This is a genomic window from Streptomyces sp. NPDC040545 (assembly GCF_055595065.1).
Window position 1 is genome coordinate 155,484 of the sequence record NZ_JBVIWA010000007.1, and the last position, 113,870, is coordinate 269,353.

Annotated in this window: 99 protein-coding genes, 2 tRNA genes and 1 pseudogene (1 of these 102 only partly in view); 39 read left to right on the forward strand and 63 right to left on the reverse strand. The window is 69.7% G+C overall.

Annotated features, from left to right (window positions below):
- Positions 1–119: 119 nt before the first annotated feature.
- Genes ACZ573_RS16610 through ACZ573_RS16625 form a run of 4 tightly spaced genes read right to left on the reverse strand, consistent with a single transcriptional unit; the run spans position 120 to position 2,270 of the window.
- Positions 120–869 carry a VOC family protein gene (locus ACZ573_RS16610; protein ID WP_471304387.1) on the reverse strand — a complete coding sequence of 250 codons (750 nt, stop codon included), beginning with the start codon at positions 867–869 and terminating at the stop codon, positions 120–122.
- The gene (locus ACZ573_RS16615) at positions 803–1,780 is read right to left on the reverse strand and encodes a hypothetical protein (RefSeq protein WP_471304389.1); all 978 of its coding nucleotides are present in this window, start codon (positions 1,778–1,780) and stop codon (positions 803–805) included. Before ACZ573_RS16615 ends, ACZ573_RS16610 begins: the two co-directional genes overlap by 67 nt.
- Before the next feature lie 9 nt (positions 1,781–1,789).
- On the reverse strand, positions 1,790–2,059 hold the full coding sequence (locus ACZ573_RS16620; RefSeq protein WP_266382316.1) for a hypothetical protein: 270 nt from the start codon (positions 2,057–2,059) through the stop codon (positions 1,790–1,792).
- A 16-nt stretch (positions 2,060–2,075) separates the two neighbouring features.
- Entirely contained in the window at positions 2,076–2,270 is a 195-nt protein-coding gene (locus ACZ573_RS16625; protein ID WP_471304392.1) for a hypothetical protein, read from the reverse strand.
- Between the two features lie 435 nt (positions 2,271–2,705).
- On the opposite strand from ACZ573_RS16625, the gene ACZ573_RS16630 reads away from it, so the two are divergent.
- On the forward strand, positions 2,706–3,659 hold the full coding sequence (locus ACZ573_RS16630) for a LuxR C-terminal-related transcriptional regulator (RefSeq protein WP_468120795.1): 954 nt from the start codon (positions 2,706–2,708) through the stop codon (positions 3,657–3,659).
- A 338-nt stretch (positions 3,660–3,997) separates the two neighbouring features.
- Here the strand turns inward: ACZ573_RS16630 and ACZ573_RS16635 are convergent.
- The 10 genes from ACZ573_RS16635 to bldG form a co-directional block, all read right to left on the reverse strand.
- Positions 3,998–4,071: transfer RNA gene (locus ACZ573_RS16635), tRNA-Thr, on the reverse strand.
- A 153-nt stretch (positions 4,072–4,224) separates the two neighbouring features.
- Positions 4,225–5,793: an alpha/beta hydrolase gene (locus ACZ573_RS16640; RefSeq protein WP_471304396.1), complete on the reverse strand. Its 1,569-nt coding sequence runs from the start codon at positions 5,791–5,793 to the stop codon at positions 4,225–4,227.
- Positions 5,794–5,977: 184 nt separating this feature from the next.
- On the reverse strand, positions 5,978–7,189 hold the full coding sequence (locus ACZ573_RS16645) for a DNA polymerase III subunit delta' (RefSeq protein WP_471304399.1): 1,212 nt from the start codon (positions 7,187–7,189) through the stop codon (positions 5,978–5,980).
- A gap of 83 nt (positions 7,190–7,272) precedes the next feature.
- Positions 7,273–10,581, reverse strand: coding sequence for a dTMP kinase (tmk, locus tag ACZ573_RS16650; RefSeq protein ID WP_471304402.1), 3,309 nt, complete (start codon positions 10,579–10,581; stop codon positions 7,273–7,275).
- A gap of 221 nt (positions 10,582–10,802) precedes the next feature.
- The gene (gene topA, locus ACZ573_RS16655) at positions 10,803–13,616 is read right to left on the reverse strand and encodes a type I DNA topoisomerase (protein ID WP_471304405.1); all 2,814 of its coding nucleotides are present in this window, start codon (positions 13,614–13,616) and stop codon (positions 10,803–10,805) included.
- Between the two features lie 646 nt (positions 13,617–14,262).
- The gene (locus tag ACZ573_RS16660) at positions 14,263–15,777 is read right to left on the reverse strand and encodes a DUF7059 domain-containing protein (RefSeq protein ID WP_471304406.1); all 1,515 of its coding nucleotides are present in this window, start codon (positions 15,775–15,777) and stop codon (positions 14,263–14,265) included.
- A gap of 145 nt (positions 15,778–15,922) precedes the next feature.
- Positions 15,923–16,486 (reverse strand): small secreted protein, encoded by a 564-nt coding sequence (locus ACZ573_RS16665; protein ID WP_471304409.1) that lies wholly within the window; start codon positions 16,484–16,486, stop codon positions 15,923–15,925.
- A 164-nt stretch (positions 16,487–16,650) separates the two neighbouring features.
- Entirely contained in the window at positions 16,651–19,059 is a 2,409-nt protein-coding gene (locus ACZ573_RS16670; protein ID WP_471304411.1) for a sodium-translocating pyrophosphatase, read from the reverse strand.
- 267 nt (positions 19,060–19,326) lie between these two features.
- The gene (locus tag ACZ573_RS16675) at positions 19,327–19,764 is read right to left on the reverse strand and encodes an ATP-binding protein (RefSeq protein WP_471304412.1); all 438 of its coding nucleotides are present in this window, start codon (positions 19,762–19,764) and stop codon (positions 19,327–19,329) included.
- A gap of 122 nt (positions 19,765–19,886) precedes the next feature.
- Positions 19,887–20,228, reverse strand: coding sequence for an anti-sigma factor antagonist BldG (gene bldG, locus ACZ573_RS16680; RefSeq protein ID WP_008743037.1), 342 nt, complete (start codon positions 20,226–20,228; stop codon positions 19,887–19,889).
- Between the two features lie 70 nt (positions 20,229–20,298).
- Here bldG and ACZ573_RS16685 point away from each other — a divergent pair, with 70 nt between their 5' ends.
- Positions 20,299–22,788, forward strand: a complete 2,490-nt coding sequence (locus ACZ573_RS16685; protein WP_471304415.1) for a DEAD/DEAH box helicase — start codon at positions 20,299–20,301, stop codon at positions 22,786–22,788.
- Positions 22,789–22,879: 91 nt separating this feature from the next.
- Here the strand turns inward: ACZ573_RS16685 and ACZ573_RS16690 are convergent, their stop codons facing one another.
- The 3 genes from ACZ573_RS16690 to ACZ573_RS16700 are packed head-to-tail and all read right to left on the reverse strand — an operon-like array spanning position 22,880 to position 23,722.
- Positions 22,880–23,218, reverse strand: coding sequence for an Rv3654c family TadE-like protein (locus ACZ573_RS16690; RefSeq protein WP_471304417.1), 339 nt, complete (start codon positions 23,216–23,218; stop codon positions 22,880–22,882).
- Positions 23,215–23,601 carry a TadE family type IV pilus minor pilin gene (locus tag ACZ573_RS16695; RefSeq protein WP_471304419.1) on the reverse strand — a complete coding sequence of 129 codons (387 nt, stop codon included), beginning with the start codon at positions 23,599–23,601 and terminating at the stop codon, positions 23,215–23,217. The genes ACZ573_RS16690 and ACZ573_RS16695 overlap by 4 nt, the downstream gene beginning before the upstream one ends.
- The gene (locus tag ACZ573_RS16700; protein ID WP_471304660.1) at positions 23,588–23,722 is read right to left on the reverse strand and encodes a DUF4244 domain-containing protein; all 135 of its coding nucleotides are present in this window, start codon (positions 23,720–23,722) and stop codon (positions 23,588–23,590) included. The genes ACZ573_RS16695 and ACZ573_RS16700 overlap by 14 nt, the downstream gene beginning before the upstream one ends.
- A gap of 98 nt (positions 23,723–23,820) precedes the next feature.
- Between ACZ573_RS16700 and ACZ573_RS16705 the strand changes: the two genes are divergently transcribed.
- Genes ACZ573_RS16705 through ACZ573_RS16720 form a run of 4 tightly spaced genes read left to right on the forward strand, consistent with a single transcriptional unit; the run spans position 23,821 to position 29,696 of the window.
- Positions 23,821–25,272 carry a site-specific integrase gene (locus ACZ573_RS16705; RefSeq protein WP_471304422.1) on the forward strand — a complete coding sequence of 484 codons (1,452 nt, stop codon included), beginning with the start codon at positions 23,821–23,823 and terminating at the stop codon, positions 25,270–25,272.
- Entirely contained in the window at positions 25,266–27,011 is a 1,746-nt protein-coding gene (locus ACZ573_RS16710; protein ID WP_471304424.1) for a hypothetical protein, read from the forward strand. Before ACZ573_RS16705 ends, ACZ573_RS16710 begins: the two co-directional genes overlap by 7 nt.
- Positions 27,008–29,212 carry an integrase gene (locus tag ACZ573_RS16715; RefSeq protein ID WP_471304426.1) on the forward strand — a complete coding sequence of 735 codons (2,205 nt, stop codon included), beginning with the start codon at positions 27,008–27,010 and terminating at the stop codon, positions 29,210–29,212. Before ACZ573_RS16710 ends, ACZ573_RS16715 begins: the two co-directional genes overlap by 4 nt.
- A gap of 1 nt (position 29,213) precedes the next feature.
- Positions 29,214–29,696: a hypothetical protein gene (locus ACZ573_RS16720; protein WP_471304428.1), complete on the forward strand. Its 483-nt coding sequence runs from the start codon at positions 29,214–29,216 to the stop codon at positions 29,694–29,696.
- An 86-nt stretch (positions 29,697–29,782) separates the two neighbouring features.
- Here ACZ573_RS16720 and ACZ573_RS16725 read toward each other — a convergent pair whose 3' ends face one another.
- The 6 genes from ACZ573_RS16725 to ACZ573_RS16750 all read right to left on the reverse strand — a co-directional run bounded on the left by ACZ573_RS16725 (position 29,783) and on the right by ACZ573_RS16750 (position 34,298).
- Entirely contained in the window at positions 29,783–31,012 is a 1,230-nt protein-coding gene (locus ACZ573_RS16725; RefSeq protein ID WP_399511915.1) for a PIN domain-containing protein, read from the reverse strand.
- A gap of 186 nt (positions 31,013–31,198) precedes the next feature.
- Entirely contained in the window at positions 31,199–31,741 is a 543-nt protein-coding gene (locus ACZ573_RS16730) for an NUDIX hydrolase (RefSeq protein WP_471304430.1), read from the reverse strand.
- Between the two features lie 5 nt (positions 31,742–31,746).
- Positions 31,747–32,868 carry an adenosylhomocysteinase gene (locus ACZ573_RS16735; protein ID WP_471304433.1) on the reverse strand — a complete coding sequence of 374 codons (1,122 nt, stop codon included), beginning with the start codon at positions 32,866–32,868 and terminating at the stop codon, positions 31,747–31,749.
- A 104-nt stretch (positions 32,869–32,972) separates the two neighbouring features.
- Positions 32,973–33,434 (reverse strand): DUF5949 family protein, encoded by a 462-nt coding sequence (locus ACZ573_RS16740; RefSeq protein WP_471304435.1) that lies wholly within the window; start codon positions 33,432–33,434, stop codon positions 32,973–32,975.
- The gene (locus ACZ573_RS16745; protein ID WP_400686082.1) at positions 33,428–33,847 is read right to left on the reverse strand and encodes an ATP-binding protein; all 420 of its coding nucleotides are present in this window, start codon (positions 33,845–33,847) and stop codon (positions 33,428–33,430) included. The genes ACZ573_RS16740 and ACZ573_RS16745 overlap by 7 nt, the downstream gene beginning before the upstream one ends.
- A gap of 7 nt (positions 33,848–33,854) precedes the next feature.
- On the reverse strand, positions 33,855–34,298 hold the full coding sequence (locus ACZ573_RS16750) for a hypothetical protein (RefSeq protein WP_471304437.1): 444 nt from the start codon (positions 34,296–34,298) through the stop codon (positions 33,855–33,857).
- A 155-nt stretch (positions 34,299–34,453) separates the two neighbouring features.
- Here ACZ573_RS16750 and ACZ573_RS16755 point away from each other — a divergent pair, with 155 nt between their 5' ends.
- From ACZ573_RS16755 to ACZ573_RS16765, 3 genes are read left to right on the forward strand one after another with little or no spacing between them, the layout of a single operon-like run.
- Positions 34,454–35,557: a helix-turn-helix domain-containing protein gene (locus ACZ573_RS16755; protein WP_471304440.1), complete on the forward strand. Its 1,104-nt coding sequence runs from the start codon at positions 34,454–34,456 to the stop codon at positions 35,555–35,557.
- A gap of 16 nt (positions 35,558–35,573) precedes the next feature.
- On the forward strand, positions 35,574–36,239 hold the full coding sequence (locus ACZ573_RS16760; RefSeq protein ID WP_471304442.1) for a YdcF family protein: 666 nt from the start codon (positions 35,574–35,576) through the stop codon (positions 36,237–36,239).
- Positions 36,184–36,975, forward strand: coding sequence for a WbqC family protein (locus ACZ573_RS16765; protein WP_471304445.1), 792 nt, complete (start codon positions 36,184–36,186; stop codon positions 36,973–36,975). Before ACZ573_RS16760 ends, ACZ573_RS16765 begins: the two co-directional genes overlap by 56 nt.
- Positions 36,976–37,278: 303 nt before the next feature.
- On the opposite strand, the gene ACZ573_RS16770 is transcribed toward ACZ573_RS16765, so the two are convergent.
- Positions 37,279–37,605, reverse strand: a complete 327-nt coding sequence (locus ACZ573_RS16770) for a helix-turn-helix domain-containing protein (RefSeq protein ID WP_471304447.1) — start codon at positions 37,603–37,605, stop codon at positions 37,279–37,281.
- 30 nt (positions 37,606–37,635) lie between these two features.
- Between ACZ573_RS16770 and ACZ573_RS16775 the strand changes: the two genes are divergently transcribed.
- From ACZ573_RS16775 to ACZ573_RS16790, 4 genes are all read left to right on the forward strand, one after another.
- Positions 37,636–38,766 carry a site-specific DNA-methyltransferase gene (locus tag ACZ573_RS16775; protein ID WP_471304450.1) on the forward strand — a complete coding sequence of 377 codons (1,131 nt, stop codon included), beginning with the start codon at positions 37,636–37,638 and terminating at the stop codon, positions 38,764–38,766.
- 123 nt (positions 38,767–38,889) lie between these two features.
- Positions 38,890–40,014 carry a hypothetical protein gene (locus ACZ573_RS16780; RefSeq protein WP_471304453.1) on the forward strand — a complete coding sequence of 375 codons (1,125 nt, stop codon included), beginning with the start codon at positions 38,890–38,892 and terminating at the stop codon, positions 40,012–40,014.
- 44 nt (positions 40,015–40,058) lie between these two features.
- Complete coding sequence (locus ACZ573_RS16785) at positions 40,059–42,275, forward strand: ATP-binding protein (protein ID WP_471304455.1); 2,217 nt, start codon at positions 40,059–40,061, stop codon at positions 42,273–42,275.
- A 29-nt stretch (positions 42,276–42,304) separates the two neighbouring features.
- Complete coding sequence (locus ACZ573_RS16790; protein ID WP_471304457.1) at positions 42,305–42,637, forward strand: winged helix-turn-helix transcriptional regulator; 333 nt, start codon at positions 42,305–42,307, stop codon at positions 42,635–42,637.
- A gap of 309 nt (positions 42,638–42,946) precedes the next feature.
- On the opposite strand, the gene ACZ573_RS16795 is transcribed toward ACZ573_RS16790, so the two are convergent.
- Genes ACZ573_RS16795 through ssd form a run of 4 tightly spaced genes read right to left on the reverse strand, consistent with a single transcriptional unit; the run spans position 42,947 to position 46,864 of the window.
- Positions 42,947–43,723: a type II secretion system F family protein gene (locus ACZ573_RS16795; RefSeq protein ID WP_471304459.1), complete on the reverse strand. Its 777-nt coding sequence runs from the start codon at positions 43,721–43,723 to the stop codon at positions 42,947–42,949.
- Positions 43,723–44,607 (reverse strand): type II secretion system F family protein, encoded by an 885-nt coding sequence (locus ACZ573_RS16800; protein ID WP_471304460.1) that lies wholly within the window; start codon positions 44,605–44,607, stop codon positions 43,723–43,725. Before ACZ573_RS16800 ends, ACZ573_RS16795 begins: the two co-directional genes overlap by 1 nt.
- Positions 44,604–45,752, reverse strand: a complete 1,149-nt coding sequence (locus ACZ573_RS16805) for a TadA family conjugal transfer-associated ATPase (protein WP_471304462.1) — start codon at positions 45,750–45,752, stop codon at positions 44,604–44,606. The genes ACZ573_RS16800 and ACZ573_RS16805 overlap by 4 nt, the downstream gene beginning before the upstream one ends.
- Positions 45,749–46,864, reverse strand: a complete 1,116-nt coding sequence (gene ssd, locus ACZ573_RS16810) for a septum site-determining protein Ssd (protein WP_471304465.1) — start codon at positions 46,862–46,864, stop codon at positions 45,749–45,751. Before ssd ends, ACZ573_RS16805 begins: the two co-directional genes overlap by 4 nt.
- Positions 46,865–47,403: 539 nt before the next feature.
- Between ssd and ACZ573_RS16815 the strand changes: the two genes are divergently transcribed.
- Positions 47,404–48,279 (forward strand): HAD family hydrolase, encoded by an 876-nt coding sequence (locus ACZ573_RS16815; RefSeq protein WP_351147987.1) that lies wholly within the window; start codon positions 47,404–47,406, stop codon positions 48,277–48,279.
- 407 nt (positions 48,280–48,686) lie between these two features.
- On the opposite strand, the gene ACZ573_RS16820 is transcribed toward ACZ573_RS16815, so the two are convergent.
- The gene (locus ACZ573_RS16820; protein WP_390796453.1) at positions 48,687–49,508 is read right to left on the reverse strand and encodes a Fic family protein; all 822 of its coding nucleotides are present in this window, start codon (positions 49,506–49,508) and stop codon (positions 48,687–48,689) included.
- 109 nt (positions 49,509–49,617) lie between these two features.
- On the opposite strand from ACZ573_RS16820, the gene ACZ573_RS16825 reads away from it, so the two are divergent.
- Positions 49,618–50,640: an ATP-binding protein gene (locus tag ACZ573_RS16825; RefSeq protein ID WP_471304467.1), complete on the forward strand. Its 1,023-nt coding sequence runs from the start codon at positions 49,618–49,620 to the stop codon at positions 50,638–50,640.
- Here the strand turns inward: ACZ573_RS16825 and ACZ573_RS16830 are convergent.
- On the reverse strand, positions 50,594–51,901 hold the full coding sequence (locus ACZ573_RS16830) for a polysaccharide deacetylase family protein (protein WP_471304469.1): 1,308 nt from the start codon (positions 51,899–51,901) through the stop codon (positions 50,594–50,596). The genes ACZ573_RS16825 and ACZ573_RS16830 overlap by 47 nt on opposite strands.
- Before the next feature lie 236 nt (positions 51,902–52,137).
- On the opposite strand from ACZ573_RS16830, the gene ACZ573_RS16835 reads away from it, so the two are divergent.
- The 5 genes from ACZ573_RS16835 to ACZ573_RS16855 all read left to right on the forward strand — a co-directional run bounded on the left by ACZ573_RS16835 (position 52,138) and on the right by ACZ573_RS16855 (position 59,915).
- A complete protein-coding gene (locus ACZ573_RS16835) occupies positions 52,138–54,579 on the forward strand; it encodes a SulP family inorganic anion transporter (RefSeq protein ID WP_471304471.1) in 2,442 nt (813 codons plus the stop codon).
- Positions 54,580–54,739: 160 nt separating this feature from the next.
- Positions 54,740–56,737, forward strand: coding sequence for an acetate--CoA ligase (gene acs, locus ACZ573_RS16840; protein ID WP_471304474.1), 1,998 nt, complete (start codon positions 54,740–54,742; stop codon positions 56,735–56,737).
- 265 nt (positions 56,738–57,002) lie between these two features.
- Positions 57,003–58,436 carry a Na+/H+ antiporter NhaA gene (nhaA, locus tag ACZ573_RS16845; RefSeq protein WP_471304476.1) on the forward strand — a complete coding sequence of 478 codons (1,434 nt, stop codon included), beginning with the start codon at positions 57,003–57,005 and terminating at the stop codon, positions 58,434–58,436.
- 64 nt (positions 58,437–58,500) lie between these two features.
- Positions 58,501–58,959 (forward strand): phage holin family protein, encoded by a 459-nt coding sequence (locus ACZ573_RS16850; RefSeq protein ID WP_471304479.1) that lies wholly within the window; start codon positions 58,501–58,503, stop codon positions 58,957–58,959.
- A complete protein-coding gene (locus ACZ573_RS16855) occupies positions 58,956–59,915 on the forward strand; it encodes an alpha/beta fold hydrolase (RefSeq protein WP_471304482.1) in 960 nt (319 codons plus the stop codon). The genes ACZ573_RS16850 and ACZ573_RS16855 overlap by 4 nt, the downstream gene beginning before the upstream one ends.
- 405 nt (positions 59,916–60,320) lie before the next feature.
- Here ACZ573_RS16855 and ACZ573_RS16860 read toward each other — a convergent pair whose 3' ends face one another.
- The 3 genes from ACZ573_RS16860 to nth all read right to left on the reverse strand — a co-directional run bounded on the left by ACZ573_RS16860 (position 60,321) and on the right by nth (position 63,262).
- Positions 60,321–61,523, reverse strand: a complete 1,203-nt coding sequence (locus tag ACZ573_RS16860; RefSeq protein WP_471304484.1) for a MarP family serine protease — start codon at positions 61,521–61,523, stop codon at positions 60,321–60,323.
- A gap of 13 nt (positions 61,524–61,536) precedes the next feature.
- Positions 61,537–62,259, reverse strand: coding sequence for an NUDIX hydrolase (locus ACZ573_RS16865; RefSeq protein ID WP_351147965.1), 723 nt, complete (start codon positions 62,257–62,259; stop codon positions 61,537–61,539).
- 154 nt (positions 62,260–62,413) lie between these two features.
- Complete coding sequence (gene nth / locus ACZ573_RS16870; RefSeq protein WP_471304486.1) at positions 62,414–63,262, reverse strand: endonuclease III; 849 nt, start codon at positions 63,260–63,262, stop codon at positions 62,414–62,416.
- A gap of 269 nt (positions 63,263–63,531) precedes the next feature.
- On the opposite strand from nth, the gene ACZ573_RS16875 reads away from it, so the two are divergent.
- Positions 63,532–64,206, forward strand: coding sequence for a Crp/Fnr family transcriptional regulator (locus ACZ573_RS16875; RefSeq protein WP_003981529.1), 675 nt, complete (start codon positions 63,532–63,534; stop codon positions 64,204–64,206).
- 152 nt (positions 64,207–64,358) lie between these two features.
- The gene (locus ACZ573_RS16880; protein ID WP_471304489.1) at positions 64,359–65,165 is read left to right on the forward strand and encodes a nucleotidyltransferase domain-containing protein; all 807 of its coding nucleotides are present in this window, start codon (positions 64,359–64,361) and stop codon (positions 65,163–65,165) included.
- Positions 65,166–65,253: 88 nt separating this feature from the next.
- Here the strand turns inward: ACZ573_RS16880 and ACZ573_RS16885 are convergent, their stop codons facing one another.
- The 5 genes from ACZ573_RS16885 to ACZ573_RS16905 all read right to left on the reverse strand — a co-directional run bounded on the left by ACZ573_RS16885 (position 65,254) and on the right by ACZ573_RS16905 (position 68,132).
- The gene (locus tag ACZ573_RS16885; protein WP_301368499.1) at positions 65,254–65,553 is read right to left on the reverse strand and encodes a hypothetical protein; all 300 of its coding nucleotides are present in this window, start codon (positions 65,551–65,553) and stop codon (positions 65,254–65,256) included.
- Positions 65,550–66,395: an MBL fold metallo-hydrolase gene (locus tag ACZ573_RS16890; protein ID WP_471304491.1), complete on the reverse strand. Its 846-nt coding sequence runs from the start codon at positions 66,393–66,395 to the stop codon at positions 65,550–65,552. Before ACZ573_RS16890 ends, ACZ573_RS16885 begins: the two co-directional genes overlap by 4 nt.
- Positions 66,392–67,318, reverse strand: coding sequence for an NUDIX hydrolase (locus ACZ573_RS16895; RefSeq protein ID WP_471304493.1), 927 nt, complete (start codon positions 67,316–67,318; stop codon positions 66,392–66,394). The genes ACZ573_RS16890 and ACZ573_RS16895 overlap by 4 nt, the downstream gene beginning before the upstream one ends.
- A 185-nt stretch (positions 67,319–67,503) precedes the next feature.
- A complete protein-coding gene (locus tag ACZ573_RS16900) occupies positions 67,504–67,974 on the reverse strand; it encodes a RidA family protein (RefSeq protein ID WP_030726704.1) in 471 nt (156 codons plus the stop codon).
- Complete coding sequence (locus ACZ573_RS16905; protein ID WP_007264966.1) at positions 67,971–68,132, reverse strand: DUF4177 domain-containing protein; 162 nt, start codon at positions 68,130–68,132, stop codon at positions 67,971–67,973. Before ACZ573_RS16905 ends, ACZ573_RS16900 begins: the two co-directional genes overlap by 4 nt.
- Positions 68,133–68,398: 266 nt before the next feature.
- On the opposite strand from ACZ573_RS16905, the gene bagA reads away from it, so the two are divergent.
- A complete protein-coding gene (gene bagA, locus ACZ573_RS16910; RefSeq protein ID WP_373038038.1) occupies positions 68,399–69,382 on the forward strand; it encodes an ATPase BagA in 984 nt (327 codons plus the stop codon).
- Positions 69,379–70,728, forward strand: coding sequence for an ATPase BagB (gene bagB / locus ACZ573_RS16915; RefSeq protein ID WP_471304496.1), 1,350 nt, complete (start codon positions 69,379–69,381; stop codon positions 70,726–70,728). Before bagA ends, bagB begins: the two co-directional genes overlap by 4 nt.
- 29 nt (positions 70,729–70,757) lie before the next feature.
- Here bagB and ACZ573_RS16920 read toward each other — a convergent pair whose 3' ends face one another.
- Positions 70,758–71,108 carry a WhiB family transcriptional regulator gene (locus tag ACZ573_RS16920; protein WP_181382488.1) on the reverse strand — a complete coding sequence of 117 codons (351 nt, stop codon included), beginning with the start codon at positions 71,106–71,108 and terminating at the stop codon, positions 70,758–70,760.
- 385 nt (positions 71,109–71,493) lie between these two features.
- Here ACZ573_RS16920 and ACZ573_RS16925 point away from each other — a divergent pair, with 385 nt between their 5' ends.
- Positions 71,494–73,803 carry a transglycosylase domain-containing protein gene (locus tag ACZ573_RS16925; protein ID WP_471304497.1) on the forward strand — a complete coding sequence of 770 codons (2,310 nt, stop codon included), beginning with the start codon at positions 71,494–71,496 and terminating at the stop codon, positions 73,801–73,803.
- Between the two features lie 107 nt (positions 73,804–73,910).
- Here the strand turns inward: ACZ573_RS16925 and ACZ573_RS16930 are convergent, their stop codons facing one another.
- On the reverse strand, positions 73,911–74,372 hold the full coding sequence (locus ACZ573_RS16930; RefSeq protein ID WP_150258528.1) for a GatB/YqeY domain-containing protein: 462 nt from the start codon (positions 74,370–74,372) through the stop codon (positions 73,911–73,913).
- A 68-nt stretch (positions 74,373–74,440) separates the two neighbouring features.
- Here ACZ573_RS16930 and ACZ573_RS16935 point away from each other — a divergent pair, with 68 nt between their 5' ends.
- The 3 genes from ACZ573_RS16935 to ACZ573_RS16945 all read left to right on the forward strand — a co-directional run bounded on the left by ACZ573_RS16935 (position 74,441) and on the right by ACZ573_RS16945 (position 75,868).
- Positions 74,441–75,379, forward strand: a complete 939-nt coding sequence (locus ACZ573_RS16935) for a metallophosphoesterase (RefSeq protein WP_471304500.1) — start codon at positions 74,441–74,443, stop codon at positions 75,377–75,379.
- 12 nt (positions 75,380–75,391) lie between these two features.
- Entirely contained in the window at positions 75,392–75,535 is a 144-nt protein-coding gene (locus ACZ573_RS16940; RefSeq protein ID WP_471304505.1) for a hypothetical protein, read from the forward strand.
- Positions 75,536–75,794: 259 nt separating this feature from the next.
- Positions 75,795–75,868, forward strand: a tRNA-Pro gene (locus tag ACZ573_RS16945).
- Positions 75,869–75,990: 122 nt separating this feature from the next.
- On the opposite strand, the gene ACZ573_RS16950 is transcribed toward ACZ573_RS16945, so the two are convergent.
- Complete coding sequence (locus ACZ573_RS16950) at positions 75,991–76,875, reverse strand: hypothetical protein (protein WP_471304508.1); 885 nt, start codon at positions 76,873–76,875, stop codon at positions 75,991–75,993.
- Between the two features lie 232 nt (positions 76,876–77,107).
- Between ACZ573_RS16950 and ACZ573_RS16955 the strand changes: the two genes are divergently transcribed.
- Positions 77,108–78,742, forward strand: a complete 1,635-nt coding sequence (locus ACZ573_RS16955; RefSeq protein ID WP_471304511.1) for a PE-PGRS family protein — start codon at positions 77,108–77,110, stop codon at positions 78,740–78,742.
- Here the strand turns inward: ACZ573_RS16955 and ACZ573_RS16960 are convergent.
- Positions 78,672–79,511: a PE-PGRS family protein gene (locus ACZ573_RS16960; RefSeq protein WP_471304513.1), complete on the reverse strand. Its 840-nt coding sequence runs from the start codon at positions 79,509–79,511 to the stop codon at positions 78,672–78,674. The two genes, ACZ573_RS16955 and ACZ573_RS16960, sit on opposite strands and share 71 nt — an antisense overlap.
- Before the next feature lie 192 nt (positions 79,512–79,703).
- Between ACZ573_RS16960 and ACZ573_RS16965 the strand changes: the two genes are divergently transcribed.
- The 3 genes from ACZ573_RS16965 (at position 79,704) to ACZ573_RS16975 (ending at position 82,504) form a co-directional block, all read left to right on the forward strand.
- Positions 79,704–81,104, forward strand: a complete 1,401-nt coding sequence (locus ACZ573_RS16965) for an MGMT family protein (RefSeq protein WP_471304516.1) — start codon at positions 79,704–79,706, stop codon at positions 81,102–81,104.
- Between the two features lie 211 nt (positions 81,105–81,315).
- Positions 81,316–81,798, forward strand: a complete 483-nt coding sequence (locus ACZ573_RS16970) for an NUDIX domain-containing protein (RefSeq protein ID WP_471304519.1) — start codon at positions 81,316–81,318, stop codon at positions 81,796–81,798.
- A 76-nt stretch (positions 81,799–81,874) separates the two neighbouring features.
- The gene (locus ACZ573_RS16975; RefSeq protein WP_471304522.1) at positions 81,875–82,504 is read left to right on the forward strand and encodes a hypothetical protein; all 630 of its coding nucleotides are present in this window, start codon (positions 81,875–81,877) and stop codon (positions 82,502–82,504) included.
- Between the two features lie 225 nt (positions 82,505–82,729).
- Here the strand turns inward: ACZ573_RS16975 and ACZ573_RS16980 are convergent, their stop codons facing one another.
- Both ACZ573_RS16980 and ACZ573_RS16985 read right to left on the reverse strand, forming a co-directional pair.
- On the reverse strand, positions 82,730–83,965 hold the full coding sequence (locus tag ACZ573_RS16980; protein WP_471304524.1) for a hypothetical protein: 1,236 nt from the start codon (positions 83,963–83,965) through the stop codon (positions 82,730–82,732).
- Complete coding sequence (locus tag ACZ573_RS16985) at positions 83,962–86,202, reverse strand: sensor histidine kinase (protein ID WP_471304527.1); 2,241 nt, start codon at positions 86,200–86,202, stop codon at positions 83,962–83,964. The genes ACZ573_RS16980 and ACZ573_RS16985 overlap by 4 nt, the downstream gene beginning before the upstream one ends.
- 477 nt (positions 86,203–86,679) lie before the next feature.
- Between ACZ573_RS16985 and dcm the strand changes: the two genes are divergently transcribed.
- Positions 86,680–88,641, forward strand: coding sequence for a DNA (cytosine-5-)-methyltransferase (gene dcm / locus ACZ573_RS16990; RefSeq protein WP_471304530.1), 1,962 nt, complete (start codon positions 86,680–86,682; stop codon positions 88,639–88,641).
- 94 nt (positions 88,642–88,735) lie between these two features.
- Here dcm and ACZ573_RS16995 read toward each other — a convergent pair whose 3' ends face one another.
- From ACZ573_RS16995 to ACZ573_RS17010, 4 genes are all read right to left on the reverse strand, one after another.
- Positions 88,736–90,745 carry an AIPR family protein gene (locus tag ACZ573_RS16995; protein WP_471304532.1) on the reverse strand — a complete coding sequence of 670 codons (2,010 nt, stop codon included), beginning with the start codon at positions 90,743–90,745 and terminating at the stop codon, positions 88,736–88,738.
- Positions 90,738–91,748: a PD-(D/E)XK motif protein gene (locus ACZ573_RS17000; protein ID WP_471304533.1), complete on the reverse strand. Its 1,011-nt coding sequence runs from the start codon at positions 91,746–91,748 to the stop codon at positions 90,738–90,740. The genes ACZ573_RS16995 and ACZ573_RS17000 overlap by 8 nt, the downstream gene beginning before the upstream one ends.
- A complete protein-coding gene (locus tag ACZ573_RS17005) occupies positions 91,745–94,531 on the reverse strand; it encodes a Z1 domain-containing protein (RefSeq protein WP_471304536.1) in 2,787 nt (928 codons plus the stop codon). The genes ACZ573_RS17000 and ACZ573_RS17005 overlap by 4 nt, the downstream gene beginning before the upstream one ends.
- A gap of 61 nt (positions 94,532–94,592) precedes the next feature.
- Positions 94,593–96,068 (reverse strand): ATP-binding protein, encoded by a 1,476-nt coding sequence (locus tag ACZ573_RS17010; protein WP_471304538.1) that lies wholly within the window; start codon positions 96,066–96,068, stop codon positions 94,593–94,595.
- Between the two features lie 836 nt (positions 96,069–96,904).
- Between ACZ573_RS17010 and ACZ573_RS17015 the strand changes: the two are divergent.
- Positions 96,905–97,018: pseudogene (locus tag ACZ573_RS17015) on the forward strand (MarR family transcriptional regulator); the annotation flags it as partial.
- Positions 97,019–97,042: 24 nt separating this feature from the next.
- On the forward strand, positions 97,043–97,231 hold the full coding sequence (locus tag ACZ573_RS17020; RefSeq protein ID WP_471304541.1) for a hypothetical protein: 189 nt from the start codon (positions 97,043–97,045) through the stop codon (positions 97,229–97,231).
- A 14-nt stretch (positions 97,232–97,245) separates the two neighbouring features.
- Here the strand turns inward: ACZ573_RS17020 and ACZ573_RS17025 are convergent, their stop codons facing one another.
- The 5 genes from ACZ573_RS17025 to ACZ573_RS17045 all read right to left on the reverse strand — a co-directional run bounded on the left by ACZ573_RS17025 (position 97,246) and on the right by ACZ573_RS17045 (position 100,325).
- Positions 97,246–97,524, reverse strand: a complete 279-nt coding sequence (locus tag ACZ573_RS17025; RefSeq protein ID WP_189743857.1) for a hypothetical protein — start codon at positions 97,522–97,524, stop codon at positions 97,246–97,248.
- Positions 97,525–97,623: 99 nt separating this feature from the next.
- On the reverse strand, positions 97,624–98,136 hold the full coding sequence (locus tag ACZ573_RS17030) for a DUF5956 family protein (RefSeq protein WP_471304544.1): 513 nt from the start codon (positions 98,134–98,136) through the stop codon (positions 97,624–97,626).
- 52 nt (positions 98,137–98,188) lie between these two features.
- Positions 98,189–98,785 (reverse strand): HD domain-containing protein, encoded by a 597-nt coding sequence (locus ACZ573_RS17035; protein ID WP_471304546.1) that lies wholly within the window; start codon positions 98,783–98,785, stop codon positions 98,189–98,191.
- A gap of 6 nt (positions 98,786–98,791) precedes the next feature.
- Positions 98,792–100,093, reverse strand: a complete 1,302-nt coding sequence (gene codA / locus ACZ573_RS17040) for a cytosine deaminase (RefSeq protein WP_471304550.1) — start codon at positions 100,091–100,093, stop codon at positions 98,792–98,794.
- 64 nt (positions 100,094–100,157) lie between these two features.
- Entirely contained in the window at positions 100,158–100,325 is a 168-nt protein-coding gene (locus tag ACZ573_RS17045; protein WP_202200505.1) for a hypothetical protein, read from the reverse strand.
- Between the two features lie 97 nt (positions 100,326–100,422).
- On the opposite strand from ACZ573_RS17045, the gene ACZ573_RS17050 reads away from it, so the two are divergent.
- On the forward strand, positions 100,423–102,228 hold the full coding sequence (locus ACZ573_RS17050; protein ID WP_471304552.1) for a S9 family peptidase: 1,806 nt from the start codon (positions 100,423–100,425) through the stop codon (positions 102,226–102,228).
- Positions 102,229–102,271: 43 nt separating this feature from the next.
- The gene (locus ACZ573_RS17055) at positions 102,272–103,033 is read left to right on the forward strand and encodes an SURF1 family protein (RefSeq protein ID WP_471304555.1); all 762 of its coding nucleotides are present in this window, start codon (positions 102,272–102,274) and stop codon (positions 103,031–103,033) included.
- An 88-nt stretch (positions 103,034–103,121) separates the two neighbouring features.
- Here ACZ573_RS17055 and ACZ573_RS17060 read toward each other — a convergent pair whose 3' ends face one another.
- The 7 genes from ACZ573_RS17060 to ACZ573_RS17090 all read right to left on the reverse strand — a co-directional run bounded on the left by ACZ573_RS17060 (position 103,122) and on the right by ACZ573_RS17090 (position 109,222).
- Positions 103,122–104,207 (reverse strand): hypothetical protein, encoded by a 1,086-nt coding sequence (locus tag ACZ573_RS17060; RefSeq protein ID WP_471304558.1) that lies wholly within the window; start codon positions 104,205–104,207, stop codon positions 103,122–103,124.
- Positions 104,204–104,944: a SigE family RNA polymerase sigma factor gene (locus ACZ573_RS17065; RefSeq protein WP_471304662.1), complete on the reverse strand. Its 741-nt coding sequence runs from the start codon at positions 104,942–104,944 to the stop codon at positions 104,204–104,206. The genes ACZ573_RS17060 and ACZ573_RS17065 overlap by 4 nt, the downstream gene beginning before the upstream one ends.
- A 183-nt stretch (positions 104,945–105,127) precedes the next feature.
- Positions 105,128–106,201, reverse strand: a complete 1,074-nt coding sequence (locus ACZ573_RS17070; protein WP_471304560.1) for an aspartate-semialdehyde dehydrogenase — start codon at positions 106,199–106,201, stop codon at positions 105,128–105,130.
- Positions 106,198–107,472 (reverse strand): aspartate kinase, encoded by a 1,275-nt coding sequence (locus ACZ573_RS17075; RefSeq protein WP_030726444.1) that lies wholly within the window; start codon positions 107,470–107,472, stop codon positions 106,198–106,200. Before ACZ573_RS17075 ends, ACZ573_RS17070 begins: the two co-directional genes overlap by 4 nt.
- Positions 107,473–107,601: 129 nt before the next feature.
- Complete coding sequence (locus tag ACZ573_RS17080) at positions 107,602–108,249, reverse strand: DUF5063 domain-containing protein (RefSeq protein WP_189743839.1); 648 nt, start codon at positions 108,247–108,249, stop codon at positions 107,602–107,604.
- Entirely contained in the window at positions 108,242–108,841 is a 600-nt protein-coding gene (gene recR / locus ACZ573_RS17085) for a recombination mediator RecR (protein ID WP_030010802.1), read from the reverse strand. Before recR ends, ACZ573_RS17080 begins: the two co-directional genes overlap by 8 nt.
- 36 nt (positions 108,842–108,877) lie before the next feature.
- The gene (locus tag ACZ573_RS17090; protein ID WP_471304663.1) at positions 108,878–109,222 is read right to left on the reverse strand and encodes a YbaB/EbfC family nucleoid-associated protein; all 345 of its coding nucleotides are present in this window, start codon (positions 109,220–109,222) and stop codon (positions 108,878–108,880) included.
- A gap of 269 nt (positions 109,223–109,491) precedes the next feature.
- Between ACZ573_RS17090 and ACZ573_RS17095 the strand changes: the two genes are divergently transcribed.
- Positions 109,492–110,238, forward strand: coding sequence for an SLATT domain-containing protein (locus ACZ573_RS17095; protein WP_471304563.1), 747 nt, complete (start codon positions 109,492–109,494; stop codon positions 110,236–110,238).
- A gap of 98 nt (positions 110,239–110,336) precedes the next feature.
- Here ACZ573_RS17095 and ACZ573_RS17100 read toward each other — a convergent pair whose 3' ends face one another.
- From ACZ573_RS17100 to ACZ573_RS17110, 3 genes are all read right to left on the reverse strand, one after another.
- Complete coding sequence (locus ACZ573_RS17100) at positions 110,337–110,987, reverse strand: hypothetical protein (RefSeq protein WP_471304565.1); 651 nt, start codon at positions 110,985–110,987, stop codon at positions 110,337–110,339.
- A gap of 96 nt (positions 110,988–111,083) precedes the next feature.
- Complete coding sequence (locus tag ACZ573_RS17105; RefSeq protein WP_471304567.1) at positions 111,084–111,749, reverse strand: GntR family transcriptional regulator; 666 nt, start codon at positions 111,747–111,749, stop codon at positions 111,084–111,086.
- A 375-nt stretch (positions 111,750–112,124) separates the two neighbouring features.
- On the reverse strand, positions 112,125–113,486 hold the full coding sequence (locus ACZ573_RS17110; protein WP_471304571.1) for an aminotransferase class III-fold pyridoxal phosphate-dependent enzyme: 1,362 nt from the start codon (positions 113,484–113,486) through the stop codon (positions 112,125–112,127).
- A gap of 177 nt (positions 113,487–113,663) precedes the next feature.
- Here ACZ573_RS17110 and ACZ573_RS17115 point away from each other — a divergent pair, with 177 nt between their 5' ends.
- Positions 113,664–113,870, forward strand: partial view of a DJ-1/PfpI family protein gene (locus ACZ573_RS17115; protein ID WP_471304573.1) — the start only. It continues 423 nt past the right edge of the window; 207 of the gene's 630 nt are visible here — the first part of the coding sequence; its start codon is at positions 113,664–113,666; the stop codon falls past the right edge of the window.

The window sequence follows — 113,870 nt, forward strand, 5'->3', positions numbered from 1 at the left end:
CTCCCCCCCCCCCCCCCTCCCTCCTCCCCCCCCCCCCCCCCCACCCCCCTCCCCCCCCCCCCCCCCCCCCCCCCCCCCCCCCCCGCTTTCCCGGTCAGGGCCGGTGCCCGCGCGGTGGTTCAGACCTGCGCGGAGGGCCTGGTCATACCGAAGACGGCCCCCCAGGGGTCGCGCAGCACCGTCCGCGTCCCCGTCGGCCTCCCCACCAGCTGCGCCCCTGCTGCGAGCGCGTCGGCTTCCGCGGTGACGAGGTCGTGCACACCGACGTACGGCACCCAACCCGCCTGCGCCGTAGGGTCTTCGACGAGCCTGGCCCAGGCGGTGCCGTTCAGATCGAGGGTGAGCCGGCCCTCATCGTCCGCCGCACCTGCCTGGTGTCCAACGGTACGGAATCCGAACAGGCCACCGTAGAAGCGCTCGGCGGCATCGGCGCGGGGTACCACGAGATCGTGGCCGCATACGGCCCCGGCCTCGTCGGCCAGGACGACGCCCTGGGCATGATGTCCTTCCCAGAAGCCGACCGGCGCTCCTTGCGGGTCGACAGCCAGGAACAGCCGTCCGTCCTCGCCGGCCGGAACAGGTCCCATCACGACGGTCCCGCCCCGGTCCTCGACGTCGGCCCGGGTCCGGTCGGCGTCCTTGGTGGCCAGGTAGACGTTCCAGGCGGCCCCGCTCCAGCGGCCGGGGGGAGCCGTCCCCAGGCCGCCGATCAGTTCCCCGTTGAGGCTGGCCAGCCGGTAGTTTCCGCCTTCGTCGACGAACTCCCAGCCGAAGAGGTCGCCGTAGAAGCGTTGGGCGCCGGTCAGATCAGGAGTGATGCAGTCGACCCAGCAGGGGACGCCCGGCTGATAACTGGTACGTCTGGGCACAGCTCTCGCCTTTCCGAGGTCATTCGGTGATCGATGAGTCCGGCGGCCTCGTCGGCGCCGCCGGACTCGGGGAGCTCCAAGCGGAACGAAGGGGCGTCCGCCATCTCTGCGGCGGCCTCGGGCGGCCAGGTCTGCGTCGGAAAGTCCCACGGCTCCAGCCGGGCGCCTTCGTTGCCGCTTCGGCACAGCCGGAAGAGCTCCGGCGGCCCGAGCCTCGCCTGGATGGGCACGATGTCGCCAAGGGCCTCCGGGCGCACCATCAAGACGTCGCCCGTCAGGGGTGAGGTACGTGAGGTCCAGGTACCCGGAGCGAGCCCGGCGGCCCGTAGGCCGACGGCCGTGGCACCGCGGAATTCCAACGGAACGTGATAGGGCATGACGTTTCCGTCAGTCCGGTCGGTGATGAGTAGTTGGCCGGAAACGATCCGCCACGAGCGCTGAGTCAGCGCGAGGGCGACACCCTCCCGGTCGGAGTGCGGGCTGCCGATCAATGCGACGGTCATCGACCCCTTGGCCAGCACCACCGCCTGGACCAACGAAAATCGTTCGCGGAGTACGGAGAAAGGCGGCACGGGAGGCGGAACATTGCTCCAGCCACGGAATGCCCGGCGCAACAAGGGAGGTCCATCGTCACGCCGGACAACCAGCTCCGCCCAAGCGTCGCCGGATACGGAATGGCCTGGGTGCGGATACCAGAACTCGACCTGGAGCCGGTCTGCGGCTCGGGAGTCGGGCACGACGTGCGGACCGAAGAGGAATTCCAGATCGGACACGTCGCCGGTGGTGGTGGAGACGGAAATCTCGGCACCGAAGAACTCAAGACAGAGGGAATCCATGTCGGCGTTGACGGTTCCTTCCGGTTCAGCGGCGAACGGTGGTGGCCATGGCGTCCGGCACCACGACGAAGACACACGGCGATCTCACAGCTCCGACGCCCATGCCCAGCCGCCCAGCTGCCGAGCGGCCTCCATCGCCCGACGGCAGATCTCCGAGACGGCCGACGCGGCCGCGCACGGACTCTCCGTGGCATGGAAAAACACCAGCTCAACGCGACCGGGAGTGCTCCGGACGGTGATGTGCTCGGGACGGTCGGCCGGAGCGGAAGTCCCCTTGAGCCACGCCGTGAGCAACTCCGGGTCGAGTTCGAGTCGGGCATCCCCGTCGATGGCGACCATGGTCACTTCGGTCATTTGCACGTCGGCGGCCTCAGTCCCAGTTGAGGTTCGCGTTGTAGACCGGAGCGAAATCCCAGTTGAGATTCGACGGGTGGACCCGCGCCGCCACCGCCGTTTCTCCGGCGGTCACCGCGAATGCGGTGGCGGCCGGAGAAACGGCAGTGACGGCGGCGGCGAGACAAAGGCAAGCTGCGGCGGCACGCCAAAAGGAAATGGAAGAAGACATGGTGGTACCCCGTTGGTTGTAGCAAAGTGTCTGCACGCCGGGCGCTGGAATCAGGGCCTGTGGTCTGCGCGGTCGGCGGGCATTGCCCCTCCGATGATCACAAGTCTGCGTGAGTTGCTTTGCGACGGGAAGGGGGTAAGCCTGGCAGCAAACGCCGGGTGGCACCTCAGTGCCAAATAGGAATCCTTGAATCTTGAATCAGCGAGCTATTCCGCCCTCACAACCCCTGCGACCCCTTGATTAATCTGTCCGTTTCGTGCCGGATTGCCACGATCGAGCACTTCCTTTGCCCGTAAAAGCACAACTTCTTGGCCTACGGTTTACTTGATCATGGTTGGTGCATTGCGCAGGGTCGGGATGATGACGCGGGCGGTGAGTTCAGGCCAATGCAAGGGGGGGGTAGGGCGAGCCATGCTCGAGGTGTTGGGGCTTGACATGCGTACGGAGGCGATTTACCGCCTCATGCTGACCAACCACCGCTGGGGTGTAGCCGAGCTCGCCGAGCAAGTGGGGCTGTCGGAAGCCGAGTTGCGTAAAGCTCTCGACCACTTGGCCGAGCTGAAGCTCTTGACCCACTCGGCCGTCCCCGGCGAAATGGTGCCACTGGACCCGAAGGTCGGCCTGCAGACACTCCTCCAGCGGCAGCGCTTCGAACTGCAGCGGCAGCAGGAGGAGTTCGAGCGGTGCCAGGCCGCCATCACCTGCGTCCTCGACGAGTACGCCGATCTGTACGCCGGCCGCCAACAGCACGCCGAGCACCTCCTCGGCGTCGAGGCCGTTCAGGAACGCATCAAGGACCTTGCCCGCGAGGCCACTTCCGAGTGCCTGACCTTCAACCCTGGTGGCGCACAGTCCGCGTTGAGCCTGGAAGCCAGCAAGCCGCTGGATCGCGACGTCATGTCGCGCGGCGTCATGATGCGGACCGTCTATCTCGACAGCGTGCGCAACGACTCCGTGACGGCGGAGTACGCACGGTGGCTGACCGAATGCGGCGGCCAGGTGCGAACCGTCCCGGCCCTGCCGCTACGGATGCTGCTGATCGACCGTCGCGTGGCCCTGGTCCCGGTGGACCCCGGGAACTCCCGCAAGGGTGCGGTCCAGCTCAGCGGAATCGGCGCCGTCGCCGGACTCGTCGCGCTCTTCGAACAGGTGTGGGCCGGCGCCGCCCCGCTGGGAGCCAGCCCCGAACGCGACGAGCAGGGCCTGAGCCGGCAGGAACAGGAACTCCTGCGCCTCCTGGCCGAGGGACTCACCGACGCCGCCGCGAGCGTGAAGCTCGGCCTCTCCCTGCGCACGGTCCGCCGCATGATGGCCGACCTGATGGAACGCCTCGACGCCCGCAGCCGCTTCGCCGCCGGCCTCCGCTCAGCCGAACGCGGCTGGCTCTGACGCCGACCCAGGCGTCACGATCAGCCGCCCCAGGGTGCCCCGCAACGACTCACGACCGACCAGGACCCCGTCGCGGCGCATCAGCCATGACGACCGCCACCCGCGTGTGCCTCAGGCCGGCGTCCTGGAGCGGCACCTCAAGCATCGAGTGCCGCGGCGTCCAGGCTCCGGCCGACGGCGCGGCCACGCTCATACCGGCCGCCGACATCCGCGCCCGAACAGGATGGCCTCACGACGGCATCACATGAGGGCGCGAAGATCATCGCGTTCCGCCCCCCATCTCGTCGGGGCATAAGAAAAACCCCAGGTCACGGCGAGTGAGTCCTGGGGTTAATCCGAGCCGCCTTCGGGATTCGAACCCGAGACCTACGCATTACGAGTGCGTTGCTCTGGCCAACTGAGCTAAGGCGGCACCGCTGGTCAGACAAGTATTCCCTTGAAGAGGGGCGCTCATCAGCAGCGGCGCCAAGTCTACAGGGTGCGGACGGGTGCCCCGAACCAGGTTTCGCGGGGACGGGACACGGGCCACTTTTCGGGGCTGCCGCAGCTTACCGAGGCGGCGGTCTCAGCACTTCTTGCCGTCCCGCGGGGCCTTGCCCTCCAGCAGGTAGCGGTTGATCGCGGTGTCAATGCAGTCGCTGCCGCGCCCGTACGCCGTGTGACCGTCGCCGTCGTAGGTGAGGAGCGTGCCCGATTCGAGCTGGCCGGCCAGCGCCTGGGCCCACTTGTACGGGGTCGCCGGGTCGCGGGTGGTGCCCACCACCACGATCGGCGCAGCTCCCTTCGCGGTCAGCTCCCTCGCCTCGCCCGTGGCCTTCACGGGCCAGTACGTGCAGTTCAGCGCGGCCCAGGCCAGGCCGGCGCCGAAGACCGGGGAGGCCTTCTCGAAGGACGGCAGCGCGGAATCGACGGCCTCGGGGCCGCTGAAGGCCGGGGGCTGGTCGAGGCAGTTGACGGCGGCGTTCGCGAACATCAGGTTGGCGTACTTGCCGTCCGCCTCACGCTCGTAATAGCTGTCGGCCAGGCTCAGCAGGCCCGATCCGTCGCCGTTCATCGCCGAGCCGATCGCCTCGCGCAGCTGCGGCCAGGCGCTCTCGTCGTACAGCGCCGCGATCACCCCGGTCGTCGCCAGGGCCTCGCCCAGCGGGCGGTCCGGGTCGCCGCTCGACACGGGCTGGGCGTCGACCTTGCGGAAGAACTCCTTCAGGCGCGCCCCCACCGCGTCCGGGCCGCCCTTGCCGAGCGGGCAGTCGGGCTGCTTCGCGCAGTCCTTGGCGAAGGCGGTGAAGGCCGTGTCGAAGCCCTCCGTCTGGTCCCGGTTCAGTTCGAGCGCGGGCCGGGTGGGGTCCATCGCCCCGTCCAGGACCAGCCGGCCGACCCGGGCCGGGAAGAGGTCCGCGTACGTGGCGCCCAGGAGGGTGCCGTACGAGGCCCCGACATAGTTGAGCTTCCCGTCCCCGAGCAGCGCGCGCAGCAGGTCCATGTCCCGGGCGGCGTCGACGGTGGAGACGTGCGGCAGGACCCGCCCGGAGTTCGTCCGGCAGGCGGCCGCGAACTCCTTGAACGCCGCCACCAGCTCGGCCCGCTCGGCCGTGTCGTCCGGCGTCTGGTCCACCTGTGTGTACTTGTCCATGGCCGGGCCGTTCAGGCACTCGACGGGGCTGCTGCGTTCCACCCCGCGCGGGTCGAAGGACACCATGTCGTACCGGGCCCGGACGGCCGCGGGATAGCCGATGCCGGCGTACGCCTGGAGGTAGCCGATGCCGGAGCCGCCCGGGCCGCCCGGGTTGACGATCAGCGAGCCGAGGCGTTTGCCGGGACCGGTGGCGGTACGGCGCGACACCGCGATGTCGACGTCCTGGCCTGAGCCGGGGTTCGCGTAGTCCAGCGGGGCCTTCATGGTGGAGCACTGGAATCCGGGGACACCGCAGTCGCGCCAGGTCAGCTTCTGCTCGTAGTACGGGCGCAGCGCGGCCGCGTCGGGGGACGGCTGCGCCGCCGCCGTGCCGGACTCCGCCGGGGAGAACGCGGCGGCCCCCGGTTCCCCCAGCCCGCCCGAGGTGCACCCGGAGAGCAGCAGCCCGGCGGCTGCAATCACGGTTCCGGTGGTACGCAGCAGGCGACTGGTGTCCATCCCCGGAGCCTACGTCCTACCGGCGGAGGTGAGCAGGCTCTCCGGGCCCGGACGGTCGCACGCCTTCCGTGGCACCTGCCGGGCCCGGCACGGACCGGCCGCTACCCGGCCCCGGCGAGCGGTTCGCCCGTACGGGTGGGCCGGTCAACCGGGTATGGACCCCCGCCCGGCGGCCCGGCCGCGGTCAGCCCGCGCGCAGGGCCATCGTCATCGCCTCGACCGCGAGGAGCGGGGCGACATTGCGGTCGAAGGAGTCCCGGCAGGCGATGATCGCCTCGATCCGGCGCAGGGTCCGCTCGGGTCCCGAGGCGCGGGCGATCCGCTCCAGGTCGGGCCGTATGTCCTCGTTGGCGATGGCCACGGACGAGCCGAGCTGCAGGGCCAGGACGTCCCGGTAGAAGCTGGTGAGGTCCGTCAGCGCCAGTTCGAGGGTGTCGCGCTGGGTGCGGGTACGACGGCGCTTCTGCCGGTCCTCCAGCTCCTTCATCACGCCCGCCGTGCCGCGCGGCATCCGGCTGCCGGCGCCCGTCCCGGCGCCGAGCGCGGTCCTCAGCTCCTCGGTCTCCTTGGTGTCGACCTCCTCCGCGACCTGCTTGGCGTCCTCGGCGGCGGCGTCCACCAGCTCCTGGGCGGCCTTGAGGCAGGCACCGACGTCGTCCACCCGGAGCGGGAGCTTCAGTACCGCGGCCCTGCGCTCCCGGGCCCCCTCGTCGGTGGCCAGCCTTCGGGCGCGGTCGACGTGCCCCTGGGTGACCCGGGCGGCGGCCAGGGCCACCGACGGCTCGATGCCGTCCCGCCGCACCAGCATGTCGGCGACGGCCGCGACCGACGGGGTGCTGAGGTTGAGGTGGCGGCAGCGGGAGCGGATGGTGGGCAGCACGTCCTCCACGGAGGGCGAGCACAGCAGCCAGACTGTGCGGGGCGCGGGCTCCTCCACGGCCTTGAGGACCGCGTTGGCGGACTTCTCGTTCAGCCGCTCGGCGTCCTCGACCAGGATGACCTGCCAGCGGCCCGTGGCCGGGGACGTGTAGGACTTGCGGACGGTGTCCCGCATGTCGTCGACGAGGATCTGGCTGCCGACCGCGACGACGGTGGAGACGTCCGCGTGGGTGCCGACCATCGTGGTGTGGCAGCCGTCGCAGAACCCGCAGCCGGGCTCACCGCCGAGGGCGCGGTCGGGGCTGGTGCACTGCAGGGCGGCCGCGAAGGCCCGGGCGGCGGTGATCCGCCCGGATCCGGGCGGACCGGTGAACAGCCAGGCGTGGGTCATCTTGGACCCCTCGGGCGGCGCGGTCCCGTCCGTGATGGCCGTGACCAGCGCGTCGGCATCGCGGGCGGCGGCGGCCAGCTGCGTCCGGACCCGCTCCTGTCCCACCAGGTCGTCCCATACGGGCATCCCGCCCACCACCTTTCACTCTCCGTGCACCCATTGTGGCGGGCGCCACCGACAATCCCGTCCCGGTCCCGTCCCCGCCGAGGTCAGCGGCGGCGGCGCGGCCGCTGACCCTCCTCGCCGTCCTCGCCGTCCTCGTCGTCCCGGTGGCGGCCCAGCAGTTCGTCCGCCAGCGTCGGCAGGTCGTCCAGCGGGGTCTCCTCGGCCCAGTCCGGGCGGGGCCGGCGCGGCCGGCCCTCGCCGTCGACGACGGGGAGCTCCCGCGTCCGGTCGTTGCCGGAGTCCCGGAAGATGCCCGACGGCACCCGGTCGGCCGGGTTCTCCTCGGGACGCTGGGCCGTCGGCCGCGTGGCGGACCGGGCCGGCCGGCCACCACTGTCCTGCGCGGGCTGCGGCGCCTGCGGGGCGGCCGGACGTACGGGCGGCAGCACCGCCGTCTCGTCGGTCGCGCGAACGGGCGGCAGCACCGCCGTCTCGTCGGTCGCACGGACCGGCGGCAGCACCGCCGTCTCCGCGGCGGAGGCCGGGTCGACCTTCGGCACCGGGACGGTCTGGGTGACGTCGTCCGGCTGGACGACCCGCTTGACCGGCCTGGCCTCCGGGGCCACCGGGGCGACCGGAGCCGCCGGGACCACCGGGGTCTCCACCGTCACCGCGTCGTCCGGGTGCGGCTCCCGCTTCTTGGTCATACCGACCTTGGGCGCAGGGGCGGGCGCAGGCGCAGCAGCAGGCGCGGGCGCAGGAGCCGGAGCTGGAGCCGGCGGCGCGACCGCAGCAGCCTCCGCGGCCGCCACGGCAGCCGCAGCCGCGGCCTTCGCCGCCGCCTCGGCCGCCACCAGCCGGCGTGCCTCCTCGGCCTTCAGCAGGGCCTCCTCGGCCCGCCGCTGCTTCTCCAGCCGACGCTCCTCGGCCTCGGCCCTCAGCCGGGCCTCCTCCTCGGCCTGCCGGCGCAGCCGCTCGGCCTCCGCCGCGCGTGCCTTCTCCTCGGCCTCCAGACGCAGCCGCTCGGCCTCGGCCCGGGCCCGGGCCTCCTCCTCGGCGCGCAGCCGCTCCTCCTCCGCCCTGCGGGCGGCCTCCGCCTCGGCCCTGATCCGCGCTTCCTCGGCCTCGCGGGCCAGCCGCGCCTCCTCCTCGGCCCGCAGGCGCGCTTCCTCCGCCTTGCGGGCGGCCTCTTCCTCGGCCTTGCGCCGGGCCTCCTCCTCGGCGAGGCGCCGTGCCTCGGCCTGGGCGGCCATCTCGGCCTCCGAGAGCGGAAGCATCCGGTCCAGGCGGTGCCGCACGACGGTGGTCACCGAACCCGGGTCCTGGCCCGCGTCGACCACGAGGTAGCGGCCCGGGTCGGACGCGGCGAGGGTCAGGAACCCGGACCGCACCCGCTGGTGGAACTCCGCCGGCTCCGACTCCAGCCGGTCCGGTGCCTCCGTGAACCGCTCGCGCGCCGCCTCCGGCGATACGTCGAGCAGCACGGTCAGGTTCGGGACGAGCCCGTCGGTGGCCCAGCGAGAGATCCTGGCGATCTCCGTCGGGGAGAGGTCACGGCCGGCGCCCTGGTAGGCCACCGAGGAGTCGATGTAGCGGTCCGAGATGACGACCGCGCCGCGCTCCAGGGCCGGGCGCACCACCGTGTCCACGTGTTCCGCCCGGTCGGCGGCGTAGAGCAGTGCCTCGGCGCGGTTCGACAGACCGGCCGAGGAGATGTCGAGCAGGATCGAGCGGAGCCGCTTGCCGACGGGGGTCGCCCCGGGCTCCCGGGTCACCACGACCTCGTGTCCCTTGCCCCGTATCCAGTCGGCCAGCGCCTGGACCTGGGTGGACTTGCCGGCTCCGTCGCCGCCCTCCAGGGCGATGAAGAACCCGGTCGCGGACGCCGCCTGTACGGGCTCCCCGCCGCGCAGCGCCTCGCGCAGGTCCCGCCGCAGGGGCACGCCCCGGCGGTCGTCGGCCTTGGTGAGCACGAGTACGGCGACCGGCAGCAGCAGGGCGCCGACCAGCATCAGGGTGAAGGCGGCGCCGCCGTGCGCGAAGACGACCTCGGCACCGGTCAGCCGGTGCGGGCCGATGGCCGCGGCCAGGAGGGGCGCGGCGACGGCGCCGAGCGCCACGGCCACCCGTACGACCGCCTGGAGGTGCTCGGTGATCCGGGCCCGCCGGAACTCCTCGGTCTCCTGGTCCACCAGGGTGTGGCCGGTGTTGGCCGCGACGCCCGCGGCGGTGCCGGCGAGCAGCGAGAGGAACAGCACGGTCGCCATGTCCGGGACGAGCCCGGTCAGGAGCAGCGCGAGCCCGGTGACCGCTATGGCGAGGGCCATGAGCCGGCGGCGGGACAGCGCGGGCAGCACCTTGCCGGCCTGGGTGGCGCGGATGCCCACGGCGGTGCCGCCGACCAGCGCGAGGACGAACAGCGCGAAGGCGGCCGGGCCGCCGCCCAGGTCGAAGGCGTGCAGTACGGACACGGACACGGCGCAGGACACCGCTCCGGCGACCGCGGCGCAGCTCAGGACGAGAAGGGGGATGGCGCCCGTTCGGCCCTTGTCGGGCCGGTCGCCCGCCTTGGGCGTGCGCAGGCCCTCCAGCGGCGAACGCGGACGCGGGGTCACCCCGCCGGGCAGCACCAGCGGCAGCAGCAGCGAGACCGAGGCGGCGAAGAGGCCGGAGGCCACGTACGAGCCGAGGGCGGCCTGGTTCGCGGCGAACCAGTCGATGCCGAGGCCGAGCGCCTTGCCGACCAGGGTCGCGGCGAGCAGCGCGGCCGCGGCGATCGGAAGCGCCGCGAAGGACGTACGCAGGGTCAGCCGGCGCAGCGCGTCCAGGTGGTCCGGGAGCGGCCGTACGGTCGCCCCCTCCGGCGGCGGCGCGGGCAGCAGGGCGGGAGCCGCGCTCTCCTTGGCCAGGGTCCACAGCCGCTCGGCGGCGCCGGAGACGAAGACGGTGGCCAGCAGCGCGGTCAGCGCGTGGGCCGCGATCCAGTCGAGCCACAGCGGGGCGACGACGAAGAGCCCGAGGCGGACCCCGTCGGCCCCGATCATGGTCCAGCGGCGGTCCAGCTTGCCTCCGGCGCCCAGCAGCGCGGCCAGCGGGCCGAGGAGGACCGCGCCGAAGAGCAGGGTGGCGAGGATCCGGACGCCGAAGACGGCGGCGACGGCGAGCGCCGTGCCGCGGAACCCGCCGCCGAACGCGTCTTCCGAAGCCGCTGCCTGGAGGGCCAGCAGCACCAGCACCAGCAGGGCCAGGGCATCACCGATGCCGCTCACCAACTGGGCGCTCCACAGCCGGCGCAGCCTGGGAGTGCGCAGCAGCGCGCGCACCGCACGCTCGCGGGAATCCGCGGCTAGGGCTTCGTCGTAGGTGGGGTTCGCCGGGGCGGTCACGACCGCCGGCTGCTCGGCTCGCGTCATCCGCCCAGCCTATCCGCTGCGCTATGCGGGTGCGGAAGCCTGTGGACAAGGCCGGGTGTGACCCCGGACCCACCTTCCGGGAAGCAGCCCGGCGCCGTTGCGGGGCGCTCCCCGGCCCCGGACCCCGGGGAGCGCCCAGGGTCCGGGTGCGGCGGCGCCCACGGGGGCGCTGCCCCCGAGCCCCCGCGCCTCGGACGCCGGCGGGGCTGTGGTGCGAGCGACTACTCGTCCGCGGGGGCCGCGGCCGCCTTCTTGGCGACCGTCTTCTTCGCCACCGTCTTCTTGGCGGTCGTCTTCTTGGCCGCCGTCGTCTTCTTCGCGGCAGCGGCCTTCGTCGCCGTCGCCTTCTTCGCCGGGGCCTTCTTGGCGGGGGCCTTCTTCGCCACCTTCTTGGCCGGGCCCTTCGCCCGCTTCTCCGCGAGCAGCTCGTAGCCCCGCTCCGGCGTGATCGTCTCGACGTCGTCGTCCCGCCGCAGCGTCGCGTTCGTCTCGCCGTCCGTCACGTACGGCCCGAAGCGGCCGTCCTTGACCACGACCGGCTTCTCGCTGACCGGGTCGGTGCCCAGCTCCTTCAGCGGCGGCTTGGCCGCGGCCCGGCCCCGCTGCTTCGGCTGCGCGTAGATCGCGAGCGCCTCGTCCAGCGTGATCGAGAAGAGCTGGTCCTCGGTCTCCAGCGACCGCGAGTCCGTGCCCTTCTTCAGGTACGGGCCGTAGCGGCCGTTCTGGGCCGTGATCTCCACGCCCTCCGCGTCCGCGCCGACCACGCGCGGCAGCGACATCAGCTTGAGCGCCTCGTCGAGGGTGACCGTGTCCAGGCTCATGGACTTGAAGAGCGAGGCCGTCCGCGGCTTGACCGCGTTCTTGCCCGTCTTCGGGGTGCCCTCGGGGAGGATCTCCGTCACGTACGGCCCGTAGCGGCCGTCCTTGGCGACGATCTCGTTCCCGCTGACCGGGTCCTTGCCGAGCTCGAACTCGCCGCTCGGCTTGGCGAACAGCTCCTCCGCGTACTCGACCGTCAGCTCGTCCGGAGCCATGTCGTCGGGGACGTCGGCCCGCTGGTGGCCCTCCGCGTCCTTCTCGCCGCGCTCCACGTACGGCCCGTAGCGGCCGACGCGCAGCACGATGCCCTCGCCGACCGGGAAGGAGGAGATCTCCCGGGCGTCGATCGCGCCGAGGTCCGTGACCAGTTCCTTCAGACCGCCGAGGTGGTCCCCGTCGGCCGGCACGACCTCGGTCGCGTCCTCCGAGCCGAAGTAGAACCGCTTCAGCCACGGCACGGACTGGGCCTCGCCCCGCGCGATGCGGTCGAGGTCGTCCTCCATCTTCGCGGTGAAGTCGTAGTCCACGAGCCGCCCGAAGTGCGTCTCCAGCAGGTTCACCACGGCGAACGACAGGAAGGACGGCACGAGCGCCGTGCCCTTCTTGAAGACGTAGCCGCGGTCGAGGATCGTGCCGATGATCGACGCGTACGTCGACGGACGGCCGATCTCGCGCTCTTCGAGCTCCTTGACCAGCGAGGCCTCGGTGTAGCGGGCCGGCGGCTTGGTCGAGTGCCCGTCCGCCGTGATCTCCTCGGCGGCGAGCGCGTCGCCCTCCGCGACCTGCGGCAGGCGCTTCTCGCGGTCGTCGAGCTCGGCGTTCGGGTCGTCCGCGCCCTCGACGTAGGCCTTCATGAAGCCGTGGAAGGTGATCGTCTTGCCGGAGGCGGTGAACTCGGCGTCGCGTCCGTCCGAGGCACGGCCGCCGATCTTCACGGTGACGCTGTTGCCGACCGCGTCCTTCATCTGGGAGGCGACGGTCCGCTTCCAGATCAGCTCGTACAGGCGGAACTGGTCGCCGGTCAGACCCGTCTCGGCCGGGGTGCGGAAACGATCACCCGAAGGACGGATCGCCTCGTGCGCCTCCTGGGCGTTCTTGACCTTGCCGGCGTAGACGCGCGGCTTCTCCGGCAGGTAGTCGGCCCCGTACAGCTGGGTGACCTGTGCCCGCGCCGCCGACACCGCGGTGTCGGACAGCGTGGTGGAGTCGGTACGCATGTAGGTGATGAAGCCGTTCTCGTACAGCTTCTGCGCCACCTGCATCGTCGCCTTCGCACCGAAGCCCAGCTTGCGCGAGGCCTCCTGCTGCAGCGTCGTCGTACGGAACGGGGCGTACGGGGACCGGCGGTACGGCTTGGACTCGACCGACCGGACGGCGAACGAGGCATCCGCCAGAGCTGCGGCGAGCGCCCGGGCGCCTGCCTCGTCGAGGTGCAGCACCTCGCTCTTGAGCTGCCCGTTCGAGCCGAAGTCACGGCCCTGGGCGATGCGCTTGCCGTCGACCGTGTTCAGCCGGGCGACCAGCGTGGAGGGGTCGGAGGCGTCACCGGCGCGGCCGGTGGCGAAGGTGCCGGTCAGGTCCCAGTACTCGGCGGAGCGGAAGGCGATGCGCTCGCGCTCCCGCTCGACGACCATGCGCGTGGCCACCGACTGGACGCGGCCCGCCGACAGCTTCGGCATGACCTTCTTCCACAGGACCGGCGAGACCTCGTAGCCGTAGAGACGGTCGAGGATGCGGCGGGTCTCCTGGGCGTCGACCATGCGCTGGTTGAGCTCGCGCGGGTTGGCGACGGCGTCGCGGATCGCGTCCTTGGTGATCTCGTGGAAGACCATCCGGTGGACGGGGACCTTGGGCTTGAGGACTTCCTGCAGGTGCCACGCGATGGCTTCGCCCTCGCGGTCCTCATCGGTGGCGAGGAAGAGTTCGTCGGACTCGGCCAGCAGCTCCTTGAGCTTCCTGACCTGGGACTTCTTGTCCGCGTTGACGACGTAGATCGGCGCGAAGTCGTGCTCGACGTCCACGCCGAGGCGGCGGACCTCACCGGTGTACTTGTCGGGAACCTCGGCCGCGCCGTTCGGGAGGTCGCGGATGTGCCCGACGCTCGCCTCGACGACGTATCCGGGGCCGAGGTAGCCCTTGATCGTCTTCGCCTTGGCTGGGGACTCGACGATGACGAGTCGGCGGCCGCCCTTTGCGGTCTCGCTAGTCGGGGACAACTTGGCTCTTCTCTCCGGTCGGCACTCGGTCGCAGTACGGCGACGCTGCGGAGTGTGACGGTACAACCCGCCCCCGTGTCAAACGGCAGAAGCCCGCAACGGCCACTCGAACGGTAACCCGACAAGTGCCGTTTCTGCCGCCCGGATGCCGCGCCGGGGCGTTCCCGATCACCGGGCAGGGTGGCCGCGGGGCCGTCTGGCCGCGCCTTCGCACCTGGTCCGGGGCCTGCTCCGACCTCGGCTTTCCGGGCCGGATCCGCGGCCGCGTCCCGGTCCGCCCGGGGCCTTCGAACTCGGCGGCGGAACCGCGCGAGGCGACCCGCTCCCAGCGCCGTCGCCGCCCGCCGAGGAGCCCGGCCGACGAGCGAGGCGACGAGCCCCGCCGACGAGCCGGCCGGCGCCAGGGCCGCGACGGGGCGCGTGCCTGCGCCACCGGCGCACGGTGGCGGAGCACGCGCCCTCGTCAGGCCTGCAGAGCGGCCCCGAACAGCGGGAACACGGCCGCCGCGAAGATCGCCGGACCGTTTTCCGCGCCGCTTCCCCTTACCCCCGGGCCGCTCACGGGATCCCCCCGGATCCCCCTGCGCAGGAGACTGGCAGCCCCGCGGATACAGCGGGCGAACCCCGGGTTACATCCCGGGGCCAACTACTGCGCGGGGCCCGCCACGGGGTCCAGGAAACCCTGCTCGACCAGCAGCCGGATGGCCTCCGGAGTGCGGTCCCGCAGCACGATCGGATCCTCCTGGACCAGCTGCGCGATCGCGTCCAGGATCCGGCCCGCGCTCAGTGAGCCGTCACACACTCCGGCGAAGCCGGCGCCGACCGTGTCGACCTTGGTGGCGCGCCGCATTCCGCGGTTCTGCCGGAGCACGACGTGTTCCGGATCCTCCGCGCCGGGCGCGCCGACCTGCTCCTGGACCACTTCCTCGGCCAGTGCGAAATAGGCCTCCAGCAGGGCCGCGTCGTCGTGCTGCCGCAGGTAGTCCTGGCGCGCGAAGTGAGCCAGGACGGCCTCGCCGAGCGGCTGCTCCACCGTGTGGGGCCACTCCTCGACCACGATCGAGGGCTCGGCCGCGTCCGTCCGGCGCAAGGTGATCCAGCCGAAGCCGACGGACTTGGTCCCGCGGGCCTCGAACTCGTCCAGCCAGTCCTCGTACCGCCGCGCGTACTCGGCCGGGTCGGTCCGGTGGTCGCCCGCGTCGCGCAGCCACAGCTCTGCGTACTGCGTCACGTCCTGCACGTCACGCTGCACGATCCAGGCGTCGCAGCCGCGCGGCACCCAGGAGCGCAGCCGGTCGCGCCAGTCCTCGCCCTCCACGTGCTGCCAGTTGCCGAGGAACTGCGCGTACCCGCCCGGGTTGAGCCGCGCCCCGGCCTCCTGCACCAGGGTCCGGCACAGGTCGTCGCCGCCCATGCCGCCGTCCCGGTACGTCAGCCGGGCGCCGGGCGAGATCACGAACGGCGGGTTGGAGACGATGAGGTCGTACGTGGCCTCGCCGACCGGATCGAACAGCGACCCGGTGAGCAGCTCGGCCTCCGGGGCTCCGGACAGGGCCAGCGTCAGACGGGTGAATTCCAGGGCCCTGGGGTTGACGTCGGTGGCGGTGACCCGGGTGGCGTGCCGGGACGCGTGCAGCGCCTGGATTCCGGATCCGGTGCCGACGTCGAGGGCGGAGCCGACGGGGGTGCGGACGGTGATCCCGGCCAGGGTGGTGGAGGCGCCGCCGACGCCGAGGACCACTGCCTCCTCGCGGCTGCCGATCCCGCCGGCCCCGCCGACGGAGCAGCCGAGGTCGGAGACGATGAACCAGTCCTCGCCGTCCGGGCCGCTGTACGGGCGCACGTCGACGGTGGCGTGCACCTCGTCTCCCTCCAGCCGCAGCCAGCCGTCGGCCAGCGCCGCCTCGACGGGCAGCGCCTCCGCGGCGTGCACGTACGGCTCCGGCTGCTGGAGCAGGAACAGCCGGACCAGGCTCGCGAGCGCCCCGTCGCCCGGGCCGCGCGTGGCGCGCAGGGCGGGGACGGTCTCGCTGCGGGCCAGCGCGGCGTAGGCGGGGGCGCCGAGCAGGTCGAGCAGCCCGTCGGCGGTGAAACCGGCGGCGAGCAGGGCGGCGCGGAGCTCGGGGGCGCGATCGGGCTTGGGGAGGCTGGTGGTACTCACGCGTCCATTGTGTCCGCTGGGACCCGTCCTGCCGATCACACCGGGCCCGAAGGCGCGAAAGGGCGGCCGCGGCCCCTTCCGGGACCCCGGCCGCCCTGAGCGGCGTACCGCGCGCAAACACCTCCCGCGCGGGCCGGCCGAGCGCCTACGAGGACGCCGGCGCCGCCGCGACCTGGCAGCCCTTCTGGCCGTTGATCGCCGGGCCGAGGCCACCCGCCTTGAGCTGGGCGAGCGCGTCCTGACCGCCCTTCGTCACGTCCTTGAGCCCGCCCGCGACCTCCTTGAGGCCGTCGGCGAACTTCGCCTTGTCCTGGGGGTCGAGGGCGTCCGTCTTCGCCTTCAGGTCGGCGTAGCCCGTGGAGGTCGTCTCGAAGCCCTTGGCCGCCGCCTCCTGGGTCGCGGCGCCGTTCTTGACCGGCGGGACGCCGGCCGACCGCAGGGCGGCCGCCATCGCCTTGTACGACTCGGTCATGGTCGCGAACGCCGCCGAGTCGGTCTTCTGGACCTCGTCGGGCTTGCTGCTCTCCGAGGCCACGCGCTTGATCTCGACGTTGGCGGCCTCGATCTTCTCGAGCTGGGGCTGCCACTGGTCACAGACCGTCTTGGCCCAGGAGCCGGCCTTCTGGTCGGTCTCGTCCCCGCCGCATCCGGACAGGACGAGCATCAGTGCCGCACCGCCCGACAACGCGGCCGCAATCTTCTTGTTCACCGGATTGGTCCCTTCGAAGGCTCTCGGCCCGGAAGATACACGCCCGCCCTCCGGAGACGCACAAAGGCGGACAGACGGCGCGTGAGTCCGCGCCGCCCATCCGCCTTTCGGGCGTACCGGCCGGCCCTGCCCGGCCCTGCCCGTACCGCTGACCGGATCTCGGGTCAGGAGACCGTCGCCGGGTCGGCCGGCTGGGCCACCCGCTCGGCGGCTCCGCCCTCGGTCTCGTCCTCGTCGCCGACGGCGATGCCGCGGCGCTTGGAGATGTACACCGCGCCGATGATGACCCCGATGGCGAGGACCGCGACGACGGCCCGCACGACCGGGCTGCTGTCCCCGCCGTAGCTGAACTGCACGACCGCGGGGGCGATCAGCAGCGCGACCAGGTTCATGACCTTGAGCAGCGGGTTGATCGCCGGTCCGGCGGTGTCCTTGAACGGGTCGCCGACCGTGTCGCCGATGACGACCGCGGCGTGGGCCTCGCTGCCCTTGCCGCCGTGGTGGCCGTCCTCGACGAGCTTCTTCGCGTTGTCCCACGCGCCCCCGGAGTTGGCGAGGAAGACCGCCATCAGGGTGCCCGTTCCGATGGCACCCGCGAGGAAGGAGCCGAGCGCGCCCACGCCGAGGGAGAAGCCCACGGCGATGGGGGTGAGCACGGCGAGCAGGCCGGGCGTGGCGAGCTCGCGCAGCGCGTCCTTGGTGCAGATGTCCACGACGCGCCCGTACTCGGGCTTCTCGCTGTAGTCCATGATCCCGGGGTGCTCGCGGAACTGGCGGCGCACCTCGTAGACGACGGCACCCGCGGAGCGGGAGACGGCGTTGATGGCGAGGCCGGAGAACAGGAACACGACGGCCGCGCCCAGGATCAGCCCGACGAGGTTGTTGGGCTGTGCGATGTCCAGGCTGAGGTTCATCTCCCCGGCCTTGGCACCGACTTCCTTGACCGCGGTGGCGATCGCGTCGTTGTACGAGCCGAACAGCGCCGCCGCGGCGAGCACCGCCGTGGCGATGGCGATGCCCTTGGTGATGGCCTTCGTGGTGTTGCCCACGGCGTCCAGGTCGGTCAGGACCTGCGCACCGGCGCCCTCGACGTCGCCGGACATCTCGGCGATGCCCTGGGCGTTGTCGGAGACGGGCCCGAAGGTGTCCATGGCGACGATGACGCCGACGGTGGTGAGCAGGCCGGTGCCGGCCAGGGCCACCGCGAACAGCGCGAGCAGGATCGACGTACCGCCGAGCAGGAACGCGCCGTAGACGCCGAGGCCGATGAGCAGAGCCGTGTAGACGGCGGACTCCAGCCCCACCGAGATTCCGGCGAGGACGACGGTGGCGGCTCCCGTCAGCGAGGACTTGCCGATGTCCCGGACGGGGCGCCGGTTGGTCTCGGTGAAGTAGCCGGTCAGCTGCTGGATCAGGGCCGCGAGCACGATGCCGATGGCGACGGCGACGACGGCCAGGATCCGCGGGTCACCGGTGTGGTTGGTGATCGCCGGGTTCTCGACGCCGACGAGCTCCTTGTAGGTGGCCGGCAGGTAGGCGTAGACGGCGATCGCGACCAGTGCCAGGGAGATCACCGCGGAGATGAAGAACCCGCGGTTGATGGCGGTCATGCCGCTGCGGTCGCTGCGGCGCGGGGAGACCGCGAAGATGCCGATCATCGCGGTGATGACGCCGATCGCGGGCACGATCAGCGGGAAGGCGAGGCCCAGGTCGCCGAAGGCGGCCTTGCCGAGGATGAGTGCGGCCACCAGGGTGACGGCGTAGGACTCGAAGAGGTCGGCCGCCATTCCGGCGCAGTCTCCGACGTTGTCGCCCACGTTGTCGGCGATGGTCGCGGCATTGCGCGGGTCGTCCTCCGGAATGCCCTGCTCGACCTTGCCGACCAGGTCGGCGCCGACGTCGGCGGCCTTGGTGAAGATTCCGCCGCCCACGCGCATGAACATCGCGATCAGGGCGGCTCCGAGACCGAAGCCCTCCAGGACCTTGGGGGCGTCGGCGGCGTAGACCAGGACGACGCACGAGGCGCCGAAGAGGCCGAGGCCGACGGTGAACATGCCGACGACGCCGCCCGTCCGGAAGGCGATCTTCATCGCCTTGTGGGAGACCTCGGTCAGGTCCCTGGCGGGCTCCCCCTCGGCCGGGGTCGCCTCGCGTGCGGCAGCGGCGACACGGACGTTGGCGCGGACCGCCAGGCGCATGCCGATGTAGCCGGTGGCGGCCGAGAAGATGGCGCCCACGAGGAAGAAGGCGGAGCGCCCGCCCCGCTGCGTCCAGTCGTCGGCGGGGAGCAGGAAGAGCAGGAAGAAGACCACGACGGCGAAGATGCCGAGGGTGCGCAGCTGCCGGCCGAGATAGGCGTTGGCGCCTTCCTGGACGGCTGCGGCGATCTTCTTCATGCTGTCGGTTCCCTCGTCGGCGGCGAGGACCTGGCGGACCAGGATCTGCGCGACGACGAGTGCGGCGAGTGCCACGGCCGCAATGACGATCACGATGAGCCGATTGTCATCGGTGAGTACTGCGGCTGCCAGATCTGTGGTGCGATCCGGCGCGATAGGGGTGAAGAGCCCCGTCATTCGTCCTCCTTGACGTGATGAGCTCAAGATGTGGACGGATTGTAGGGAGCGCGCCCCGATCAAAACAGTGCGCAGGAAACGTAATTGGCGTGCTCTCGCTCCTCAGCAATAGATCGCGTCACTCCATTACCCTCGAAAGTGGTAATGGGGCAAAGGCATTGACGCCTCATCATTGATCTAGGGAAATGAAAAAGGCCCTGCTCAGCAGGGCCTTGATAAAGATCGGAAGATACGAAGGATTGTGCGCGGCGCGGAGCGCGGTGGATCTCAGGGAAGCTCGGAGACTCCGGAGACGGGCCAGCTCATACGGATGGTCCCGCCCGATTCCCCGCTGCTCACCTCGACGTCGTCGACGAGCCCGCTGATCACCGCGAGGCCCATCTCGTCCTCGGTCTCGCCCTCGGACTCCAGGACGGCGGTGATGCCGGACACCGCGTCGGAGGCACTGCCGGGCCCTGGGACCTCGTCGCCGACCTCGATGGAGAACACCTTCTCCTCCTCGGTCAGCACCACCCGGACGGGCGCGGTCAGTCCGTTGCTCCGATGGAGTCCGACGGCACGCGAACAGGCCTCACCCACGGCGAGGCGGACCTCGTCGAGGACGGCTTCCTCCACGCCGACCCGGCGCGCCACGGCGGCCGCGACCAGGCGGGCCGTGCGGACGTGTTCGGGCTGGGCGCTGAAGCGCAGTTCAACGGTGGCCATGCGCATCCCCCTCGGACTACGGGCGTGCCTTGACAGGGGCCCGGGCCAACCGTGGCCCGGTACCCCCGCTCTCCTTGTCGGCCCCCTGCCGCCCGGAGGCTGCAGGGGGCCGCGCGGAGCCGTCAGTCGGTGGCGTTGACGGCGTCTTCCACCGTGGTGTGGATCGGAAACACCTTGGTCAGACCGGTGATCCGGAAGATCTTCAGGATGCGCTCCTGGTTGCACACCAGGCGGAGCGAGCCCTCGTGCGCACGGACGCGCTTGAGCCCTCCCACGAGCACACCGAGGCCGGTGGAGTCGAGGAAGTCCACCCGCTCCATGTCGACAACCAGGTGGTAGCTGCCGTCGTTCACCAACTCGACCAACTGCTCGCGCAGCTTGGGCGCGGTATACACATCAATCTCGCCACCGACCTCCACGACCGTACGGTCGCCGACAGTGCGAGTCGACAGGGACAGGTCCACGGATCCTCCAGCACCTTGCTATCGAGCGACGCCCCCTCACCCGAAGGTAGGCGAGGGATTGGCTGCCGCGATGGCATTCAATCACTTACCGGCAGGCGCGCACGACGCCTTCGGACCATTGTCCCGCACGCCGGTGACACACTCGGTTCCGATGGCCCACACATCTGGTCCCGAACGGCCCACGGCACCCGCGGACCCCCGACCCACCCCCGACGCGGTCCTGGACCGCCTGTCACGGGGGCCTTCCCGTGCTGCGCGCATCACCCATACGGAGCACTTGCCCCCTCGGGCGGGTCGTCATGCAGTCTGGCCGGACCGCATCCGAACAGACGTCGTAGCCGCAATCGGATCGGCCGGAATCGACCATCCGTGGGAACACCAGGCCGCGGCGGCCGAGCTCGCCCTCGACGGAACGTCCGTGGTCGTGGCCACCGGAACCGCCTCGGGCAAGTCCCTCGCCTATCTCGCGCCCGTGCTCTCCGCCCTCGCGGACGGCGCCGAGGCCCCGAACGGCCGGGGCGCGACCGCCCTGTACCTGGCCCCCACCAAGGCCCTGGCGGCCGACCAGCGGCGCGCCGTGCGGGAACTGGCCGCCCCGCTGGGCAACGCCGTACGCCCCGCGGTCTACGACGGGGACACGCCCGTCGAGGAACGCGAGTGGGTGCGGCAGTACGCGAACTACGTCCTGACCAACCCCGACATGCTGCACCGCGGCATCCTCCCGGCCCACCCGCGCTGGTCCTCCTTCCTGCGAGCCCTGCGCTACGTCGTGATCGACGAGTGCCACACCTACCGCGGGGTCTTCGGCTCCCACGTGGCACAGGTGCTGCGCCGGCTGCGGCGGCTGTGCGCCCGCTACGGCGCCGAACCCGTCTTCCTGCTGGCCTCCGCCACCGCGAGCGACCCGGCGGCGGCCGCCTCCCGGCTGACCGGCGTACGGGTGATCGAGATCACCGACGACGCCTCCCCGCGGGGCGAGATGGTCTTCGCCCTCTGGGAGCCGCCGCTGCTCACCGAGCTGCGCGGCGAGAAGGGTGCGCCCGTACGCCGTACGGCCACCGCCGAGACGGCCGACCTGCTGACCGACCTGGTGATTCAGGGGGTCCGTACGGTCGCCTTCGTCCGCTCCCGGCGGGGCGCCGAGCTGATCTCCGTGATCACCCAGGAACGGCTCGCATCGGTCGACCGGTCGCTGGCCCGCCGGGTCGCCGCCTACCGGGGCGGCTACCTCCCCGAGGAGCGCCGGGCCCTGGAGCGGGCCCTGCACTCCGGCGAGCTGCTCGGGCTGGCCGCCACGACGGCCCTGGAGCTGGGTGTGGACGTCTCCGGCCTGGACGCCGTCCTGATCACCGGCTACCCGGGCACACGGGCCTCCCTGTGGCAGCAGGCGGGCCGCGCGGGGCGCTCGGGGCAGGGCGCCCTGGCGGTGCTGATCGCCCGGGACGACCCGCTGGACACCTACCTCGTCCACCACCCGGAGGCGCTGTTCCAGCGGCCGGTGGAGGCCACCGTCCTGGACCCCGACAACCCGTACGTCCTCGCCCCCCACCTGTGCGCGGCGGCGGCGGAGCTACCGCTGACCGACGCGGACCTGGAACTCTTCGGCCCGGCGACCGAGGAGCTCCTTCCCCAGCTCGAAGCGGCGAAGCTGCTGCGGCGCCGGGCGACCGCCTGGCACTGGACCCGCCGGGAGCGGGCCTCGGACCTGACCGACATCCGGGGCGGCGGCGGCCGCCCGGTGCAGATCGTCGAGGCCTCGACCGGCCGGCTGCTGGGTACGGTCGACGAGTCGGCGGCCCACACCGCCGTCCACGAGGGGGCCGTCCACCTCCACCAGGGCCGCACGTATCTCGTGAAGCACCTGGACCTGGAGGATTCGGTGGCCCTCGTGGAGCAGGCGGACCCGCCCTTCTCCACCACGGCCCGCGACACCACCTCCATCTCCATCCTGGAGACCGAGACCGAGATCCCGTGGGGCTCGGCCCGGCTCTGCTTCGGCTCCGTCGAGGTCACCAACCAGGTCGTCTCCTATCTGCGCCGCAAACTGCTCACCGGCGAGGTGCTGGGCGAGGCCAAGCTCGACCTGCCGCCCCGCACCCTGCGCACCCGGGCCGTGTGGTGGACGGTGACCGAGGACCAGCTCGACGAGGCCCGGATCAACCCGGAGATCCTGGGCGGCGCCCTGCACGCCGCCGAGCACGCCTCCATCGGCATGCTTCCGCTGTTCGCCACCTGCGACCGCTGGGACATCGGCGGCGTCTCCGTGCCGCTGCATCCCGACACCCTCCTCCCCACGGTCTTCGTCTACGACGGCCATCCCGGCGGCGCCGGCTTCGCGGAGCGCGCCTTCAGCACCGCCCGTGCCTGGCTGACGGCGACCCGCGACGCGATCGCGGCCTGCGAGTGCGAGGCCGGCTGCCCTTCCTGCATCCAGTCCCCCAAGTGCGGCAACGGCAACGAGCCCCTGCACAAGCGCGGCGCCATCCGCCTCCTCACCCGCCTCCTCTCCGAATCCCCGGCCGCCCACGCCACACCACCCACCGCACCCTCCGAGGCCTGACAGGGCCCGGTGCGGCCTGACGGGACCCGGTGCGGCTGACGGGACCCGACGCGGCCTGACGGGACCCGGTGCGGTCCCGGGCCCCGGGGCCTCAGCCCCACGGCCCTGGCGGGCCTGCCCGGGCCTGGATCGTCGCCGTGAAGGGGCCCGCCGCGACCCGGGCGGTGACCTCGGCCACCTCACCCCCGAGCAGGCACCCGCCGAGCGCCCCGCCCTGAGCCTGAGCCACCCGCAGGGCCGCCGCGCACGCCGCCTCCGGCCCGTGGGCCCAGGTGGCCGCCGCGGCGAGCGCCGCCAGGTCGGCGGCCGCCGCCGCCCGGTGGCGGGCCACGACGGCCTGGCCGAGCAGCAGCACCCCGCCGAACACCGCACCCAGCACGGTCGCCACCAGCGCCGCCCAGACCGTGGCCGAACCCCGGTCCCGGCTCACGGCGGCGGCCCCACGCTGTCCTCGGCCAGGGCCACCGCCTGCGCCCCGAGCCGTACCGGCAGCCCGCCCGGCCCGGGCGCCTTCGCCGCCACCCGGACCCGCCAGAGGTCGCCCTCCCGCTCCAGCTCCACCCGCGCCCCCGGCGGGGCGGCCGCCCGGGCCGCCGCCTCGGCCACCTCCACCGGCTCCGACCTGGCCGCCGCCCGGGCGCCGGCCCGGGCCGCGTCCACACACCGGATCTGCGCGGCCGCCGCCATCAGGGACCACACCAGCAGCGCCGCGAACAGCACCAGCGCCGGAATCACCAGGGCGGCCTCCGCCGTCACATATCCCCGGTCCGACTTTCCCCGGGCCCTGCGTGACCCACCCTCAGAACGGCACATCGAGCGCCTTTCCGATGGTCGACTGAAGGGCCGTGGCGACGACTTCGCTCGTCACCACCTTGTAGAGGACGGCCGCGAATGCGCAGGCCGCGATCGTGCCCATCGCGTATTCCGACGAAATCCTTGCTTAGTTGCCGTGTCGCATAGGCAGTCAGTCCATTCGTTGCAAATCTTCGAAAACCGTTGCATGGAAGCGTGTCGGATACGTAGCCTTCAAGTGTGCATCTGACCTTCTTCAGCTCAAATAACTGGGCTTCATGGGGCCTTGATGGGCGGCCATTAATTCCGGATGGCATGCCTGTACTCATTGATGACGATCTGCTTCTGGAGGAGGACGGATTTTTGCGGCCGGCGGCGGTCGCGAATCTGTGGCTGCGGGAGCTTCCGGTCAGCGGGGCTCCGGGGCGTCTGACGTGGAAGACGTACGCCCATGCCCTACGCAGTTGGCTGGAGTTCCTTGCCGAGCGAGGCGTCAATCCGTTCAGCGACCGCGATCAGTTGCGGTCGGCACTGAGCGCCTTCTCTGAGTACCGGTTCTCCGGCCCGTTGACTGCCCGGTGGGATGAGGGCACGTGGGACCTCAACGTGAACACGGTGGCCCGCTTCTACGCCTGGGCGGTCGACCAGGGCTTTTGCTCCGCACAGCCGTTCACGTATGCGGTGGTCAGGCGGTACACGGAGGCCGGAGTACAGCAGACGCGCCGGAACACCGCGACCCTTCGGCGGGCGAAGGCCCACTCCAAGGTGAAGTACCTCGATGCCGACTTCCGGCGGCTGTTTCTGCAGGGTTTGGGTGGTCTTGGTCCGGACGGCGAACCTGACGGCTTCCGGGGACGTCACCTCGGGCGCAACGCCGCTATGGGGCGGCTGGTGATCTCGAGCGGTCTACGCGCTCAGGAGTTCACCCACCTGCTGACGTACGAGCTTCCGGGACTTCCGGCGCGCCGCAGTGCGGTTCCGGTCCGGTTCCCGCTGGCCGCTCAGATCACGAAGGGCAAGAAGGCCCGTGAGACCTGGGTGAGTTACGAGGCCCTGGAGGAGTTCTGGCAGTACATCGAGCTGGACAGGGCTGCTGTCCTGCTCGGGCGCGAGTACGTCCCAGCCCCCCGGCTGGGACCTCGCCTGGTCATCTCGGCGCCGGACTGGGAGGGAGCGAAGATCGATGGCCGTCGGGTGTCGTGGCGGAAGCTGGCTCCGAAGGAGCGGTTACAGCTGGTGACGCCAGAGGGGACTCCAGCGATCAATGCGGTTCAGTCGAACGGCAGCCCGTTCACTGACTGGGCGACGACCTTCCGCCGCACATCCGTGCGCATCCGGCGCGACTTCGAGCCTCGATTCCCGACGGTGGGCCCCCACTTGCTGCGGCACACCTTCGCCATGGCCACCCTGGAGAAGCTGGTCAAGGGCCACTATGCGCGGGCCGCAGCTCTAATCGCCGACGTGGACGAGGACGCAGCTCTCGCGCTCTACCTGACCAAGCAGGACCCGATGCTGGTGCTGCGTGACCTGCTCGGACACACGAGCGTGATCACGACGGAAATCTACCTCCAGCGTCTCGATGTCCACCGGGTCTACCGCGACTTCTACCGCGGGGCCAACAAGCACGACGGGGAGTCGGCCGCGGAGGCCGCCGCCGAGTTCGATGACGAAGGGGATGACGCAGCATGGTGACCCGGATCGAGCACGATCCGTTGCGAGTTGAGTGCATCTTCCCCAACCGCACAGCGTGGACAGCCATGCTGGACAAGACGCCGAACCCCAGGCTCACGGAGGACCTCGCTCTCGGCATGGTCCAGCTGATCCACCCGCTGGGTGACGTCAGCCGTCGTATCGGCGCGGTCCAGTACGCCTCCACGATTCGGCGGATGGTCGACGAGCTCCACGACACCGGCTTCCGTGGCGGCGTGGAGGAACTGACCAAGCCGCTCATGCTCCGGTACTGGATGTCCGCCACCGGCACTCGCGTCCAGCGGACGCGCAAGCTGCTGCAGGGGTGTGGCGAGCGGGTGGAGCCCGCTCTGCGGAAGCATCTGGCCGGGCGGCCGGTCAAGCAGCCCGCTGGTGGAAATCCGCTCGACCCGTACACCGATGACGAGTGGCGCCAGATCGAGTCGCGCTTGCGGGCGCGGGTCAAGGGGATGCTGGCCAGTCACCGAGAGGCCGTGGCCCTGGCATGCCTCGGCCCGGATCCATCCAGTGGCGGGCTGAACCGCCAGAACTTCGCCGTTCTTCTTCTGGACCAGGGGCCGCTGAAGGTCAAGGATGCGGCGGCCGTGCTGGGCGTGACAGGCGATGCCTTCCGAGACGGAGTGGGTGCCCAGTACATCGCCGTGCGCTCGGCGCTGTTCCCGTCGGTCCGTGCGGCGTACACGGTACGAACCCTGTTCGGCGTCTACAGCGGGGTGGTACCGGACGGTGTCCGGGGCCTTGGCCTGGAGGACTTCACCTGGGCCGGCGACCGCACGCTTCTGATGGACTACGTGAAGAACCGTCGCGGCCCGGAAGGCGTCAGCCTTCCCTCCCGAGCCATCCGACTGCTGGACGCGTGGCTGGAATTGGTGGAGCCACTGAGGAAGTTCGCTCCACCGGAGTGCACTGAGCACGTGTGGATCAGCCTGAACAGTGAGTCCCTTCCAGGCCAGCCTGGCAGCAGGCTTGGTGTGCTCTCGTCCATCAGCTCGCACGCGAGCGGCAAGAAGGCCCGCAAGGAAGTCGCGGCGGAACTCGACCTGCGAACGGACGACGGTGACCGGCTCATACTCCACGCCGGGCGGATCCGTACGACTTATCACAACATGCTTGCCCGTCGGGGCTGGACCGGACGCACCAGGATTGACCCCAACCACTCAACGGCCGTGGAGGGCAGCCACTACGTCTCTACCACCACGCCGGCGCAGGCCGAGTCGGTAGAGGCGATCATCGAGGACGCTCAGGGCGACATTCTTCGGCGTTCACGTCCTCCGGTCGTGCTTGATGAGGAAGAGGCGGCGCAGTTCGCGGCCGCGGTGCCCCAGGAGTTGGCCCGGCTGGGTCTGGACGAAGGCGCCATGGCCGAGTTGCTCGGCGGCGAGATGGACGTCTTCACCGCCGCATGCTCGAACCAGCTCGCCGGCTTGCACGGGCCGAAGGGCAAGCCGTGCCCCGCACGGCCCTGGGTGTGCCTGCTGTGTCCGCTGTCGGTGTTCCTCCCCCGGCATGCGCCGAATCTGCTGCGGCTGAAGGCGTACTTCGCCCGGCAGTCCCGGCAGATGACCGTTGACCAGTTCCTCGCTGTCTTCGCCCCGTACGCGGACCGGCTCGACCACGAGATCCTGCCCCGGTTCCAGCCCCAGGTACTGCAAGCAGCATCCACCGAAGTCCACGACATCGATGCCGAGCTCCCGCTGCGGCCCGAGGAGATGAGCCTGTGACCGCCTCACGCGGTGCTGTCGTGGAAATGCCCGCCGGGCCTATACCGGCGCAGTGGTCCGCGGCCTCACCGTTCGCCGGACTGGACATTTGCCGTGCAGCGGGCTGGGAGGTCGTGCCCGGCGGGCCCAGACCGAACTTCGATGAGGATTTCTGGGACCTGACCGGGGTGCGGGACATGCCCAAGAGCGCCAGGTCCAACACCAGACGGCTGGATTTCCGCACGATCATCGACCCAGCGTTCCGGCTCACGGCGAAGGAGTACATCTTCGCCCTGGCCGTCCCCGATCACGAGCTCGTCCTGGCCCTCCCGGACGCCGCCCGGACCGCCTACAAGCCGACCAGCTGCTTCAACATCTGCGTGCAGTTGGTTCGGTGGCTGAACTTCCTGACCGCCCAGGGCCTGGCTGATCTCACCGCGGTGATGCAGGAACACTGCGACGTCTACCGTGTGATGCGCCTGAAGCGCACGCATCCAACCCGTGGAATGGGGCCGATCAGCGCTGGCACGATGCTCACCATCCTGCAGCCCGTTCGGAACCTGGGCTACTACCAAGAGCTGTTCAGCAAGACCTCGTACCGTTCGGGGTTCGTGCCGTGGCCTGGGCTCGCTCTCACGGACGTGGCGGGCTGGAAGAACAAGCAGGAGAACTCCGTGCCGGCCGTGCCCGAGGAGGTTTTCCAGCCGACCGTCGCTGCCGCTCTCTACCTCACCGAGACTCTTGGCCCCCTGGTCGCCGCCGAGTTCGAACGGCTCCTCAACGAGGTTGAGACCCGGTCCTCGTCCACCATGCGGAGCATCTCGCGCACGACCGGTGCGACGTTCTCCCAGATCGTCGCCTCCTACGTACGCCGGGGGCAGCCGTTGCCGGAGCTGGATGGCCGCCTGCTGGCCAAACGCATCGGCGAAGGGGCGGATCCGGAGGATCCGCTGGTCCGCGTCCATGTGAGTCGGCTGATCAACGAGCGGACGAACTACTCCGCCTTCCCCTACCGGCTGGTCGAATCTGTTCGTCCGATGCTCGAGGACGCCGTCACGAAGGTCGGGATTGCGGGCGGCTTCGCACGGGATGCGCCCTGCATCCCCCGGTACGGCGATGAGACGCCCGTGCCGTGGACCATGCCGTTGACCGGGCAGCAGCTGCGGGACCTGGCCTTCCTAGTCTTGGCCGCCTGCCGCGTCCTCGTCGCCTCGATCAGCGGGATGCGGGCCAGCGAACTCGACGAGCTCACACCACTCTCTCCGCAGGACCCGGTCACCGTCTCCGGAGACACCCAGCGGTTCCGGCTCAAGTCCCGGCTGATCAAGGGCCATGATCTGGGCGGTGTCCCGGCAGAGTGGGTGGTCCTCGAGCCGGCCTACCGCGCCGTGCAGCTGGCCTCCCGCCTAAATCAGGCCGCCGCCGACGGGCAGGTCTTCCCCATGTCCCCCACCGACTTCCTCCACGGACGCCTCCGCGACTGGGTCAACAGTCCCGAGGGCCAGCGGCTGGGTCTGGCCCCGATCCCCGCGGGTCCTGTCAACGGGCGGATGCTCCGACGCACCCTTGCCCTGACCTTGGCCCACCGTCCCGGCGGTCTCCTCGCTGCCAAGATCCACCTCAAGCACGTGTCGGTGGTCACCACAGAGGGGTACGCCCACAAGCCCGGCGGCTCCCAGGGATCCCTCCTCGCGGAAGTCGAGCGAGCGCAAGAACAGCATCACCTCGAGCTGACGGAAGCCGCATACCGCGACTACCGGAACGGGAACGTGCCGGCGGGCCCGGGGGCACGGGATCTGATCAAGGCGTTCGAGCACATCGACGATGTCCTCCAGGAACATCAACCGGGGCCCGTGGCCGTTCTCGACAACGACCGTCGTCTCGAGATGCTGCTCAAGCAACGGGCCAAGAGCCTGCACGTGCAGGCGGCGAACTACTGCTGGTTCCAGGACCCCTCCAGGGCCCTGTGCCTCAAACTCGCCGGGACGCCGAACGCGACCAAGCCCCTGGCCGGGTTGTGCGACTCGGCCCGATGCCCGCAGGCCACCCACCATCCGTGCCACCTGCCCGTGTGGCAGAACACTGCAGCCAGCAACACCGTCTTCCTGGACAACCCCCGGTTCCCGAAGGCGGAGAAGGCACGGCTGCGGCCCGAACTCGAGCGGGCCCAGCAGATCGTGAACGAGATCATCGCGGCCAACACCAGACTCGGAGAGCAATGAGATGCCCCGCATCACCGAAGACACCCGCAACCGCAACGAGGCATCCATCCGTGCCGCAATGGACCGGCTGCTGACCGGAGACCTGCCACCCGGCGGGAAGTGCGACATCAAGACCCTCGCCAACCAGGCCGGAGTCAGCCGCACCGCGTTCTACCCCAAGAAGAACCGTGACGGAACCGTACGCTCCGGCCCCTACCAGCACCTCGGTGAAGAGTTCGAGCGTCGGCTGCGGTCCCTGCAGCAGGCCGGGCAGATCACCGACCCTCGGGCAACACAGATCGAACGCCTCAAGGCCCAGGTCACCGATCTCCAGGACCGGGTCGCCAAGCGGGACGAGGCCCTGGCCGAACTGACCGAGTTCAAGAAGCTGGCCGTCTCCCGGATCGCCGCCCAGCATGCCGAGATCGAACGGCTTCGAGCCCAGGTCGCGGACGCCGGCAACGTCCGGTCCCTCCCGGCTTCCCGAAGCCGGACGCCCGGATAGGGGCCTGGACTTGAACAGAACACGTCCAGCAGGACCCGACCTTCGCAACGGAGCGCAGGCCCCAGGCCCGCAGGCTCGGCCTGCTGTCAGTCGTTGTGGTCATGCCCTCCATAGAAATACGACGGCAGCCGCTCCATTAGGTAGTTGGCGTCCTCATCCGGAAATGAGAGCGAGACGGAGTCAGCAATGGGGAAGTCTCGAGTCACGGCCCGCTCATCCATCGCGTTCTTGAGCACGCCTACTGCTGCGACTGCCCAGTCGTCGTATGACTCGACATCTTCATCGGTCAGGCGCCGTGGGCGATCTCCGCGGAGTACGACGAGGCGTGGGTCATCGCCAACGCTCAGCAGTACCCGGGTGTCCCACCAGCATGATGCGAACCGGAAGGAATCCCTGGTGCCACTGGATGATTCCAGTGCCAGACCGCTCAGGCGCCATCGAACGCTTGCGGTGCACCAGACATGGTTGTCGATCTTGTAAGCCTTCGCGTCCGAGACCGACTCAAAAGCCGCGACTGGTGACGCCAGCCAGGAGTCCGCCCCGAATGGGAACGGCCCTCGTCCTGGCCCACCGCGGAAGGCGGTCGTGTCGAACCAGGGGGCATCGGGGCCCGGGTTGCCGTCTCGGGTAGTGACGTGCTGTCCGACTTCTGGGGAGACGTCCTTGCCCGTCAGAAGGTTCTGGACGGAGTCCAGGTCGATCTCTGCCGGCTCGGTGAACCGGGTCAGGACCTCGTCAAGCGAGGTGAGGTGGACGAATCTCCCGCCCAAATCACGAAGGTCTTGGCGCATCGGGAACGCATGGGTGACGCCGTCCCCGAAGTCTTTGGTGTTCGAGCTGACGAAGTAGACCGTCTCTTCAGGATGTGCCTCGGCATAGTCGATCGCGGACATCCAGACGGCCACGTCCCGGTATCCCGTCTTCACCGAGCGGCTCCCGTTGGCCACGATCTTGGCCGGAGCCAAGCCGTTGGCCTCACGGAAGGCAGCCTCGCGCAGGGCTGTCTCTCCGGTGGGGATGACCTCGACCAGCTCGCCGTACTTCTTGCGCCAGTGCTCTCTCACCCGTTCGGGCTCGCTGTCCAGGAACAGGAGATCCGTCGTCCACGGCGTGGCCTGACTCAACTGCTCGATCGCCTTCGTGACCGCTTCGTGGGCGCTGTTGTACTTGACTGCCTTCTGCGCGACGAGCTCTTCCATGACGACCCAGGGGACCGAGACGGACTCGGTCCTCGACTCTCGGATGGTTCGCAGGAGCTCAGCGCTGCTGGTCTCCAGGCCGCAGCTATAGAGGATGCAAGTATCCAGAATGATCACGTAAGACTTCCCTCTCTTCGGTCCTCTCGGTCAACGATCGCAGGCTGAGTGGTCGAGTGCGGGCCGCTTCTACCCCTGCCCCGGACCAGGCTGGCCAAGAGGGTGCAGAAATGACAGCCCCGGCCGTGTGACCTGTCGCGAGGACGGCCAGGGACGGTTCCGGGGCTGTGATGCCGGAGGTGGTGATCAGCGAAGGGCGTCGGCGATGCGGTGTCGCAGTTGCGGATCCGCGATGGTGTCGAGCTCGCGCCAGGTGGCGTCGGAGACCTCTTCGGTCTGGAGATCACCGATGTCGGCGGTGGTGCGGAACAGGAACCGGAAGTCGAAGTGCTGGTGGGCAGGCTCGTCCTTGGCGGGGTTGGCGTCGATGGGGTGGACGTCGACGTGGAGGGGGGTCTCGCCGTGTGGGGTGACCACGTGTGCCGGGATGCCGGTCTCCTCGGTGAGTTCACGGCCAGCGGCCTGGAGGAGGGTGTTGTCGATCGGCTCGAGGTGGCCACCGGGCAGCAGCCACTTGCCAGTGGCGTTGTGAAGAATGTGCAGGATCCGGCCGTCGGGGCGGACGAGGATCGCGCCGGCGGTCACGTGTCCGGGCGAGGTCTTGCGGCTGGTGAGGTCGTCGCCGTCGTCGAGGAGACCGAGGATGACCTCATGTTCGCGCTTGTTCTCGGGGTACTGGTCGAGGTAAGCGGCGAGGGTGGTGCGGATGTGGTCGGCTGTGATGGTCATGGTGATCACCTGTTGAAGTAGTTGAGCCAGGTCGCCGCGATGGCGGCGCGGTCGGCCGCGGGGACCTCGTGGATGCCGGGGGCGAGGTCTCCGCGGGTGAGCATCCTGATCGCGGCGAGGATCTCAGCCTGGATCAGGAAGATGAACGGCCCAACGCTGGCGCCGTGGATGAAGTTGACGGCATTGCCACCGTTCGCCAGATAGAAGTAATGGCCGGTGGTCTGGTAGCGGGTGACGTGGTCGCCGACGGTGGTGCGGGTGTAGACGTCCGGCAGTCCGTTCAGGTCCAGCTCGTCCTCGCTGCTGGTGACAGTGGCGATGTAGGCGCCGTTGCGGAGGTGGGCGAAGTCCTCGCCCCGCAGGGAGATCGCGCCGGTCGCGCAAAGGACCAGGCCGGCGCCAGTCAGGGCGGCTTCACGGCTACGGGCGACGGTGAAGCCCTGGGAGAGAGCCTGCGTACGGCGGACGGGGTCGATATCAAAGACCGTGACCTGGACGCCTTTGGCGTGCAGGAGCCGGGCGATGGAGGAGCCGAGTTTGCCGAAGCCGAGAACGAGGGCGGGCCGGCCATGGAGGATGTCACCGCATCCGCGGATGACGGCCTCGGTGGAGAAGACGACGGATTGGCCGACGAGGAAGTCCTCAGGGTCCTTCAGCGGCGACCGGGCCACCGAGACGACGGGGCAGGGCAGTTTGTTGAGGTCCTCGTAGCGGCGGTGGCCGTTCTCGGTGTCCTCGATCACCCCGGCGATCCTGCCTGTGAAGCGGCTGTCCACTGCCTCGAGGGTGGGGGCGAAGTATCCGCCGACGTCCAGCAGGGCGAGGGTTTCGCCGGCGGCCCGGGACTCGAGGTAGTCCAGGGCGGAGTCGGGGTCGGTGAACAGGCCGCGGGTCAGGGCATCGACCGGGACTGTGCGCTCGACCTCGCGCTGGGCAGCAGCGCTGATGGACTTGGGCTTGGGCAGCACTGCCTTCAGCGTGGTCATCTGGGCGACCGCGCGGACGAAGGAGGGCCGCTCGGGCAGCAGGTGCGTGACCAGGAACGATGCGGGCCGCTCGTCCGGGGTGAACTGGGCCGCGACCTTGGAGAAGTATGCGTCCAGCCGTGCGCGTTCGAAGATTTCCATGGCAGTGACCTCTCGTGGCGAGATGGGGGCCGTGCATGGGGCGCAGGAACATTCGGGGGCGTAATACAAGGCCGCATAGATGCCTTCCAGGGGCATATGTGGCGTTAGGCCGTGTGGGCGAAGCCGAACAGCAGCCGGTCGGCAGCCAGGGCCGCGTCGAGGTAGGCGTCGAGGCGGACAGCGTCGGCGGACTGGGTGAGCGGGTCCAGGCCGATGATCAGCGCGGCCCGGCCGCTGTCCTGGGCCAAGCGAGTCCACTGCGGGTGTGTGGGCAGTCGCAGGCCCCAGCGGGCACCGGGGAACTTCAGGAGAGCTCGGGGGCCGATTGTCACGAGGGTGCCCTGGATGTCAGGGACGGACTCCTGGGCGCGTGCGAGGCCGCCGAGAATCTCTGCGAGGTGCCGCATCCGGGTCTCAATCGCTCCGAGGGTGTCGTGGCTGGTCCGGCCGAGGCGGTGGGCGAGGAGTATGTGGGCGACCTGACGCCCGTCCGCGGCCTTGCCCGGCCAGGTCCAGGCGCCGAGGGAGGACAAGAGCCCGGTGTCCGGGCCGGTGCGGGTCAGCATGCCTGTCCCTGCCCGGTTGGCTGGCCGGTCTTGAACCTCGTCCAGACGATCTTGCCGCTGGGCCTGCGGTCCTCGACGCCCCAGCCGTCGGCGAGTGAGGCCACGATCTCCAGGCCCCGGCCGGTGGTGTCGTTCCCCTCCGTGTGCGCGATCTCCGGTTCCAGGCGGTGACGGGGGCGGCTGTCGTGCACTTCCACCCGTACGTAGTCCTCGTCGGCGTCGAGTCTCACCAGGAAGCCGTGCTCGGTATCGGTTCCGTGGATCAGGGCGTTCGAGGCCAGCTCGGAGACACAGAGCCGGATGTCCTCGGCAGGGCTGTGCAGGCCCCAGGAGGTCAGGGTCGTGACGGCGAAGGCTCGGGCGAGGCCGACCGACTCGGGCCGCGGGTCGAAGAACCTCTTTGCATCAGGCATCGGGTCCTCACCTCTCGGTGTCTAGGGTTGGGGTGGGGGCAGGGCCGAAGCGGCGGTGGACCGGCGCCGGGCCCGGTCCGGTGGCTCCGTGGCCTGCCGGGCGGCGCCTGCCGGGGCCTCGGACCAGCAGCAGCCGGGCTCCGGACGCGGTGATCTGGGCCTGCCTCGTGGCGGCTATGTCCTTGGGGCCCAGGTGGGAGGGGGCGGGCAGGACGACGCCGTAGGTGTCGGGCAGTTCCAGGACGTCGATCAGGCCGGTGAATGCCGCTGACGGCCCGCTGCCGGTGTCCCGTTCGGTGAACACCCCCGAGAGCGTCAGCTCGTGCTGGCGGCAGTACTCGGCCAGAGCCTCGTTCAGGGCCATCTGGCGGGCCGGGGAGACCCGGACCAGCCGCAGGTAGCCGTAGACGACCGGACCGCTGACGCCGCGATGCTCGGTGAGGGGTTCCATGCTGATGTCCGTCCAAAGGTCCGTCGGCTGGTGTCAGCACTCAGCCTGGACCTGCTCCAACGCTGCTGAAATGACCGCCTGTTGTACTTCCGTTGCACTTGTGTCCCCCCGCTCGTGCAGGCCGTGCTTCGATGACGGCAGGAAGGGAGCGACGTGTGGCGACCGTGCACCACTGGACCGGCCTGGAGGCCAAGGCCCTGCGTCTCGCGCTGCGGCTGAGCGTCCGAGCATTCGCCGGCCAGCTCGGCCTCGGCATCAGGACGATCTCCAAGTGGGAGAAGCTCCTGGCCGCGACCGAGCCCCGCCAGGACACCCAGGCGATCTTGGATACCGCCCTGGCCCGCGCGGATGCCGCCACCCACCTCCGCTTCGAGACGTTCCTGTCCGAAGCCGGCCGGACCACCCCTGCCGCCAGTGCCCGCAGGGTGACGGCCAGCGGGCCGCTGACCTGGGAGTACGAATCGTGGACCGAAGACCTCGACCGGGCCGTGGTCGCTCTCTCCCGGCAGGACTTCACCTTCGCCGACAGCCTGATCCGCCGCTGGCTCGGACGGTTCAAGCCGACCACCCTCGATGACAAGGGCCTGTACCTCTTCGCCCGCTCAACCGCCCTGCTGGGCGATCTCCAGCGCGACCGGGGGGCGGTTATCGGTCCACTGTCGGCCCAGCACTCCTACGCCTCGGCGAAGTCCCTGTTCGGGCAGCTGGACATCCCCCGCCGGGTCGCCCAGCTCGATCTGTCCCTCGCGGTCGTCGCGGAGATGTCAGGACGCCTGGAGATCGCCGCCCAGCAGTACGAGTCACTGGCCGTTGACGACCGGCTCTCCCGCCGGGACCGGGCCAGGGCCCGGCTGTGGGTGGGGACGGCCTTAAGCAAGGACGGCAACCACAGCTATGCCTCCCGCGTCATGCTCGCCGCGACCCGGGAGTTCGAGGACCTCGCCGAGCCCGAGGACTGGTCGGTTGCCCACCAGAAACTCGCCCTCGCCCACCGCGGGGCCGGCGACCTGACCAACGCCCTGCACTTCATCGGAATCGCCCGCAGCACGGCCGCGACAGACGCGCCGATGCAGCGGGTCCGCCTGGAAACCGCCCACGGCCACATCCTGCTGTCCGATCCCGCCACCCGCGATGATGGCCTTCACGTCCTCGACAAAGCAGCAAAGCTGGCCGGGCAGTTCGGCCTCAGCCACCAGCTGACCAGCATCGAGGGCATCAGGGCCATGAGCGAGGGGGGCTCCGGCCCCCGACGACGGTGACCAGGGAGAAGATCGCGTGACGGACATCCAGCAGACGATCACCGAGGGCCAGTGGCACAAGGCCAAGCTGATCTGGGACTACCACCAGATGGGCCACGACCTGGCCCCGGTGGACGTCGCGATCGGACTGGGCAGCCACGACCTCGGAGTCGCCGCGGCCACTGCCGACCTCTATCGCGCCGGCCTGTTCCCGGTCCTCGTGTTCACCGGCGGCAACAGCCCCACCACCGCCAAGGTCTTCCCTCGCGGCGAGGCCGTCCACTTCCGCGAGCATGCCCTCGAACTCGGCGTCCCCGACGAAGCGATCCTCGTCGAGCCGAACGCCGCCAACACCGGCCAGAACATCACGCTCAGCCGAGAACTCCTGGCCACGAACGGCATCACCCCGAAGACCGTCCTGTTGGTCTCCAAGCCGTATATGGAGCGACGGTCCTTCGCCACCGCCCGCAAGCTGTGGCCCGAGGTCGAGATCATCTGTGCCTCGGAGCCGCTCGAGCTGGACGACTACCTCAAGAGCATCGGCGACGAGAAGCTCGTCCTCGACATGCTCGTCGGTGACCTCCAGCGGGTGATCGAATATCCGAAGAACGGGTTCGCCATCCCCCAGGATGTCCCGGAGGACGTGCATGACGCGTACGAATCCCTCATCCGCGACGGCTTCACCAGCCGCCTCATCTCCTGACGTCCCAGTTCCGGGGAGGCTGTGTGCCATCCACCAGCCCAATCTGTTCCCTCGGCTGACGACACTGGCCAAACTGTTCGCGGCGGATACCTGGATCGTCCTCGACGACGTCCAGTTCACCCGCCGCGACTACCAGCACCGCGCCCGCCTCGCGGCCCTCGGAGACCCACAGGCATCACGGTGGATGTCGATCCCGACTTATCTGCCCCAGGGCCGACAGACACTCATCCGTGATGCCCTGATAGTTGACCCCGACCTTGCCCTGCGCCGAACCACGGCCATGCTTCAGCAGTACTACGGCGCCAGCCTGCACTGGCCCACCCTCACCCAGGCGCTGGAACCGATGGCGGCCGCCTTCGGCAGCAGCCGGACCGCGGCCATCGCCGAGACCTCCACCCGAGCCCTCCTCGACCTCCTCGGCTGGAAGGGCCAGATCCTCCGCAGCAGCGACCTTCCCGCCAGGCCGGGCCGGTCCCAGCGGCTCGCCGACCTCACCACCGCCGTCGGCGCACGCTCATACCTGTGCGGAACCGGCGGCATGAAGTATCTGGACGTGGCCCCGTTCATGACTCAGGGGATCGCCATCACCCCGTTCCTGACTCCGCCTGCCGGGGTTTGGGCTTCCGGACACCGGATCACTGTCATGTGGGCCCTAGCGACGCTCGGCCCCACCGCCGTGGCGGGGCGACTGCAAGCCGTCGCCGCGGCCCAAACCGCGCTGGCGACGACCGCCTGAGCATTCTTATCTGTAGCTCCCACACCCTCGAGGAGGAGAGGAATGTACTCAGCCGCGTACGGCTTCATCGGACCCTGACGAGATCTTCGTGAAGCGGGGATGCGCCACCGTGCGCCGGTGACGCTCGACACGGGTAACGGGACCATCGGCGGGTGTTGATGACGTCGTACGGGCAAGTAAGGCACGCGGGGACGAGCGAAACGCCGCTGGGGCGCGGCGGTCAGCTGGAGCGCATTGGGGGCGGTGCTACCGAGTACGAGCGCAGAGCGGGGCTGGCAGGATCTCGTTGAGCGGTAGGAGTCATCAGGAGCCAGTGGGTAGATCGGCCCGACCGGAGGTATCAGAGCTAGGGTCGCCGGACGCATGGAGATCACTTTGAGCGGGTGGACGGATGCTGGCGTACAGCTCGTCGAGCGACAGCCCAAGCTCCACGGCCAGAGCGGCGACGGTGAAGAATTCCGGCGTGAACGTGCGGCCCTTTTCGATGCTGCGCACGGTGTCGACAGAGATCCCCGCGCTGCGGGCGACGGCCTCGGCTGAGCGTCCGGAGGTGCGGCGGGCCTGCGTCAGGCGGAAGGCCAGCTCCTGTCCGCGGAGTTGGGCTGCGGGATCGAGCCTCCTTCGTGCCATGGGTGTAACTATACCTGTATAGTTACACCCATGACGGCGACCGCAGCGGCCCCTTCCCACAGTCGGCCCGAAGATGTGCTCCGGCTGAATGCCGTCTGCCCGTACTACACGATGTTTCCGTTGGACTTCCCGCTCCAGCAGCTTGCCGCCCACCCCGATGCCACTCGGGTGCTGGATCCGTTCTGCGGGCGGGGAACAACCTTGTACGCCGCGCGTCTGGCCGGGCTGCCGTCGGTGGGCATCGACATCAACCCAGTGGCCGCTGCCATCGCCCAGGCCAAGCTCGTCCAGGTCACCCCCGGCGCTGTGGTCCGACTCGCCCGGCAGATCCTCGACGGCAGCATGCAAGGAGAACTACCCGAGGGCGAGTTCTGGCAGTGGTGCTTCGAGCGCGAGACGCTCCACGAGTTGGTGGCACTGCGTGAAGCCTTGCTGGGGATGACCACACCGACGGCGGCCATGTTGCGGGCGGTCCTGCTAGGCATACTGCACGGCCCGCGGAACAAGAATCTCCCGTCGTATCTGTCGAACCAGATGCCGCGCACTTACGCCTCCAAGCCCGCATACGCGGTGAAGTTCTGGAAGAAGCGCGACATGGAGCCGGTGCGCATTCCGGCTCTGGAGGTCATCGAGCGGCGGGCCAAGCGACTGCTGGACGCGGCCCCGCTTGCCCACGGCGGCCGGGTTTACCTTGGCGACTCCGTCGAGACCCTCGGCAATCTGCGGCAGAAGTTCGATCTGGTTGTCACCTCGCCCCCGTACTACGGCATGCGCACCTATGTGGCTGACCAGTGGCTGCGCTCGTGGTTCCTCGGAGGCCCCCCCGAGGTCCTTTATGGAACGCATGGCCAGATCGCCCGCCAGCCGAACCAGGAGGCCTTCATCCAGGCCCTGGCCGAGGTGTGGGCCGCAACCGCTAGCCGCTGTCGTCAGGGCGCCCGGCTTGCGATCCGCTTCGGCGCTCTGCCCTCGGCTCGCACCGACCCGGAGCAGATGCTGCTGGCCTCTGTGAGGGAGGCGAAGGCCGGGTGGGTGGTCAAGGAAGTCCGACAGGCCGGCACGCCCCCCAAGCGCACCCGGCAGGCCGAGCAGTTCGGCAAGGCGGGCTCCGCCATCGACGAGATCGATCTCATCGCCGAGCTGGTCGGATTGCCTCACTGATCGGGTAACCCGGTTACTTTCCACAACTTCATAACGGAACGTCAGTGCCCCGTGGCATGCTGTGTAGACCAAGCGAGTGAACCACTTGCCTGTGACAACGCACTTGCGGTGTGGGGGAGATGCATGTTCGACGCGGACCAGATCAAGCAGCTTAAGCAGTTGATCGGCGATCAGGTCGAATCGGGTCGGGCCGAGTTGGACAAGCTGGTCGAGCAGGCACACGCCATCCGCTCCGAGGTCAAGGTGATCAGACCGCGGTCGGCGACATCGGTCGCGCTGATGTCCTCCGACGGCGGCAACAACAAGGTCGCCTTCAACCCCTTCTACCTTCAGGTTGTCCGCGTCGTAGACTCCAACGGCAAAGAGCTGTGCATGGAGGTGGTCTCCCCGATCGCCGATATCGACGGCCTGAGTCGTCGGCAGTTCAACGAAGACGGCAGTCCGTGCACCTCCCTGGGCAGGATGATGCAGGGGCTGGGTGTCGAGAGACTCCAGGCCCTGTCGCCCATGATGTCCGGCAAGTCGCCCAGCTGGGTGCAGGTCTTCCGGGACCTGTGTGAGTGGGCGACGCTGTATGACCTGATCTGTCACCGCGACTACGCAGTGGACACCTTGATCGTCCGCGACGGGCTGCTGCGCAGCAAGATCTTCCAGGGCGAGCTGTTCGTGAAGATGGGCGAGCAGATCTACGAGGCCATCGAGCGTATCTGGCGCCAGGACCGACGCAAGGTATGGCTAGTGGGACTGGCAAAGAAGACCCAAGTACTGGAGTACTACCGGCTGGCAATCTCACTGTCCGGCGTCTTCGACAACGGCTCCGCCTGTTTTGCCAAGGTCCCCGCCGAGATGCTGGAGAAGGCATACCTGTGGGACGAGTACACCCGCGACGTCAGGGATGACACCCCAGGTGAGAAGCCGAAATTCAACATCGGCTCGATGTATTTCGTGCGCTTCGGACCGTACTCCGGCGACCCCATCTGGACCGTGGACCTCATGTCCCGCCAGGACAGGGAAGCTCAGGCGATCTTCGGCTACCTACAGGCCGACGCGGTGGCCGGCTTTCCCATTCCGCTCTACCCCAACTGCATCCAGCAGGCCGACAGTTACTCCCGCGTCGCCGACCTGGACATGGACATCATCGAAGACCAGCTCGTCGACGCCGTCCGCGACCAGGTCGGCGAGGACAAGGCCCACATCATCGATGCCCTGCGGTTGGCCTCCGACGTGGCCGCCAACCGCTACGAGTAACACCTCTCACTGTCCGCACCGCATCCTGTGGAGCAAGAACCGTCATGAGCCTGTTCGAGCGCGACAAAGTCATCGGCACCTTCCGTGGCTTCTCCGAGGGCGGCATGGAGTTCCACGCCGATCTCGTCCTGCCGCACCACGACGACTTCCAGACCATGGCCATGCACGGCCAGTTCGTCCTCGTCCAGCTCGAACATGAACGAGAAGCCATCCTCGGGCGGATCACCACCATCGCCTCCCAGGGGCGCCTGGTTTCTCCCATCGGCGAGGACTACGCCACCCGGGCGGTGCGCGACCAGCGGCCCATCCCCGATGAGCTGCGCGAACGCTACCTGAAGTACAAGGTCGACATCCGCATCCTCGGTGTCCTTCGTATGGAGGGCGACAAGCACATCTTCGTTCCCAGCCACCGGCGACTCCCACACGTCGGCGCCCAGGTCGCGCTCCTAGGCGACGACCTGCTCGCCGAGGTCGTCAACGCGAAGGACACCGACGAAGGCGCGGTGCCCATCGGCTACCTCGCCTTCGGCGAATTCGTCTACGCCGGCAATGACAAGCGCGTGGGCGACACCTCCTGGATGCAAGTCCAGCAGCCCGCGATCATGCCGACGTTCCAGATCGACAAGCTCGTGGCTCGCCGTAGCTTCGTCTTCGCCCGCGCCGGCTTCGGTAAGTCGAATCTGGTCAAGCTGCTGTTCTCGGCCCTGTACGAAGGCCAGCCCACTGTCCCGCGCCGATCCGGCGAAGCCCCCGTCGGAACGATCATTTTCGACCCCGACGGCGAGTACTTCTGGCCTGACTTCAAGGGCCGGCCCGCCCTTTGCGACGTGCCGCACCTACGCGACAAGCTGGTTGTCTTCACCAACCGCAAGGGCCCCAGCGAGTTCTACCAGTCCTTCGTTGTCAACGGCGTCAAGCTGAACATCAAGGAACTGCAGGCATCGCGCGTGCTGGGCATCGCGCTGCCACCGGAGAAGCAGGATCAGCAGAACGTCGTCAAGCTCAAGTCCCTCGACGGACCCAGGTGGAACCGGCTTGTCGACCTGATTCACCGGGACAAGTACGGCGCCGACCGCTCGCAGGTGCAGGAGATCCTGAACCTCGAACCTGGCCAAGAGGCGGAGACTAACGCTGCGGTCAGCAATATGACCCGCGTCGTCAACGCCCTGCACGACCCGGACAGCCAGCTCCTCAGCAGCCTGAAGGACTGCCTTTCCCAGGGCAAGCTCTGCGTGGTGGACATCTCGCAGATGCGCGGTTCCCAAGGACTCCAGCTCGCCGGCGTGATCCTCGGCGACATCTTCGAGCACAACCAGAACCAGTTCACGGAGGCCGACCCGAAGTCCATTCCCACCATCGCTGTCATCGAGGAGGCCCAGTCCGTCCTCGGCGGTTCCAGCCAGAAGGAGGACGGCCCCTTCGTCTCGTGGGTGAAGGAAGGCCGTAAGTACGATCTCGGTGCCCTGCTGATCACCCAGCAGCCAGGCAGCCTTCCGCAGGAACTTCTCAGCCAGGGCGACAACTTCTTCGTTTTCCACCTGCTTTCGCAAGGCGACCTGTTGTCCCTGAAGAAGGCCAACGCCCACTTCTCCGAAGATCTGCTGGCCACCCTGCTCAACGAGCCGCTCGTCGGTAATGGCATCTATTGGTCCAGCGCCCCCGGCACCGACCGCCACGCGCGCCCCTACCCCATCTCTGTGCGCGTCCTCAGCTTCGAGGATTCCTACAAAATGGCCGACCCTGATTACTCCCTCCCGGCCCCTGACATCTTTGCTGCCCAGTCCCGGGCTGCCGTCGAGGAGCGACGTGCCGAAGCGAGGGCTGCCTCCGCCAGCCTCGCGGCCAACACCCCTCACGGCGCCAGCAGTACGTCGGGTGGGGATGACGTCTCGGTGGACGACAGTGCGATCGCGATCGTTCACCTGCGGGACAACAAGCCCGAGTTCCACAAACTGATCAACAGCAGCCGTGGCATCAAGTGGGGACGCATCGCCTACATGCTGGCTGAGAGGGCACCCGAATACGCTAAGCGCTCCAACTCCGGCTTTGACTGGGGCTTGAATCTGGTCAAGCAGGCACTCGATGAGCTGTATCCGGGGAAGTGGATTTCTGAAGCCCGCGAGGATCCCGCGAATCCCGGCAAGACCCCCAAGTTCGTGTTGCTCAGGGAGCATGCTGAAAAGAAGGAGCCGGACGCCCACGACAACCTGAGCGGCGCATTGTTCGACGCCGTACAGACTGAAGAGAAGCCTCCCTTCTAGACCTGTGCCACCACCAGGGACGGAGCGCTATGACGGTTCGCAGCCGTGGTGCCGCGTTGACCCGGGCTGAGATCGAACTCGTTGAGACCCTCTCAACCCGCTGGACGATACACATCCTGCTGATTCTTCATACATCCGACGACCCATGGCGCTTCGGCGAGATCCAGGAAGCCGTCTCCGGGATCTCCAATCGCGTGCTCTCCGGTCGTCTCGCCGGGCTGGAGAGCAGCGATCTGGTATCCAGGAACGTCACCGCGACCCGACCGGTCTCTATCACCTACCGGCTCACCGCCCAAGGGCGCCGAGTTGCTGGTGCCCTCGCTTGTCTGCGTGAGGTAGCCGAGAGCGGCGTCGACAGGTGATGTGTCGCGCCTGGCACCGAGGAACAACTGAAAAGCCATTCGATGCGCCCCACCCAAAGTGTGACCTCCGACACACCGACGCAGCCGAAAGCGACACAGTGGCCCTTCTGGATCAACTGCCGGTCGAAGACAGCACCCGGCTGTAAAGCGACACGACACCGTGGGACACGGCCAGTGCCGGGATAGACTTGGTGGACATCCCCTGGTCGCCCCCGCGCGCCCGCAACGCCGTCCGTACACGAAACCAGATGATCCTCATGACAACCTCCTGATGTATTCCCGCTGTTGATGCGTGTGGTCAATGCGACTTCAGGTGTTCGAGAGAAGTGCCGAGGCCATACCGATCACCACCGGCGCGACCCCGATCGCGAGAAAAGCGGGGAGAAAACACAACCCCACCGGCGCGGTGACGAGGACCGCCGCCCGCTGCGCCCGCGCTCCCGCCGTGCGGGCCCGGTCCTCCCGCAGCCCGGACGCGAGCCGGGAGACCGGCTCCGCCGCCGGCGCCCCCGTCCGCGCGGCCCGTTCCAGGCAGTCCGCGAGCGGCCGGGCACCCGGTATCTCCGCCAACCTCCCCCACCCGGCGCCCGGTTCGCCGCCGAGCCGCAGCTCCGCTCCGGCCCCCGCCAGCCGGTCGCCCACCGGTCCACCCAGCGACTCCCCCACCACCTCGGCGGCCTCCACCGGGCCCGCCCCGGCCGCCAGGCACGCGGCCAACAGATCTGCGGCGAACGGCAACTGACGCTCCGCCTCCCGGGGATCCGCTCCGGCCGGCGGCCGCGCCCTGGCCTGCCACCGCCGCACACCGAACGCGGCCAGGCCTCCGACCGCCGCGCCCGTCCCCCCGCCCACGAGCACCCAGCCCGCCAGCAGCGCCCCGGCCGGCCCGGCCCACGCGGCCACCACACCCCTCAGCGCGGAGCCGAACACCGGGGCGCGGTGCCCCGGTCCAGCTCCCAGCAGGGCCGCGGTCCGGCGTCCGGCCGCCCGCTTGCGGACCCGCGCCGTCACCGCCGACACCAGCCACAGCGCGACCACGGCCAGGCAGACCACGATCCCCAGCCTGTGGACGGCGAAGCCGCCCATCACCGCTCCCCCGCCCGGACGATCCGCCGGCACCACAGCAGCCCGACCGCCTCCAGCACCCCGCCGGCCAGCAGGCAGCCCCACCCCATCGGCGTGTGCAGCAGCACCCGCAGTGGATCCGCGCCCAGCCCGGTGCCGATCAGCAGTCCCACCAGCGGCAGCAGGGCGAGCACCACCACCGTCGACCGCGCCCCCGCCAACTGGGCCCGCAGCGACTCCTGCCGGTCCCGCTCGGCCCGCAGAGCCCCCTCCAGCCGTTCCAGTCCGGCGGCCAGTCCCGCACCGCCGTCCACAGAGACCCGCCAGCAGGCCGCCATCCCGGCCAGCCCTTCCGCCCCGGGCTCCCACGCCGCCTGGCGCAACGCACCGGGCACGTCCCCGCCGAATGCCGCGGCGGCCAGCACGCCCGTTTCCGCCGCCCCCGGCCCGCCGGGGCCGACGGCCGTTCTGCGCATCGCGGCCGTCAGCGCCTGCCCGGGCTGTGCTCCCGCCCGCAGCTCACCCACCACCGCCCCGCACAGGGCCACCACCTCGGCGGCCCGCGCCGCCCGGGCCCGCTCCCGCGCCCGTACCCGCAGCCACCGGCGCACCAGCGGCACCGCCGCCGCACCCGCCAGCAGTGGGATCACCGACCCGCCGAGCACCGCGACCACCAGCCCCGCCGCGAGGCAGACCCACTCCCGCCACCGCGCCGCCCGCACCCGTACGGCGACCAGCAGCCGCTCCCGGCGGAGCCGACCGGCCGGAACCACCCGACCGCCCGCGGCGAGCACCATCTGGGCCCGCCGGGACACCCGGTCGCCGCCGGCCAGCCCCCAGGCGGCCGCCACGGCGCACAGCACCCCGGCGAACAGCGGCACCGGCAGCCCCGCTCCCGCGCTCACCGGACGCCTCGCAGCAGCGGGCGAAGCCGTTCCCAGCCGCGCTCCCGTACGAAGCCCCGAGCGGCCCAGCGCAGCGCCGGTACGGTGACCACCAGTCCGGCGGCGTCGCGCTCCAGCACGTGCACCTCGGCCAGCCGGCGCCGTCCCTCCCGGTCCCGGACCAGGTGGAGCACCAGGGTCAGCGCCGCGGCCAACTGGCTGTGCAGGGCGGCCCGGTCGAGCCCGGCAGCCGTCCCGAGCGCCTCCAGCCGGGCCGGGACATGGGCGGCGGCGTTGGCGTGGACCGTCCCGCAGCCCCCCTCGTGCCCGGTGTTCAGGGCGGCGAGCAGGTCCGCCACCTCGGCGCCCCGCACCTCGCCCACCACCAGCCTGTCGGGCCGCATCCGCAGCGCCTGGCGGACCAGGTCAGCCAGGGTGACCAGACCCGCCCCCTCCTGGTTGGCCGGCCGGCTCTCCAGCCGCACCACGTGCGGATGGTCGGGGCGCAGCTCGGCCGAGTCCTCGGCCAGCACGATCCGCTCGCCGGGGCCGACCAGCCCCAACAGGGCGCTGAGCAAGGTGGTCTTGCCCGTTCCGGTGCCGCCGGAGACGAGGAACGACAGCCGGGCCTCGACCATGTCCCTGAGCAGCCGGTGCCCGCCCGGCGGCAGTGTCCCCGCGGCGACGAGCTCCTCCAGCGTGAACGCCCGCGGGCGGACCACGCGCAGTGAAAGGCAGGCCGAGCCGACCGAGACCGGGGGCAGCACGGCGTGCAGCCGGGTGCCGTCGGGCATCCGGGCGTCCACCCACGGCCGGGCGTCGTCCAGGCGCCGCCCCGCGACGGCGGCCAGCCGCTGGGCGAGCCTGCGCACGGCCTCGGCGTCGGCGAAGGTCACTCCGGTCAGCTCCAGCCCGCCACCGCGGTCCACCCACACCCGGTCGGGGGCCGCCACGAGCACATCGGTGACCTCCGGATCGGCGAGCAGTGCCTCCAGCGGTCCCGCGCCGACCAGTTCGGACCGTAACTGGGCCGCCACACCGAGCACTTCGGCGTCCCCGAGCAGTCTGCCCTGGGCCCGCAGGGCCGCGGCCACGCGCGCCGGGGTCGGTTCCGCCCCGCTCTCGGCGAGCCGCCTGCGCACCGCGTCCAGCAGCACCGCGCTCATGCCGGCACCCCCTGGGCGGAGCCGAGTGCGCGCTGCCAGAAGCCGTCGCAGAAGCGGGCCAGCGCGCCCTTTCCCTGTGTCCCCGGCGGTTCGCCCTCGGCCACCCGCCCCGGGAGTCCCACCTCGACCGGCACCTCCCCGGCCAGCGGTGCCCCCAACAGGTCGGCCACGGACTCCGGATCGAGGCCGCCCGGGCCGCGTCCCCGTACGACGACCCGCACGTCCCGGGCCACCATCCGCACCCCGGCCGCCACCCGGCCGGCGGCGGCCACCGACCGCAATTCGCCCGGCACCACCATCAGCACCAGGTCGAGCTGGGCCAGTACCTCGGCCACGGGTTCGTCGACCCGCCGCGGGAGGTCGACCACCACCACGCCGCCCCGGCGGCGCGCGGCGGCTACGACGGACCGGATCGCGGCGGGCGGCACCACCACCCGGTCACCGCGGTCCCAGCTGAGCACGCGAAGGTCGTGCAGCTCGGGCAAAGACTCCTCCAGCGCTCCCGCGCCGACCCGGCCCCGCGAGGCCGCGAAGTCCGGCCAGCGCAGCCCTTCGGCGCTCTCGCCCCCGAGGAGGACGTCCATGCCGCCGCCCAGTGGGTCACCGTCGATGAGGATGGTCCGCTCCCCGGCGCGGGCGGCCCGCACGGCGAGCGCGCAGGCGAGGGTGGAGGCTCCGGCGCCGCCGCTGCCGCCGATCACCCCCACGGCGAGGGCGGGCCGTCCGGCCCCCTCCACGACATCGGCGATGCGGTCGACGAGCCGGCTCTCGGCGTCCGGGAGCCGCAGCACCTCCTCGGCGCCGATCTCCACCGCCCGTTGCCACACGTGGGGGTCGTCCAGGTCCCGGCCGACGAGGAACACCCCGGCCCTGCGCGGTGCCCCGCGCACCCGTCGGGCTGCGTCGTCGCCCACCAGCACGAGCGGTGCGGAGTCCCATCCCGCGCCACCCGCCTCCCCGCCCGCCCCGACGGCCCCGCCCTGCTCGGGAAGCGCGTGGCGCACATGCGGTTCGGCACCCGCCGCGGCACACAGCCGCAGCAGGTCGTCGAGCAGCAGCGGGTCCTCGGTGATGATCAGCGGCCGCCCGCCGCCGGGTGCGGATCCGGCCATGGATGCGGCTCCGAGGCCCGCCCCGACCCCTGTCCCCCTTCCGCCGACCACGGACTCCGGCGATTCACACGACTTCGATCGCGCCACGATCTCCGCCCCCTTCTCACTGCAAATGCTTCCGCCACGGACTTCGCGGCTGGAATCACCGTGCAGCGATCAGGAAAAACAAGTGGATCTTGTTGGATAACTGTGGACAACCCCTCGGTTGTGAATAACCCGGTCACCCTCTCAGGTGAGTTCCGGAGCGCGGCGGAACCACTACGCACCGTAACGAGTCTGATGTGGTGAGGGCCTTCGCCGCGTCGGCCCCGCGCAAGAGGAAGGGCCGGAGGATGGTCACTTGGGGCCGAAGGCAGGGACGCGAACCGCGTCCGGACATGCGACGACCCCCGCCGGGGGGGAGAGCGGGGGTCGTCCCCACGGTCCGACTCGGGGGGGGAGGAGCCAGACCGGGTTAGCACGGTCGCGAACGATCCGTGACTTCCATGGTGTACCCGAGAGCCTTCTCAGGCAAACCCACGCGCCACACCTTACGCCGAATGGTGGGCGCATATGCTCGGGGCGTGGAAAATCAGCCCTTGCCGCACTCCTCGCCTCGTACCGCAGCCTTCTTCGACCTGGACAAGACGGTCATTGCGAAGTCGAGCACCTTGACGTTCAGCAAGTCCTTCTACCAAGGCGGCCTGATCAACCGGCGAGCCGTGTTGCGCACCGCGTACACGCAGTTCATCTTCCTGGCCGGCGGCGCCGACCACGATCAGATGGAACGGATGCGGGAGTACCTGTCCGCCCTCTGCAAGGGGTGGAACGTGCAGCAGGTGCGGGAGATCGTCGCCGAGACCCTGCACGATCTCATCGACCCGATCATCTACGACGAGGCCGCGTCCCTGATCGAGGCCCACCACACCGCCGGCCGCGACGTGGTGATCGTGTCCACCTCCGGCGCGGAGGTCGTCGAGCCCATCGGGGAGATGCTCGGCGCGGACCGGGTCGTCGCCACCCGCATGGTCGTGGGTGAGGACGGTTGCTTCACCGGTGAGATCGAGTACTACGCCTACGGCCCCACCAAGGCGGAGGCCGTACGCGAACTCGCGGAGTCCGAGGGGTACGACCTCACCCGCTGCTACGCCTACAGCGACTCGGCCACCGACATCCCGATGCTCGAAGCGGTCGGACACCCGCACGCCGTCAACCCCGACCGGGCGCTGCGGCGGGAAGCCGTGGCGCGCGAGTGGCCGGTCCTGGTCTTCAACCGGCCCGTACGGTTGAAGCAGCGCCTTCCCGGGCTGTCCATGCCGACCCGGCCCGCCCTGGTCGCCGCGGCGGCCGTGGGTGCGGCAGCCGCCACGGCGGGGCTGGTCTGGTACGCGAGCCGGCGCCGCGCCAATGCACTGGCCGCGGCCCGCTCTGCCTGAATGTCCTGACCTGCACGGATAAGGCATGTCCGGTTCGCCCTCGGTCGTCCCGGAAAGTAAAAAGTGGAGCCAGGGGTTTCGCATGACTCCGAAGCGGAGTACAAATAAAGCAACGGCCCGCGAGACCAAAGAACATCCGAGAGGATCATCTTTAAAACGCAGTAAGGCCCACGGACCGAAGCATGAGCGCCGAGCACCCACGCGACGTCGACCCGTCGATTACGGGCCAGCCGCACCAGGTAACGGGCAAAGACCCCGACCTGATGGGCAACTATCGAGGACGCTTGGTAACTGGGCGTAAATGCCAGCGGCGACACCAAAGCAAGACGGTGTCGCCGCAACCCATGTCCGGGGCCCGAAAGCCCCGGACACGCGGCTGAACGGGTGGAACGGATGGAACGGGCGGCTCAGGCCGCGCCGCGCTGCAGGGCCTCGCAGACCGCCGTCGACTCGCGGACACCCAGCTCGACCGCCCGGCCGCAGTGCGCGATCCAGGCGGACATGCCCTCCGCCGTCCCGGAGACGTAGCCCTCGAAAGCGGCCAGGTAGGCGTCGGTCCCCTGCTCCGCGTGGCCGACCTCCGCCGGGCAGATGGCCTTCGGGTCCAGGCCGCTGTTGATCAGGACGATCCGCTCGGCCGCCCGCGCGACCAGCCCGTTGTACGAGGCGAACGGACGCAGCGCCAGCAGTTCGCCGTGCACCACCGCGGCCGTGATCAGGGCCGGGGCGGAGCCGCCCGCGATGATCAGGCGGGACAGCCCGTCGAGACGGCCCGCCACCTCCTCGGCGCTCGGCAGCGGGAGTCCGACCAGGGGTTCGGTCACCGGCTCGCCCGCCAGCCGGGGGCGGCCCACCACATCGCCGTCCGCCGTCGACCCGCACGCCACCAGGTGCAGCCGCGCCAGGACCCGCAGCGGCGACTGCCGCCAGATGCTCAGCAGCTGGCCGGCCTCCGCCGTGAGCCGCAGCGCCGCGCCCACCGTCAGCGCTTCCGGCTCCGACCCGAAGTCGGTCCGGCGGCGCACCTCCTCCAGCGCCCAGTCCGCACCGGACAGCGCCGCGCTGCCGCGGGCACCGCGCAGGGCGGCCTCCGAGGTGATCTCACCGCTGCGGCGGCGCATCACCCGGTGCCCGTAGACGCGGTCCACGGCCTTGCGTACGGAATCCACGGACTCGGCGACACCAGGCAGCCCGGCCAGGGGGACCAGCGGGTCAGAAGCGCTACTCATAAGTAGGGAGCCTACGCACTGCGCACCCATAGCACCGACCCCTCCTTGGAGTGGTCTTCTTCACTCACCTTGACAACACAGTGCTATCGAGCCACTACTCTTGGTGAACATGAAGATCGCTTTCGTAGGGAAGGGCGGCAGCGGCAAGACGACCCTGTCCTCCCTCTTCATCCGCCACCTCGCCGCCAATGAAGCCCCGGTCGTCGCGGTGGACGCCGACATCAACCAGCACCTGGGCGCCGCGCTCGGACTCACGGAGGAGGAGGCCGCCGAACTGCCCGCCCTCGGCGCGCACCTGCCCCTGATCAAGGAGTACCTGCGGGGGTCCAATCCGCGCATCGCGTCCGCCGCCACGATGATCAAGACGACCCCGCCCGGCCGCGGCTCGCGCCTGCTGCGCGTCACCGAGGACAACCCGGTGTACGAGGCCTGCGCGCGCACGCTCCTGCTCGACGGGGAGCCCGTACGGCTCATGGCCACCGGGCCGTTCACCGAGGCCGACCTGGGCGTGGCCTGCTACCACTCCAAGGTCGGGGCGGTCGAGCTCTGCCTCAACCACCTGGTCGACGGCCCTGACGAGTACGTGGTCGTCGACATGACGGCAGGCTCGGACTCCTTCGCCTCCGGCATGTTCACCCGCTTCGACGTAACCTTCCTGGTCGCCGAACCGACCCGCAAGGGCGTCTCCGTCTACCGCCAGTACAAGGAGTACGCGCGGGACTTCGGGGTCGCGCTCAAGGTCATCGGCAACAAGGTGCAGGGCCCCGAGGACATCGAGTTCCTCCAGGACGAGGTGGGCGAGGACCTGCTGGTCACCGTCGGGCACTCCGACTGGGTGCGGGCGATGGAGAAGGGCCGGCCGGCCCCCTTCGAGCTGCTGGAGGCGTCCAACCGGTTCGCCCTCCAGGAGCTCCAGGACGCCGCCGACGACTCGTACGCGCACCGCGACTGGGCCCGGTACACGGAGCAGATGGTGAGCTTCCACCTCAAGAACGCGGAGAGCTGGGGCAACGCCAAGACCGGGGTCGACCTGGCGGACCAGATCGACCCCGGCTTCGTCCTGCGCGAGGGGGCCGAGGTGCTCGTCAGCCCTCGTCCGCACTCCCCCCGGCCGGCTCCGCAGCCGGCTTGACGCCTGCGGGGGCGGTCGGCGCCGCCGGCGGCCCCGCGGTCAGGAACTTCGCCCAGCCCTCCTTCGGCGCCTCGCCGACATCGAGGGTGCGCATCCACTCCAGGGCCTTCGGGTCCTGTGCGTCCAGCCAGTCCGCCAGCTCCCGGAACGGGACGCAGCGGACCTCCTTCTGGGTGCACATGGTCTTGATGGACTCCTCGACGGCGCGCATGTAGGTGCCGCCGTTCCAGGACTCGAAGTGGTTGCCGATGATCAGCGGCGCGCGGTTGCCCCGGTAGACGCGATCGAAGGCCTCCCGCAGGCCGTCGCGCATCTGGTCACCCCAGTACGCGTGCTGGGAGGGGTCGCCCTGCGAGGTCGTCCCGGACTGGTTGACCATGTAGTTGTAGTCCATGCTCAGGGTGTCGAAGGCGCGCCCCGGCATGGGCACCAGCTGGAGCGGGATGTCCCAGAGCCCGTCGGTCTTCTTGGGCCAGATCTGCTTGCTGATGCCGCTGGAGTCGTAGCGGAAGCCCATGTCCTTCGCCGCCAGCATGAAGTTCTTCTGGCCCTCCAGGCAGGGCGTGCGGGCGCCGATGAGCTCCTTGTCGTAGTTGAAGGGGAGCGCTTCCTGGTCCTTCAGGCCGGAGTTGGTCTTCCAGTTCTTGACGAAGGACTTGGCCTGGTTGATCTCGCTCTTCCACTCCTCCACGGACCAGGTGCCGACGCCGCCGTCGGGGCCGCAGAAGTGCCCGTTGAAGTGGGTGCCGATCTCGTTGCCCTCCAGCCAGGCCGAGCGGACCTGGGTGGCGGTGTCCTTGATGCCCTGGAGATCGCCGAAGCCGATGTCGGAGCGGCCGGGCTCGTGCTGCGGCGCCGTATAGAGGGAACGTTTCTCCTCCGGGAGCATGTAGACGCCGCTGAGGAAGTACGTCATGCGGGCGTTGTACTTCTTGCCGACCTCGCGGAAGTGCGAGAAGAGCTTCTGACTGTCCTCGCCCGCCCCGTCCCAGGAGAACACCACGAACTGTGGCGGCTTTTCGCCCGGCTTGAGCTTCTGCGGCTTCTGTACGTTCGGCTGCATGCCGGTGTACGCGGTCGAACCGTCACCGATGGGCCGGTTGACGCTGCCCGGGGCCTCCGGGGCGCCGGCCCCCTTCAGCGCGTTCGGGGCCCCTGGGGCCGGGGACTTGGCGGGTTCCGAGGTGCTGCACCCGGCGGCTCCCAGGACCAGCGCCGTGGCGACCAGGCCGCCGGCGATCTTCTTCGTGGCGGCGATCATCCGCCCCACCTCTCCCTCGCAGTTCCATCGCAGGACTTCCGCGCCGCAACGTCCCATGCGGTCCGCTCTGGAGAAGGTATGACAAGCCGTACAAAATGCTTAATCACTCTTGAGTGCTAATTTGTACGCCATTTGCCCGTATTATTCACCATTCACCTTTACTCTCCATTACCATCCATTTACCGAGTGTTGAGACTCCCGCCGCTTCATCCCTCCCCCCGAGGAGACGGGAACCTATGACAGCCAGCTCCCCCTCACGCACCACCCCAGAGATCCGCAAGGACCTCCCCGCAGACCTCTCCGCCTCCATCGCCGTCTTCCTGATCGCCCTGCCCCTCTCGCTCGGCATCGCCCTGGCCACCGGCGCCCCGCTCCAGGCGGGGCTGGTCGCCGCGGCGGTCGGCGGGATCGTCGCCGGGTGGCTCGGTGGCGCCCCGCTCCAGGTGAGCGGTCCCGCCGCCGGGCTCACCGTGGTCACCGCCGAGTTGATCCAGCACTACGGATGGCGCACCACCTGCGCCATCACCGTGCTCGCCGGCCTCTTCCAGCTCGGTCTCGCCGCCCTGCGCACCGCCCGGTCGGCGCTCATGGTCAGCCCGGCCATCGTGCACGGTCTGCTCGCCGGGATCGGCGTGACGATCGCTCTCGCCCAGCTGCACATCGTGCTCGGCGGCAACCCCCAGAGCTCTGCTGTGGCCAACGTCCGCGGGCTGCCGGCCCAGTTGGCCGATCTGCATCCGGCGGCACTCGGCGTCAGCGCCCTGACCCTGGCCGTCCTGCTGGCCTGGCCGTGGCTGCCCGGGCGGACCGGCCGGGTCCTGCGCAAGGCCCCCGCCGCGCTGGCCGCCGTGGCCGCGGCCACCGCTGCCGCCGCGCTGTCCGGGCTCGCCCTGCCCAGGGTGGACCTGCCGTCCTGGCGCAGCCACGCCCTGCCCGAGCTGCCCGACGGCCCCGTCCTCGGCATCCTCGCCGCCGTCCTGACCATCGCCCTGGTCGGCAGTGTGCAGTCCCTGCTCTCCGCGGTCGCGACCGACAAGCTGATCGCCTCCGAGCGGCGAACGGGCAACCGCCCGCCGCGCACCGACCTCAACCGCGAGCTGTGGGGGCAGGGTGCGGCGAACATCGTCTCCGGCGCGCTCGGCGGACTGCCCGTCTCGGGTGTGGCCGTCCGGAGCGTGGCCAACGTCAAGTCCGGTGCGGTCAGCCGGAGATCGACCATGCTGCACGGCCTCTGGGTGGTACTGGCGGCCGGCCTGCTCGTCCCGGTCCTGGACCTGATCCCGCTCGCCGCGCTGGCCGCCCTGGTGATGGCGGTCGGCGTGCAGATGGTCAACATCACGCACCTGCGCAGTGTCACCCGGCACCGGGAGATCCTGGTCTACGGCACGACCATCGTCGCCGTGGTGCTCGGCGGGGTCCTGGAGGGCGTGGCCATCGGTATCGCGGTGGCCGTCGCGCTGGCCCTGTACCGGCTCACCCGGACCCGGATCACCGTGGAGCAACTGGACAACGGGGCTCACCGGGTTCGGGCGCGCGGGCAGTTGACCTTCCTCGCGGTGCCCCGGCTGAGCCGGGTGCTGAACCAGATCCCGCACGAGGGGCACGCGGTGGTGGAGCTGGACGGCTCGTTCATGGACCACGCGGCCTACGAGACGCTGCACGACTGGCAGGATTCCCATCTGGCGCACGGGGGCTCGCTGGAGGTCACCGGCCGAGCCGGGTCGTCTGCGCGACTGCCCGAAGCCGTGTCCGCAACCACGACCGCAACCGCGTCCGGCGACGGGCCCGCCGACGGAAGCCACGACGCGGACCGGTCTCGCCTCGCGCCGCAGCGCGGCGTGCACCAGTGCTGCCGCCCCTGGACGCCCTGGCAGAACCACTGCGACCACCGCCCCGCGGGTACCCGTACGATCACCGCCGCGGACGCGGCCGAGGCAGCCGCGGCGGCCACCGAGGCGAAGACGCAGGCAGCCGACGGGCAGGCCGGCTCACCCACGCCCCGGCGGCGCGGCGCGGGCCAACTGGCCAGTGGGATCGGCGCCTTCCAGCGCGACACCGCACCCCACGTACGCGACGAGCTGGCCCGGCTGGCCCGCGAGGGGCAGCGGCCCTCCCAGCTCTTCCTCACCTGCGCGGACTCCCGCCTGGTGACCAGCATGATCACGGCCAGCGGGCCGGGCGACCTGTTCACGGTCCGCAATGTCGGCAATCTGGTCCCGCTGCCCGGCGCGGAGTCCACCGACGACTCCGTCGCCGCGGCCATCGAGTACGCCGTGGACGTACTGCAGGTGGACAGCATCACGGTGTGCGGGCACTCGGGGTGTGGTGCCATGCAGGCCCTGCTCTCCTCCGCGCCCGGCGACCCGATGACCCCGCTGCGGCGCTGGCTGAAGCACGGGCTGCCCAGCCTGGAGCGGATGGCCAGCCGCCACCACGCCTGGGCCCGGATCTCGGGCCGGCTCCCGGCGGACGCGGTGGAGCAGCTGTGCCTGACCAACGTGGTCCAGCAGCTGGAGCATCTGCGGGCCCACGAATCGGTGGCCCGGCGGCTCGCCGAGGGCACCCTGGAGCTGCACGGGATGTACTTCCACGTGGGCGAGGCGCAGGCGTACCTCCTGTCCGAGGGCGAGGACTTCTTCGACTGCCGGGTCTTCGACAGCGTGGGCCAGCACGCCTGAACCGATACCCTCCCGTATTCGTGCAATCGTTTGGCCCCTTCCCGCCCCCTGCAGCGGGGAGGGGCCATTCGCACTCCGTTCTCGCGCGGGCCAGGCCGTGATATAGGTCTAAACCAATTCTCGGCTACCCCTTGTCACCTGGGCCGCTGACTGATGAGCTATGCCCGGGGACACAACGGACACCCTGGGAAAGGGAGATGTCGTGAGCAATGAGAGCCTGGCCAATCTGCTCAAGGAGGAGCGGCGGTTCGCACCGCCCGCCGATCTGGCCGCCGCCGCCAATGTGACCGAGGCTGCGTACGCACAGGCCGACGCGGACCGGCTGGGCTTCTGGGCCGGGCAGGCCCGGCGGCTGACCTGGGCCACCGAGCCGACCGAGACGCTCGACTGGTCGAACCCGCCCTTCGCGAAGTGGTTCGCGGACGGCAAGCTGAACGTCGCGTACAACTGCGTGGACCGGCACGTCGAGGCCGGCAACGGCGACCGCGTCGCGATCCACTTCGAGGGCGAGCCCGGCGACAGCCGCGCGATCACCTACGCCGAGCTCAAGGACGAGGTCTCCAAGGCCGCCAACGCCCTGACCGAGCTGGGTGTCGAGGCCGGCGACCGGGTCGCCGTCTACCTGCCGATGATCCCCGAGGCGGTCGTCGCGATGCTCGCGTGCGCCCGCGTCGGCGCCGCGCACTCGGTGGTCTTCGGCGGTTTCTCCGCCGACGCCGTCGCCTCCCGCATCCAGGACGCCGACGCCAAGCTGGTCATCACCGCCGACGGCGGCTACCGCCGCGGCAAGCCCACCGCCCTGAAGCCCGCCATCGACGAGGCCGTCGCCAAGTGTCCGCAGGTCGAGCACGTGCTCGTCGTGCGCCGCACCGGCCAGGACACCGCCTTCACCGAGGGCCGCGACGTCTGGTGGCACGACGTGGTCGGCCGGCAGTCCGCCGAGCACACCCCGCAGCCCTTCGACGCCGAGCACCCGCTCTTCATCCTCTACACCTCGGGGACCACGGGTAAGCCCAAGGGCATCCTGCACACCTCCGGCGGCTACCTCACGCAGGCCGCGTACACCCACCACGCCGTCTTCGACCTGAAGCCGGAGACCGACGTCTACTGGTGCACCGCCGACATCGGCTGGGTGACCGGGCACTCCTACATCGTCTACGGGCCGCTCGCCAACGGCGCCACCCAGGTGATGTACGAGGGCACCCCCGACACCCCGCACCAGGGCCGGTTCTGGGAGGTCGTCCAGAAGTACGGGGTGACCATCCTCTACACGGCGCCCACGGCCATCCGTACGTTCATGAAGTGGGGCGACGACATCCCCGCGAAGTTCGACCTGTCCAGCCTGCGCGTGCTGGGCTCGGTCGGCGAGCCGATCAACCCCGAGGCCTGGATCTGGTACCGCAAGCACATCGGCGGCGACCGCTGCCCGATCGTGGACACCTGGTGGCAGACCGAGACCGGCGCGATGATGATCTCCCCGCTGCCGGGCGTCACCGCCACCAAGCCGGGCTCCGCACAGCGCGCCCTGCCCGGAATCTCCGCCACCGTCGTGGACGACGAGGCGCACGAGGTCCCGAACGGCGGGGGTGGCTACCTGGTCCTCACCGAGCCGTGGCCGTCGATGCTGCGCACCATCTGGGGCGACGACCAGAGGTTCATCGACACCTACTGGTCGCGCTTCGAGGGCAAGTACTTCGCGGGCGACGGCGCCAAGAAGGACGACGACGGCGACATCTGGCTGCTGGGCCGGGTGGACGACGTGATGCTGGTGTCCGGCCACAACATCTCGACCACCGAGGTCGAGTCGGCCCTCGTCTCGCACCCGTCGGTCGCCGAGGCGGCCGTGGTCGGCGCCAACGACGAGACCACCGGTCAGGCCATCGTCGCCTTCGTCATCCTGCGCGGCAGCGCTTCCGAGACCGAGAACCTGGTCGCGGACCTGCGCAACCACGTGGGCAGCACGCTGGGCCCGATCGCCAAGCCGAAGCGGATCCTGCCGGTCCAGGAGCTGCCGAAGACCCGCTCGGGCAAGATCATGCGCCGTCTGCTGCGCGACGTCGCGGAGAACCGCGCGGTCGGTGACGTCACCACGCTCGCCGACTCCTCGGTCATGGACCTGATCCAGAGCAAGCTCCCGGCCGCGGGCAGCGAGGACTGAGGCACGGGCCGAGGCCCACCGCCCAGGACGGACCGAGACACCCGGAACGCACGGGACACACGGGACACACGGGGCACACCGAAAGGGGCATCCGGCGCGCCGCGCCGGGTGCCCCTTTCGCGCTTAAAGTGATGATCGCCGGATACGTCCTCGCGCACACCCTGTAAAATATTGAAAGCGTAAAAAGATCACAGGGTGCGCCGGGAAGTCTGGTCGGCAATGAGCTTCGTCATGCCGTCCAACCGCCCCCCGGAGGTGTCCCCTCGTGGCCGCGCCCAGCCCCACCGACCACAAGAGCCCCAAGCTGCTCGGCCGCCTCTCACTGCCCGAGCTCCGCTTCGTCGGCGATGCCCTGCGCGCCGAGACCGTCGGCGGCGTACTGCTGCTCGTGGCCGCGATCGCCGCCCTCCTGTGGGCGAACATCCCCCCCATCTCCGAGAGCTACGCCGAAGTCCGGTCCTTCCACATCGGCCCCGCCGCCCTCGGCCTGGACCTCTCGCTCCAGCACTGGGCGGCAGACGGACTCCTCGCCATCTTCTTCTTCGTCGCCGGCATCGAGCTCAAGCGCGAGCTCGTCGCGGGCGATCTGCGCGATGCCAGAGCGGCCGCCCTCCCGGTGATCGCCGCCCTGTGCGGCATGGCCGTACCCGCGGTGGTCTACGTACTCGTCAACATCGTGGGCAACGGCTCCACGGACGGCTGGGCCGTCCCGACCGCCACCGACATCGCCTTCGCGCTCGCCGTCCTCGCCGTCATCGGCACCTCGCTGCCGTCGGCCCTGCGCGCCTTCCTGCTGACCCTCGCGGTCGTCGACGACCTCTTCGCCATCCTGATCATCGCGGTGTTCTTCACCAGCGAGATCGACTTCCTCGCCCTCGGCGGCGCGTTCGCGGGCCTGGCCCTCTTCTGGTTCCTGCTCCGCCGGGGTGTCCACGGCTGGTACGTCTACGTTCCCCTCGCCCTGGTCATCTGGGGCCTGATGTACAACAGCGGCGTCCACGCCACCATCGCCGGCGTCGCCATGGGCCTGATGCTGCGCTGCACCCGCCAGGACGGCGAGCGGCAGTCACCCGGCGAGCACATCGAGCACCTGGTCCGGCCGATCTCGGCCGGTCTCGCCGTGCCCCTCTTCGCCCTCTTCTCCGCCGGCGTCTCCCTCTCCGACAAGGCCATCGCCCAGGTCTTCACCCGGCCCGAGACCCTCGGCGTGGTGCTCGGCCTCGTCATCGGCAAGACGGTGGGCATCTTCGGCGGCACCTGGCTGGCCGCCCGCTTCACCAAGGCCGAACTGAACGAGGACCTCGCCTGGCCCGACGTACTCGCCGTGGCCTCGCTCGCCGGCATCGGCTTCACCGTCTCCCTCCTGATCGGCGAACTCGCCTTCACCGACGACCCGGTCCTCACCGACGAGGTCAAGGCGGCCGTCCTGATCGGTTCCCTGATCGCCGCCGTGGTCGCGTCCGTCATGCTCAAGCTCCGCAACCGCACGTACCGGGCGCTCACCGAGGCCGAGGAGCGCGACGAGGACCACGACGGCATCCCGGACATCTACGAGGAGCACAACCCCGCGTACCACCTGCGGATGGCCAAGATCTACGAGGACCGGGCCGCGGAACACCGCCGCAAGGCCGAGAAGGAGTCCGCCACCTCGCTCCAAACCGCAGCCGGGTCCACCACCGACGGCGACCGTCCGGCATGATCTGACAGACGACGCATGACAGACAGCCGCGCCGACCGGCAGCAGACGACAGAGGGAGAGAGCGATGAGCGCAGTGGACCAAGAGGCGCAGGGAGCCGAGCTCACACTCGGCCAGCTGGTCGCCTCGGCCACCGCCGAGATGTCCGCGCTGGTGCACGACGAGATCGCCCTCGCCAAGGCGGAGATCCGCGAGGACGTCAAGCGCGTGGGCAGCGGATCCGCCTCCATCGCCGCCGCAGGAGTGTTCGCGGTCTTCTCCCTCCCGGTGCTGACCTTCGCCGCGGCGTACGGGATCCACAACCTCGGGCTCGGGCTCGCGTGGTCCTTCCTCATCGTCGGCGGCGCGTTCCTGCTGATCGCGGGCGTGCTCACGCTGATCGCCGTACGGAAGTTCAAGAAGATCAAGCCGCCGGAGAAGTCCATCGCCTCCGTCAAGCAGACCGCCGCGCTGGTCGGGATCGTCAAGCCGCACCCGCGGCCGGTGAGTGACAACGCTGTGGGTGTGGCACGCTCGTCCTCATGACAGCGCCCACGCCGGACTCCAGCGTTCCTCCCACGGCTGCCACGGCGGTGCGGCTCGACCTCCCCGGCGGGCAGGCGGTGACGCACCGGGACGTCGCCGCGAACGGCGCCCGCTTCCACGTCGCCGAGCTCGGTGACGGGCCGCTGGTGCTGCTGCTCCACGGCTTCCCGCAGTTCTGGTGGACCTGGCGGCACCAGATGACCGCGCTCGCCGACGCCGGGTACCGGGCGGTCGCGATGGACCTGCGCGGGGTGGGCGGCAGCGACCGCACCCCGCGCGGCTACGACCCCGTGAACCTGGCGCTCGACATCACGGGAGTCGTCCGGTCCCTCGGCGAGCCGGACGCCGCGCTCGTCGGGCACGACCTGGGCGGGTACCTCGCCTGGACGGCGGCCGTGATGCGGCCCAAGCTGGTGCGCCGGCTCGTGGTGTCCTCCATGCCGCATCCGCGCCGCTGGCGTTCGGCGATGCTGTCGGACTTCGGGCAGACCCGGGCGAGTTCACACATCTGGGGCTTCCAGCGGCCGTTCGTTCCCGAGCGGCAGCTCGTCGCCGACGGCGGGGCGCTCGTAGGGGAGCTGATCCGGGACTGGTCGGGGCCGCGGCCGCCCGAGGACGAGGATCTGGCCGTGTACCGGCGGGCCATGTGCATCCCGTCCACCGCGCACTGCTCGATCGAGCCGTACCGCTGGATGATGCGGTCGATGGCGCGGCCCGACGGGATCCAGTTCAACCGGCGGATGAAGCGTCCGGTGCGGGTGCCGACGCTGCATCTGCACGGTTCGCTCGACCCGGTGATGCGGACGCGCAGCGCGGCCGGTTCCGGGGAGTACGTCGAAGCTCCGTACCGGTGGCGGCTGTTCGACGGGCTCGGGCACTTCCCGCACGAGGAGGACCCGGTCGCCTTCTCCTCCGAGCTGGTGAACTGGCTCAAGGACCCCGAGCCGGACCGCTGAGGCGACGACCGGCCGTTCCGCCGCCGCACGGGCCGCGGAACGGACCGCTGAGCGGACCACGGAACAGACCGCGACCCCGGCGACCATCCCCTGACGGGGCGGGAGTTCGATCGTGCGCTTGTCTTACGAGCATTCAATTGCCTGGCGCATAGGCCAATTGGCCGCCCCTGACGGGATTACGGACCTTGGGCCCCGGGCAGAGCTCGGAGTATGAGCTGGACGCACGACTACGGTGACACCGCGCACGAACGCCGCTCGGCAGCTACGCCGGGCACCCACGAGAGGGCCGGCCGGCACGGCCACGACCCCCGCCTCGGGATTCCGCTCATCCTGCGCCGACGGGCCCGCTGGGTCTCCGCGCGCCTGCGCCATCCACGGACGTAGGGACCCGGCGGGAGCGGCGCCTCAGAGCGCGCAGCCCTGGCTGTCGACCCGGCGTACGGCGTCCTTGCCGACCCGGATGTCGTCGCGGATCTCGTCCAGCGTCAGCACGTAACCGGTGTTGGGGTCGTCGAGGGACTTCGCGAAGACGACTCCGTACACCCTGCCGTCGGGCGTCAGCAGCGGACCTCCGGAGTTGCCCTGGCGGACCGTCGCGTACAGCGAGTAGACGTCCCGCCGGACCGTACCCCGGTGGTAGATGTCCGGGCCGTTGGCGTTGATCCGCCCGCGGACACGGGCCGATCGGACGTCGTACCCGCCGTTCTCCGGGAAGCCGGCGACGATCGCGTCGTTGCCGCTCGCCGCGTCCTTCTCGGAGAACTCCAGCACCGGGGCCTTCAGCTTCGGCACGTCCAGGACGGCGATGTCGCGCGCCCAGTCGTAGAGCACGACCTTGGCGTCGTACAGCCTGCCCTCGCCGCCGATCTGCACGGTCGGCTCGCTGACCCCGCCGACGACATGCGCGTTGGTCATCACCTTGCCGGGCGCGAAGACGAAGCCCGTGCCCTCCAGCACCTTGCTGCAGCTGGGCGCGGTACCGACGACCTTCACGATCGAGCGCTTCGCCAGCTCTGCCGCGGGGCTGCTGGCGAGCGTCGGGTCGGGCGCCTTCACCTCGGTGATGGGCTCGTTGGAGAACGGGCTGAACACCTGTGGGAAGCCGTTGCGCGCGAGGGTGGAACTGAAGTCGGAGAACCAGGTGTTCGCCTGCTCCGGCAGCACCCGCGACACGCCGAGGAGGACCTTGGAGTTGCGGACCTCCTTGCCCAGCGTGGGGAGCGAGGTCCCGGCGAGCGCGGAACCGATCAGCCAGGCCACCAGCAGCATCGCGACCACGTTGACCAGGGCTCCGCCGGTCGCGTCGAGGGCGCGCGCCGGTGACCAGGTGATCTGGCGGCGGAGTTTGCTCCCGAGGTGGGTGGTCAGGGCCTGGCCGATCGAGGCACAGATGATGATCACGACCACGGAGATCACGACGACCGTGGTGGACACCTGGGTGCCGTTGTCCGTCACCCGGTCCCAGATCAGCGGGAGCAGGGACACGGCGATGAGACCACCGCCGAGGAAGCCGATCACCGACAGGATGCCGACGACGAACCCCTGGCGGTAGCCGACGATCGCGAACCATACGGCGGCGAGCAGCAACAGGATGTCCAGCACGTTCACGTGGGCCACCGTCTCATGCGCGCCAGTCGAGCGGGACCTGCCGTGAGCGGTCCCACGGACGCTCCCAGCCCGCGAAGTGCAGGATCCGGTCGATCACTCCGGCGGTGAAACCCCAGACCAGAGCCGATTCGACGGTGAATCCCGGCCCCAGGTGGCCGCTCGGATGAACGGTCATGACCCGATGTTCGGGATCCGTGAGATCGGCCACGGGAACCGTGAAGACCCGGGCCGTCTCGGCGAGGTCCACGGCTCCGACGGGGCTGGGGTCGCGCCACCAGCCGAGGACCGGGGTCACGACGAACTCGCTGACCGGGATGTAGAGGCGGGGCAGCACGCCGAAGAGCTGAACGCCGGAAGGATCCAGTCCGGTTTCTTCCTCGGCCTCGCGCAGCGCGGCGCGCAACGGGCCGGTGGTGTGCGGATCGCCGTCCTCAGGATCCAGCGCACCGCCGGGGAAGGACGGCTGGCCCGCGTGCGAACGCAGGGTGCCGGCGCGCTCCATCAGGAGCAGCTCGGGGCCACGGGCGCCCTCCCCGAAGAGGACGAGGACGGCGGACTGCCGCCCGCGGCCGTCCTCGGGCGGCAGGAACCGGCTCAGCTGCCCCGGCTGGACGGACCGGGCCGCCTCGACGACGGGGTCGAGCCAGCCGGGCAGGCCGTCGGTGGTGACGGCCGGGCCGCCGCCCTCGCGGGCTCCCACCGTGGTTCCGGTCTCGTCCCGTGTACCGCGCGTCATAGGCACCTCTGTCCGCGTCGTCCTGTCCAGCGCCGTCTCCCACACCACAAACGCGGTCCGGGTACCGAATCGTTCCTGACTCCCCCGGTCCACAGGCCTTCACACCCTCACGCGCCCGCGTCCCCGCCCCCGCCACGCCGCCTCCGGGCGCCCGCTACGGACCCGCCACTGCCCCGCCCAGCGGCGGTGCCGGGAGGCCCGGGTAGTCCGGGGGCGGGGTCAGCCGCTGGCCCGGCTGGCCGCCCTTCTCGTACTTGAGCAGCTTCTTCGCCTTCTCCGGGTCGGTCTCGCCCTCCCCGTACGCCGGGCAGAGCGGGGCGATCGGGCAGGCCCCGCAGGCGGGCTTGCGCGCGTGGCAGATCCGGCGGCCGTGGAAGACGACCCGGTGCGAGAGCATCGTCCACTCGCTCTTCGGGAAGATCGCGCAGATCTCCGCCTCGACCTTCTCCGGGTCCTCCTGCTCGGTCAGCTTCCAGCGGCGCACCAGGCGGCCGAAATGGGTGTCCACGGTGATCCCCGGGACACCGAACGCATTGCCGAGGACCACGTTCGCGGTCTTGCGGCCCACTCCGGGCAGCGTCACCAGGTCCTCGATCCGGCCCGGCACCTCCCCGCCGAAGTGGTCCCGCAGGGCCTGCGAGAGGCCGAGCAGGGACCTCGACTTGGCCCGGAAGAACCCGGTCGGCCGGATCAGCTCCTCCAGATCCTCGGGGACGGCCGCGGCCATGTCCTCCGGGGTCGGGTAGGCCGCGAAGAGGGCCGGGGTCGTCTGGTTCACCCTCAGGTCGGTGGTCTGCGCGGACAGCACCGTCGCGACGAGCAGCTCGAAGGGATTGCGGAAGTCGAGCTCCGGATGGGCGTACGGATAGATCTCGGCCAGCTCGCGGTTGATGCGCCGCGCCCTGCGCACCATGGCCAGGCGCGATTCCGGCTTGGCCGACTTCGGTTTCTTGGCCGAAACTTTGCCTTGAGGGGTGGCCGCGACCCTCGCGGGCGTCTTCACTGGGACATGTTCGCCCACGGCAGAATTTTGGGGCTCCGTCACTCCGGCGGACCCCTTGGCCTGTGCTCTCACCGGCTTATTGGACACCCGGCCAGCCTAAGGCCGACCGCTGACACCCGCCCGGACCTCAGGTAACACCACTCCGATTGGCCTCTCGCCGCACAGCACGCCCGTCCGTCCGGCATCCTTGTGATTGATCGCACTGTTTGAGCCGTCCGGCAAAATGGGGAGCACGGTCCCCTGAGCTGGTCGACATAGGAGAGAGACTCGTGGACGACGTTCTGCGGCGCGCCCCGCTCTTCGCGGCGCTCGATGACGAGCAGGCCGCGGAGCTCCGCGCCTCCATGGGCGAGGTGACCCTCGCACGCGGTGACGCCCTGTTCCACGAGGGCGACCCCGGCGACCGGCTGTATGTCGTGACCGAGGGCAAGGTGAAGCTCCACCGCACCTCCCCCGACGGCCGCGAGAACATGCTGGCCGTCCTCGGCCCCGGCGAGCTGATCGGCGAGCTGTCGCTCTTCGACCCGGGCCCGCGTACCGCCACCGCCACCGCGCTGACCGAGGTCAAGCTCCTCGGCCTCGGCCACGGTGACCTCCAGCCCTGGCTCAACGCCCGGCCCGAGGTCGCGACCGCGCTGCTGCGCGCCGTCGCCCGGCGCCTGCGCAAGACCAACGACCAGATGTCCGACCTGGTCTTCTCCGACGTTCCCGGCCGTGTGGCGCGGGCTCTCCTGGACCTGTCGCGCCGCTTCGGCGTGCAGTCGGAGGAGGGCATCCACGTGGTGCACGACCTCACGCAGGAGGAGCTGGCCCAGCTCGTCGGCGCCTCGCGCGAGACCGTGAACAAGGCCCTGGCCGACTTCGCGGGCCGCGGCTGGCTGCGCCTGGAGGCGCGTGCGGTCATCCTGCTCGACGTGGAGCGCCTCGCGAAGCGCTCCCGCTGACGCCGGCCACAGCCGTTCGAAGGGGTCCTGCCCGACCGGGCAAGGGCCCCTTCGTGTTTCCCCGGGCACGGCCAGCACCCGCGGAGCCCGGCCCGGCCGACGCACGGCGTCCGGTCCGCCGCCCGGGGCGGGCGGCCAGGCACAGTTGAGCCATGGAGCACAGAGGGCTGGACGCGTACGGGTACTTCGAGCGGGAGGGGTCCCTCGGGCGGGTGCAGAGCGGGTTCAAGGGCGTCGTGGCCGCCGCGCGGGCCCGGACCGCCGAGGCGTACGGCCGACGGCTGCACAGCGCGTACCTCTACGGGTCCGTGCCGCGCGGGACGGCCCGGCCCGGGCGGTCGGACCTGGACCTGCTGCTCGTCCTGCACCACGAGCCCTCCGGCGAGGACCGGGACACCGCCGAGGTGCTCGCCCGCGGCCTCGACGAGGACTTCCCCGAGGTCGACGGGGTCGGGATCCTGCTCCGGGACAAGGCCGCCGTGCTGAGCGAGGCGGAACGATTCGACCTGGGCTGGTTCCTCGCCTGCCTGTGCACCCCGCTGCTCGGCGCGGACCTGGCCGAGCACCTGCCGCGCTACCGGCCGGACGGCCTGCTCGCCCGCGAGACCAACGGCGACCTGGCCGACCTGCTGCCCGGGTGGCGGACGCGAGTACAGGAGGCGTCGACCCCGGAGGAGTACCGGAAGCTGAGCCGCTCCTTCTCCCGGCACCTGGTGCGCACCGCCTTCACGCTGGTCATGCCGCGGTGGGGCGGCTGGACCAGCGACCTCGGCGAGTCCGCGGAGATCTTCGGCATGTACTACCCGGAACGCGCGGCTCAGGTGGAGGCCGCGGCAGCCGTCGCACTGGATCCCGTCGCGGACCCGGAGGTGCTGCGCGGTTACGTCGAGGACCTCGGGCCGTGGCTGGCGGACGAGTACACGGCCCGGCACGGCACGAAGGCGCCGCGCCAGGGCTGAACGCCGGCTCAGGCGGCCCTGACGGCCCCTTCGGCGCCGGGCCGGCTCAGGTCCGGCTCAGGCGGCGCCGGGCCGGCTCAGGTCCGGCTCAGGCCTTCTCGGCCTCGGCGAGGGCGTCGACGGCCAGCTTGGCCTCCGCCAGGCCCGCGCCGGTGATCCGGCGGTACTCCTTGATCGCCGAGATCTGCCGGTCGGCCCTCAGATGGGCCCGTACCTCGTCCATCCCGGCCGGCTCCGGCTCCTCGATGCCGAAGTGGTCCAGCACCAGGGCCAGGCGGCGCTCCATGCGGTCCGCCTTGTTCTGGAGGCTCTGCACCCGGAGGGTCACCGTCGAGGTGATCCATCCGGCCGTCGCCACCAGCACGACCAGCAAGAACACGGTGTTCATTCGGGCCCTCCCGGGATCAGTCCGTGATCTTGAAGGTACTCCAGCTGCGCTCGGACGGACCATTCCGCGGCCGGCCACAGGGAGCGGTCCACGTCCGCGTAGACCTGGGCGACGACCGCCTCCGGGGTCAGGCAGCCGTTCTCGACGGCGGTCTCGACCTGGGCGAGCCGGTGCGCGCGGTGGGCCAGGTAGTACTCGACGGCCCCCTGCGCGTCCTCCAGGACCGGCCCGTGGCCCGGCAGGACGGTGTGCACCCCGTCGTCCACCGTGAGCGAGCGCAGGCGGCGCAGGGAGTCCAGGTAGTCGCCGAGGCGGCCGTCGGGGTGGGCGACGACGGTGGTGCCGCGGCCCAGGATGGTGTCGCCGGTCAGCACGGCCCGGTCGGCGGGCAGGTGGAAGCAGAGCGAGTCGCTGGTGTGGCCGGGGGTCGACACCACGCGCAGCTCCAGCCCGCCGGTCCGGATCACGTCCCCCGCGCCCAGGCCCTCGTCGCCGAGGCGCAGGGCCGGGTCCAGGGCGCGGACCTTCGTACGGGTGAGCTCGGCGAAGCGGCCCGCGCCCTCGGCGTGGTCCGGGTGGCCGTGGGTGAGCAGGGTGAGGGCGATCCGCTTGCCCGCCCGCTCGGCGGTGTCGATGACCGCCCGCAGGTGTATGTCGTCCAGCGGGCCGGGATCGATCACGACGGCGAGGTCGGATCCGGGCTCGGACACCAGCCAGGTGTTGGTGCCGTCGAGGGTCATCGCGGAGGCGTTGGGAGCCAGGACGTTCACCGCGCGGGCGGTCGCGGGCCCGGAGGTGACGACTCCGCGGGGCTGTCCGGGCAGTGCGGCGGCGTCGGTCATGCGGGGCCTCCGGGACCAGTGGGATCGGCGGGACCAGCGGGGCGGACGCGCTTGGTGAACTCGTCGTGCCCCGGCCAGCTGAGCACCAGCTCGCCGTCCTCCAGCGTGGCCTGGGCCAGCACCGGGGTGAGGTCCTGCCCGGCCGCGGCGGCGAGCGCGCCTGCGGCGCTCCCGTAAGGCTCCAGCGACCGCAGCGTGGAGATGGTCGGCGGCATCATCAGCAGCTCGCCCTTGTCGTATCCGGCGGCCGCGTCGGCCGGGCGGATCCACACGGTCCGGTCGGCCTCGGTGGAGGCGTTGCGGGTGCGCTGCCCCTCGGGGAGGGCGGCGACGAAGAACCAGGTGTCGTAACGGCGCGGCTCGAACTCGGGGGTGATCCAGCGGGCCCAAGCCCCGAGCAGGTCGGAACGCAGCCGCAGGCCGCGACGGTCGAGGAACTCCGCGAAGGACAGCTCCCGCGCCACGAGGGCCTGCCGGTCGGCCTCCCAGTCGTCTCCGGTGGTGTCACCGACGATCTCGTCCGGGGTCTGTCCGGCGAGCAGGACGCCCGCCTCCTCGAAGGTCTCCCGTACGGCGCCGCAGACGATGGCCTGGGCGGTCAGGGGGTCGGTCCCGAGCCGTGCCGCCCAGTCCTCCCGGGAAGGGCCCGCCCAGCCGACCTGGTGCTCCTCGTCGCGGGGATCGACCCCGCCGCCCGGATAGGCGTACGCGCCCCCGGCGAAGGCCATGGAGGCCCGCCTGCGCAGCATGTGCACGGCGGGGCCCTCGGGGGTGTCGCGCAGGAGCATCACGGTGGCGGCGCGCCGCGGCTCCACCGGGACGAGCGAGCCGTCCGCGAGCGCGCGGATGCGGTCGGGCCACTCCGGCGGGTACCACTGGCCTCCCGCGGGGGGCTGCTGCTGACCATGCTGACCATTCGGCATGGCCGGATGCTACGGCCATCCGGCCCGATGTTCGAGGGTCACCCGTCCCGGTCGCCGACACGGATGGCCGCACGGGTGGCCGGCAGCGGTGGCCGGCGCAGGCGAGCCGGCCCCGGAGGCACCACGCGGGACGGGCCGGGAACCGCGCGGTGCGCGGCCCGGCCCGTCCCGGCGGAAGCGAGAGGTCAGGCTCCGGCGACCAGTTCCACCTGGATCTCGACCTCGACCGGCGCGTCCAGCGGCAGGACCGCCACGCCGACCGCGCTGCGGGCGTGGACGCCCTTCTCGCCGAGGACCTCGCCCAGCAGCTCGCTCGCACCGTTCAGCACACCCGGCTGGGCCGTGAAGTCGGGGGCGGAGGCGATGAAGCCGACGACCTTCACGACACGCGCGATCTTGTCGAGGTCACCGACCACGGACTTGACGGCGGCCAGGGCGTTCAGCGCGCAGATCGCCGCCAGCTCCTTGGCCTGCTCCGCCGAGACCTCGGCGCCGACCTTGCCGGTGATCGGCATGCTGCCCTTGACCATCGGGAGCTGACCCGCGGTGAAGACGTACGAGCCCGACCGCACGGCGGGCTGGTACGCGGCCAGCGGCGGGACGACGCCCGGGAGCGTCAGGCCGAGCTCGGCCAGCTTCGCCTCTACAGCGCTCATGCCTTCTCCCGCTTGAGGTAGGCCACGAGCTGCTCGGGGTTGTTCGGGCCGGGCACGACCTGGACGAGCTCCCAGCCGTCCTCGCCCCAGGTGTCCAGGATCTGCTTGGTGGCGTGAACCAGCAGCGGGACCGTCGCATATTCGAACTTCTTGGTCATGGGAGCGAGGGTAGTGCCTGTCGTGCGGGGCGCATGCCGCCGCCGGAACCGACGGTCGGACACCTCACCCGGGCAGGCGCCGGACCGCTCCGGCACAGGGCCTCGCCACGGACCCGGGGACGGAACCCGGGCAGGGCCCCCGACCGGATCCGCCGGATCCGGACCGTGCCCCTCCGGCACCGACGTAACGGAGCTCACCCCCGAACACTCCGGCAGAACCACCCGGCACCACCGGAGTCGAACCCGAGGAATTAGGCTCGGACGCTGTGAGCAGGCTCCAGGTGGTCAGCGGCAAGGGCGGCACCGGCAAGACCACGGTCGCCGCAGCACTCGCGCTTGCCCTCGCACGCGAGGGCGGCCGGACTCTTCTGGTGGAGGTCGAAGGCAGGCAGGGGCTCGCGCAGCTCTTCGGCGCCGAGGCACTCCCCTACGAGGAACGGAAGATCGCCGTGGCGCCCGGCGGGGGCGGTGAGGTCTACGCGCTCGCCATCGACGCCGAACGGGCGCTGCTGGACTACCTCCAGATGTTCTACAAGCTCGGCTCGGCCGGCCGCGCGCTCAAGAAGCTCGGCGCCATCGACTTCGCGACGACCATCGCTCCTGGGCTGCGCGACGTGCTGCTGACCGGCAAGGCGTGCGAGGCGGTGCGGCGCAAGGACAGGACCGGCCGGTACGTCTACGACCACGTGATCATGGACGCGCCGCCGACCGGGCGGATCACCCGGTTCCTGAACGTCAACGACGAGGTGGCGGGCCTGGCCCGGTTCGGGCCGATCCACAACCAGGCCCAGGCCGTCATGAAGGTCCTCAAGTCCCCCGAGACCGCCGTGCACCTGGTCACCCTCCTGGAGGAGATGCCCGTCCAGGAGACCGCGGACGGCATCGAGGAACTGCGCCAGGCCGGACTGCCCGTCGGGCGGGTCGTCGTCAACATGGTCCGGCCGCACCACCTGGACGAGGACACCCTGCGCACCGCGGCCGGCGACCACCGCGCCGAGGTGGCGAAGTCGCTGTCCCGGGCGGGTCTCGGCGGCGCGCGGCGCGGCGGGCTGGCCGAGCGGCTGGTGGACCCGCTGCTCACCCAGGCGGCCGAGCACGCGAGCCGGGTGGAGCTGGAGCGCGCGCAGCGCGCCGTACTGGCGGGGCTGGACCTGCCGACGTACGAACTGCCCCTGCTCGGCGCGGGGATGGATCTGGCCGGGCTGTACGCGCTGGCCAAGGAATTGCGGAAGCAGTCGGTGGCCGAATGAGCGAGGGGGTGGACACCGTGGGCATGGACACTCCGCCGCGGCTGGCGGTCGACCGGCTGTTGGACGACCCGGAGACCCGGATCATCGTGTGCTGCGGGGCGGGCGGGGTCGGCAAGACCACCACGGCCGCGGCGCTCGGCGTGCGGGCCGCCGGGCGGGGGCGCAAGGCCGTCGTGCTCACCATCGACCCGGCGCGGCGGCTCGCGCAGTCGATGGGGATCGACTCGCTGGACAACACCCCGCGGAAGGTGGAGACCGTAGGGGCGGGGGACGGCGAACTGCACGCCATGATGCTGGACATGAAGCGGACCTTCGACGAGATCGTCGAGGCGCACGCGGACGGCGAGCGGGCCAAGGCCATCCTCGCCAACCCCTTCTACCAGTCGCTGTCGGCCGGCTTCGCGGGCACGCAGGAGTACATGGCGATGGAGAAGCTGGGGCAGCTGCGGGCCCGGGACGACTGGGACCTGATCATCGTCGACACTCCGCCGAGCCGGTCCGCGCTGGACTTCCTGGACGCGCCGAAGCGGCTCGGGTCCTTCCTGGACGGGAAGTTCATCCGGGTACTGATGGCTCCGGCGAAGGTGGGCGGCCGGGCCGGGATGAAGTTCCTGAATGTCGGCATGTCGATGATGACCGGCACCCTCAGCAAACTGATGGGGGCCTCGCTGCTGAAGGACGTCCAGACCTTCGTGGCCGCGATGGACACGATGTTCGGCGGCTTCCGCACGCGCGCGGACGCGACCTTCCGGCTGCTCCAGGCTCCCGGCACGGCCTTCCTGGTGGTCGCCGCGCCCGAGGCGGACGCCCTGCGCGAGGCGGCGTACTTCGTGGAACGGCTGGCCGCGGAGAGCATGCCGCTGGCCGGTCTGGTACTGAACCGGGTGCACGGCAGTGGCGCCGACCAGCTGTCCGCCGAGCGGGCGTTGGCCGCCGCAGAGAATCTTGAAGAAGGCGGCATTGTCGATCAGGAGTCCGGGAAGGCTGGACTTCGTGACTCGGGCGCGGAACCCAAGGGGACCGCGGAGACCGCCGGGTCCGCCGAGAGCGCGCAGACCGCACACAGCACACGGACCACCCGGACCGCGAACCCTCCCGAGACAGGCTCCCCCGGCACCGAAGGCGATACCGCGGTCGTCGACCGGATCACGGCAGGCCTGCTGCGCCTGCACGCCGAACGAATGCAGGTGATCGCGCGTGAGCAGCGCACACGCGATCGCTTCACCTCACTGCACCCCGAGGTGGCGGTGGCGGAGGTGGCCGCCCTGCCCGGCGATGTGCACGACCTCGCCGGGCTACGGGCCATCGGAGAACGACTCGCGGCCGGGGTACCGGCCGGAGCGTAGGCGTTCGTACGTCGTGGCGGCCGTGTGATCTACCCGGCTGCCGCGTATGTCTCGTACGCCACGTCGATCTCCGCGTCTGCATCCATGGTGAGGATGCCCGTACTGCGCTCGTACTCCGTACGTGCGGTTTCGAGCAGCCGTCGCCACGAGGTGACGGTGGGACGCCGGCGCAGCAGAGCACGCCGTTCCCGCTCGGTCATTCCGCCCCATACGCCGAACTCGACACGGTTGTCGAGCGCGTCGGCCAGGCACTCGGTCCGCACCGGACATCCGGTGCACACCGCCTTGGCCCTGTTCTGTGCCGCTCCTTGAACGAATAGTTCATCCGGATCGGTAGTGCGGCAGGCTGCCTGCGCACTCCAGTCGGTAACCCAGCCCATCCCGGCGCCGTCCTCTCCCGAATCGAGGCTCCCCCACGGCGGTAGCGGCATATTCACCGCTGCCAGTTGAGGACGTTACGGAAGGCGGGCACAGTGCAACACCCCCGACGGGCCCAATCTTGAATGGTCCGAACGGACTATGGGTAAGCGGCAGATCACCCGACGGAGTGATCCGGCGACATGCCCGACCATTGCGGCAATTCGGGTGTAATCGTCGGTTCTACTTCAGCAGGGGGGCAAGATTCGGACATGTGTCCACCCCATTCGGGAAGGGTGAAAATCAAGCCGAGGGGTTGATGTCGCACCACACTGCTGTGACAGTTGGGGTCAGCTTAGGCCAAGGCATTCGCGTGTGTCCGGCGAATGAGAACGTAGGCTGCCCCCTATGGGAAAGAAGCGCTCGGGCGGCGGGCTCACGGGGAGCCAGCAGGCCGCCAAGTTCCTCGGAGTGTCCGTCCTCTCCGGGGTTGTACTGGCCGGCATGGCGATTCCGGCCACAGGCGCCCTGGGCCTGGCGGCCAAGGGGACGGTCGAGGGATTCGACGAGATCCCGGCCAATCTCAAGACTCCGCCGCTGAGCCAGCGGACCACGATTCTGGACGCCGAAGGTGGCACGATCGCCACGGTCTATTCGCGCGACCGGCAGGTGGTCCCGCTCACGGCGATCTCCCCGTACATGCAGAAGGCGATCGTCGCCATCGAGGACTCGCGTTTCTACGAGCACGGTGCGGTCGACCTCAAGGGCATCCTGCGCGCGGTCAACCGCAACGCACAGGAAGGCGGCGCGGCACAGGGTGCCTCGACGCTCACCCAGCAGTACGTGAAGAACGTCTTCGTCGAAGAGGCCGGCGACGACGAGACCAAGGTGCGCGAGGCCCAGGAGAAGAGCCTCGGCCGCAAGATCCGCGAGCTGAAGTACTCGATCCAGGTCGAGGAGGAGCTCGGGAAGAAGAAGATCCTCGAGAACTACCTCAACATCACCTACTTCGGGCAGCAGGCGTACGGAATCGAATCCGCCGCCCAGCGCTACTTCAGCAAGCCCGCCAAGGACCTGACGCTGGAGGAGTCCGCCCTGCTCGCGGGCGTCGTCCAGTCGCCGAGCCGGTACGACCCGGTGAACGACGCGCAGGAGGCGACGAAGCGCCGCAACATCGTCCTGCAGCGGATGGCCGACACCAAGGACGTCTCGCAGGCCGAGGCCGACGCGGCGAAGGCCAAGCCGGTCACCCTCAAGGTGACCAAGCCGAAGAACGGCTGCATCACCGCCAAGAAGGGCGCGGGCTTCTTCTGCGACTACGTGCGCAACTCGTTCCTGACCGACCCGGCCTTCGGCAAGACGCGCGAGGACCGGGCGAAGGTCTGGAACCAGGGCGGCCTGACGGTACGCACCACCCTGGACCCGCAGTCGCAGGACGCGGCCAACGAGTCGATCCAGGACCACGTCTACCAGGAGGACTCGATCGCGACGGCTGTGACCATGGTCCAGCCGGGCACCGGCCGGGTGCTGGCGATGGGTCAGTCCAAGCCGTACGGCTTCGGGAAGAACGAGACCCAGATCAACTACTCCGTCGACAAGCGGATGGGCGGCTCGAACTTCGGCTTCCAGGTCGGCTCGACCTTCAAGCCGTTCATCGCGGCGGCCGCCATAGAGCGGGGCATGCCGGCAACCAAGGTGTACCAGGCGCCGAACAAGATCGACTACCCGACGCCGATCTCCAAGTGCGACGGCACGCAGTGGCTGAACCTGCCGATCGACGGCAAGATCCAGACGGCGAAGAACGAGACCGAGGACGAGATCGGGCCGTACGCGCTGCGGACGGCGATGGAGAAGTCCATCAACACGTACTTCGTCGAGATGATCGGCGAGATCGGCCTCTGCCCGGTGACGGAGATGACGCAGAAGCTCGGCGTGGTCCCGGCCGACGGCTCCAAGCTCCCCGAGGCCCCGTCGATCGCGCTGGGCTCCGCCGAGCTCTCCCCGCTGACGATGGCCAACGCGTACGCGACCTTCGCCAACCGCGGTGTCTACTGCACGCCCGTCGCCATCGAGTCGATCACCGACGCGCACGGCAAGGCGCTCGCCGTGCCGAAGTCCAAGTGCGACCGGGCGATGTCCACCGAGACGGCCGACACCATCAACACCCTGCTGCGCGGAGTGGTCGACTCCGGTACCGGTGAGCGCGCCGGACTGAGCGACCGCGACAGCGCCGGCAAGACCGGTACGACGGACTCCCGCTACAACGCCTGGTTCGTCGGCTACACGCCGAACGTCTCCGGCGCGGTGTGGGTCGGCTCGGGCGGCGCGAAGAAGATCACGATGGAGAACATCGTGATCGGCGGCAAGCCCTTCGAGAAGGTCTTCGGTGGCGGTCTGCCCGGCCCCATCTGGAAGGACGCGGTCAGCGGCGCGCTCTCCGGCCGCGAGTCGGGGAACTTCGTCACGGTCGGCATCCCCGAGCCGACCGTCCCCTCCGGCGGCCCTCGCGGCAACAAGCCGCCCACGACCCCGACCCGGCCCGGCAAGCCCGGCGGTGACGGCAAGCCGGGCGGCCGGCCCGGTGGTCAGAACGGCGGTCAGAACGGCGGGAACCACGGAGGTGCCACGGGCGCCACCGGCGACGTCGAGCCGCAGCCCCCGCTCCCCGGGATCTCGATCGACCCGAACACGGGCGGCGTGATCGGCGGCCGCGACTGACCGGTGGCGGTCAGCGGGTCGGCGGGTCGGCTATCGCCGCACGGCACGACATGCGAAAGGGGGAGGGCCCCGGCCGGGGCCCTCCCCCTTTTCTGCGCTTCGCGGTCCTACGAGAGCTGCTGCTTGACGACGGCGGCGACCCGCCCGCCCTCCGCCAGGCCGGCGACCTTCGGGTTCACGATCTTCATGACGGCACCCATGGCACGCGGCCCCTCGGCACCCGCGGCCTTGGCCTCCGCGACGGCCTGCGCCACGATCGCGACGAGCTCGTCGTCGCTGAGCTGCTTGGGCAGGTACGTGTCGAGGAACTCGCCCTCCGCGGTCTCGCGCGCGGCCTGCTCGGGACGGCCGCCCTGGGCGAAGGCCTCCGCGGCCTCGCGGCGCTTCTTCGCCTCCTTGGCGATCACCTTGAGGACTTCCTCGTCGGAGAGCACACGTGCCTCCTTGCCCGCGACCTCCTCCTTGGTGATGGCGGAGAGGGTCAGGCGCAGCGTGGACGAGTGGAGCTCGTCGCGCGCCCTGATGGCGGTCGTGAGGTCTTCCTGGAGCTTGGCCTTGAGCGTGGTCATGCAGGTGAGTCTGCCAGGTGCGGGGGCAGTGGCGCTCACCGGTTTTCCCGGTCTGAGACGATGGGGCCATGCGTGCGCGTTACGGAGTACCCCTGAAGGCGGCTGCCGGAATCGCTGCGGTGGGGGCCGCGGGTGTGGCCTATGCCGCCGGTTTCGAGGCGCGGTCCTTCCGCCTGCGCCGGGTCACGGTGCCTGTCCTTCCCCAGGGGATGCGCCCGCTGCGCGTGCTCCAGGTGTCCGACATCCACATGGTCGGCGGACAGCGCAAGAAGCGTGCCTGGCTGCAGTCCATGGCAGGGCTGCGCCCCGACTTCGTCGTCAACACCGGCGACAACCTCTCCGACACCGAGGGCATCCCCGAGCTGCTCGACGCGCTCGGCCCCCTGATGTCCTTCCCGGGTGTGTACGTCTTCGGGTCGAACGACTACTACGGGCCGCGGCTGCGCAACCCCGGGCGCTACCTGCTGGAGAAGGCGCAGGGCCGGCACGGGCTGAACGGCAACAAGCCGGTCGTCGGCGCCGTCCACAACCCGTGGGAGGAGATGCGGGACGCCTTCGACGCGGCCGGCTGGCTGAACCTCACCAACACCCGGGCGCGGCTGAAGCTGGACGGCCTGGAGCTGGCCTTCACCGGGCTCGACGACCCGCACATCAAGCGGGACCGCTACGCGAGCGTCGCGGGCGGCCCGGAGGCGGACGCGGACTTCTCGATGGCGGTGGTGCACGCCCCTTACCTGCGCGTGCTGGAGTCCTTCACGGCCGACCGGTACCCGCTGATCCTCGCGGGCCACACCCACGGCGGGCAGCTGTGCATCCCCTTCTACGGGGCGCTCGTCACCAACTGCGACCTGGACACGAAGCGGGTGAAGGGGCTCTCCACGCACGAGACGGAGGGCAATCGCGCGTACCTGCACGTCTCGGCCGGCTGCGGCACCAACCGGTTCACCCCGGTCCGCTTCGCGTGCCCGCCGGAGGCGACGCTCCTGACGCTGACCCCGAAGGGGTAATGCGCTGCCGGGATGACCACCCCGCCGCGCCTCGTCCCGGTGGTGTTCCGCGCCCTGGTCTGCGCCGCGGCCGTGGTGGGGCTGGTCATCGAGTGCGCGTACCCCCGCGCACCCTGCGCCCGCGCCACGCCGCCCTGTGGCTGGCCTACCCGCTGACGTACGTGACCTTCGCGCTGGTACACGTACCCCTTCATCGGCGCGGCCCGGTACGGCTACGCCCAGGCGACCCTGAACGCGCTGGTCCTGGGCGCGGCCTTCTACGCACTCGGCCTCGCCCTGGTCACGGCGGACCGCTTCCGCCAGACGCCGCCCCTGGCCCCGCGACCGCTCCGCGAAAACCGGATTTCGTCTCCGGCGAGAGGTCCGCTAAAGTAATCGATGTCGCCAGGGCAGCAAGCGCTGCAAAGGCGGCGATCGGGGTGTAGCGCAGCTTGGCAGCGCGCTTCGTTCGGGACGAAGAGGTCGTGGGTTCAAATCCCGCCACCCCGACTTCGTAAGACCAGGTCAGGGGCCTGATCCGCATCGCGGATCAGGCCCCTGTTTGGCGTTTGCACCTGTCTTGGGAGCCAACGGGGAGCCGACCTCCGGATCCGGCTCCCACGGGGAGCCGGTCAGGCAGCGGCGCCGCCTTCCGGGGTAGTAGTCGTGCGCGCACTCCTGTCGTCGAGGACGATCAACGCGGGGCCGTTCTCCTTCTCGGCCAGATGCGTCACGCGGTCGACTGCGAGAGCCGTCCTGCGGTAGACGGCTGCGGCGAGCGCCCACGTGGCCAGGTCCTGGCCGCCATCACCGGGCGACGTCGCGCCGCCCTCGTGTTCCCGGGTCACCTTCCACATCGTGGTGAGCACGGCGAGCAGGGACCTTCCCGACAGGGATGCCTCGACCCGGCCGCCATCCGCGTCGTCGATCCGCTCGGGGAGCCGGAAGTGGGTGTGCCCGCTGGTGTGCTCTGCGATGAAGTCCCACGTCTCCCGGTGGCAGATCAGCGTCGCGGAGGCGATCGCAGCAGCCGACAGGAGGCACTGCAGGTGGGCGCGCTGGTCATCCTGGTCGGCCTGAGCAGGGTCCTGGACCGGCTCCGCGACGGGCGTCAGGTGCGGCCCGGTTTCCGGCCTTCCTGCCGTGTTCCCATGACCGTGGGCATTGCGGACTTCTTCCAGCACGCGGGGTTCCTTCCCGTCGGATCGTTCGGTCAGCTCGGCCGGCTCTCCGAGTACCTCGGGCTCGGCTGGGTCCGACCCAGCGGGCGGCTGCACAACGGACTCGGTGGTGGCCGGGGCGCCGGCAACCAAGGGGCTCGCCACCTGGGGCGGCACCAGCGGCACCGCCTGGATGCCCTCTTCCAGCCGTCGGCTCAGGGCCTCCAGACCGCTCCGCGCCTCCGCCAGGTCGGTGAGCATCCGTTCCTGCCGCCGCCGGAGCTCGCGGTTCTCCTCACGCAGGCCCATCGTGCCTTGCGCCACTGCTTCGAGGACCTTCTGGCGTGTCTGGTCCACCGTCACGTAGAGCGCACTCAGGCCCGTAGCAGGGTCCTCAAGTGTGCGCCGTATGACGTCGAGTTGACTGAGTGCCTTGTCCGTCTCGGCCCTCCGCCGCATGCAACCCCCTCTTCACTGTCGGTGATGACTCGCTCATCTCTCCCCGACGCCGTGTCAGCTAATGCGATGATTTCCAGCCGAATCACGATTCCGCTTGTGCAGGGCTGACGCGGCCGGTACCACCGAGACCATGCACCGTTGGTCACCCCTCAACGATCGCCAGCTCGCCCTCCTGACCCGGATCGAGGAGGGCGTCGAGCCTGTCACGTCGGACACCCCCGAACTCGCCCTCACCGCCAGAGCCCTGAAGGAGCGGGGGCACATCGCCATGCCCAAGGAGGGCGGGAAGTGGCGGGCAGAGATCACCGAGATCGGGAGCTTCTACCTCCAGCACGGTCATCACCCCGACCGGCCTGACCCGGCACCACGGAAGACCCGCCCGGTGACGACGCCCGGACCCAAGAAGGCGGAGTCCGACCGCGTCGAGGAGAAAGCCGCTGCAGAGCAGAAACCCCCGGTACAGCGCATCGCCAGAACACCCCGTCCCTCTCCTGCCGACATCGGACGGGCTCTGATCACCGAGGTGCAGCAGGCCGGTCGCTTCCTCCGAGTCCCCAACCCGGACGAGGCCGCGCGGGCCCGCTACCGAAGGGCATTCGACGCGGCTCGCCAGTGTGCGCCTGCCGGGTACCACCTGAAGTACAGCGGGCGGACCAAGGGGGACTTCTTCCTGGGGCTGCTCCGGGTGACCGGCGAGGACGACACGGAGTGGAACCGGATCCGCCTGGCGCGCAGTCGTGTGATCACCGACGTGGACGATGTCGTCGCGGCCGTAACCGCGGACCACAGCGCTTTCGAAATCTCCGAGGGGGTCCTGCCCCGCGTTCTGTCCCTGCTCCGCCTCATCGCCGAGCAGGCACTCCCTCTCCACGGGGAGATCGCGGTGTCCAAGAAGCGCAGGCAGCCGAGGCCACTGCTCACGATCCATGGCCGGACGTACGAGATCACCTTCAAGGAACGGCAGAAGCAGGTCCGGTACGTACCCAAGCCAGCAGGCCGTCGCACGTACGACTGGCAGCGGGTCGTCCCGGCGCAGCGGTTCGAGCCGTCCGGGGAGCTGGTGATGGTCCTCGCCCAGCAACAGGGCTACCAGTACGGCTGGAAGAAGGAGTGGGCCGACACCGAGAAGAAGTCGCTTGAGGACCAAATCGGTTCGGTACTCCGGGCGCCGAGAACCCGGGCCGATGAGCAGGAACGGGCCCGGCTGGAGCGGGAGGCCGAACAGCGTCGGCAGCAGGACGAGCGGGAACGGCAAGCAGCTGAGAACCGCGGACTGGAGGCCGAGAGGCAGGAGCGCGCCCAGCGGGAGTGGGAGGCTGCGGTCGGCGTGGCTTCGATCAAGGCGGTGGACGCCGCTCGGGCTGAGCATTTCGGCACCGCGCTGGAACAGTGGCGAGCCGCGGGAGAGATCCGGACCTTCTGCAACGCGCTGGACGAGGCCGCCGCCCAGACGCAGGACCCCTTCGAGGCCGAGCGGATCCGGGAGTGGTCGGCCTGGGGCCGGACGGAGGCCGATCGCCTGGACCCCACCTTGAACGGGAAGGGGCTTGGCGTCCGGAACTTCCACGCGGAGCCGACTGGGGACGAGCTGAGGCCGTTCCTCGACGGCTGGCACCCGCACCGCCCGGAGAGGGTGAAGCCACCGGCGGAGCCCGCACCGCCCAAGCCGGAGCCCGAGCGGTGGCGGGACGGCTTCAGCGACGCACGTCGGGACCAAGGCTGGAGATATGGACCCCAAGGCCGCGCTCAATGGTGGAGGCGATGACTCCGTGTCCACGATCCCGGAGTGCCTTCACCGCTTGCTCGACCAGTTCGCCGAGGCGCAGTACCTCGGCGCGTAGGGCGACGAGCTCGTCGTAGCGATCGGCCTTCTCCTCCCCGCACCACTCCCGGACCATGCGCAGGGCGGCCGCTTCCGCGTCCAGCTTGCGGTCGTCCCGGCGGTGGTACGAGTGCCAGGAGGGCCGGGCGCGTTCCTCGTCCACGGCCTGCTGACGGCGGTCCACCTCCGGCAGGACCTCCTCGGCCAGCCGCTTGGCCACCTGCCGTGCGATCCGCTCGGCGACCGGCCAGCCGACCAGGCAGAGGCCGTTGCGGTCCTCGTGGACCATGCCGTCGCCGCGAAGGTCGGCGGGGTCCATGCCGACCAGTGGCGCCGTCTCGTCGAGGTGTCCGAGCTCCAGCACGCCCGCGTCCGCCACCGCCTTGCGCAGACGCAGCCGCCCCTTCGGGCGGACGAAGCCCAGGATCATCCGCGCCGCCTCGAACTCGGCGCTCCCCCGTACCTCCCTCGACGCCTCGGCCAGGGCGAGTTCCGCCGTGTCATCCGCACGGAAGGCGTCGACATCAGCCCAGAGCACGAGCAGACAGCCGGCGCTGACCCACTCCTGTAGTCCGGCCTCATCACCGTCCAGGAACCGCACGTGGATTCCTGACCTGCCGGAGGCGCCCACTCGGACGATCTCCACCTGGCGCAGGGCGCCGCCCAGTTCCTTCGGCTTGGCCCGATAAGCCCAGCACTCCCCGATCTCCATCCCTCCATTGAGTCAGGTCGACGGCATCGCCGGATGCCCATCAACAAGATCTCGACGGCGAGGTGAGTTCGGAGTCAGCCCCTCCCCGTCCGTGATCTAGCGGAAGCAACTGCCCCGGGGCGCGGCCCGCACGTAGGCTCGGGGCGGTCGGTGCGGGAGCGCCTGGCTGACGGACTGGGGCAGGGGGACAGCGTGGATCATCTCTTCACCGTCGAAGGGGCCTTGGCCGCACCAGTCGCACCAACCGCGCTCGCAGCGGAGGGGCTCCTCGAACGACAGCACCTCCAGGAGTGGGTGATCGCGCACCCGCAGGTCCTCGGAGAGTCGGTGCTGGTCATCACCGCCGAGTTCGACCGGTGGGCCGACACGGACGGGGTGCCGGCGCGGGACCGACTGGACGTCCTGGGCCTGGATGCCACGGGTCGCCTCGTGGTGGTCGAGCTGAAGCGGGGAACGGCCGACCGGGACGTACACCTCCAGGCGATCACCTACGCCGCCCTGGTGTCCCGGTTCGACCTCGGCACCCTGGCCCAGGCGCACCGTGACTTCCTGAAGGGCAGGGGCCAGAGCCTCGAACTCGACGAGTGCCGGCAGCGCCTCCTGGACCACGTGGACGGGGATTGGAGTCCAGAGCTGCTCCAGCGCCCCCGCCAAGTGATCATTGCGGCCGGCTTCCCCAAGCAGGTCACCCACACCGTTGTGTGGCTGTCGGAGATGAACCTCGACATCGACCTCATCGAGGTCGGCCTCTGGAAGGTCCAGGGGCAGCTCGTCCCCGGGTTCACCAAGGTCTATCCCACCCCGGAGGTCGAGGAGTTCACGCTCGCTCCGGCCCGTATCGAGGCCAAGGCCGCGGCCCAGAAACTGGAGGAACGCTCACGCGCCCGCAACGCCGTGCACGTCCTCGTCGACGCCGGACTGCTGCCCGACGGGGCCCGGCTGAGGCTCGTACCGAGGGACGGCGCACCGAAATCCGTCCGCGAGGACGTCCGGACCTGGGTGGATGAGGACGGCAGGCGCGCGAGCGTCACATGGAGCAACGACCCCGCCGCGCCGCTGACCTGGGACGCCGACGGCAAGTCGTACACGCCGACCGGGCTGGCCAACCATGTCTTCACCAGTGTGACCGGCCGCAAGGCCGACGGAATACAGGGCACGACCTGGTGGGACGTCGATACCGACCACGTCCCGGACACCGTCGAGCCCGGCGAGTGGTCAGCGCTGGCGGGCACCAGTCTCGCTGCCCTGGCCAAGCAGCTCAGCGATACCCGCAGGGACTGGTCGAGTCTGCACGCTCTCCTGGAAGCCATCCCGTCCGGGCGATGGACGACCTACGGGGACGTGGCGACTGTGATCGAGAGCCATGCCGTCCCGGTCGGCACTCACCTGGCAACCTGCGGCAAGTGCCCCAACGCCTGGCGGGTGCTCACCACGTCGGGGGCCGTTAGCTCCGGCTTCCAGTGGCCCGACCCGGCGCGCACAGAAACAGCCGCAGATGTCCTCGGCGCCGAGGGCATCCACTTCGAGGCGGGCGCCGCCTCTCGGGAAGCACGCCTGCCGCTGGACGACCTCCGGCGTCTCCTGCGCAACTGACGTGCTGCCGGGCGCGGCATGCGCCCTGTCCCGGCTACCGTGCGGCCGATCGAGCGCGCAGAAGCGTGTCTAGCGCACGCACCGGGGACCTCGGGCTCATCGACAGGCGGGGTCATCGGCTGGATACGCGGCACCAGAGGCCGGCCGTCCCATCCCGTGGCGGACCTGGCCCGAAGGCTCCACATCGTGGCGGGCGGCTAGAGTCGAATCCGTGAGCGAGAACGAGCATGAAGCGAAGATGGCCCACCCCCGCATGGCGGCTGGCGCTCTCTTCTTCGACGAAGCTGATCGAGTCCTGCTCGTCGAGCCGTCGTACAAGGACTATCGAGACATTCCCGGGGGGTACGTCGAACAGGGCGAGTCGCCCCGACAAGCCTGCGTGCGCGAGGTCCATGAGGAACTGGGCATCAAGCCCCACATCGGCCGCCTCCTCGTTGTCGACTGGGCGCCGAACCCGGGAGAGGGCGACAAGGTCCTCTACCTCTTCGACGGCGGCTGCCTCAACGCAGACGACCGCCAGCAGATTGCCCTGCAAGCGGACGAACTCCGCGGCTACGATTTCCACCGCGCCGAACAGGTACCAGAACTCACCATCCCTCGCCTCGCGCGCCGAATCGCCGCTGGCATCCAGGCCCGAACGAACGGCCGGACCGCCTACTTGGAGCACGGGAAGTCGCCCGAGACCGGGACGTGACCAGACCTGTGCTTCAGCGACCCCATCAGCCAAAGCTGGTAGCTCTCACTCAGCGGTTTCCGGAATGATGACGGGCATGATTCCAGCGTTCGACGTGGAGATTCGCCACGACTATGAATTGGCCAGCCTGCGCACTGACTTGACTGCCGAGAAGGTAGCCAGCGGTTTCACTGAGCACCACGGGTACGAGTGCCTCGGCCTGCCCAGTTGGCAGGACGTCGCGGAGTGTCTCAGCGGGGAGGCCGAGATCCTCGCGCAGGCTGCTCAGTCGAATGCGTCGGACGGCATCAAAGAAGTACTCGACGCGATCGACGACGAGGACGGGGTGGAGTTCGCCGAGCTCATGGCGACGTTTCACTGGAACGATGTCGGCGTCGCCGGCCTGAGCTTGGCCCTCGCTGCGGCTCGGGGAGCCACCTTCTACTCCTGCTCCAGCGGTCTCGTAGGCGCCCACCATGCCGAGTACCCGATGGTGGGCGTCGTGCCTGGCGTCGAGCGCGCGAGCCTGATCGCCGTGCTCGCGGAACGCGCGGCCTGCGGAATTGGACAGCAGGCAGGCCGCTGGTACATCTACGCCCAGTCGGTGAGTTGCATGCATGCCCTTGGGCAGTTGATTCTGGAGCAGCGGGACGTCTTCGATGCGCTTCCAGAGCCAAAGTGGGTAGACGGACTTGAGGAGCAGCTCAAGCGAATCGACGACTACTGATCGGATTCTGGACCTCGGGAGCGTGGTCCTGTCCCGGGCGAGGCTTCCAACGAGCTGAAAGAGCTGATAGCCGTCGCATGTGCAGATGACGCCCGGCATGGTGTGGCCGTTGGACGGACGCGGCCACACCAGCACTGTCGTCGGCATACTGTTCAACTCACCGAGATTCGCACGTCGGCCGAGGTGGAGTTGATTGTCAGCGCCCTCGCGCTCGCCGTGTAGTACTCAGGTGCCGAGTGCTACACCGTTCGGTGTGTCAGGCAAGGCCTGAGTAGGGATTGTTGCAGGCCTTGGCTTCTCTAGCCCCAGCAGCACCTGCACGTCGTCGAAACTGACGTCAGGTGTACCGATGCGGCCGACAGACCGGCTGTACGCGATCAGCATCGCCTCTGCGAAGGGGCTGTCTAGAGTGGCGACACGCCTCCACTCCCGTGCCTCCTCGAGCGGGACAGATCTGACGTTCTCGAAGTCGATCACGAGATTTGGGACATCGAGATAGCGGGGGAGCGCACGGTATCGATTGTCATCGACTCTGAAGGCACGCTTTGCCTGGCTCTTATCGCTACCACTCTTGGCGCTGGTCAGCCATGGATCAATGGCCGGGGACTCAGATCGGCTTTCGTCATCTGCGAACACCCGGTCGGCCCTGGCCAGGTGCACGTACTGGGCCTTGGCCGTGCGGGGCTTCGGGATGCTTGCATTCGGGTGGTCCTCGTACAGGTCGCACGCGGGGGTGAGGACCAGCCACCAACCGCCCTGAGGATCGACGAGAAGGTCAGTAGCCGTGAGGTGGTGGGTCACAGGCGGCATCAGGTAGACGCGTGCCGCTGATGACCGTCCGCCCGTGGTGAGCAGGTGGCCGTCCACGGTGCGGTCCAGCTCGTGGAGACCATTCTCTCGCAGCCACGCCGCAAGACGGTTGAGGACAACAGGAGCGAGCTCGTTCGGATCGGCGCCGGCCATCTCGACCCAGTGCGGAGCGACAACGTCACGCATGAAATCACGGACTTGGTGCTCGACCAGGCTAGAGATTCGACGTGTCAGCGTCGGCACGCCTGAGAGCAGCCCTTCTCGGACTGCTGGAGCGATTTCATCCAGATCGTTCTTGGTCACCACACCAATGAGAGGAGGATTCTCCAAGGCACGTACCCGCTCTGGGACACCAGTGTAGAAGACCACAGGCACCCATCTGACCTTGGCGATCTGCTCGTACACCTCGCGCCCACGCCCTTCGATATCCGCGGAAGGGCTGCCGTCGGCAGTGTCCCGGACATCGAGGATGACCAAGTCGAAGTCCTCGCGGCTCAGCCTCTCCTCGGCGGAGGCGAAGTCCTGCTCAACCTCGAAGTTGATGCTTCCCAGGTCCGCGAGTTCGTCCGTCAGGAGGTCCCTGAGGTCCTCCGTCATCTTGGCGTCGTCATCGACGATGAGCACGCGATACGCAACGTCTGGTGACGTCACCCAACTCTCCTTCTCAGTCTTGCCCGGAAACTTGCACCAGAGAGGGTGCCTGGGCTCACCAGCCACAGGTCGCCATCGTAGAAGTCCTTCACGACGCTGCCCGCGATGCTGAGGCCGAGACCGATACCGTCCGGCTTGTCACTGAAGTAAGTGTCGAAGATCAGGTCCTTGATCTCATCGCGCACCCCAGGGCCACTGTCACTGACCGTGATGTCCACCACGTCTGCTGCGCCTTCTTGAGCGCGCTCGGTCTCGATCAGGATCTCGCGATCTGTCCCGCCGGGAGTCGTGGACAACCAGTACACCGCGTTATTCACGAGATTGAGCACGAGCGTCCTGATGTCACCTGGCTCAGCGGTGACCATCACGTCCTCCCCGCCGATCGTCACGATCACGCCGTGCTTTGCGATCTCCGACTCCAGCACTGAGACGGCCTCGGAGATGCTCTGGTGAAGGGAGAGCTCGCGTGGGCGGCCGCGTTGCCTTCCGCTGAGAGGTTCGATGCGGGTAAAGAGCCGGTCGAGTGCCCTCTCCTGAGCGGTGAAATCGGTGTGCAGATCTCCGAGAGCGTCAGACAGGTCCGTGTCGTGGTCCTTGACCTTCGCGGTTACCTTCCTGAGCTTGCGGAGGTCGAAGGCGATGCGGGCCAATGCGGTGCGGCCATCGTGGAGTACGACGTCAACGAGGGTGCCGAGCGTCGCGAGCCGGGAGAACTGGGAGATGATCTCCTGGACCTTGCGGACGCCCTCGTTGATGGTCTCCGTGGCTGCTTCGATGGCACGACCCAGGACGACATCATTTGGATATCGCTCGGTGGCAACCTGCCGGAGCGGATCAAGATTGAAGCTCTGGAAGACTCCGTGACCGCGTCCACTTGGGGGGCCAGTCAGGAGGTGGGGCGTCAGCGCCACATCGGGCTCGGGGCGGCGCAACTTGTAGCGCTGGATCTCCAGCCTCGAGATCGCCTGCTGTATGACCGTTTTCAGTTCCTCGTACTCCGGGCTGTCGATCAGACCTTCCCGGTGCGAACGGTCTTGGAGACCCGGGTTGTCGTCCGCAGAGATGTAGACGAACCCGGCAACCTGATTGTTGGACAGTCTCATCGTCGGGTTGTTTACACGTCGCTGGTCGAACCCGAGCCAGTCATATCCCGACTCACCGAAGGGCTGGACCCGGAATCCGTCGCGGTACAAGGCCACGCCGCTGTTGTCCCGGATGAGCTTCCGCACATCGGTGAGATTCTTCGCACCTGTGTCGAGGTGGAAGAGAGGCTCGAGGGCCGACTTATCAAGATCCCACACACGGAAGTCCAGCTTCAGAGGTCCACAGGACGGTCTGTCCGAGTCGGTCCGGAGGTTCTCCTCGACAACTTCCACGGGCTCGTCCATACCGGCGTAGACCGCCAGGTTCGCGTTCCCGGCGGCGTCCACGGTGCCGACAAGCCGGTAGCGCGGGTGAGCCAACGTCTCGCTAGCCGATACGAAGCCGGCATGGTGGCGGAGCGGACCGTCGGGAGTGTCGATGTAGATAGCGAACTCCGGCTGGTCCGGCACCGAAAGCTCGGCAGGCGGTGGCGGAGGCAGGAGCCGGGACAGGGAACGTTTGAGGGCCTCGACAGCGTCAGGCCCCCAAGCCATACGTAGTCCCTCGAGCCGAGCTACAGTCCCGTGGCCGGCCGGAGCGTCATCCGAGGCAGTCTGAAATCCCTGGACGACCTCAGAGAAGTTCTGCTCTGCCTCGCCGTCCACCGCAAAGACAGACGGCGCAGTCGTCGACCACGAGACCGGGACCTCGTCCAGGTAGGCGTCGCCTTCCGTGAAATTGCCCCAGTCGATACGAAGGGTGACCTCCGGCTCGTGTACCCGACGCGTCGTGATGGTGGTGACGTGTGCCAAGCGGGCGGCGGCGAACCGGCCGATGCCCTTGGCGCCGAGCACTCGCCGTCCACCTGACTCGCTGCGAGGATTCCGATGCCTGTGCGGGGTAGCGATTTCCATCCAGGTGCCGCGGACTGTCTCCGGTGACATGCCGTGTCCGTTGTCCCACACCTCGATCGAGCCCACACCCTCCTCGAGCGGAGCGTTGAACCGAATCAGCACCAGGCTGGCATCCGCGTCGTAGGCGTTCTTCACCAGCTCGGTGAGTGCCACTCGCTCATTGCTGATCAGCTGCTCACCCAGGGTGCTCATCAGCCGTGCACGCGGCCGAAGATATGCCTCGGCACCCTCTGCTTCCACCCGAGCCCCACCTTCAGCCACTCTTCAGTCCTGCCCTCACGCACGGCGAGTGGACTGAATTCTATGGGCGGATACGGTGGGGGACCTGCGCGTAGAGGCGTAGCTGCGCATGGTCCGCGCTCGGAGTGGCTGGAAATCGCTCACTGAGGCGACTGCTCAGGGAGGTGCGCGCTCGAACGTGCCTTCTGGTGGGGGTCCTCGTTGAGACGTAGGTAGGGCGGAACGGCATGGCCCCAGTGAGGTCACTGGTGCTGTTGTCGGTGGCTTCCCGTACGATCGATCACTTCAGGGAGCGCCAGAACGTCATCTCAATGACATGACGGGCAAGCCTCGCCGACAGATGATGGCCGCTGGTGGATCGAGCCAGGTGAAGCCTACGGAATTCGGGGGCGCGGACCCGTCGGAACGGTTGCTTCCGCGAGCGTGTCCGTGTTCTCCTGGTGCTCGTTCGTCTCGTGCGTATTGGAGGGTTGTGCAATGGAGAAGGGGCAGTACGGCGTACCCCTGGAGCGGAGCGACTACCTTCCGCTGGAACCGCACGAGGAGAGCTGCTCTCCGGAGGGCTTCCGAGAATGGCTGAAGACCCACGGTAAAGGCAAGCGGCTGGCCGTCGACCTCTTCTCCGGGGCCGGCGGTCTGAGCTTCGGTGTGAAGCAGGCAGGTTGGACAGTCGCAGCTGCTGTCGACTTCGATGAGCGCGCGCTGGAGACCCACGCAGCGAACTTTCCCGGCATGAGCCTCCATATGGACCTCGGCAACCCCGACGAGCGAGATCGTTTGGTGGAGCTCCTGAAGGTTGCTGACATCGACCTGATCGCCGGCGGCCCTCCATGCCAGCCCTTCAGTCGTGCCGGGCGGAGCAAGATCCGGAATCTTGTCGCCAAGCACAACCGCGACCCAGAGGATCTTCGCAAGGAGTTGTGGCGTGCCTACCTAGACGTGGTCACGCGTGTCAGGCCCAGGGTCGTCCTCATGGAGAACGTGCCCGACATGGGGCTCGGCGATGACTTCTTCGTCGTGCGCACGATCGAGCAGCACTTGGAAGACCTCGGGTACGCCACGCAAGTCCGCCTTGTGGATGCTTGGCACTACGGCGTTCCGCAGCATCGGAAGCGGCTGATACTGCTCGCGAGGAACGACGTCGAGCACTTCGACTGGCAGCCGAAGCAGGAGGGCTTCACTAACCTCCGCGAGGCGATTGGTGATCTTCCCGGCCTCGATCCTCAGCCCATAGAGCGCGTCGGTGAACGGGAGATGTCGTACCGGATGCCAGACGCTCCCTCCGCCTTCGTGGAGATGATGCGCAAGGACGCTCCGGAGGGTGTGGTCTGGGACCACATGACGCGTCGGGTGCGTGCCGACGACTGGGAGATCTTCTCCAAGCACATGGACTCCAAGACCCTGTACTCGGACCTTCCGAAGAAGTTCCGCCGGTACAGCGACGAGCATTTCACGGACAAGTACAAGAAGCTGGCTTGGGATGAGCGAAGCCGTTCCATCACGGCACACATTGCCAAGGACGGCTACTGGTACATCCACCCGGACGAGCCTCGCACGCTCACTGTGCGTGAAGCCGCTCGGGTACAGACCTTCCCCGACTGGTTCCGGTTCGCTGGCACCCGTAGCGACGCTTTCCGACAGATCGGGAACGCAGTGCCCCCGCTGCTGGGCAAGGCTGCGGCCGAAGCACTCGCGCCTGTGGAGGGCGTACAAGCGCTACTCGGTGGGTTGCAGCCGCACTGGCGTCAGGTTCGCGAGGAACTGGTGTCCTGGGCTCGGGAGAGGCGGAATGGTGACGATTGGTGCCACCTCCCCGGAGAGCAGTTGTCGCAACTCGCGGCCACGGTGATTGCAGTTCTGTCTGGTGCCAAGCTGTCGGCACCTCAGCTGGACGAAATTCTGAAAGATGTGAAGTGGCGTAAGACGCTCACCTCCAAGGCGTTCCGGAATCTCTTGGAAGCCGCCCCCTCTGAGCGCGTCAGGGCGCGACTGGAGCGTCTTACTCCTCTCGTTGATGACACAGCCGCGTGGCAGAAGAGCAAGCGCCTCGAGATCCCCGAACGCCTCGAGCTCAAGCCGGCCGAAGCGTCGCTCTACCGCTTGCTCGTGGGTGAAGATCTCCTCTGGGTGGGCCAAGGGGCGCTGCGGGTTGCCGCGCGCTTGAACGACAGCGACGCGGACCGCACTAACAGACTCAGCGACGGCCGGGTCAACCTCGTGAGGCTTGTGGGCGCAGGGGGCGAAGATGCGCCCCTCCGCATGGCAGCGCTGCGACTCATCAGTAACACCGTTTGCAGCGCAAGTCAGCCGCTGTGCTCCGAATGCCCGCTGAGCAAACACTGCGCACGGAAGTCCGATGCTTCGGATGTTTCGATGACAGAGGGCAACAGGGGGACGGGGAGCAAGGACCACGGCGACAAGAAGCGGACGCCGAAGTAGACGGGACCGCTCTACTTGGTCATGACTCAACCAGCGCGCCGCTCACCGAGGCTGACCTCGAGGATTCAGCGTGGGGGTGAGGTGTCATCTACGTCTACGGGTCTGGGGTGAATCCGAGAGACAGGGCCTCGTTGCGAGCGTGCAGGGCCTGCACCGCCTGCGGCTCGGGGATCGCTTGGTCGAGCTCGAGCCGCCTTCCGACGTACTGGGCCAGCTGGCGCTGCGAGGGATCCAGGTTGTGTGTCTCCTTCGCCCACCGCTCGATCGCGTACCACTCGTCCGCGGGGACCGCCGTCACTTCGTCGCTCGCTCCCTTGACCCCTTCGGTGCCACCCGCGAGGGCCTCCTCGTCCAGAGCGTGGTCGCGGAGCTCCGCCTCCAAGGCGCGAGGCAAAGGCCAGGCCATGCGAGAAACGGCGTCCCAGCAGACTGCCTTCTTGGCCCACTCACCGACGTGGTTGCCCTCTCGCGGCCTGGTTACGACCTGCATGACTCTGGGGCATAGGTCGTCGATCGCGTCCTCGAGAGCCTGCGAGATCCGGTGTTCACGCCAGATCCGGTCGAGATCGATTCGCTGTCCTGTGGCGAGGGACAGGCGGGCCATGGTGTAGGCGGTGATCATGCTCTTGTAGCTGCCGGCCCCGTGGGTGTCCGCGATGCGGTCGACTGCCTTGAAGAGGACTGCCATCGCGATCACGCGCTGGCAGTACTGGACGTCGACGCGAGGGGGTGCCTCGCCTATGCGATCCATGAACGCGGCGAAGTTCTTCTGCGCTCCCCGGCTGACGTGGAACGGAAGACAGTTCCAGGAGTTGGCGTACTTCGCGAGGTCTGCCTTGGTGAACTTCTGCTTCGTCGGGTTGAGCTTCTTGAAGGTGCGCTGCTTCGCGGGGGTTCGGGCCTTGGCCACCTCATCGGTGTACTGGCCGCGTGCACGCTCGTAGAACCAGTGCGTCTCCTGACCGCTCCCGTCCGTCGCCGGAGCCCACAGAGACCGGGTGATCCGCTGGACGGCAACGTGGTACTCGTGGTTCGAGCTGAAGTCGACCAACGTGACTCGGTTCTGCGTGTTGGAGTACTCAGAGATCATCGGGACGATCTCCGCGAGTCTCTCCGGAGACACTTCCGTCAGCTTCATCTGCACCGTCACGTGAGACAGGTCCGCCTTGTCCCGATTCGACGCGTAGTGCAGCGAGGCCGTCGTCTGCCCACCGTTCACCACTTGGAGCCCATGCACTCGGGAGATCCCTGTCGGTCCACCGTCCGGGCCATACACGAAGTCGACCTGCGATGCGGTGGCCGTGATGCCGTTGTTGTATGCCAGGAACCTGCCGGGAGCGTGCAGCAGAGTCTCCCTGATGCCCCGGTTGACCGATCCCCTGGCCTGTAGGAAGGAACGGACGTTCAGCTCGAGGAGCCTGGTTCCATACTCCCCATACAGTTCGGCCAGCCGTTGGCCAGGGATCACCGCCATGGTCACCGAGTGGTCGGGCTCGCTGCTGGGAGCCGACACGCAGGGCAGCGGAGGGTCAAACGAGACCACGATGGGCTCGCTGATGCTGCCGGACGTAGCGTGGCGATGCAGCCGCGCCAGGTCCCACACCTCGTGGGTCACGGGGAGCCCGTCGAATTTGGTGGGCGGGATCGCAGTGCTGGTACCGACACGGTTGCTCAGGAGGAAGAGACGAATCCGCCGTACCTCGGTGAGCGCCTTCTCCACTGCCGCACACATGTCGTATACGTCGAAGGACTCGTCGATGTGCTGCCGCAGCCCGTCCCGGCACCGACGGACAAACGTGATGAGTCTCTTGAAGGCGGTCTCGGCCTGCCCCTTCGTGAGCTTGGACGCCAGCGGGTCCAAGTCGAAGTCCGTGACGAAGAGGTCGAGGCACTCCCCGGATTCCCCGATCCCGTATCCGTGAACCATGTGCCCATGCGCCCCGTGATACGCGGTGAACGTGTTGGAGGCGATACCAGCCTGCTCCAGGTCCTCAAACACTCGCCGAGTGAACGTCTCCGGAGTGGTGGTCCCCTCGGCGTCAGCTGTTGCCTGGACATCCACGACGAGGTCGCGGGCGTATTGGGACAGGTCGAGCTCAGGCATGGGTTCCCCCGATCAGTGCGGTCACCTCGTCGGCCGTGGCGCGATGCTGGTCCAGCCCCGAGGTGCTCACGTGGTACGTGCAGTCACCAACACCTTCGGGGAGATCAGCCTCGACGATTCTCGGGAAATCTTCCCGCACGTGCCAGAAGCGCAGGTCACGGGGGGTGTACCGAGGTTCTTCGTACAGGTCGCGTTGTTTGGGGAGGTAGCCGGCCTGCACGAGTCGGCCGTCGAAAGCCGCCCGCACGACAGGGCTGGTGAGCCGTTCACGTATCTGGTCCACCAAGCGATTCAGGCTCTCTCCCGAACCGCCCCGACGTTCGTCGAGCATGGCCAACGCTAGTAGGAGTGAGGGCGTTCCTGTGTCGTCCAGCTGGCGCTCGCTGGCGATCCGGATGCTACGGGGCCGCTTGGCTGTACTGGCCTTCGTCTCGACGGCGACTCCCGGCAGCTGGAAGTCCTGGTTGGCTCCACTCGGCCCCGTCCACGATTCAACGGCCTCGGATGGCCCGACGATGGGCAGGATATGGTCGCGCAGCACCAAGAGCTCGCCGACAAGCCCACGACGGGCCTCGGGGCCGAGACCGTCCCGCCCAACGGCACGCAGGAGGTCCTGCCACCGCTCGAACCTCTCCACGGCTGCGGTCAGAGCTGCTGCGGCCCCAGAGGCCACTCGGACCGTGTCGGCCACGTCGGTGACGAGTGGGTTGAACACCTCACGGAGTTCGTCGGCGATGAGGACCACTTGGAGCTCGTACTCGAGACGCGATGCAGCGATCAGGTTCATCTCCAAGCCAGCCGCGTCAGGAAGCCGGGTCACAGACCGCACGATGTGGTCCGCGGAGCGGGCGTCGGTTCTGAGGACGAGCATGCGCTGGTGTGCTGGTTGGGAGACAGACAAGAAGACGTCCAGCGGAGCGTCGGGATGCAGGCGGAGGCGGGACTGGCCTGGTGCACCCTGCGGTACCTCCAGCTCACGCCACTCCGCCTCGGTGACGGTCACTCCCCGTCCTGCTCGTCGTCGAAGGCGTCATCCAGGCCCTCCTGCTTCCAAATGCTGTTGACGACGTACTCCGTGTCCGATTGGTGCTCGGAGAGAGGGAAGTTCACCTGGAACCCCACCAGTGGAAGCTGCCTCTCGCCCTCCTCGCTCTTCGGTTCAATCATGTAGATCAGAAGCAATGCTTGGTCTGGTCGGCGCTTGTAGCGCAGCTGCTCACCAGATGGCGATTCCGGGACCTTCTCCTTACCCTTCTTCTTCGCAACCAGTCGTGTCGCCTCGAGTGCGGCATCCACTTGCGCCTTGTCGAGGCCGATCTGCTCGTCCCGAGGGCTTACGACTCGGCGGATGATGTACCGGCCATCAGTCTTGTACCCCGGGTCGTTCACCGGGGTACGGGTCACGGGCCCCACCGTGTGCCCCGCGACACTGTGGGGTTCCTTAGCCGTCGACTTCCCGATCAGGCACACCGTCCACTCCGCCAGCTCGTCCACGCTCGCGCATTGATCGATGTACTTCGCGATGAACCGCGGGCGGACCCTATGGGCCATCCCGTCCGTCACGTATCCCGAGAGGAAGTCAGAGACAGCCTCGCGGGGCACGCTGCTCCACTTGACCGTCCCGCCGGAAACCTCCGCTGTGCCCGTCGTGATGCCGTCGAGACGCCGGACGAAGTCCTCCAGTGTCTTGAGATTGTGTTCCCTAGCCCTCTGCGAGGAGTTGAAGAGCGTCGTCTCCGGACCCTCGCCGGAGTAGCTGAGTTTTACAGGCGTCCCCTGCCTCATCTTGTTGGGGGCGGTAATCGTGAGTCCGAGCGAGGAAGCTCGCACCTTCAATCCGAAATCCCTCGGCGTTAGGTTGAGCGCCGCCATCTCCTCGACCTCACGGCGCAGTTCGTCAGTTGCGGCCGTGACCTCGACGTATTTCGCCTGAAGGTCGGGGGTGGTGTACAGGCGGCACAAGTCCTCGTGGCCCGGTCGGTACCCGAACCACCGTCCCATCTGAAGGAGGGTGTCGTACGTGTTCGAGGTACGCAGGTAGTAGCTGACGGTCAAGCCCTCCAGAGTCAGCCCTCGGGACAGCTTCTGGCCACCGATCGCGATGACCGACAGGCCGTTCCTCCGGTGATCGTAGTAGTCGAGCGCATCACGCGAGGCGCCGTTCACGGTCTTGACGACGATCTTGCGTAGCGCAGGCAGGAGCTGGCTGGACACCTCCTCCCACGTGACGGGCTCGGCCTCGTCCACAGGGAAGTGGTCCATTGTGGGGACAAAGTCGCGCTCCCAGAGGGCCTGGAACTCCGCCATGCGCTCGGAGGCCTGCCCGTAACGGTCACGGAGAGAGTCCACGAGTAGGCGCAGGTGATCGTCCACCTGGTCGCGCACGATTCCCTGGACCGCGGTGAAGCGGGTGACGTGCACGAGCATGGAGTTGTGCACCCTCATCTGTCCCCGCGCTCTCCGAGCAGCGGAGGCCAGAACGAACGAGGCGATCGCCTCGCGCAACGACTCTGGGAGGTTGTCGGAGGGGACGAACGAGGACTTGTGCTTGGTCGGGATCCAGTTCTCCGCATCGTCAACGGATCGGACCAACGGCAGCGGAGCGATGTCATCCTCGTCGTCGATGTCGACTTGGAGGCCGAAGACCCGCTCCGGACCGAGATAGTTAGAGGGTGAGGGGAGAGTGCGGATGAAGCTGTCGGGAAAGAGATCAGAGCCGAAAGTCGCGTGCTCGACGTCGGGGTCGATGTAAATGTTGGCGAAGGGCGTCGCGGTGTATCCGACGTAGGCCGACTTCTCGAAGCTCTGCATCAGTTCACGGATTGCACCGTTGGTCTTGGTCGGGTCCGCCTCGGGGTCACGCTTGGTGTTGATCGTGGCGTTGTCAGCCTCATCGTCGATGACGAACAGCGGAATATCACGTACGGCCTTACGCCCCGATTCATCCTCCGTTCCCTGCACCTCCGTCACCCAGTTGCGCAGGTACTCGAGGATCTTCCAGTGCTTCTTCACCACGAGCACGACCGGGAAGTGCCCGAGGTGAACGGAGTTGAATGCATTCGCTGTCTGGCGCCCGAAGTCACCCTTCTCGGAACTGTTGGTCGGTGACGCGATGACCAGCCTCTTGCCGGGCATCCGCCCCGCACCCATACGGCTGGACTTCCCCGCCTCGTTGGAACGCTGCTGGTGCTGCGAGTCGAATCCGAGAAGACCCTCGTCCACACGCAGCTGTGTCTGGCTCCGCAGGTCGTTGTGGATGCCGGCGAGAATCACGACGAGCTGGTACCCGGCGTCTACCGCCTTCGAGGCGAGCCCGATGTACTGGCCGGTCTTACCCGACTGGACCTGCCCGATTACCAGCCCCGTGCGGCGCCAGGAACCTTCCCGACGCGGGTCCTCGAGTTGGCTCAGCACTTCGTCCGTGCTCTGGTCCAAGCGACGTACGACGACTGGAGGCAGGTTCTTGACGTCCTCGAGATAGCGGCGGTAGCGCTCCCAGAAGTCCCACTCACGGTCGTTCTTGGCCTCCGGCAACCAGACCTTGTGGCCCGTGTCGCTTTCCAGCCCGGAGGAACCCTCCTGGAACACAGCTGTCATGGCCTCGATCTCCTTGGCCAACCGCTCCCGGTCCACTACCTCGCCCTGGCCGGCCAACATGCCGAAGATGACCGTGACCGCGGCCTGTACTTCCTCGGGGGAAGGCTGGCGGTCCTGGGAGAACATCGCGAGAACCAAGCGACGTGCCTTGGCAAGGGACTCGTCAGAATCCTCAGGGGTGACACTCACGGCGGACCTCCGGTTGACGGAAATGGATTCGGGCAGGCTGCGGACAACAGTTGGCAACGGGTCACCCGCTCCAGAAGCCCTGCATTTGGTCGAAGGGCGGCATGTGCCGTAGGCGTTCACGAGCGGCGGCGGGCGAGCGACCGTCGGAGACCATCGCCTCGTAGATCCGCTGCGCAACCTCTGTCGCTCCGGCGCTGGCCGGCCCGGAGCCGCCGAAGGGTTCGGGGTCGTCGCTGGTGTCCGTCTCGTGCATCACGCGGAGGGCAGTGACCGGCACCGTCTCCTCCAGCAGACGGATCAGTGCACGCACGTCATCCGAACCGGCTCCACCGGGACGCAGAGCTGCCTTCACCAGCGGGTGCCCCCGGTTGATCCTGCAGGTGACCTGGTCGTCGACGCGACGAACGTTCCACGCGTACAGCAGCGGATCCCCGTGCGTCCGCGCTGCTATCTGTCCGCGGTGGCGAAGGACGTCGGCAGCCCTTCTCCTGGCCTGAAGAGCGATACGGCGAAGATGAGAACGCAGGGCGACGGGTGGGACGACGCTGGACTTCCGTACGTCCACCCCCCATTCGACATCCGTCTCGGCCGGGATGTCCACAGCGATCCGCGCCAGGTTGTACTTCTCCTCGCGACGCAACCCGCGCTGTCCGAGCCAGTCGCCCGCCAGGATCAGGCGGTCCCGGCGGTACACATAGAACCCCTGCTGGTCGAGCCAGCCGCGTGGGCCACCGGCCTTCTCATACTCGTCCGGCGTGAGCCTCTGTGCGCTGGGGAGTACGAACGCCTCCACCCGCACGAAACCGGCTCCCAGGGGCAGACGCTCGACGGGAAGTGGTTGTACGGACGGGTGGCGGGACAAGAAGGGATCCCAGGGCTCGACGGAGCTGCCGGACACCCGCAGGGTGCGGCGTCTGCCTCCGGTGAGGAACCGAGCGAAGACCATACCCAGATGAGATTCCGTACGGGCGGCCTCCGTGTAGAACTGCTTCTGGGTCCGCTCGTCCTCCACGGTTACCGCGTCGACGTGGTAACCGTTGAGCCGCCGCCACAACACGATGGTGCCGTGGTCCGCCGTACCGCGGATCCTGTCGAGCAGGTCAGCCGTCGTCTGATCCGCACTGTGCAGCAACCTCCACTCGCCGAATTCCTCAACAACGTCGAGATCCCACGTGCGGGCGTGCCACACCCCTGAAGTGGCGGTGGCCACTGTGAGCTGTCGAGCCTGTGAGAACGACGCTGACTTCAGACCGACTCCGAATCGCCCCAGGTCCGTCGCACTGCGCGGTGTCGCGGGGCCGCGTGCAGCCACGGTCATGGCGGTCACGAGCTCGGCAGCATTCATCCCGTCGCCGTCGTCGACGACGGCGATCCAGGAGTCCCGCCCGGCCCACGTGAATTCGACGTCGACGTTGCACGCGTGTGCGGAAATGCTGTTGTCCACGAGATCTGCGATGGCTGCGGGGAGCGAGTAGCCGAGTGAGCTGAGCGAGGCGACCATACCCGCCGGTTCTGGGGCTGCTATTTCGTAGGTCATGCCCAGTTCCAGCCCTGCTCCCGTTCCGGTCACCGATCAGCGATGAGGCAGTCCCAGAGATCGAGCGGCACCGAGTAGGCGGGTACGCGAGACGTCCACGCCTAGTTCCACTGCCTCATGTGAATTGAGCCCCCATCAGAGCCGATGGTAAGGGAGATGGAGGAGGAAGGTCCTGGCGTTGCTGATCTTCGTTACCTCCGCCTCCAGACGCGGCAATCTACAGACGGTGCCGGGGCGGGTGGACGTCTGGCTCCGGACTCTGAGGCCGCAGATCTCTACCTGAGGCTCGTGTCCTTCCTCGCGACTCGTTCTCGCCAGGCCGATCAGGTGAGGGCTCCGACAGCTAGCGAGCCGAGAATCGCACCCCAGTCGATGACGTGGGGCCGGCCGGGGAAGAGGCGAAGGACGGGGCGGTGCCGGCGGAACCCTGAGCTCGGACGGCCGGAAGCGGCGCGAGTCTCCCCTGGGCGAGGGAGGGTCGGTCGCTGACTGGAGCATCCGCACCCTCGCCATTCGGGGTGGACGGCAAGTGATCACGGGTCGGCTGACATCGGCTGCTGGGAGCCGTCTGGGAGCCAACCAGCTCCCCGAGACCCCTCCGGACCACGCCAGGCCAGCCGAGGCCGATGCCCTGACCAGGGGAAACGTGGTTTGTGCTGGTGGGGATCTTGGGTGGACCTCGTTCGGGACGAAGAGGTCGTGGGTTCAAATCCCGCCACCCCGACGCTGAAGTACCAGGTGAGAGCCGGTGCAGAGAAATCTGCGCCGGCTCTTTCCGCGTCTGGGTGACCAACTGAGTGACTACGGCTTCCGAGCGTCCCTGACGTGCCGGCGGGCTCACCTCCGGGGAGCTCGCGGCCCGGACGGGGCTCACGACGGGGGCGACGACGCGGCTGATCGACCGGCTGGAGCGTGCGGGGTACGTACGGCGCACCTCCGACCCCGGCGACCGGCGCAAGGTCGTGGTCGAGGCCGTGCCCGGGGCACTGGCGCAGGTCGAGGCCGTGGCGCCGGCCCGGAAGCGGATCGGCGAGGTGCTCGCCGGGTACTCGCCGGAGCAGCAGGAGCTGCTCTTCGACTACTTCCGGCGTGCGGCCCCCGCGTTCCGGGAGGCGACGGAGGAGATCCGGTCCGCGACGCAGGAGCGCAGGGGAGGCCGGTAGCCGGTGGCCGCCCGTCAGTAGGGGCGGGGAGACATGATGTGCGGCTCGATGGCCGGGGCCTCGAAGATGCAGCGGGGTACGCCCGGCCCGGGCGTCGCGCGGACGGAGACCTGTGTCGGTGGATCCGTCGGCAGCTCGACGTGCACGGTCACGGGGTGGTCGTCGTGCGTCGTGGCGTGTCCGGTCTCCTTGCCGTCGACCAGTACCTCCACGACGGCAGTGTGCCCGGTCTGGACCGTGGCGCTGACCGAGTGCCCGTCGTGGTCGATGTGGAAGTGATGGCGCCGACCCATGAGATCGCCTCCCGGCAGTACCCCCTCAGGACCAGGGTAGCCACGGGAGCCCGGAACGGCCCTGTCGTGACCGCGGGCGTGCGGCTGCGGGCGGGGGCTCTACTCCTCGGGCGCGGCGAGCCCGGCGAGTTCGGCGCGGGCCAGGGCGAGGAAGGCCGCGGAGGGCCGGGCCTCCACGGCGCGCGCCTCGGCCAGGTCGTCCAGGTGGTCGAGGAGCGCGCCGAGGGTGGTGAAGGGTCCGACCGGGCGGAGCAGCCACAGGCGCCCCCGCGGGCGGGGCGGGAGCCCGAGCCCGGCGAGGGCCTCGTCGGCCTCGCGGTCGAGGTCCCGGAGGTCGGGCTCGGGCAGCGGGGCGCACTCCACGCCGGTGATGTGGCCGTGGCCGTCGAGGGCGGTGTCCACCGCCCAGTGGGTGGACCGGTCGGGGATCCAGGTGCGGGCCGCGGGGGGCCAGACGTACGGGAGGAACACCCACCGCAGGTCCTCGGGGGCCGGCTCCCAGCCGAGCACCTCCAGCTCCCGCATCTCCGGCAGCCGGTCCGGCTCCAGTTCGCTGCGGCCGGTACGGCGCAGTGCGAGCGGGTGCGGTGTTCCGTCCTCGTCCCACGACATGCGGGCACGTTATCCGACACCGTGCCCGATATGCGTGACCGCGCGTACGGGGCTACTCCCGCGGCCGGTCCAGCGGGTTGGCGGCGATCCGGCCGGCCGCGCCGCCGGCCACGTACGCGGCCGCCGCGCAGTCGGGCTTGCGTACGGCCTGGTCCTCGACGAGCGCGAGGAACGCGGCGCCGAAGTCGCCCCGCGGGTACGCGGCGAGGAGGTCGGCCGTGAAGGCGGGATCGAACTCGGCGACGCGCAGGCCCGACACGTCCGCGCTCGTACCGACCTGCAGCAGGTGGCTCTCCACGTCCTCGGCCGCGCTCACGTCGTCCCGCATGTGCAGGACGACGACCTCCTCGGCGCGCGCCCGGCGGGCCGCCGGCCAGCCCAGACCAGCCGTCAGGACGCGCGCGACATGGCCGCCCGCCTCCTCGAAGGGCAGGGTGTGGCTGTCGAAGGGCGCGGTCAGGCCCAGATCGTGCACCAGGGCGCTGACGTAGAGGAGTTCCGCGTCGTACGCCAGCCCGTGCTGCTCCGCGTACCGGGCCCCGAAGGCGTAGGAACGGACCGAGTGGTTCAGGAGGGTCGTGTCCGCGTACTCCGAAGCGATCTCGAGAGCTGCGCGGGCCGATGCTGTGTCAAGCGTCCACGTCTTCATGGGGCGTCAGCGTAGGTGGCGGCTGAAATCGATCTCGGACGGGGGCTCCCCCGGCCAGTTCAGCCGGGTCGGGGCGGGCGGGGTCTCGGCGAGGACGGTCCCGCGCGAGACGACGTACCGCGGGCGGACCTGGCGGCGGATCGCCTCCTCGGGCGACGGGGCCGGGAGCAGCACGAAGGAGGCGGGGGCGCCCGCGGTGATGCCGTACTCCGTCTCCGCGAGGCCGAGCACCCGCGCCGCACGCTCCGTCACCATCGAGAAGGCCAGCGGGATCTCGTCGGCGCCGGTGAGCTGGGCGGCGTACAGCCCGACGAGGGCGGTCTGCAGCGGGTTGGCGGTGCCCAGCGCGTTCCAGGGGTCCATCACGTCGTCGTGGCCGAAGGCGACGTTGACCCCGGCCGCCAGCATCTCCTTGACCTGGGTGAGCCCGCGCCGCTTGGGGTAGGCGTCGAAGCGACCCTGAAGGCCCAGGTTGGCGAAGGGGTTGGAGACCAGGTTGATGCCGGAGCGGGCGAGCAGCCGCTGGAGTTTGAAGCTGTACGCGCCGTTGTAGGAGCCCATGGCCGTCGTGTGCGAGGCCGTGGCGCGCTCCCGCAGCCCCGAGCGCAGGGCCAGGGTGGCGAGCACCTCCACGAAACGGGACTGCTCGTCGTCGATCTCGTCGCAGTGCGCGTCCACCCGCAGGCCGTGCTCCTCGGCCAGCGCGAAGGCCGTGTGCAGCGAGGCGAGGCCGTCCTCGCGGGTGTCCTCGAAGTGCGGGATCGCTCCGACGACGTCAGCCCCGCGGGCGACGGCCTCGCGCATCAGTCCCTCGCCGCCCGGGAAGGAGACGATGCCCTCTTGCGGGAAGGCCACGATCTGCAGGGTCATGAAGTCCCGCACCCGGTCGCGCACCTCCAGCAGCGCTTCGAGCGCGGTGAGGTCCGGGTCGGTGACGTCGCAGTGCGTCCGCACGTGCAGCACCCCGTGGGCGGCCTGCCAGCGCAGCACCTCGGTGGCCCGCGCGATCACGTCCTCGCGGGTCAGGGTCCGCTTGCGTTCGCTCCAGCAGGCGATGCCCTCCCACAGGGTGCCGGAGGCGTTGTGGCGGGGCTCGCCGGCGGTCAGCGCCGTGTCGAGGTGGATGTGCGGCTCGACGAAGGGAGGCGTGAGCAGGCCGCCGTGGGCCTCGATGAGGATGCCGGTGACCGGTGGTTCCTTCTGATCGTCGTACGGGACGACCCGCGCGATGCGGCCGTCCTCCGCGACCTCGACGTCGGACAGGCCGTGGGTGTGCAGCAGCCGGGCGCCCCGGACGATCATCCGCATGGCGCCAGCCTAGGCAGACATCCGGCGCAGCGGGCCCAGCCGCGCCAGCGGGCCCACCCGTGGCCTAGCCGCGCTTGGCCTGGGCCTTCTGCTGCATGCCGCGCGTCTTCGCGGCGGTGTTGTGGAGGTCCCGGACCGCGGCCTTGGCGCGGGCCTCCGCGGCCGTGTTCTTCGCCAGCGCGCGCTCGGAGTCCTGGTGGCTGTGGTGCCCGGTGCGGGCCTTCTTGGCCATGATCGTTCCTCCTCGGACGGGACGGCCGACGCGTTCCACTGTGCGCCCGTTCGAAGCCGTCGGCATCCCGGGGAGCGCTGCGGCCACAATGGGGCGCATGACCAGCGACAGTGAGATGACCCCCGGCATGCCCGACTGGGAGAAGCGGTTCCGGGCACCGCGCGTCGGGCTCCCCGACTGGGCCGAGGACGCCCCGGACCGTTCGCTCTTCGTGTCCAACGCGACCGGAACCTACGAGATCTACGCCTGGGACCGCGCCACCGGCGAGCAGCGGCAGGCCACGGACCGCCCCAACGGCACCACCGACGCAACCCTCTCCCCCGACGGCGAGTGGATCTGGTGGTTCTCCGACACCGACGGCGACGAGTTCGGCACCTGGGTGCGCCAGCCCTTCGCGGGCGGCCCCGACGAACCGGCCACCCCGGGCCTGGAACCCTCGTACCCCGCCGGGCTGGCCATCGGGCGGGACGGGACGGCCGTCGTGGGGCGCTCCACCGACGAGGACGGCTCGACCGTCCACGTGGTCCGGCCGGACGGCTCCGCGCCCACCGTGATCTACCGGCACCGGGAGTCGGCCGGTGTCGGCGACCTGTCCCGCGACGGGACGCTGGTGGCCGTCGAGCACACCGAGCACGGCGACGCGATGCACTCCGCCCTGCGCGTCCTGACCCTGGACGGGACCACCGTCGCCGAGCTGGACGACTCTCGGGGCGGGTCCGAGGAGCTGGGTCTGGAGGTCCTCGGTTTCGCGCCGGTCGCGGGCGACACCCGGCTGCTCGTCGGGCACCAGCGGCGTGGCCGCTGGGAGCCGATGGTGTGGGACGTGGCCACCGGCGCCGAGCAGGAGCTGGCGATCGACCTGCCGGGGGACGTCAGCGCCGAGTGGTACCCGGACGGCTCCGCGCTGCTGGTCGCGCACAGCTTCGAGGCGCGCAGCGAGCTGTGGCGCTACGACCTGGCCGCACGGGAGCTCGTACGCGTGGACACGCCGCCGGGGTCGGTGTCGGGGGCCACCGCGCGGCCCGACGGGACGGTGGAGTACCTGTGGTCCTCGGCCGCCGAGCCCTCGGCGGTACGGTCCACCGCGGGCGGGATCGTCCTGGACCCGCCCGGCTTCCGGGCGCCCGGCTCGGTGCCGGTCCAGGACGTGTGGGTGGAGGGCCCGGGCGGACGGATCCACGCGCTCGCGCAGCGGCCGGCGGGACACGGCGAGGGTCCCTTCCCGACGATCTTCGAGATCCACGGCGGGCCGACCTGGCACGACAGCGACTCCTTCGCGTCGGCCCCGGCGGCCTGGCTGGACCACGGCTTCGCCGTGGTGCGGGTCAACTACCGCGGCTCGACGGGTTACGGCCGCGAGTGGACCGACGCCCTGAAGCACCGGGTCGGGCTGATCGAGCTGGAGGACATCGCGGCGGTCCGGGAGTGGGCGGTCTCCTCGGGACTCGCGGACCCGGCCCGCATGGTGCTGTCGGGCGGTTCCTGGGGCGGGTACCTGACGCTGCTGGGCCTGGGCACGCAGCCCGACGCCTGGGCCGTGGGCCTGGCCGCCGTACCGGTCGCGGACTACGTGACGGCGTACCACGACGAGATGGAGGCGCTGAAGGCGCTGGACCGCACCCTCTTCGGCGGTACCCCGGAGGAGGTCCCGGACCGCTTCGAGGCGTCCTCGCCGCTGACGTACGTGGACGCCGTGAAGGCGCCGGTCCACATCGCGGCCGGCGTGAACGACCCGCGTTGCCCGATCCGCCAGATCGACAACTACGTGGACCGGCTCGCCGCGCGCGGGGCCGTGCACGAGGTGTACCGGTACGACGCCGGGCACGGTTCGCTGGTGGTGGAGGAGCGGATCAAGCAGGTCCGGATGGAGCTGGAGTTCGCGCTGAAGCACCTGCCGCACTGACCCTGCGGGAGGGCGACCGGTGCACCCCCCGTACGGTGGTGGGGTGCACCGGTTTCTCCTGACCCCGCGCTGGTGGGGGATCAACGTCTTCGTCGCGCTCGCCGTGCCCTTCTGCCTGTTCATGGGGTCCTGGCAGCTCGGCCGGTTCGAGGACCGTGTCGACAGCCACCGGGAAGCGAGCGCGGAGCGGCCGGCGGACCAGGTGGCCGCACCCCTGGAGTCGCTGCTTCCGGTCGACAAGACGACCTCCGGGCGGCTGGCCTCCACGGCCGGGGAGTACGGCGACCAGCTGCTGGTGCCCGAGCGGCGGCTGGACGGCCGGTCCGGGTTCTACGTGCTGACGCTGCTGAGGACCGACTCCGGCAAGAGCGTCCCGGTGGTCCGGGGCTGGCTGCCGGGAGTGGCGGATCCCGCGAAGGCGCCGGCTCCGCCGGCCGGCCGGGTCGAGGTCAGGGGGGCCCTGCAGGCCGCGGAGAACGCCGGCACGAAGGGGGTCCACTCCCAGGGCGGGCTGCCGGCCGGGCAGCTCGGGGTGATCAGCGCGGCCTCGCTGGTCAACATCGTCCCGTACGACCTGTACGACGCCTGGCTGACCGTGCAGACCCCGTCGGAGGGGATGATTCCGGTGCCGGCACAGGCACCGACCAACACCGGGCTCGACCTGAAGGCCTTCCAGAACCTCGGCTACACCGGCGAGTGGTTCGTCTTCGTCGCCTTCGTGCTCTTCATGTGGTTCCGGCTCTACCGTCGCGAGGTGGAGACCATCCGCGACGCCGAGGCGGGCCTGCTGGAGCCCGCCGCGTAGCCCCTGCCGCCCGGAACGCCACGCAGGAGGCCCCGGGACCCCGGATCCCCCCCCGGGACGGTCTTTGCGGAACTCCCCGGGACGGCCCTCAGGACAGCGGGATCGCGCCGGTCCGGTAGACCGTTCCGCCGCAGGCCTCGGGGATCGTCGTCCGCGTGGTCGTGGCCCCCGACTGCGGGGTGTGCGAGACGGCCACGCCGGCCGGGGCCGGGGACGTGCCCGCCTGTGGTTCGACGGCCGGTCCGTTCCCCGTGCCGCCCGTGGCGCCCGCCGGTTCGGTCTGCGGGGACTTCCCGCCCGCGTCCGGGTTCGCCGGTGCGCAGGTCTCCCCCGACGGCACCCACGCGAAGCGGACCTCGTACGCCGTGTTCGGCGGGAGCACCAGCGCCGGAGCCGCCGACGCCGGGTCGGGCAGCAGCCCGCTCGCCGGATCCCCCGCCGTGTGGCCGACCACGGCGACCCCCGAGCCCGAACCCGCGCCGGTACCGGGCACCGCGGCCGCCGTCAGGGTGTCCTGGCCGTTGACGGCGCAGCCCTGCGCCGAGACGTTGGTGACCCGGAAGCTGCCGTACACCCTGCCGTCGGTCCCCGGGGGCCGGGCCGAGCCCACCACCCCGAGCTGGTCCGCGGCGCACCCGGGCACTCCTGCCGCCGCCACCGGCGGCAGCGGGCCCGAGCCCGCCGCCGGACCGCCGGTACCGGCCGGTCCGGCGGAGATCCCGGCGCCCGACGGACCTGCTGCCAGACCGTCCGCCGAGGGGCCAGCCGTGGCGTTCGGATGTCCGGTGCCCCCGCCCGCGGACGGGACCTCGCCGAAGGAGTGGGGCGGCCTCGGCCGGGACCCGAAGCCGTTCTGGTGCGGGTCGGAAGCCTGCGCGTCCGGCTTCTCGCCGGCGGCCTCGCCGTGCCCGGCCATCGCCGGGTGGTCCGTGACGGCGCCCTCGGACGCGGACAGGTGCAGTGCGGCCGGGATCGCCGTCCCGGCGAGCAGCACGGCCGCGGCGGCGCCGACGAGGGCGGCCCGGCGGTTGCGGGTCCGGCGCGCGGGGACGGCGTGGCGTAGTCGCTCCAGCGCGTCCTCGGAGGGCTGCAGGCCCTCGACGGCCCCGCGCAGGAGGATGCGCAGCTCTTCTTCCCCGCTCGCCCCGCCCGGCGGAGTGTGGTCGTCCATCATGACTGCGCAGCCTCCATCGCCACCCGCAGCGCGGCAATGCCCCGCGATCCGTACGCCTTCACCGAGCCGAGCGATATTCCGAGCGTCTCGGCGACCTGGGCCTCCGTCATGTCCGCGAAGTAGCGCAGCACCAGCACCTCGCGCTGGCGGCGCTGCAGTCCACGCATCGCCTTGATCAGATCGTCCCGCTCCAGCTGGTCGTACGCGCCTTCTTCGGCGCTCGCCATGTCCGGCATCGGCTTCGAGAGCAGCTTGAGGCCGAGGATGCGGCGGCGCAGGGCGGACCGCGAGAGGTTCACGACGGTCTGGCGCAGGTACGCCAGGGTCTTCTCCCGGTCGCGGACCCGGTTCCGGGCGGAGTGCACCCGGATGAAGGCTTCCTGGACCACGTCTTCGCAGGAGGCGGTGTCGTCGAGGAGCAGCGCGGCCAGGCCCAGGAGCGAGCGGTAGTGCGCCTGGTAGGTCGCGGTGAGGTGGTCGACGGTGGTGCCGGCCACCACCTCGGCCGTCCCGGCCGTGTCGGCCGCCTCGCTCTTGCTGCTCCCGTCCGTCTCAGCGCTGTCGCGCGGCGCGGGCACGAGGCCGCCCCGGATCGGCACGGCGGTCCTCACGGGCGCCGCCGACGGCCCAGCCGGCGGGACGGGCACGATCACGGGAAAACCGTCGCCGGGCACGCGAAGACTCCGGCGCGACGGGATGATCCCGATCTGCGCCGGCCGGACGGCCGGTTCGAGCAGTGTGTCTGCCACGCCGGTTGGACACGCGTCCCCCCATCAGGGTTGTACGCGCCAGGCAGCCTCACCAGCAAAATCCCTATTGCCCTCATGCGTACCCGCTCTTCCCGATTGCCCCGTCTTTATCGAGACGGCAGTCGGGCCATCACCTTGATCAAGGGATCAGCACCGATCCTACAAAGCGAATTACGCAAATTCACCTGCGATCAGTTCCGCGATCTGTGTGGCATTCAACGCTGCGCCCTTGCGGAGATTGTCGGCGCACACGAAGAACTCCAGGCCGTGACGGTCGTCGAGCGAGGCCCGTACCCGCCCCACCCACGCGGGATCCGTCCCGGCGGCGTCCACGGGAGTGGGGAACTCCCCGGCCGCCGGGTCGTCCACGAGCACCACGCCGGGCGCGGCCTCCAGGATCTCCCGGGCGTGCGCGGCGTCCACCTCGCGCTCGAACCGGGCCCGCACGGTCAGCGAATGACCGGTCAGCACCGGTACCTGGACGCAGGTCACCGACACCGGGAGCTGCTCCAGCTGCAGGATCCGGCGCGTCTCCCCGCGTACCGCCAGCTCGTGCGAGGACCAGCCGTCCGCGCGCAGCTCGCCGGACCAGGGCACGACGTTGAGGGCGAGCGGGGCCGCGAAGGGGCCGGTGTCCTCGCCGACGGCACGGCGTACGTCTCCGGGCTGCTCGCCCAGGGAGGTCCCGGCGACCAGGGACTGCTGGCGGCGCAGCGCCTCGGAACCGGCCCGGCCGGCGGCGCTCGCGGCCTGGTACGAGGAGACGGCCAGGTCGCAGAGGGAGTACTCGGAATGCAGCGCGCCCAGGGCCGCGATCATGGTGGCGGTCACACAGTCCGGGCCGGCGACGATCCCGCGCGGCCGAATCCGTACGGCGTGCCCGTTGACCTCGGGCACCACCAGCGGGACCTCGGGGTCCTCCCGGAAGGCGGCGGACAGGTCGATGACGACCGAGCCGCGCGCGGTGACCACGGGGGCCCACCGGGCCGAGATGTCGGCCGGGGTGAGGAAGAGGGCTACGTCGCCCGGTCCGAGGCCGTCGAAGGCGTCCTCGGTGAGGGCGATCACCTCGGTCTCCTCCGCGCGGACGGCCAGCATGCGGCCGGCCGAGCGCGCGGAGGCGATCAGGCGGATCTCGCCCCAGACGTCCGCCCGCTGGGACAGCATCTGGAGCAGGACCGAACCGACTGCTCCGGTCGCCCCGACCACGGCGAGTGCCGGGCCGGAGGACCGGGTGCGGGTCATCGTCCGGTGCCGCCGTAGACGACGGCTTCGGCGCTGTCGGAGTCGAGGCCGAAGGCCGTGTGCACGGCGCGGACGGCCTCGTTGACGTCGTCCTGGCGGGTGACGACCGAGATGCGGATCTCGGAGGTCGAGATCAGCTCGATGTTCACGCCCGCGTCGGACAGCGCCTGGAAGAAGGAGGCGGTGACGCCAGGGTTCGTCTTCATGCCCGCGCCGACCAGGGAGATCTTGCCGATCTGGTCGTCGTAGCGCAGGGAGTCGAAGCCGATCGCGCCCTTCGCCTTCTCCAGGGCCTCGATGGCCTTGTGGCCCTCGGTCTTGGGGAGCGTGAAGGAGATGTCCGTGAGGCCCGTGGAGGCCGCGGAGACGTTCTGCACGATCATGTCGATGTTGATCTCGGCGTCCGCGATGGCGCGGAAGATCGCCGCGGCCTCGCCCGGCTTGTCCGGGACGCCGACGACCGTGATCTTGGCTTCGGAGACGTCGTGCGCGACTCCGGAGATGATGGCGTGCTCCACCTGCGCGTCCCCTTGCGGATTCTCGTTGCTGACCCAGGTGCCCGGCAGTCCGGAGAAGGACGAGCGGACGTGGATCGGGATGTTGTAGCGGCGCGCGTACTCGACGCAGCGGTGCAGCAGCACCTTGGAACCGGAGGCCGCGAGCTCCAGCATGTCCTCGGAGGAGATCCAGTCGATCTTCTTCGCCTTCTTCACGACGCGGGGGTCCGCGGTGAAGACGCCGTCGACGTCGGTGTAGATCTCGCACACCTCGGCGTCCAGCGCCGCGGCGAGCGCGACGGCGGTGGTGTCCGAGCCGCCCCGGCCGAGGGTGGTGATGTCCTTGGAGTCCGCGGACACCCCCTGGAAGCCCGCGACGATGGCGATGTTGCCCTCGTCCAGCGCGGTGCGGATCCGGCCCGGCGTGACATCGATGATGCGCGCTTTGTTGTGGACCGAGTCGGTGATCACGCCTGCCTGGCTACCGGTGAACGACTGGGCCTCGTGGCCCAGGTTTTTGATCGCCATGGCCAGCAGGGCCATGGAGATCCGCTCCCCGGCGGTCAGCAGCATGTCGAATTCGCGCCCGGCAGGCATCGGAGATACCTGCTCGGCGAGATCGATCAGCTCGTCCGTCGTGTCGCCCATCGCGGAAACCACGACGACCACCTGGTGGCCGTTCTTCTTGGCATCCACGATCCGCTTGGCGACGCGCTTGATGCCTTCGGCATCGGCTACGGAGGAGCCTCCGTACTTCTGCACGACAAGGCCCACGTGCGCTCCTCGCTCAGTCCGTCTCATTGCTGGTGCAGTGTAACGAGCGACCGGGATCCGACCGCCTCGTACCACATCATGAGACGAGAAGATCAGAGAATGAGTTCCCCCTCCGGCCGCTGCTTTCGCTCAGGTGCGCCCGAGGCCGCCCAGCTCCTCGGCCATGACCTGTCCGGCCTGTTCCGCGAGGTCGTCCTCGGCCATGTCCTCGTCCGTGTCCAGGCCGTCCAGCGCCGCCAGCGGCTGGTCCAGGCGTACGTGGGCGATCAGCGACTGGAGGGCGCGCAGGGTGGCCGAGGCCGTCGGACCCCAGTTGGTGAAGTACGAGAACTGCCACCACCACAGCGCTTCCGTGATGCGGCCCGACTGGTGGTGGATGAGCCCGTGCCGCAGGTCGGCGACCACGTCCGCCAGGTCGTCGGAGATGCGGTGGGCCACCGGGGCCTTGCGGGGCTCGTAGGGGTCGAAGACCTCGGAGTAGACGTCGACCGGCTCCAGCATGATCGCGAAACGCTCGCGCAGGTCGTCCACGTCCGGCTCCGGGCCCAGATCGGGCTCGTAGCGCTCTTCCGGCAGCACGTCCTGGTACGCGCCCAGCCGGCCGCCCGCCAGCAGCAGCTGGGACACCTCCAGGAGGAGGAAGGGCACAGCACTGTCCGGGTCCTCGCCCTTGGCCACTTCGGTGACCGCAACGATGAACGACTCGATCTGGTCCGCGATCGAGGCGGCGAAGTCGTCCGGATCCTGGCCGAGGGCGTGCAGCGTTGCGTCAGACATCGAGAAGTCGCCTTCCTTCAAAGGCCCGCCCGAGCGTGACCTCGTCCGCATACTCCAGATCTCCCCCGACGGGGAGCCCGCTGGCCAGGCGGGTGACCTTCAGGCCCATGGGCTTGATCATGCGGGCGAGGTAGGTGGCGGTCGCCTCGCCCTCCAGGTTCGGGTCGGTGGCCAGGATCAGCTCGGTCACCTCGCCGTCCGCCAGGCGCGCCAGCAGCTCGCGGATGCGCAGGTCGTCCGGGCCGACGCCCTCGATCGGGCTGATCGCGCCGCCGAGGACGTGGTACTTCCCCCGGAACTCGCGCGTCCGCTCGATCGCGACGACGTCCTTCGGCTCCTCGACGACACAGATGACCGTGGTGTCACGGCGCGGGTCGCGGCAGATGCCGCACCGCTCCTCCTGTGCCACGTTCCCGCACACCGCGCAGAACCGGACCTTGTCCTTGACCTCCAGCAGCGCGTGCGCGAGGCGGCGGACGTCGGTGGGCTCGGCCTGCAGGATGTGGAAGGCGATCCGCTGCGCGCTCTTGGGCCCGACGCCGGGCAGCCTGCCCAGTTCGTCGATCAGGTCCTGAACCACGCCTTCGTACAACGGACTGCCTTCTTTCGTCGGGTAGGGGGAGGAGGGCTAGAACGGGAGGCCGGGGATACCGCTGCCGCCGCCCAGGCCCTGGGCCAGGGGGCCCAGCTTCTGCTGCTGGAGCGCCTGGGCATTCTCGTTGGCGGCCTGCACCGCGGCGACCACCAGGTCGGCGAGCGTCTCCGTGTCCTCGGGGTCCACGGCCTTCGGGTCGATCACCAGCGCGCGCAGCTCACCGGATCCGGTGACGGTCGCCCTCACCAGACCGCCGCCGGCCTGGCCCGCGACCTCGGTCCGTGCGAGCTCCTCCTGCGCGGCCGCGAGATCCTGCTGCATCTTCTGGGCCTGCTGGAGCAGCTGCTGCATGTTGGGCTGGCCACCACCGGGAATCACAGGGCACTCACTCCATACGTCGTACGTCGAGACCTTCGGAACGCTGGTCAATCCGAGCCTACGTGCTCCCCGGGCGCCGCGCCCTACGCCGTGAGGACCAACTCTTTCGAGTGAGAGATGAGGCGTGCGCGTACCTGCTGGAGACCTCCTTGCGGGCGGAAATCCCGGGAATCGTCGCCCATCGCCCGTCATTCGAAGGTAGGAAGAGCATGCGCATCATTGCGCACACGCGCACCACCACACGTCAGCGCAGGCAGAGGGAGTGCCGGGTGAGCCAGCCGGAGATGCAGCCCGAGGGGCCACCCCGGGATCCCCGGGAGGAAGGCGGCGGACCGATGGCGGCGGGCGATCTGACCGGCCGGCCGTTCCCTCTCGGGGACTGGGGCGAGCCCGCCGAGCGGCTCGACGAGCTCTACCGGCGGGTCGAGGCCGACGCGCTGCGCACCGCCGAGTGGTACCTGTCCGACCGGGCGTGGAAGCGGCGCGGTGCGCGCGTGCTGCGCGCCGGGGCGGCCGTGGGCGCCGTCACGGGCGCCTCGATGCCGCTGCTGGAGCTGACGGGCTCGATCCCGGGCGCCTCCACGTACGGCTACCTCGCGCTGCTGCTGGGCGCGGCCGCGCTGGCCTGCGACCGGTTCTTCGGGCTGACGTCCGGGTGGATGCGGGACGTGGCCACGGCCCAGGCCGTGCAGCGCCGGCTCCAGACCCTCCAGTTCGACTGGGCCTCGGAGAACGTGCGCGAGGTGCTCGGCCCCACCGAGGGCACGGCCAGCGAGGCCGCGGAGCGGTGCCTGACCGTGCTGCGCCGCTTCGCGGAGGACATCACCGAGCTGGTGCGCTCGGAGACGGCGGACTGGATGGTGGAGTTCCGGGCCGGGCCCGCGCCGCTGGTGATGCAGTCGCTGGGGGCCTCCGGGGGGCGCCCGGACGCGAACATCCCGCCCGCCCGCTTCCCGCTGCCGCCGGGCACCAGACCGAACATGCCCCGCCAGCGGCCGCCGGAGCAGCCGCGCTGAGGGACGGGCGGGACCCGCGGAAGGCGGGCGGGACGCGCCGGAGGCGGGCGGGGCCGGGGTTCCGCGCAGCGGACCCGTACCCCGCCCACCGGCCCCGCTCAGCTGAAGATGATCATCGACCCCTGGCCGAGGCTCCGTGTCGCGGCCGCGTGCAGTCCCAGCCACACGTGCCGTTCACGGGCGAAGGGGCTGTCGTCGTACGGAATCGGCCCCGCCGGCTCCTCCAGCAGCGTCGGCCGCCCCGGCGGCGCCGGTGCGGCGGGCGGGTTGCCGGGGTCTATCCCGATGGCGGGGGCCACGAACAGCAGCTCCCGCAGCAGCCCCTGCACGGACCCCAGCGGCCCGCCCCCGGCCAGCAGCTCCTCGTTGGCCAGCGGAGCCGCGAAGTCCACCGGGACGTAGGCCCCGGCGTGGTCGTAGTGCCACACCAGGTGCGACTGCTGGGCCGTCGGCTCGAACATCTCCAGCAGCTGCTCGTAGTCCCCGCCCAGCTCGTCCACCGGGGTCACGGGTAGCCCGCAGAGCTGGAGCATGTACGCCCGCCGCAGGAAATGCAGGGCGTCGTAGTCGAAGCCGGCGACCGGGGCGACGTCCCCGCTCAGGCCCGGCATGTAGGCGAACACGGGCACGGACGGCAGTCCGGCCGAGCCCAGCGCCCTGTCGTACGAGGCGATCTCTTCCGCGAAGGGGTTGTCGGGGCTGTGGCACAGCACGTCGACAAGGGGGACCAGCCACAGGTCACAGGCCACTCGGCCTCCGATCAGTCGATGTCGCCGATCCGGCCAGCGTAGTGGGCCGGACACCCTCCGCGAAGGGGTGCGCAGAACCTGGGCTCCCCTGAAGCCTCAGAGGCGCGCGGCCCAGGCCAGGGAGTGCTCGTTGTATCCGCGGACGATCCCGAGCACCGCGTCCGCGTCGGCCAGCGTCACCGCGTCCACCAGCTCGCTGTGACCGTCCCACAGCGCCGCCCGCAGCTGCGGCTCGCGCTGGAGGTGGGGGACGGCGAAGACCCAGCACTGCACGCGGATGCGGTGCAGGAACTCGGAGATGTAGGTGTTGGCGACCAGCCCGCTCAGCTCCCGCCAGAAGCGCAGGTCGTAGCCGATCAGCACTTCGAGGGAACCGCTCTGCGCGGCCCGCCGGGCCTCCTCGCCCCGGCGGCGCACCGAGACGAGCAGCTCGCCGGAGCCGGGGGCGGTGCCGCGCTCGGCGAGGCGGCGGAAGATCCCGTCCACGACGAGCGAGCGGGCCTCGACCATGCCCCGGAAGTCGTCCACGGAGAAGATCCGCACGCGGAAGCCGCGGTGCTGGACGAGTTCGAGCAGCCCTTGGGCCGAGAGGTCCACGAGCGCCTCGCGCACCGGGGTCGCGGAGACCTCGTACTGCTCGGCGATCTGCTTGACGGTGAACTCGGTCCCCGGAGGCAGGCGTCCCGCGAGCACCTCGTCACGCAGCGCGTCCGCGATCTGCTGGCGAAGTGTGTTGCGGGTGACAGCTCCGCTGCCTGGCATAAGGGTCCGTCTCCTGTCGTAGAGCTTCGGGACACCATAGGCCAGACAGAGCGGCTGAAAACCGATCGGTAGCCAACCGATATCCGACATCCGCACCCGGTGTCCGGGTGCGGATGTCGTGACGGATGCCGACCCGCCCTCCCCCTGCGGGGGCGGGTCTGGGTCCTGTCGTCAAAGTGGCGTCGCGGGCCCGACGGGACTTTGACGACAGGGCCTAGTGCTGTGGCCGGGAAGGTTTGCCGGGTCGCGTCGTCCGGTGCGGTGGATCGCAAGGCGGAGGACCGCGGCTCGTACTGGACGTACTTGCGCGGTCCGACAACGCGGCGAGGCGCCGTGCCGGGCGTCGTGACCCGGTGAACCTTCCCGGTCACAGCACTAGCCGGCCGTGGTGTGGCGGTCGGCGACGGTCAGCGCCTCGTCCAGCAGGACCAGGCCCTCCTTGGCCTCCGCCTCCGTGACGTTGCAGGGCGGGACCACGTGGGTGCGGTTCATGTTCACGAAGGGCCACAGACCCGACGCCTTGCAGGCCGCCGCGAACTCGGCCATCGGCGCGTTGTCCGCGCCGGCCGCGTTGTACGGCACCAGCGGCTCACGCGTCTGCTTGTCCCGTACGAGTTCCAGGGCCCAGAAGGTGCCCAGCCCGCGGACCTCACCGACCGAGGGGTGGCGCTCGGCGATCTCGGCCAGCGCGGGGCCGATCACGTTCTCACCGAGGTGGGCGGCGTGCTCGACGATGCCCTCCTCCTCCATCGTGTTGATCGTCGCGACGGCGGCGGCGCAGGCCAGCGGGTGGCCGGAGTACGTCAGTCCGCCCGGGTAGGGGCGGGTGGCGAAGGTCTCGGCGATGGCGGCCGAGATGGCCACGCCGCCGAGCGGGACGTAGCCGCTGTTCACGCCCTTGGCGAAGGTGATCAGGTCGGGGGTGACGCCCCAGTGGTCGGCCGCGAACCACTTGCCGGTGCGGCCGAAGCCGGACATGACCTCGTCCAGGATGAAGACGATGCCGTGGCGGTCGCAGAGCTCGCGCACGCCCGCGAGGTAACCGGCGGGCGGGGTCATGATGCCGGCGGTGCCGGGCACGCTCTCCAGGATGATCGCCGCAATGGTCTGCGGCCCCTCGAAGGCGATGGTGTCGGCGAGGTGGGCGAGGGCGCGGGCGCATTCCTCGGCCTCGGTGGTGGCGTGGAAGGCGGAGCGGTACAGGTACGGGCCCCAGAAGTGCACGACGCCGGCGGCGGCCGTGTCGGAGGGCCAGCGGCGCGGGTCGCCGGTCAGGTTGATCGCGGCGGCGGTGGCCCCGTGGTAGGAGCGGTAGGTGGAGAGCACCTTGGCGCGGCCCGTGTGCAGACGGGCCATGCGCACGGCGTTCTCGACGGCCTCGGCGCCGCCGTTGGTGAAGAAGATCTTGTCCAGGTCGCCCGGGGTCCGCTCGGCGATGAGGCGTGCGGCCTCGGAGCGGACGTCGACGGCGAAGCCGGGCGCGAGGGTGCAGAGCCGGGCGGCCTGCTCCTGGATCGCGGCGACGACCTTGGGGTGCTGGTGGCCGATGTTGGTGTTGACCAGCTGGGAGGAGAAGTCGAGGAACCGCTTGCCTTCATAGTCCCAGAAGTACGACCCCTCGGCCCCGGCGACGGCGAGGGGGTCGATCAGGGCCTGGGCGGACCAGGAGTGGAAGACGTGCTTCCGATCTGCGTCCTTCACGGCGGCAAGGGTGTGCGAGGTGACATGAGGGGTCATGTCGTCACGCTAGAAGTGCGCAGGTGGGGCGGGATATCGGCGGACTGTATGGGGGTGGGGGGCCGCTCTCGGCAGTCTGTCTGCGAGGGGGCTCGAACCCCGCGGGAGATTGACAGCATCCTGTCGTTATGACAGCCTATTGTCATAGGCAGGAACCACGCTGGAGGCGAAAGCACCATGAGCGAGACCCCGCGCAAGCCCGTCCACCTCGCGGTCTACGACACGTACGCGGACTGGGAGACCGGCCACACCACCGCGCACCTCACCCAGCGCGGCCACACCGTACGCACCGTCGGCATGAGTGCCGCACAGCCGGTCACCACCATGGGCGGCGTCCGCATCCAGCCTGATCTGGCCCTGGCCGACCTGCGACCGGAGGACTCC

What these genes read in the sequence shown, in the direction of transcription:
- ACZ573_RS16620 (WP_266382316.1), bottom strand. Translation starts at nt 2,059, where the DNA reads ATGACCGAAGTGACCATGGTCGCCATCGACGGGGATGCCCGACTCGAA.
- ACZ573_RS16625 (WP_471304392.1), bottom strand. Translation starts at nt 2,270, where the DNA reads ATGTCTTCTTCCATTTCCTTTTGGCGTGCCGCCGCAGCTTGCCTTTGT.
- ACZ573_RS16630 (WP_468120795.1), top strand. Translation starts at nt 2,706, where the DNA reads ATGCGTACGGAGGCGATTTACCGCCTCATGCTGACCAACCACCGCTGG.
- ACZ573_RS16640 (WP_471304396.1), bottom strand. Translation starts at nt 5,793, where the DNA reads ATGGACACCAGTCGCCTGCTGCGTACCACCGGAACCGTGATTGCAGCC.
- ACZ573_RS16645 (WP_471304399.1), bottom strand. Translation starts at nt 7,189, where the DNA reads ATGCCCGTATGGGACGACCTGGTGGGACAGGAGCGGGTCCGGACGCAG.
- tmk (WP_471304402.1), bottom strand. Translation starts at nt 10,581, where the DNA reads ATGACGCGAGCCGAGCAGCCGGCGGTCGTGACCGCCCCGGCGAACCCC.
- ACZ573_RS16670 (WP_471304411.1), bottom strand. Translation starts at nt 19,059, where the DNA reads ATGACGGGGCTCTTCACCCCTATCGCGCCGGATCGCACCACAGATCTG.
- ACZ573_RS16675 (WP_471304412.1), bottom strand. Translation starts at nt 19,764, where the DNA reads ATGGCCACCGTTGAACTGCGCTTCAGCGCCCAGCCCGAACACGTCCGC.
- ACZ573_RS16685 (WP_471304415.1), top strand. Translation starts at nt 20,299, where the DNA reads ATGGCATTCAATCACTTACCGGCAGGCGCGCACGACGCCTTCGGACCA.
- ACZ573_RS16695 (WP_471304419.1), bottom strand. Translation starts at nt 23,601, where the DNA reads ATGTGCCGTTCTGAGGGTGGGTCACGCAGGGCCCGGGGAAAGTCGGAC.
- ACZ573_RS16710 (WP_471304424.1), top strand. Translation starts at nt 25,266, where the DNA reads ATGGTGACCCGGATCGAGCACGATCCGTTGCGAGTTGAGTGCATCTTC.
- ACZ573_RS16720 (WP_471304428.1), top strand. Translation starts at nt 29,214, where the DNA reads ATGCCCCGCATCACCGAAGACACCCGCAACCGCAACGAGGCATCCATC.
- ACZ573_RS16730 (WP_471304430.1), bottom strand. Translation starts at nt 31,741, where the DNA reads ATGACCATCACAGCCGACCACATCCGCACCACCCTCGCCGCTTACCTC.
- ACZ573_RS16735 (WP_471304433.1), bottom strand. Translation starts at nt 32,868, where the DNA reads ATGGAAATCTTCGAACGCGCACGGCTGGACGCATACTTCTCCAAGGTC.
- ACZ573_RS16740 (WP_471304435.1), bottom strand. Translation starts at nt 33,434, where the DNA reads ATGCTGACCCGCACCGGCCCGGACACCGGGCTCTTGTCCTCCCTCGGC.
- ACZ573_RS16745 (WP_400686082.1), bottom strand. Translation starts at nt 33,847, where the DNA reads ATGCCTGATGCAAAGAGGTTCTTCGACCCGCGGCCCGAGTCGGTCGGC.
- ACZ573_RS16750 (WP_471304437.1), bottom strand. Translation starts at nt 34,298, where the DNA reads ATGGAACCCCTCACCGAGCATCGCGGCGTCAGCGGTCCGGTCGTCTAC.
- ACZ573_RS16765 (WP_471304445.1), top strand. Translation starts at nt 36,184, where the DNA reads ATGACGCGTACGAATCCCTCATCCGCGACGGCTTCACCAGCCGCCTCA.
- ACZ573_RS16770 (WP_471304447.1), bottom strand. Translation starts at nt 37,605, where the DNA reads ATGGCACGAAGGAGGCTCGATCCCGCAGCCCAACTCCGCGGACAGGAG.
- ACZ573_RS16775 (WP_471304450.1), top strand. Translation starts at nt 37,636, where the DNA reads ATGACGGCGACCGCAGCGGCCCCTTCCCACAGTCGGCCCGAAGATGTG.
- ACZ573_RS16780 (WP_471304453.1), top strand. Translation starts at nt 38,890, where the DNA reads ATGTTCGACGCGGACCAGATCAAGCAGCTTAAGCAGTTGATCGGCGAT.
- ACZ573_RS16785 (WP_471304455.1), top strand. Translation starts at nt 40,059, where the DNA reads ATGAGCCTGTTCGAGCGCGACAAAGTCATCGGCACCTTCCGTGGCTTC.
- ACZ573_RS16790 (WP_471304457.1), top strand. Translation starts at nt 42,305, where the DNA reads ATGACGGTTCGCAGCCGTGGTGCCGCGTTGACCCGGGCTGAGATCGAA.
- ACZ573_RS16795 (WP_471304459.1), bottom strand. Translation starts at nt 43,723, where the DNA reads ATGGGCGGCTTCGCCGTCCACAGGCTGGGGATCGTGGTCTGCCTGGCC.
- ACZ573_RS16805 (WP_471304462.1), bottom strand. Translation starts at nt 45,752, where the DNA reads ATGAGCGCGGTGCTGCTGGACGCGGTGCGCAGGCGGCTCGCCGAGAGC.
- ssd (WP_471304465.1), bottom strand. Translation starts at nt 46,864, where the DNA reads ATGGCCGGATCCGCACCCGGCGGCGGGCGGCCGCTGATCATCACCGAG.
- ACZ573_RS16815 (WP_351147987.1), top strand. Translation starts at nt 47,404, where the DNA reads ATGGTGGGCGCATATGCTCGGGGCGTGGAAAATCAGCCCTTGCCGCAC.
- ACZ573_RS16820 (WP_390796453.1), bottom strand. Translation starts at nt 49,508, where the DNA reads ATGAGTAGCGCTTCTGACCCGCTGGTCCCCCTGGCCGGGCTGCCTGGT.
- ACZ573_RS16825 (WP_471304467.1), top strand. Translation starts at nt 49,618, where the DNA reads ATGAAGATCGCTTTCGTAGGGAAGGGCGGCAGCGGCAAGACGACCCTG.
- ACZ573_RS16830 (WP_471304469.1), bottom strand. Translation starts at nt 51,901, where the DNA reads ATGATCGCCGCCACGAAGAAGATCGCCGGCGGCCTGGTCGCCACGGCG.
- ACZ573_RS16835 (WP_471304471.1), top strand. Translation starts at nt 52,138, where the DNA reads ATGACAGCCAGCTCCCCCTCACGCACCACCCCAGAGATCCGCAAGGAC.
- acs (WP_471304474.1), top strand. Translation starts at nt 54,740, where the DNA reads ATGCCCGGGGACACAACGGACACCCTGGGAAAGGGAGATGTCGTGAGC.
- ACZ573_RS16850 (WP_471304479.1), top strand. Translation starts at nt 58,501, where the DNA reads ATGAGCGCAGTGGACCAAGAGGCGCAGGGAGCCGAGCTCACACTCGGC.
- ACZ573_RS16855 (WP_471304482.1), top strand. Translation starts at nt 58,956, where the DNA reads ATGACAGCGCCCACGCCGGACTCCAGCGTTCCTCCCACGGCTGCCACG.
- ACZ573_RS16865 (WP_351147965.1), bottom strand. Translation starts at nt 62,259, where the DNA reads ATGACGCGCGGTACACGGGACGAGACCGGAACCACGGTGGGAGCCCGC.
- ACZ573_RS16880 (WP_471304489.1), top strand. Translation starts at nt 64,359, where the DNA reads ATGGAGCACAGAGGGCTGGACGCGTACGGGTACTTCGAGCGGGAGGGG.
- ACZ573_RS16885 (WP_301368499.1), bottom strand. Translation starts at nt 65,553, where the DNA reads ATGAACACCGTGTTCTTGCTGGTCGTGCTGGTGGCGACGGCCGGATGG.
- ACZ573_RS16890 (WP_471304491.1), bottom strand. Translation starts at nt 66,395, where the DNA reads ATGACCGACGCCGCCGCACTGCCCGGACAGCCCCGCGGAGTCGTCACC.
- ACZ573_RS16895 (WP_471304493.1), bottom strand. Translation starts at nt 67,318, where the DNA reads ATGCCGAATGGTCAGCATGGTCAGCAGCAGCCCCCCGCGGGAGGCCAG.
- ACZ573_RS16900 (WP_030726704.1), bottom strand. Translation starts at nt 67,974, where the DNA reads ATGAGCGCTGTAGAGGCGAAGCTGGCCGAGCTCGGCCTGACGCTCCCG.
- ACZ573_RS16905 (WP_007264966.1), bottom strand. Translation starts at nt 68,132, where the DNA reads ATGACCAAGAAGTTCGAATATGCGACGGTCCCGCTGCTGGTTCACGCC.
- bagB (WP_471304496.1), top strand. Translation starts at nt 69,379, where the DNA reads ATGAGCGAGGGGGTGGACACCGTGGGCATGGACACTCCGCCGCGGCTG.
- ACZ573_RS16920 (WP_181382488.1), bottom strand. Translation starts at nt 71,108, where the DNA reads ATGGGCTGGGTTACCGACTGGAGTGCGCAGGCAGCCTGCCGCACTACC.
- ACZ573_RS16925 (WP_471304497.1), top strand. Translation starts at nt 71,494, where the DNA reads ATGGGAAAGAAGCGCTCGGGCGGCGGGCTCACGGGGAGCCAGCAGGCC.
- ACZ573_RS16930 (WP_150258528.1), bottom strand. Translation starts at nt 74,372, where the DNA reads ATGACCACGCTCAAGGCCAAGCTCCAGGAAGACCTCACGACCGCCATC.
- ACZ573_RS16935 (WP_471304500.1), top strand. Translation starts at nt 74,441, where the DNA reads ATGCGTGCGCGTTACGGAGTACCCCTGAAGGCGGCTGCCGGAATCGCT.
- ACZ573_RS16940 (WP_471304505.1), top strand. Translation starts at nt 75,392, where the DNA reads ATGACCACCCCGCCGCGCCTCGTCCCGGTGGTGTTCCGCGCCCTGGTC.
- ACZ573_RS16955 (WP_471304511.1), top strand. Translation starts at nt 77,108, where the DNA reads ATGCACCGTTGGTCACCCCTCAACGATCGCCAGCTCGCCCTCCTGACC.
- ACZ573_RS16960 (WP_471304513.1), bottom strand. Translation starts at nt 79,511, where the DNA reads ATGGAGATCGGGGAGTGCTGGGCTTATCGGGCCAAGCCGAAGGAACTG.
- ACZ573_RS16975 (WP_471304522.1), top strand. Translation starts at nt 81,875, where the DNA reads ATGATTCCAGCGTTCGACGTGGAGATTCGCCACGACTATGAATTGGCC.
- dcm (WP_471304530.1), top strand. Translation starts at nt 86,680, where the DNA reads ATGGAGAAGGGGCAGTACGGCGTACCCCTGGAGCGGAGCGACTACCTT.
- ACZ573_RS16995 (WP_471304532.1), bottom strand. Translation starts at nt 90,745, where the DNA reads ATGCCTGAGCTCGACCTGTCCCAATACGCCCGCGACCTCGTCGTGGAT.
- ACZ573_RS17010 (WP_471304538.1), bottom strand. Translation starts at nt 96,068, where the DNA reads ATGACCTACGAAATAGCAGCCCCAGAACCGGCGGGTATGGTCGCCTCG.
- ACZ573_RS17025 (WP_189743857.1), bottom strand. Translation starts at nt 97,524, where the DNA reads ATGGGTCGGCGCCATCACTTCCACATCGACCACGACGGGCACTCGGTC.
- ACZ573_RS17030 (WP_471304544.1), bottom strand. Translation starts at nt 98,136, where the DNA reads ATGTCGTGGGACGAGGACGGAACACCGCACCCGCTCGCACTGCGCCGT.
- ACZ573_RS17035 (WP_471304546.1), bottom strand. Translation starts at nt 98,785, where the DNA reads ATGAAGACGTGGACGCTTGACACAGCATCGGCCCGCGCAGCTCTCGAG.
- codA (WP_471304550.1), bottom strand. Translation starts at nt 100,093, where the DNA reads ATGCGGATGATCGTCCGGGGCGCCCGGCTGCTGCACACCCACGGCCTG.
- ACZ573_RS17045 (WP_202200505.1), bottom strand. Translation starts at nt 100,325, where the DNA reads ATGGCCAAGAAGGCCCGCACCGGGCACCACAGCCACCAGGACTCCGAG.
- ACZ573_RS17050 (WP_471304552.1), top strand. Translation starts at nt 100,423, where the DNA reads ATGACCAGCGACAGTGAGATGACCCCCGGCATGCCCGACTGGGAGAAG.
- ACZ573_RS17060 (WP_471304558.1), bottom strand. Translation starts at nt 104,207, where the DNA reads ATGATGGACGACCACACTCCGCCGGGCGGGGCGAGCGGGGAAGAAGAG.
- ACZ573_RS17070 (WP_471304560.1), bottom strand. Translation starts at nt 106,201, where the DNA reads ATGACCCGCACCCGGTCCTCCGGCCCGGCACTCGCCGTGGTCGGGGCG.
- ACZ573_RS17080 (WP_189743839.1), bottom strand. Translation starts at nt 108,249, where the DNA reads ATGTCTGACGCAACGCTGCACGCCCTCGGCCAGGATCCGGACGACTTC.
- ACZ573_RS17105 (WP_471304567.1), bottom strand. Translation starts at nt 111,749, where the DNA reads ATGCCAGGCAGCGGAGCTGTCACCCGCAACACACTTCGCCAGCAGATC.
- ACZ573_RS17110 (WP_471304571.1), bottom strand. Translation starts at nt 113,486, where the DNA reads ATGACCCCTCATGTCACCTCGCACACCCTTGCCGCCGTGAAGGACGCA.